Consider the following 106,787-nt stretch of genomic DNA (forward strand, 5'->3'; position numbering starts at 1 on the left):
TAGACCAGTACATCGGAAAGAGAAAGGCGGCGGACCAGGCGTGATCCTGTGGCGGCGGAATCTGTGCTGGGTTGTGCGGTGCTGGAGGTGGCGCGCATTCGACGTGCTCCTGTCAGCCGTCCCACGCAGCCTTTGGCTGGCCGAGACGACCGTATTATTAGAATTGGACAGGCAATGAAGCGGGTTCCAGTATCTGGCGCGGGCGCGGGGCCCAGGTGCTGAAGCCGGCCAGTTTTTTGTCTTTTCCGGCCAATCCACCTGGCGGTCTCCAGCCCCGGGGCGACTAACGCTCAGCCGCGCAGCGAGCGGCGAAAGCGTCCGGGCGAGACCCCGGCCCACTTGTAGTAGGCGTGGACGAAGGAGGAGGGCGCGGCAAAACCCAGTTGCTGGCTGATGGCGTCCAGGGGCAGTTGGGTGGTGCTCAGCAGTCGGTTGGCTAGCTGGTGGCGCGCCATGTTCTGCAGGCGCTTGAAGCTCACCTCGCGCTCGGCCAGGCGACGGCGCAAGGTGCGCTCGGAGACATTCAGGGCCTGGGCCACGGCCAGCAGGTCGCTGTAGCGCTGGATATCGGACTTGAGCAGGGCGGCCACTTCACTGGCAAAGCCGCCACCGCCGATGGCTTGCAGTTCCTGTTCCCGTGCCTGGGTCAGCCTGAGCATGGCCTGGTAGCTGATCGGGTCCGCCAGCGGTAGCGGGCGGGTCAGCAGGGCCTTGGGCAACTTGAGCGAATCGCCATGGCTGGCGAAACGGATGTCGCCCCCGAACAGCTGGCGATAAGGCTCCTGGTCCTGGGGCGCCTGGCGCTTGAAGTGCACGCACAATGGCTCGCTGTTCGATTGCAGGCAATCGCGGATGACCCGCAGGCTGGCGCTGAGGAACACATCGCTGAAAAAACCGTGGCCTTCGAAGAAGCCATGGCAGTCGTTGGCGACGAAATGCAGTTCGCCGCCCTGGTGGACCATGGCCGGGGCGAACTGGCTGGCCAGCTGGATGGGGAAGCGCAGGCCGGTATCCAGCGCATCGCCGAGGGTCGGCGCCACCAGCAGGGTGTAGCCCAGCAGGCCCAGGGTGGAAATCGGCATGGAGCTGCCGATCAACAGCCCCAGGTGCGGTTCGGGCAACGCTCGGCGAGCGTTGTCGAACACCACCAGTTCCTGCTCCATGGTGATCGCCGTGTCGGGATCGGTGAGGGCCTGCGGCAGCTTGCCGGCATCCTGCAGGATCACCGCGTCCGGTACGCCCCGAGCCCGGGTCACCGCCAGGGTCGCCAGCACGCCATGCAGCGATACGGGGCGAACTTCATACATTGAAACACTCCTCTGGCGGCGCCGTGGATGTGGCGTTCAATCATGCGCGTCGGGCCGGGGAACCGCCAGTGCGGGGCTGCGGGGCGCTGGCTGTCGCCGATGCTCTCGGGGCTTTGCCCCGAGCGCTGCAAGCCACGGTTGCCTGGGCGTGCTGAACGATTGTGGGGGAAATTTGATTGCTCTATCTTTGGGCTCGCTGTCTCGGCCTTTGGGTAGTTGAAATCATGGAAAAGGACGATAAGGACGCCGGCGATTCCGCCGGGCCTGCATCAGGTGGCCTGCCGCCTGTCTTCGATGCACAACGCGCGATGCTGGACGTAACTCCCGACTGTATCAAGGTCCTGACCCCGGACGGCCTGCTCCTGGCCATGAGCGGGGCCGGCTGCGTGGCCTTGGGAATTCCGGAAGCGCGGGTCAGGGGCACAGCCTGGATTCCCCTGCTGCCCCCTGGTATCCACGCTGCTGCCAGTGATGCCCTGGCCCTGGCCGCCACCGGCACCAGCGCCCGGTTCGCCGGCTACAGCGACGCGGCAGGGCGCACCGTGCACTGGGACAACCTGTTGACTCCGGTGGTCGATTCCGCAGGTCAGGTCCAGTCCATCGTCTGTGTCTCCCGGGATGTCACCGAGCAGGTGCTGATGCAACGCCAACTGGGCCAATTGCTGGCCAGGGAGCAGTTGCTGTCGGGGGAGATGGTGCACCGGATCAAGAACCTGTTCACCGTGGCATCCGCGGTGATGATGATGGCCGATCGCGAAGCTCGCGCCGGTGGCAACACCGACCAGCTGGCGACGATCGCCGCCGGCAAGTTCAAGGCCTTGTCGAGGGTCTACGACAGGGTATTGGCCGTGGACGACGGCGGCCAGGTGGAGCTTCATTCCTTCATGGGGTCGGTGCTCTTTCCCTTTGAGTCCCAGTGTCACTTCAGTGGGCCCAGGCACCTGGTGCCGGGCCAGTTGGCCAACTTGCTGGCGTTGTTCCTCCATGAACTGGTCACCAATTCCGTGAAGCACGGGGCGCTCAGCCTTCCTGAAGGCCAGGTGCGGATCAGCTGGAGCACGACCGATGCGAAGCTGGCTATCGACTGGCAGGAAAGCGGTGGGCCACCCATTGCCGCGCCACCTGCGCGCTACGGCTATGGCAGCGAGATGATCGATCAACTGGCCAGCTCCGCTGGAGGCGCCGTTGATCGCACATGGCATTCCCAGGGCTTGCAGGTAGCGTTGAGGCTTACGCTGCGCCGCGAATAGGTTCGAGGCCCACCACGGGCCTTGCTCCTGCTTTGTCCCGATCCTTGCGCTGCAGCAGGGCTATGTCGACCTGGCATGGCCGCTGCCGGCTGCCTGCGTTTATCTGGTTGCGAACGCTATTTCCCGACCCAGACCGAGTGGGATGGGGATGATGGTGGGTGCTATATTTTGTGTTTTTGTATTTTTAAAAACACAATATGTTGTGTTGACGTCCCGGTCTTCGTTCTATACCTTGTGCCTCGCTTTCGCCTTTGGCACTACATATGGTGTTTTATTTTTATTTTTATTCTATATGTAGTGTTTTTATGGGGCGAGGCGTTCTGGAGCCAACGGCTTTCACCAAGAAGAATATTGACCGCCCGAACGGGTTCGTCGCCCGTCGGTTCGGCCAAGGTAAGGATGAATGAAATGTTGAATTGGGATGAGCTCGATATACACGGCCACAAGGCCCCAGGAGCTGATGCAGCGGATAGATCAGAACCACGGGCAACCGCCGCCGAGGCCCTCGATGCGGCGGGAAATACCGCTGCCGGGAACGCCAGGATGATTGACTCCCGTGACTCGGCCGCGGTGGTCCGGGCGAAGAAAGCGCTCAATGCGCTGGACGTCACCCAAGGCCTGGAGGAACTGGAAGGCGCTGCCGGGCGCGTGGCCGTCGATGAAAAGCGCATGATCAATTGCCGCGCTGACCTGAATCAGCTGGTGCCGTTGAAGTACGACTGGGCCTGGCAGAAGTACCTGGACGGCTGCGCCAACCACTGGATGCCGCAGGAGGTCAACATGACCGCCGACATCATCCTGTGGAAGAGCGCCGAAGGCCTGAGCGAAGACGAGCGCCGCATCGTCATGCGCAGCCTGGGGTTCTTCGCCACCGCCGACTCCCTGGTCGCCAACAACCTGGCCCTGGCCGTGTACCGCCTGATCACCAACCCCGAGTGCCGCCAGTACATCCTGCGCCAGGCCTTCGAGGAAGCGATCCACACCCACGCCTACCAATACTGCATCGAGTCGCTGGGCATGGATGAGGGCGAGATCTTCAACATGTACCGCGAGGTGCCCACCGTGGCCAAGAAGGCCGCCTGGGGGCTCAGGTATACCCGCGCCATATCCGACCCGAATTTCAAGACCGGCACTCTATTCGCCGACAAGGAACTGCTGCGCAACCTGATCGCCTACTACTGCGTGCTGGAAGGCATCTTCTTCTACTGCGGTTTCACCCAGATCCTGTCCATGGGCCGGCGCAACAAGATGAATGGGGTGGCGGAGCAGTTCCAGTACATCCTGCGCGATGAATCCATGCACCTGAACTTCGGTATCGACGTGATCAACCAGATCAAGATCGAGAACCCTCACCTGTGGGACCACGCCCTGATGGAAGAGGCCACCCAGATGATCATCCAGGGCACTCAGCTGGAGATCGAATACGCTCGCGACACCATGCCGCGCGGGGTGCTGGGGATGAACGCGGTGATGATGGAGGACTACCTGAAGTTCATCGCCAACCGACGCCTGTCGCAGATCGGCCTGAAGGAGGAGTACCCGGGCACCGTCAATCCGTTCCCGTGGATGAGCGAGATCATGGACCTGAAGAAAGAGAAGAACTTCTTCGAGACCCGAGTGATCGAGTACCAGACCGGCGGAGCCTTGTCCTGGGATTGACCGGGCTTGCAGACAACGGCTGGGCCATGGGCCCGGCCTTCGGGAGTTGTTCATGTTGTTCGAAAAGATCAAGACCCCCTGCATAGGGCTCTGCTCGACCGTCTATGGCGATGTGGTCTGCCGTGGATGCAAGCGCTTCGAATATGAAGTGATCCAGTGGAACACCTACGACGAGCCACAGAAGCAGGCGATCCTGCGGCGCTTCGACAAGCTCTTGAACCAGGTGATGCACGACAAGTGCGAGATCTTCGATCCCGAGCGGCTGGCCTTCGAAGTACGTTCCAGGAAGATGAACTGCTCCGCGGAGGATTCGATCCCCTATTGTGCTTACCAGATCATCCGGCGCGGTGCGGCGGTGATCAGCAATATCGAGGCGTTCGGCATCCGCGTCCTGCCGGCCTACCAGGGTTTGTCGCTGGTGGAGTTGCGGGATGTGATCGACAGCGAGTTCTTTGCCTTGTCCCTGGCCAGCTACCAGGCCGGTGGCTGATTCGCCCGGCACCGCTGGCGGGCAAGGTGCCCGTGGGCCGGCAGGTCGCTCGCCTGCGGGCCGGGGCTCGATGGGCTAACTAGGCAGACAGGCTGGCGGCCTGCCATGTTGGTACAGGGCCTCGACATTGCCGCTGGTTATCAGCGGCATCACGGCTTGCAACTGGTCGATGGGCCAATCCCACCATTTCATTTCCAGGAGCATCTGCACGGTTCGTTCGTCGAAGCGCTTGCGGATGGTCTTGGCCGGGTTGCCGCCGATGATGGCGTAGGGTTCCACATCCCGGGTCACCAGGGCGCGAGTGCCGATCACCGCGCCGTCGCCGACCTTGATACCCGGCATGATGACTGCCTCGGAACCTATCCAGACATCGTTGCCGATGACCGTATCGCCGGCTCCCTCATAGCCGTTCTGCGCTCCGGCGAAGGCCGGCTCTTCCGACATCCAGTAGAAGGGGAAGGTGCTGATCCATTCGTTTCGGTGGCCCTGGTTGCCGGCCATGATGAATGCAGCGCCCGAGCCGATCGAGCAGAAGCTGCCGACGATCAGCTGGTCGACGCCCTCGTCGGGGGGCAGGTAGCGTGCGCATTCGTCGAAACTGTGGCCGTGGTAGTAACCGGAGTAATAACTGTAGCGGCCTACCTTGATGTTGGGGTTGGTGACCTGGCGGTCAAGGGTGATGCCCTTGAAGGGGCTCTCGAAGTAATTGCTCAAAACGCTCTCCATGTGGCTGACCGCCGCTGTCTTGCAAGCGCGCGGTACTTCGGCGAGAAGGCGCAGGGCCTCTCGGGATGCAGGTCTTGCGGGGGCATCATGCCAGATCCGTCAGGGCTGCGCCGCAGAGCCTGTTGGTGCAAGGTTTTGACTTGTGGCCGGCCCCAGGTGGCTCGGTAGATGTCGCCGGAAGGGGGCCACCCGGAAATGGCTCCGGGTGGCGGCAAGGGGTTCAGGCCGTTGCGGCGGCTGCCTGGTCGTTACGGCCTTGCATCATGCGGCGGTACTGGCGGGTGCGGCGCAGAGTGCTCCACTGTTCCGCCAGCAATGCCCGTAGTGGCGAGGCGCCGGGCCTGGTGGAATGGCCATCGGCCAACTGGCGCATCTGCAGTTTCACCAGCGCCATGTAGGCGAGGGCGGCCAAGGCCTTGCGCTTCCAGCGGATCGGCGGCAGTTCGGCGCTGGCCTTGCTGTCGCCGTTTTTCCAGCGCCGGGGCAGGGCAGGGTCCACGGCGAGGGCGGTGGCGATGCCGGCCATGGCCACTCCGCTGTCCAGTACTTGCTCCACCACGGGCAGGCGGCGGATGCCACCGGTGACCATCACCGGCATCCGGGCCACGACGGCGATCTGTTGGGCGAACTCGAGAAAGTAGGCTTCCCGGGCCAGGGTCCGGCCGTCGCGGGCATCGCCTTGCATGGCTGGCGCCTCGTAGCTGCCGCCGGACAATTCCACCAGGTCCACCGGTAGTTCGTTGAGCCAGAGTACGACCTGGCGCGCGTCGGCAGGCTCGAAGCCGCCGCGCTGGAAGTCCGCGGAGTTGAGCTTGACCGCCACGCAAAAACGCGGCGAGACGCTGGCCCGTACGGCCTTCACCACCTCCAGCAGCAGCCGCGCGCGATTTTCCAGGCTGCCGCCCCAGCGGTCCTGGCGCTGGTTGCTCAGGGGAGAAAGGAACTGACTCAGCAGATAGCCGTGGGCGGCGTGGATCTGCACACCACTGAAACCGGCGTCCTCGGCCAGGGCCGCGGTGCGGGCAAAACGCTGGATCAGGGTCGCGATCTGGGCTTCATCCAGGGCCTTGGGTACGGGAAACATCTTCGACAGGCCGCCCATGTCCAGGGCGACTGCCGAGGGTGCCACCGTGGCCTGACCAAGGCTGGCCTGCATCTGGCGACCGGGATGGTTGATCTGCATCCAGAATTGCGCGCCGTGGGCCCGGCCGATTCGCGCCCACTCGCGAAAGCGCTGCAGTTGCTGGCTGTCGTCGAGCATCACGCCGCCGGGACCGGTCATGGCCCGGGGATCGACCATCACGTTGCCGGTCAGCAACAGGCCGGCGCCGCCTTCGGCCCAGGCCTTGTACAGACGTAGCAACTGCTCGGAAGGGGTCTGGTCGAGATTGGCCAGGTTTTCCTCCATCGCCGCCTTGGCGATGCGGTTGGGCAGCAGGGTTCCGTTGGGTAAACGCAGGGATTGGAAAGCAGTCATGGGGTTCTCCAGGTACAGCCCGTGCGTCGGTTTGTATGCAGGAGGGGGCTGTGTTGCAAAGAAGGCTAAGGTTAAAGTTATCCTTAAGGTCAATAGGAGGTTTGCAACCCGATGAAAATTGGTGAACTAGCCCGACGTACGGGATTGAGTGCATCGCGCTTGCGATTCTACGAGGCCAGCGGCCTGATCGAGGCGCAGCGCCTGGGCAATGGTTACCGCGATTACCCGGAAGATGTGGTGCAGCGCCTGGAGATCATTACCTGCGGTCAGCAGGCGGGCTTCAGCCTGGAGGAAATGCGCACCCTGACCCTGGAGTCCACCCGGAGCGATGGGCGCTTCCAGCATGACCGACTGTTGGTCAGCCTGCGCAGCAAGGTGGCGGAGATCGAAGCCCTGCAGCAGCGCCTGACGCAGAATCGCCAGCATCTGCTGACCCTGATCGCCGGTATCGAAGGCAAGCCCGAAGGCCTGGGCTGCGAGGAGAATGCCCAGCGCCTGCTGGCCCAGTGGCGGGAAAACGAAGGGCAGGCGCCGGCTGCGGCCAGTGGCCGGCGGCGTCAGAAGCAGGGACGTTGAGCCGCCATTGGCGGCTCAAGCCCGGATCAGCGAAGGCTCTCGGCCGGTGAGCCCATGGGCAGGGCCGGGAGGCTCATGTTGCGCATGGCCACCTCGAGCTTGTCCTGGTAGAGACTGAGGATCGAGTAGTCCAGCTTCTGGGTGATATTGGCGTTGCCCGCACAGTTGGCCAGTAGTTCTTCCAGCGCGCCGGCAACCAGGTCCGCAGTGACCTGCAGGACGGTCAAACCATAGCTCTTATCGACAATGACCAGATTCGTTAAATCGTACATACAACACCCGTGGTCACTGTTCTTGTGGTAATGGCTATGAGCCATCAATAGCATACCGAAGCGGCCCATGGCCTGTCACCGGGGGCTGACAAGAACCTGAAGAACGGGAGGATTTTCGCTGCGCTTGGCGCCAGCATGGGTAGTATTGCCCCGCGCAAACCACCAGGGTTCATTTCCATGCTGATTCTTACCAGGGGCAACCACCAGGGGTTGCAGATCGGGCCGCGCTGGCCCTCGTCGACAGTGCAGCTGGAAGGGCAGGTCTTCCAGCAGTTGCGCAAGGTCCAGTCGAGCCTGCCGGATACCGTGCGCTTGCTGGTGACCCGAGGGTATGAGCACAAAGGCAGCCGGCTGGGAGGGTTCCGTAGGCTGTCGCGCTGGTTGGGCATCCGCTTGTTCGTGTGCCGCTACCCGGGACGCCGGGACGAGGTGCAGGACATCTTCGGTAGCAATGGCCACGATGTGGACGGCACCCATGTCGATGTATCGATCGTTCTCGCTGGCAAGCGCCTGCGTTTCCTGCCCTTGGGGGTGTTCACCTCGCCAGCTCGCCAGGAATTGCGCAAGGCCCGCCATGGCACGCTGGTGGACGAGGTCAAGAGCGCGCTGGTGCGCCATGGGTTCCAGATCCACCGCAATCACACGGAAAGCCTGCAGATCCACTGCGACTACCGGCCCGACTTGCTGGCCGGGTGCTGATCCGACGTCGCAAGGCGGGCAAGTAGCGCTGGTGTGATATCGCGCCGGGGATCACTCCCAGCGCTTGAACAGCACGCTGGCATTTACCCCGCCAAAGCCGAAGCCATTGGACAACGCGTACTGCATTGGCATCTTGCGCGCCTGGCCGTGCACCAGGTCCATGCCCTCAGCGGCGCTGTCGGGGTTCTCCAGGTTGAGCGTCGCCGGGGCGACCTGGTCGCGCAGGGCGAGGATGGTGAAGATCGCCTCGATCCCGCCGGCCGCGCCCAGCAGATGGCCGGTGGCGGACTTGGTCGCACTGATGGCCGGGCCGTTGCCGGTGCCGAACAACTGCCTGATGGCCGCCAGCTCACCCTTGTCGCCCACCGGTGTGGAGGTGGCGTGGGCGTTGAGGTGCTGGACCTCCTGCGGCGACACGCCCGCCTGGCGCAGGGCTTGTTCCATGGCGCGTCGGGCGCCGTCGCCATCCTCCGGGCCGGCGGTCATGTGGTAGGCGTCGGCGCTGGTGCCATACCCCACCAGCTCGGCGATGGGCCGGGCGCCCCGGGCCAGGGCGTGCTCCAGCTCTTCGATGACCAGCAAGCCGGCGCCTTCGCCCATGACGAAACCGTCACGGCCCTGGTCGAAGGGGCGCGAGGCGCGTTCCGGAGTGTCGTTGTAGTCGCTGGACAGTGCCCGGGCCGCAGCGAAGCCGCCCAGGCTGACCTGGTGGATCGTGGCTTCCGCGCCGCCACAGATGGCGATGTCGATCTCGCCCGCGCGGATCATCCGTGCCGCATCGCCGATGGCCTGGACCCCGGCGGCGCAAGCGGTGACCGGTGTGCCCAGGGGGCCCTTGAGGCCATGGCGGATCGAGACGTGGCCGGCCGCCAGGTTGCACAGGAACGAAGGAATGGTGAAGGGCGACAGGCGCCGCGGGCCCTTGCTGTCAGTGGTGCGCACGGCATCGGCGATGGCCGGGAAGCCGCCGACCCCCGAGGCGATGATGGTGGCCGTGCGCTCCTGGGCCGCAGCGTTGTCCGGTCGCCAGTTGGCCTGGGCCAGGGCTTCTTCCGCCGCCGCCAGGGCGAACAGGATGAAGCGGTCCATCTTGCGCTGTTCCTTGGGCGGTAGCAGTGAATCCGGATCGAAACCAGCCTGCGGATCCTGTGTCAGGTCGGGAACCTGGCCGCCCACGGTGGTGGACAGTCCGCCGATGAACTCCTCGGGCAACTGGCGGATGCCCGATTGTCCCGCCAGCAGGCGCTGCCATACCTGCTCGACCCCGCAGCCCAGCGGAGTGATTGCGCCCATACCTGTGACTACGATGCGTTTGCTCATGCAGGTCCTGCTCCTTCAGTGTGTTTGGGTTGGGGGGTAACGAAGCGTGGACGATACTATCATCATGAAAGTAACATCCTGCTCGACAATATTTCGAGCCATAGCGCAGGAGCAAGTGATGCAACGAAAAAGCCTGGAGGACGCCGAATGTCCTATCGCCCGTGGCCTGGAACGGGTCGGGGAATGGTGGAGCATCCTGATCATGCGCGACGCCTTGCACGGCCTGCGGCGTTTCGATGAGTTCTCCCGCAGCCTGGATATCGCCCCGAACATGCTGACCCGGCGTCTCAACTCCCTGGTGGAGGCGGGTTTGCTGGAACGCCAGGCCTACAGTCAGCGCCCGCTGCGTTATCAATATGTGCCGACGGCCAAGGGCGAGGACTTTCGTGTGGTGCTGATGGCGTTCGTCGCCTGGGGCAATCGCCACTTCGCCCCCGAGGGCGAAAGTGTGCAGATCGTCGAGCGGGCAACCGGCCGGCCGGTACAGCCCGCGATGATGGATGTGCAGGGGCACCAGTTGGTGCCCCTGCAGGACTGCACGGTGCAGGTCGGGCCGGCCGCCAGCGCCAGCATGCGCGAGCGCTTCTGCGCCCGGGCCGATTGACAGCGCTCGGCTTGCCGGTCACCTAGCCGCCGCGACTGGCTTGCAGTGGCAATAGCGGGATTTCACCCGGTTTGTTCCGCTCGAGTGGCGGCCAGTCGCCGGTGTCCGGCGTCTGGCCCTTGGCGTAAGGTTCAGCGTGGCGCTTGGCCGCGGCGCCAGGCGGGATGGAAGTGACGCCAGTGGGCGTCCTGGGCGGCGGCCAGTAGCTCATGATCGCCCCGAGTGTCGCCCCAGGCGCGTAGCCGGTATTGGTCCAGCGGGCCATAGACGTTCTCCAGGCGCAGCACCTTGTTTTCGCAACGGCAGTTGTTACCGACGATATGGCCGGTGAGCACGCCATCGACGACCTCCAGTTCGGTGCCGATCAGGGCGATGCCCAGGCGCCTGGCGAAGGGTTGCAGGACCAGGGCCGGGGAGGCCGAGCACAGGGTCACCCGGGCTCCGGAATCGATCTCTTCGGCTACTGCCTGCAGCCCCGCCGGACGCATCAGCCGGGACCAGGAGCGCTGGCAGAACGCCTCGGCCTGCTGTTGGACCCACGCGGCCTCGACTCCCTTGAGAAAGCAACTGATTAGGCGGGCCTTGAGCTGGTCACGATCGACCCTGCGCGCCAGGAAGCCGAGGCTTGGCAGGGCCAGCTTGAGCACCCGCTGATGGAATCTGCGGGGGCCGAAGGCGAAGCGCAAGAAGGGCACGAAGCTGTCATGGCGGGTCAGGGTGCCATCGAAATCGAAGACCGAGAGTACCTGGCTGGCCCGAGGGTCGAGCACCAGGGTTTCCGGGGTTAGCGGTGGCCCGGGCTGCTCGGGTTCCGGGGAATGGCCAGCGGGGCTGGCGGCGAGCGTTGGGACGGGATCGGCTGGGGACGACATGCTGGCTCTCGATCGGTGCGGACGTTGGCGGGGGACCGGTGCGGTGGTCATTCGCGCAGTCTACGCGTTCTGCATCGTCGGGTTCACTGTCGCCTGCCCGGCAGGGTGTTATCGGCACGGGAGCGGTTCGGGTGCCGGACGATTTGGGGCGGGAGCGTGGGTGGAGGCGTAACAGGAAGAGCAGTGGGGTCGATTGACGGGGTTTCCAGGGACTACCCCCAGCAGCACCAGGCGAAGGTGGTCAGGCAAAGCAGCAGGGGCAGGGTGTCGAGAAAATCGTTCATGCCAACACAGTCCATTCAGGTGGGTGCCGGCAATGTAAGGGGGCTCCAGGGCCCTGTCTGTTGCGATTGTGTGAATTTTCAGCGCATTTTCGTTTAACCGGAAGCAGGGGCTGAAGCCCCTGTGTAGTACTGCTCAAAGGGCGGGTGGCCAGGGTAGAGAGTTAAGTTGTTGAAAATTAATGACTTAAAAAAATTGTGGATATTTAAATGGTTAAGTGCTTTTATTTACGTTTTTTCAAAAAATAACTTGTTACAGAATGTACCAACCCGTTACTATAGCTCCGCGTTCACCTACCACGGTTTATGCATTTTTAGTCCCAAGTGTCCATCAGCTGCTTGGGCTTTTTTTTGCCTGCGATTTGCCCAGGCCAGTGCTGCCAGGGACTGGCCGCATGCGCCTCCTGGTCCGGTGTCCCCTGTTCTTTTGACGATTTGCCTCGCCATTTTCGTGCCGGTTCCCGGAGCTGATACAGTACGCAGCCTGAGTAGGAGGACGTATGCGTGCGGTGGGACGCTGATGATCCGGGACGAGGATGAAAAGGCCGACAGCGACGGGTTCAGGGCACTGGCGTTGTCCCTGATGGGCATTGCCGTGATCCTTGGGGCGTGCATCGTCCGCTTCAACATCGAGGTCGACAGGGAGCGTGCCCGGGCCCAGGAAGAAATCCTGCACTGCCGTCGGCAGAACCTGCCTTCGACCAAGCCTGTGGTCGACGCCACCTCACCTGCGGATGAATGCCGCAGCCTGGAAGACCACTATGCCAGGCGGTTCGGCCACTCCTATTGAGCCTGCAGCGCAGCGACCGCCATAGCCGCTGCGCACACCGCCTGCCGCTTCAGGCCTCGACGATGTTCAGCCCTTCAGCTGCCTGGGGCGCGACGAAGTAACTGCAGATCAGCTCGAACTGTTCGTCGCTGGTGGCGAACGGGTGCTCGCCTTGGTTGTTGCGCTCACGCAGCCTGCTGCGACAGACATCCTCGGCGACATTCAGTACATGCAGGCGATGTGGAACCTGTGCCTGGTCCGCAAGGCCGCGCAACCAGGCGCGCTGGGCCAGTGTATTGGCGGGGAAGTCCAGCACCACACTGGTGCCGGCCTGCAACATGGCGACGACCAGCGGCCCCAGGGCCTCGCCCAGGCGTCGGGCATGGAGTTGATAGTCCGCGACACAATGGATCATCTGCGGATACAACCGGGCCAGCCACAGGTCCTCGCAGATCAACACGCAGCCAGGGGCCTGGGCCAGTTGCCGGGCGAATGTCGATTTACCTGAGGCGATCTTGCCGCATAGCAGGTGCAAGACCGGGTTGGATGGAGGGTTCATGCTTCGTCTCCTTGCTTGAAGCCTCGCAAGAGCGGTCATGAATCCCGCCTCCGAGGCGGGTTGATTGCGGTTTGGACAGCCGCTGGCCCACCCTCTAGAGGATGGTAATAATCGCTGGGCGGCAGGGCTGAAGAGGTCGGTCCATGGAGCGAACATACACAGTTGGCGAAACCATGCCCAGGAAAACCTCCAGGGCTGTCAGCTGCAAAGTAGTGGCGGCTAGTTCGTGGTCGGCCATTTTCAGGAACTGCGATGCAGTTAACACCGGCATGTGTTTTTTCCGATACACAAGGCGCATGCTCGCCTATGCTGAATCGGAAAAATTCCCATAAACACTACATAGGCTAGGACGCCATGCTCTCGACCCATGAGCTGTGCCACATATTGGAATCCGGCTTCCTGCCGCTTTCCTGCGCCTGCAATGTCAATTCTGGCGGATCGCTGACCATCAAGATCTACGATGCGGCATCTGGCCGGGTGGACTTGCTGCTCCCGGGCGTTTCCACCGCACAGCTCACCAGCGTGCGGGATATTTCCAACCTGATCGGCGAATTGCGCACCGAGCTGCGAGCAGGGCGGCGAGCTTTCGCCGGCGGCTTCGGCAGCCCTCTTGGCTGACTTGCCTGCCCGATCATTGTTGACAGTTGAACATCCCATGGCGAGGGCATAGCGTTTAGCCGTTCGCCCAGTATCTGTGGCTCTTTACCGGTTCATGGATGGCGAGGTCATCTGTACTGGGCGAACTCCCTTAGGGAGTTGCACGCGATCCTTGAACTCGCGATTTCTCCTGCGCTAGGATTTGCCCCCGGAGATGGCATTCCTCCTTGAACCGCTTCGTGCTGATGATGCCTACGTGAACCCTGGACAGGGTGCGTAGGTGTGCCTGGCCCTGTCCTCAACCAGGACAGGACCATGATACCGACTCCTCTAGCACTCCCTTCTTGCATCACCTCTCGCGTTCCCCATCGGCCATGCCGTTCGATGAAGGTCTGCCCAGCATGCTGAAATCACTTCTGGTCATTGCCATGGGCGCGTCGACCGGTGCCTGGTTACGCTGGTTCCTGGGCCTCAAGCTCAATCTGTTGTTTCCGGCCATCCCCCCGGGGACCGTGGTGGCGAACATGGTCGGTGGCTACATAATTGGCCTGGCCCTGGCTTTCCTCGCGGCATCTCCTTCCTTGAGCCCTGAATGGCGGTTATTGATCATCACCGGCTTCTGTGGAGGGCTGACCACGTTCTCGACCTTTTCCGCTGAGACTGTATCCCTGCTCCAGGAGGGCAAGTTGCTGTGGGCCTTGGGTTCGGTGGCTCTGCACGTGGTGGGCTCGTTGCTGATGACGGCGGCGGGCCTGGCATCCTTCCAGTTGCTCGGTACCCGATGAGGAATGCGGAAAAAGTGCCATTGCTTGGGCGATGAAAAGATATCTTCGAAGAGCTGGATCGTATAACTAAATGATCATGTCTCTGGATGTTTTCAGAAACATTGATTTTATTGAGATTTGACCATTTGTTTTAATGGACTGGCCTGTTTTTTCGGAACGCAAGTACCAGCTTTCAATGGGGTTTCCAGGCGGCGATAAGGGTTTTGTTTGGTGGTGAGCTCATAGGTTTCGCAGTCGGATATTTTGCCGTTTATATCAATGCTTTGAAAAAAAATCCGAAACTCAGGTCAACTTTCAATTCGAAAAAGTCAATTGGGGTGCTTTGTAAATCGTTTTCAACTCCGTCAATTCCGTTGTCTGAAGTGTCACTGACAAGGAATGGTGTGGAATGGGGCGAACAGTTCGCCGAGCACCTCAATCACATGTACGGCTTCGCCCTGTGGGATGTCCGCAAACAGGAACAGCTGGCTTGCCGAGTATGATGTTTCCGTGGATATCAAGCGTAGGAAATACGAACCCACCCGCGCCGCGCCGGTAGCGCGGGTGGGGTTCGATGATTCGGTAGCAGACAGGGATGGGTATTACCGATGGTCGACACGGCTTTGCGAATATGGTGTGCAGTCAGCGTGCTGTGCGTGGCTTCGTTCACGATGGTCACCTCCGAGTTCGCCCCCATCGGCATGTTGTCGCAGATTTCTGCCGATCTTGACCAGGTACCGTCCACCGTCGGCTTGACCGTGACCCTGTACGCGTGGATCGGTGCCGCCAGCGGTTTGTCGTCCAATTGGCTGAACCGCTGGATCGCCCGCAAGACGCTGCTGATCGTGTTGATGCTGGTGCTGGCGGTGTCCAACGCACTGGCGGCGTTATCCCCTGAATTCTCGATGCTGCTCGGCGCCCGGGCAGTGGGGGCCCTGGCCCACGGGGTGTTCTGGGCAACCGTGGCGGCCACCGCCGCACACATGGCGCCGGCACAGCGCATGGGCCTGGCCACCTCGATCGTGCTGGGCGGGATCACCATCGCCACCGTCATGGGTGTGCCGTTGATCAATCTGGTGGGCCAGTACGATGGCTGGCGCACGGCGTTCGCCTGCCTGGCCCTGATGTGTGTCGCCAGCGCCGCGGCAATGGCCCTGGTGCTGCCGAGCATGCGTATTCCCTCGCTGGTCGAGGGCGGCGGTTTCGCCGTGGTCCTGCGCCGCAAGGACCTGCTGATCACCTACGTCATCACCGGGCTGACGGCGGCCGCCCACTTTGGCGCCTATACCTTCGTCGAGCCGTTCATCGGCCAGGTACCGGGCATCACCTCCTACATGATCGCGGTGCTGCTGTTCGCCTTTGGAGCCGCTGGTTTCCTGGGCAATCTGTTGAGCGCGCTGTTCATCGATCGCTACCTGAAGGCATTCATCCTGGTGGCGTTGCTCGGCATGGCCCTGGCCCTGGTGATCCTGGGGGGCTATGGGCCGCGGCTGGGCGTCGTCCTGGTGGTCGGCCTGCTGGTGCTCTGGGGTGTATCGATCTCGGCGTTGTTCACCGGCTTGCAGACCTGGGTCCTGAGGATCGCCGGCGAACACACGGTGCCGGCGACCGCGATCCATACCGCAGTGCTCAACAGCGCGATCGGGGTGGGCGTGATCATTGGCGGGCAGGCCCTGGATGTGGCCGGGTTCAAGGGCGCGATGCTCTCGGCCTGCCTGGTGATCGTCCCGGCGATCGTCCTGATGATCATCTCGGGCTTGCGCTCGCGTAGCGAGCCGGTCTTTTCATGAGGGGCCGAGCGATAGTCATTGCGAAGCAGCTTCGAAAATTGCGGAGCAGAAAGCACAAAGGCTTGCCTGGGAGTTCCCGGCAAGCCTTCGTTTTATATGGTGCCCGAAGCCGGAATCGAACCGGCACGCCCTTACGAGCGGGGGATTTTAAGTCCGCATATTTTTACTTATAGATCAGTAGCTTAAGTAAATATTAGATCCGCAAATGTGCGGAAAGCGCGCCCCTGTAGGCCTTGTTCTGTAAGGGCTTAATTTTTTTTGCGGAACGAGTTTCTACTTTGTCGGAAGCACCTTTAGGCCTTTTCTTCGGCGGATGTACTGCTCTGTCATCACGACCGTGGTATGCCCTAGTTGATCGCGCGCATCGCGAATGCTGCCGGTTGATTCCTCCTTATCTGTAGCCGCTTTGGCGCGGAGATCGCGCATTTGAAAAGCGGATTTTTCTATACCTGCCTGCAATCGGGCAGCATCAAATCTCCCTCTCAGCATGCTGGTCGTCATTGGCTGGCCATTGCCCATCACCACCAGCCTAGTCGACCGGATCTTGTGACCCTTTTTCCGCTCCATGATCCTGTCGATAACCGCCTTCAACTCCCCAACAATCTCGATCCTTCTTTTTGCGTTGGTCTTGCCCTGCTGCACGAGGAGCTGTCCATTGACTATATGGCGCTCGTCCATTTTTAGCGTGTCAGCGATGCGCTGTGCGGTCAGGTAAAAGAGATCAAGGGCATCCCTCAAGGGCTGATCCGCATGCTGATAGACCGCAGCCAGCATTTCATCCTCTACATACGTGTCGCGACCGCTCTCTTTGTTCCCCTTTACCCCGGCGCAGGGGTTTGCGAGAGATGTATAGCCGACCTGGCGAGCGAAGTTCCAGATTGCGCTTAGAAGCGCCTTTTCGCGATTCGCCCTGACCTTTGCGGTTCGGGAGCGGTAACGCAGGTACTGGACAACGTGCTTCGGCTCAATTGCATCCAAAGGCCCAGGAGGGTCGTTGAAGAAGGAGAGCAACTGCTTTAGCTCCCTGGCGTTGTCCCGTTGCGTGGCTTGTGATTTGGTCGGTACCACCTCTTCCATATACTTGTTCGCCACATACTCAAATGTCAGTGCCTCGGCTACTAGCGCGCTGGAAGCTCTGGTCTTCTCGAGTCTGGCGTATTCAACTATGGCGATCCCATAGTCCGATCCCAGCGGGATTTCTTTGCGCGGCTTATCGCCTGGGTCGTAGTAGTAATAGATTTTTCCGCCCGGCCTGATGCGCTGCCGAAAGCGAGGAATGCTTCCTGGCTTTGTAGGTTTTCTTCCCATCTAGATTGCCTTTCTTGGCTGCCATCCGGTCGCTTCTTCTTTGGGAAAAGCTGGCCCAGCGATCAGCACCGCTGATATCACGCACGGCCAGCCGTTCCTCTTGATTGTGTGCCTGATTCCATTCCTGGACAGCACCTGGATTTGACCGGCCTTCGTTCTGGCGCCGGTCAGTTCACATACTTCTTCATGAGTCAGGAATTGGATGCTATCCATGCTGCCTCCTCAGTGCGCAATGCATACGGGTTCTCCGTGCCGCACCTGGCGGCTTTCAGGATTGTTCAGAATTACTCCCGGGACAGACGTGATGGCTCTCGGTAGAGTCGGCATCGCTCGCCCGGTCGGGGTACTTCAAATGGATTGTTGAACGGCCTACACCGGCCGGAGCGGGCGCCAAATTGCTGATTCGGAATGGCCTTATTGCCGCCGGCGTTGCGCCGGGGCACTGTGTGGGTGTTCGCCCGGTTCGTTGTCCTGGCTTGTCAGCCGACCTAAATCGAGCTGGGCGGACTTCAAGCTCTGGCGATGATGTCGGCTTCGGCCAGCTCGCAGAAGAAGGAGCACGAGGGAATCTTCTCGTTGCGGCGAACTGGGCCATCCCCTAGCTCGCGTAGAGAAAAGCGCACGTTGGTGGTGCGATTGCGGAACAGGTAGGAGCCTTCGCCTAAGTCGTCCTGAATTGCGCACAGCGCCTCGAACTGCTCCGGGAAGTCCTGGCGGATCGCCCTGAAGTATCCTTCGCCGCCCTTCACGCAACCGATACAATTGGCATTTTCATAGCCCAGACGGTACATCAGCGGCAGCTCGATGCCTGCGCGGAGCAGGATGGCCTTGCAATCATCTTTGCCCAGGCCTCGGTCAATGAGGGGGGCGATCACAGGCCGGTCGGGGTTGCGCTCCCGAAAGTCCTCCAGGCGATCTGCTTCCTCAGCGGTGTAGCCGAACACCATCACATCCCCCGGCTGCTTCCATGAGTCGAGCAGACGACGTTTAAGGATCTTGGTGCATGGCGCTCCGGTACGGCCTTTCATGTAGCGCTCGCGACGAAACACCTCCAAGGCATCAGCGCCGTACTTCTCGTCGCGTAGTACTGTGATAGGTCGACCGAACCAGGTTTCACAGTCCCGGGCGAAGCGGCGGTTGTCATCGTGTTCGTTGGCCAGGAAGGCGTTGACGATTTGCACGTCGTGGGTTTCCCCGTATTCGGTCAGGGCCAGCTTGGTGGCCACCGCCGAGGCGGCGCCGCAACTGAACTGGCAAACGATGCGTGACGTCATGGCCTTGGCCCCCTGTAGATGTTCCAGATTGCGAAGAGCAGGGCGGGGAGGATCATGGCTGCACCTCCTTGGCCAGGGCGCCGTCGATTGCCCTGTCCAGCGACGCCATGGCCAGGATGTCTTCGTGCTCTGCGTATCCGCAGATAATCGGAGGCATCAGGTAATCACTATCTGGCTCAAGGTTTTCTTGGTTGTCCGGGTCACGAAGCCACCGATACCGATCGGCGTCCTTGCGCAGCGCCTCGCAGTCAGCGCGCAGGCTCTGCACTGCACGGAAGTTTGCGCTTTCACGCAGCGCCTCGATCTCGGCGAGCAGGGCCAGGATGGTGCCCGGCGTGCAGGCCAGCACAAGATCTGCGTAATCCTTGTTCTGCGACACGAACTCCGGGAATGACCGGTTCTGATGCACGTCGAACACGATGCCGTTGTCGTTGCGGATGTACAGCGCACCATGGCTGCGCATGAAGCGGAGCGGCTGGTGATCTTTGCAGGCCTCAGCTAGCGCCCTGAGGGTGTCTTTGTCGATGTTCATGGCATAGCTCCGCCATTCCGCTTTGCGGCTGGCTTGAAATTGGGGAAGGGGTAGAGGGGTTACTGCTGGGGAGTGGTGGGCAGCGGCTGCCAGTGGGTGGGTTCGTCGTCTTCACAGAAGCCGCCATCCCAGGATGCCCAATGCGCACCAGAGTCATACTCGACTTGGCCGAGATAGTCGCCTCGACTGCTGAATTCAGCTTCGGACTTGCTCCACTCGATCCAGGCGCCGACAGTTACGCGGTCACCTTTGCGCAGAATGATCTCGGTTTCATCCTTCGGCGCTGTCTCGATTGGCTGCCACTTCTCCGGCAGCACCACCGCAGCCGGTGTGGGCTGCTTCTTCAGCTTCATCAGCGCATCAGTGACGTTGCCAAATCCCATGTCGCGGGCCAGTTGCCACACTTCATCGTAGAGCTCGGCCTTGTACTTGTCGGAGTTGGTTCCGGTGTCGAGCTGAGCGCCTGGATTGGTGTACAGCGCGCGCAACTCGTACTCCTCCGGCATGGACTGGAAATCCTCCAGTGACCCGCTGCCGACTTCCTCCCAGCAGCACGAACCATGCGTTCGGACCATGTACACCGGCTCGCCCTGGTGCTGGGCGTTGCCATGCCGCACGGTTACCGTTTCGCCCAGCTCTAGCCATGAGGGCAGATTGCCCGGCAGTTGCAGCTCAACCTGCCCCAGGCCGGGTGTGTAGGCGCATACGTGGGCAATCACTGAATGATCCTGGTGCTGCTCGGCAGGCTGGGCGAGAAGGGCGCGCAGCTCCTCGCGCTTGCGTGCTGCGTACCGGGTGACGTGCCGGCTTTCGCCGATGTCGTCCATCCACTGTTGGAGCATTTCGCGTGGGACGTTGATGAGCGGGCCAGTGCTGATCCTTGTGCGCAGTTCATCGCAGGTCTGGTCGAACTGATCGCCGCAGAACTGACCGCAGGTCGGGCAGGGAATAGGTTTGTTGCTCATAGTTTGACCTCCAGGACTGCCACGCCTGCCGGTGTGATGACCCACTTATGGTCTCGGTAATAGCTGCCCGGAACCTCGGTCCATTCATCGTCGGCTAGGCCACGATTTTTCAGCGCTTTCATGGTCGCGTTGGTGCAACTGCCGTAGTAGCCATCTGGACGCTTGTGGAGTCGCTTGAGAGTGTCGCGCATGCGATACGAGAGAGTGCTCATGGCTTGCGCTCCAGGGCAGTGCGGGCTAATACGAGCGCATCGTCAAGATAGGCTTCGCACCAGTTGTACCCGCGCTTATTGATCTGGCTGGCCACCGGGCATGCCGCCCCGACAAATGCCCGCAGCGCTTTCAACTCTATCGGTACGTTCGGCTCGCCAAGTTCGCAATCTTCACAGCGAGCCATGATAGGTGCGTTTCCGTCACTGGCATCGCCACTGTTTCCGATCACGAACTGGCCCGTATCGCCACAGTACTTGCACTTCGGAGTGCTTGGCTTGCCACCGTCAAACGCCTCCCCACATTCCGGGCAGCCCGCTTTATTGGCATAGCTGTGCGCGCATTCCTCACTCGGCTCTGCGCTGGCGGATAGGGCGGCGTTGATCTTCGGCAGCAGGTCGTGCGCCGGATCTGGGGTTTCTGGGTCAGGCATCGTGATGTAGCCCAGGTCAACGCCATTGACGATGAACTCGCGAGCTAGGCGCAGCAGCGCATCCCGCTCGGCCAGCTGTCGCTTGAATTGAGCGCGATCCATGTCGTAGTTGTAATCCGACTGGGAAATCATCAGATCAAGGCGTTTGACTTCGGAGCGCAGTCCCTCGTTCTCTCGCTCCAGCCTCTGCGCCTCGTCGAACCACGACCGCCGCGACAGCTCGCGCTCGTTGTTCTCTGTTGCTGCGTCGTCCAAGGCCTGGTCTCGGGCGTTGAGATCTGACTGAAGGGCAGCTACTCGCTGCTCAAGAGTTGGGTTTCTGTGGGGCATGGGGATACCTCTGTCATGAACTAGACTGTTCGGGTCATTTTCAGGGAGGGCGCAGCATGAAATGCATTGTGTGTGGCGGGACAGCGCAGGTTAGTGACTATCCGAAACAGGGGATATCGGTGAGCTGCGCAGAATGCGGCCGCTTCGATGTGAGCGGGTCAACACTCACGATTAAGGAAAAGAACTCCTACCAATTCGACATCGACCAGACCCGTCACTGGCTTAACTTGCAAAGACAGCTGAGGGACGCACCACCACCTTTGATCGAGGCCATTACCGCCCGCTGGCGAGTTTGATTACGCCGCCTTCAGCAGCGCCTCGATTACGCGCTGACCTGCGAGCGGCGGCACGGCGTTCCCGGCCATGTGCATGGTCAACCGGTGATTTTCCGGCCGCAGGGTGTCGGCCGGGAACGACATGGCAGCCAGTGCCTCGTTGGCGCTGAGCATCCGCATGCAGTTGCCATCGACCAAGGCCCAGCGGTCCAAAGTGGTTATGGTGCCGATCGGCCGATAGATGTCACGGCCGGTGGTGCCTGAGCCCTTGCCGTAGTAGGGCATGATGAAGCGATCGCCGAAGCGCTGACGCCCGTTGCGCACGCGGTCGAGCGTGGCCTGGGCCCGGCCAGGCTTCTCGATGGGCGACCACCGCCCGGCTTCGAAGTTGAGGAAGCTGCTCGCCGGCACATGCTCGCATTGCTGGAGCTGAAGCTGAATCGGCGCCTTGCTCTTGGTGCAGATCAGGAACAGGCGCACCCGGTGCTGGGGCACGCCGAGATCGGCGCAGTCAACAACGTGGGGCGCGACCTGGTAGCCAAGTCTTTGCATCGCATCGACCCAGCTCGGGTACAGGAGCCAGTTCACGAACTCCGGTACGTTCTCGACTATCCAGGCCTCCTGCTGCAAAACCTCGGCAGCAGATGGAACGGCCCAGGCTGTAGACCTGGATGCATCATGCTCAGGGTTGCCGTTTTTCTTACCGCGGGCTTTCGCGTGGCCTTGGCAGCACGGGGAGGCTATGCCGATGTCAGTTCGTGGCACTGCTGCCCAATTGGCCTGGTGCAGATCCTGGCAGACGTGCTCAGTGTCAGCGTGATTTGCTGCGTGCCACTTCACCGCCTCGGGCCAGTGGTTTGCTGCCCAGAGGACCTGGACGCCTGCGGCGCGCGCGCCAGTGCTCCATCCGCCCATACCGGCGAACAGGTCGATTGCTGTTGTCATGGTGTTTTCCGGCTTATGCGACTTTCGCGGTTGATGGATGCCAGTCAGCCCATCCGACCATCGGAGCCTTGGTCTTGGGGTTGATCACGGGCTTACCCTCGGTATCCGTAAGAGCGGCCTTTGCCCTGATCCGAAGGTCTCTGCAGGGGCCGGCCTTCCTTGCAAGTTCAATGAACTGCTGTGCGTACTGAGGCGCATCGAACAGCTGGCTGAGCTGCTTTACCTTCTCGCCACCGAAAATTGCTGCAGCCTGCTTTTCCACAGCTTCGTTCCACTCAGGGAGTGTCAGCTCTAGGGGGGGGGGGCAGCCAGCCTTTCCGCTGGGCTTCGTGGTCTTGGTGATCTTCCTGGCCTCGGCCAGCGCTACACCGGCTGTCATGCCGAAGACTGCGAATGTGCTCATGAGGTTTCTCCGGGCAGCCGATGGCCTCGGCCTGGCTGGCGTGATCTATTCAAGTGGGGTATTTGTGTTCGGCCCGGCATGGAGCCGGTATGGAGCGTCGAAATGGGGTATGTGAAGCAAACTCTTCAGTGGGTGTCAGCTACTGCTGCAATAGTCTCCTCTGTACTTTGGCTCTACTCGGCGAAGGCCAGTGTCAAATCTGAGGATCGACGCGACGAGAGCGGCCTTCTGGCCAACCAACTTACAGATACCACCACCGGCAACAACATCCACGAATCACTGAAAAAGCAATCTAAGTGGAATGCTTATGCCGCCGCCGTTGCCTCATTTGCAGCTTTCACTCAGGGCATTTCAATGTTTCTCTCAGATTAACGCTAAGTGCTATTGCAAGCGCCGCCCTCCGTGCTGGTGGCGAAATGGTGGCTATTTGGGGTGGGATGGGGTATTACGGGTGACCGGCATGGGGCCGGCCAAAAGGAGTTGAGATGCAGTTGTCTAATAAGTCGCAGCTGGAGCTTGTTGCAATCCTGTCTGCGGGAGGAAGTCTTGAGTTGTCGGCTGGTAGCCGTAATCAAATTGAATTGATTGCAATTGCAACGGCTGCTCGCGCCGGCGGCGCCAACCTAACGCTTTCTGACCTATCAGCAAAGTCTCAGTTGGATCTTCTTGCTATTACAAAAGCAGGAAAAGGTCACGTCACATTTCGGGACTGACAATTTCATCTCCAGGATCGCGCCTTAGTTCGGCCACACTTTGTATTTCGAACTGACGCGCAAGTCTTGGTGATACGCGAAAAGCTTGCGCGCCAGGTTTCTGAAGTCGACGCGCTCGCTCATCTGGTGACTGGGCAATCCACGACAGAGCCAAGTCCTGCCAGAGCTCTTGCACCTGGCTGTAACCGTGAGCCTGCATCTCGGCTGCAAGTTGCTTGCGAATCCCGGCCGGCATATCGAAGTGCATTTTCTCTATGCCCAGGCGATCCGCCTCGGCCTTCTTGCGGTCGCGGTAGTCTGCTGAGTGCTTCGCCGCGCCTGTCTTCTCTGCCTTCACGGCCCTCTCCTGATCTCTATGTTGTTCTCGGTGGCGATCATCAAGACGCGCTGCACGCGCATCGACAATGCTGTTCCGATCTGTGTCGGGTCGAGCCCCTTGTCTGCCTGCTCGCGAACTGCTGGTGCGAGCCTTGCCCGCTCAGCCCTGAGCCTGTCCTGATGCCCAGTAGCGCCGAATCCGAACTTCTCGCCAGTCGCGCCTTGGGCGAACTCCTGCACCTGTCCGCCACCGCCGAAGAACTGTTCCAGCTTGCGGTTCAAGTCTTCAACGATCGCGTCACGCGGGTTCTGTTGAGGCTGCCCGATCATTTCCCCCAGCCCTCTATCAAGACCTTCATGCCATCCGCCCGAGCCTCGAGCACCTGGGCCAGATTTATCGCGGCCTTGTAGCTGAACCGGAAGCCTTTCACGCGCCCCGTTTCGATCTCGACGACGTGATACGCACCAACACCTTTGTTCACGACCCGAAAGCGAACAGACCGTTCAGGCGCTGGCTTATTGATCATGCGATAGAACTCGGCAGTTGCTGCTGTTGCGCGAATGCGCAGAGCGTTCATGCAATCGATCGATTGCGCAGGGGAGTGCAGTGACATGGGTAGTTCCTCGGTGGGAATCAGGTAGGGGGTTACGCGTGGTACTCGATGGATTCAGCTTTGCGCACGACTCGGACTGATGCCGTTCGGCGCTCTGGGGCTCGGCGGTCCCGGCGCATTGGATCGTCGTCGCCGATCACTGCATGCATTGCGATCAGGCCGGCGAGCGCGATGCAAAGCGGGCTTATGATCTGGCGCCGCATGGCTTCGGCGACCAGGGCAGCCCGGCGCGGTACGTCGAGCTTGAACATGGCTGCAGCGATGCGCTTCTCAACGCCGCCTTCGCTGATGCCGAAGCGCCGGGCGATTTGCTTCGAAGTCAGGCCCTGCGCAACGTCGAGGACGCACTCAAGTTCGCGCGGTGCCAGGCCCCGGCCGAGATGGCCTTTCCATGTGCCTATGGTGATCGTGTCCATGATTATCTCGATTGAGCGCCGTCCAGGGCTTTGCGCAGTTCAAGGACAAGCGCGGTTGTAATGCTGAGAGAGAGACTGTCTTCGTCGATGGCATCGAGCGACGCAATCAACTTGCGCGAGGCTTCATGAACAGCTTCAAGACGCGGCTTAGGGATTGAAGGGCCTTTCATGGTTCCGGCGGTGACGCGCTTCTTGCCACTGGCCTTGGCCTTCTCCAGCTCGGCTCCGAGCACCTGGCCAGCGCTATCGCCGTGATCCCGAACGACCTGGGCTGCTGTAGTGGCTGATACGTGCCCGGCGGCAACCAGGTTCTGTACATCGGTGTTCGCGTTGCCCACGGTAAGAACTTGTTCTACGTGCTGCCGGGTTTTGCCGACTTTCTTCGCGATCTGCTCAGGCGACCAACCGAAAGTCCGAAGGCGCTTGTAGCCCTCGGCGAGCTCAAGAGGGGATAGCTTTTCGTTCTCCTGGCTTGAGATGATCCGTGCGACGCGATCGGCATCGCTGCCTTCGAACATTCGAACATCAACCCAATATTCGAGAACCTTCGGGTTTTCTTTGCTGGGCAGGCGCGGCAGTCGACCCGCCTGATCAAGCTTGAGTAGCGCGCGCCGCCGGCGATGGCCGTCAACAACCCACACGCCACCATCAGAGCGTGGCCTGATCTCAAGCGACGGGATGACACCGCCATCGGCGATGAACTCGGCCAGGGCCGAAATGCTGGACTCCAGCGCCTCGCCTTCAGTGCGCAGGTTGAAGCCGGGTTCTTCGTGAAGATCTTCAAGTCGAACCTTGATTGCATCGGCGCGGCGAACCTCGCCGGCCGTGATCATCTGCCTGATTGATTTAGTCATGCAATTTGCTTCCTGGTTGATGCGTAGGTTGCGATTACTCGTCAGCACTCTGATCGGCTGCTGGTTGCCGATGGGCGCAGCGGAGAGTGCTGGCGAGTAATGGCGGAAAAATGAAAGCCCCGTTGGACGTTCGGGGCTTTCACAGATGCCGTGATTTAGTTGCGAGATTCTTGGCGGGACAATCAGCGCCCGAGCACTGATGCCCCGTCTCTCGGTCGAGGCTTTTCGCGGATCAACTTGGATTGACCGGGCAGCAGGCTTTTCGCGGTATGCGGTTCGGGCCGCACATGGCTAAGCGCTGCGCCGATCAGGAGCAGTAGGATCATGGTGTTCTCCGGTTGTTCGGTGGCCAGCGGCCATCTCACCACTGCCCAGGTGACGGGCTTTGCGCTAGGCTGAGCGCTCTCACACATCACAGCCAGCAAAGGAGGGCGCAACCTTGGCGGTTTCAGTGGTTGCAAAATTCATCGCAGATGAATGGTTCAAGATCATGGCGATTCTTTGTTTTGTGGTTCTCGTCGTTTCAATGACTGTCGATCTCAAAGTCGACAATGCACTGGTAGGTCTTTTCTCTCTGTCGGGATTGCTTTGGGGGATCGGAGAAATGGCTTGCAGGCCGTTCGTCTCTGGTATCGCTCCGCACCCTTATCAGTTGGGATCAATACACATCAGCGGTAGGCCTCGCAGGGTCAACAAAACGGGCATCTTCCTGTTTCTGCTTGCGATCTTGATCGCGATACTGGGCTGTCTGAAGGCTTACCCCTTGGTCGTATCAGTGATCGTCGCGATCTGACTTTTGATTTCCCGTCTGACCCTGTCTCCAAGGTCAGCCAGTGAAATCTGTGTTGCTCAGCAAACCTGCGGGCCGACATGTCGAGCGAGGAAGCTTGCTGCGTTGCTTAACGTTCACCCGAACTTTTGCCACTGTCAGGAAAAGAACTCTGGCGCCGGGTGACTCTTCTTCAATTTTTTAAAGAGCGGTGGCATCTCTGAACTGTTGAGGCCGGTTCATCGCTGCCTTCGTTGGGCCGGTGCTGTCTGGCCTTGGAATAAAATTACAACCATTGGTTGGATGTTGCAAGCGTAAAAGTTGTAGTTGCGTGCATGAAATGGTCATTGGTTGCGCATATTTGGTTGTAAGTATTTGATGTGGACGAAAAAAATCCCGCGCAGGGCGGGATTTCAGGGTTGAGCTTTTTTGTTTGGTAGCTATCTGGCGTACATGGCCCACCAGAATACGTGGCCTATGATCCTGATCTGGCCTTCATGCAACTGGTCGAATGAATAGTCCTCGTCTGGGTGATCGTCACGGTTGAAGCTTCTCAGTCGAAGCCCTGTCGGCATGCGGAAAACCTGCTTCACTCGGAGCTGCCCGCAGTGATCAACCGCATACAGATCTCCGTCAATGACGTCAGCAACTCGTGTTTTTCCAAGGTCGATACCCACTGTTGCGCCATCACGCAGAACAGGGGTCATGCTATTCCCTCGAACTGTCACGCACCTTGCTTGACTAGCCTGGACGTGGTTCTCGCGTAGTTTTTGCTTGGGGAATCTAAGGCTTTCTCCGGAGTCCTCTTGGATGGCGAAGCGCCCAGAACCGGCAGAAAGCTCAACCTCTCGTAGAAAGGAGATCTCGACCTCGTCATCTTCGAGTGGAGTGCTTTCGTCCCAGGAGTCGATGTCGCTAACGCCGACTTGCGTATGCGCCTTCCGGTCGTCGTCGCCCTGCAGAAGAAATTGGACGGAGGTGCTTAGGATGCTGGCGATTGAGCTCAGCTTCGAGTTCCTGGGCGTCGCTCGTCCTGATTCCCACTTTTGCACGGCCTGAGCGCTGATCCCAAGTCTACGGCCAAGCTCTGACTGGCTAAGGCCCGCTGCTTCTCGTTTGCGCGTGATGCGCTCACCAATATTTTCCATGCCGCAATCATACAAACAATGGTTGTAGGTGTAATTGCGAATATTGGTTGTAGGTATATGCACTGTCAGGTTAACCTTTGGTTGTAGCTGTAACTTTGAGGTGGGTATGACCCAAACTGCAATCAAGAAGGCGGCATCCGCTGCCGGCAGTCAGTCAGCTCTCGCTCGGCATCTCAAGGTTACGCCCCAGGCGGTGCAGAAAATGTGCGCTACCGGGCGCGTGCCTGCCGAGCGGGTGCTGGATATCGAAAGGCTCACCGGAGTCCATCGATCCGAGCTGCGCCCAGATCTGTATCCGTCAATTCCAGAGGAGGCTGGCTGTTGTGACGCGAAGTATGCGCGCCACAGCTTCGCGCCAGTAGTGAACTGAACCAGCTGTGAATTTAACCAGTATGAGGGTGAAGAGATGGAAATTGAGATGGTTGCAGGCAGCTTGCTGGCCGCCTGCGGAGCATTTGGCTTTTCTGCCTTCTGCTTCGTGGCTGGCTATGTCGCTGGCGGATCGAAGCGTGAGGAATCCGCAACCTTCCCGCTGACGCACGTCAGCTTCGAAGGGGGCCTTTCTGATGAGGACCGTTTGATGTTCCTGGCGTCGGCCGTCAAGGCGATAGAAGACGGATCGCTACGCCAGTCCAAGCAGTTTGCTGATGACGCCGCCTGCGATCAGCGCTAGCAGCCATACGGAGACCTTTTTGATGGTTTCTCTGTGCTCCTCCCACATACGGCGCAGGGGCGGCGAGTCGAAGCCCATCATCGAGAAGTTTTCGTCGTCGTACGTGTACAGCTTTTTGTCCCAGTGCTTCGCCTTCAGCTTCGCAAACAGATTCCGTGCAGCCTTCATCTGGCCTCCAAGCCGGTGAAAACGCGGACATAAAAAAACCGCCGGCCAGGGCGGTCTTCTGAAACATCAAACGAGGTCGATTATGCATTTCTCAATCGATGCACGCAACACCCAGCAAATCCCGTCAGATCTCAGTAAATACCAAAAACTGTCGCGTCAGTTCGAGGTGTTCGCATGAGCACTATCGTCATGACAGCCTGCTGGCCGCTGCAGGGCATGAGCCCGGCGCAGAAGTCCGTGCTGATCGCCCTTGCTGACAACTCGAACGACGACGGCGTTTGCTGGCCATCGGTTGCAACAATCGGGACTCGCACCTGCTTGTCAGAGCGCGCAGTCCGCAATGCTCTTCGGTGGCTTGAAGAGGCGCAGTTGCTCAAGAGTCACCAGCGCTTCGGCCGCTCGACCTGGTACACGCTGACCCCGGCAGCATATGCCCCCGGCACGATATGCCCCCCGGCACCAAATGCCCCATCGCCCCGGCACGATATGCCCCCCACCCCGGCACCTGGTGCCCCCAGAACCGTAAAGGAACCATCAATTGAACCGTCACATGATGGAGATCGCGTTCCGCGATCACCGGCTTGCCCGATTCAGGGCATCGTTGATTTGTTCAATCGCCTGCTCAGTCCTGCCTTGCCAGCGGTCATCCTGATCTCGGAGGCACGCAAGAAACAACTTCGCGCCCGCTGGAACCAGAGCGAGGTTCACCAGAGTCTCGACTTCTGGGCCGATTACTTCGCCTCGGTCGCTAAGTCGGATTTCCTGATGGGCAAGCTTTCTGGGAAGCCCGGCAGCACTCCATTTCGCGCCACGTTCGATTGGCTGATCGCACCAAGCAATTTCGTCAAGGTTGTGGAGGGCAACTACGATGCGTGAGCCCTACAGCCTCGAAGCGGAGCACGGATTGCTGGGCGCCATGCTGCAGCGTCCGGAACTGATCGACACCCTGTCCGACGACCTGAGCACCGAGTCGTTCTACTTCGCCGAAAACGCCGAGGTGTTCCGCGGCATCCTGGCCCTGCGTGCCGCCGGCAAAGCAGTGGACATGCTGACCGTGGCAGACCACATCGGCATGCTCGACAACGGTGATCGCGCCCTGGGTCACTGCGCCGCTCTGGTCAACAACACGCCGAGCGTTGCCAGCGCCGGCACATACGCGGGGATTGTCCGCGAGCGCGCGGTAGAGCGTGCCCTGTACGACTTGAGCGACCGAACCCTTGAGATCGTGCAGGGCGGCGGTGACATCCAGGACAAGATTGCTGCGGTTCAGGCGGCAGCCATGGCGATCGACTCCGGCACTGACGGCGAGGAGGTTGTGAAAGCAGGCGACCTGATGGCGCAACAGCTTGAGGTCTGGCAAGAGCGCCATGATCGCCTGATGCGTGGCGAAACCCTTATCGGCCTTTCGACGGGCTTGGCGGATCTGGACGAGAAGCTCGGCGGCCTGCAGCCGGAGCAACTGATCATCGTGGCTGGTCGTCCTGCGATGGGCAAAACGACACTGGCCATGGGATTTGTACTCAATGCGGCCATCCGTGAGAAGAAGTCAGGGCTGGTTATCAGTCTGGAAATGAGCAAAGGCCAATTACTGGACCGGGCAACTGCCGCTGAGGGCAAGATTCCGCTCAGCCTGATCAAAGACGGCTCTGCCTGCCAGTCGCACGGTGCCGAGCTCTGCGCGGCTGCCGGGAAGATTCAACACGCAAACCTGTTCATTGCTGATCTCGCCGCCGCCACGGTAGGGCGAATCCGTTCGCTGGCTCGTCGGCACAAGATGCGGTACGGCCTCGACATCCTGATGATCGATTACCTTCAGCTCGTGGATGGCATCGGCGGAAATCGCGCAGAAGAGGTGAGCAGCATCACCCGAGGCTGCAAGTTGCTTGCGCGAGAGCTTGGCATTCCGGTCGTGCTGCTTAGCCAGCTTTCCCGGGAGTGCGAGAAGCGCCCCAACAAGCGACCGGTGCCCTCTGACCTTCGCGAATCCGGGGCAATTGAGCAAGACGCCGACGTGATCCTGTTCGTGTACCGCGACGAGGTCTATCACGATAACAGCGAGTTCAAGGGCGTGGCCGAAATCATCATCGGCAAAGGCCGGGACATCGAAACCGGCACTGTTCGCGCTGCCTTCCTGGGCCAGTACAACCGATTCGAAAACTTAACCGCCAGCTGGCAGCCGCCACCTAAGCCGACAACATCGCCCGAGCGGTCGCTCGCCTCTCGCTACGCCCGAAAGGAGCTCCCTGCATGACAGACCCGATGCACTTGCAGCCACAGCTGCCCGAATACCGCTACGCGCTCTACTGCCGATCCGACCTGTTCGGACTCTGCGAAACCCCACAACAACCGATAGCGCTCTATCGCGATGAAGAGCTCGCCGCCGCCCACGGCAAGCGCATGTGGCCTACCGCCTATCGCGTTGTCGACCTTCATGGAGAAGAAAACCCATGCGCCAAACCAAGCTGACCAAGGCTGCGCGAGGCCGGGAATGCCAGGTGCGCATTCCCGGTGTGTGCAATGGCAATCCTGAAACCACCGTGCTCGCGCATTACCGCCTGGCCGGAACCTGCGGCATTGGCAAGAAGCCGCACGACATGCAGGGCGCCTGGTGCTGTAGCGCCTGCCACGACGCCTGTGATGGCCGCAGTCGCGATATCGACCGCGCTACCGCTCGCCAGTACCACGCGGAGGGTGTGATGCGCACTCAGGCCGCATTGCTCAACGAAGGAGTCCTGATCGCATGACAAACACCGCCGCTGTAAAAATCAGCGATGCCGAGATCCGTCGTCAGGCCGAGGGTCGGGCTCGCGATCTGCGCTCCCTGGGCAACCAAGGCCTGTACTTCAGATTCCATAAATCCCGCGAGCGCGGTTCCTGGTATCTGGTCACCAAGGGTAAGTGGCACCTGATCGGCTCATACCCTGAGCTGAGCGCTGCCAAGGTGGCCGCTGCGCTGCCGGATATCCGCCTGCGGCTGGAAGCGGGGGAGGGATCCAGCCTCTCGAGCTGGGTTCTCACCGGTGAGCTGCTGGACTGGTTCGCTGAGCGCATGACCCGAGACCGCAATCTGTCAGCCAAACGCAAGAACACCGCCGCCTCTGCAATCAAGTTGCACCTGATTCCGCGCCTGGGCGGTACGGCCCTGGTCGAGATCGATAAGGCGCTTCTCGACCGCGAGCTGATGTGGCCACTGCAAGAGTCGCTATCGATCGACTACGTGCGGCTGGTCTTCCAGCTGCTGGCCCTGTCGTTCCGCCAGGCCTTCAAGCTTGGGCTGATCAGCTCTAACCCCATGGCCGGCATTCGCTTTGGTGACTTCTCCAAGGCCAGGGTCACGGTCAAGCCGTCTCGTTTGCGTGGCGCGCACCTGGAAGAACTTCTTGCGCATCTGCTGCGCACGCTCGCAAACAACCCTCAGCGCGGCGTGCTGGCCCTGATGATGCTGTGTCACGGCACCCGCCTGGGCGAAACCCGGCAGGCCCGCTGGAGCCATGTCAGCCTGGCTGAGCGCGAGTGGTTCATTCCTGCTGAACACACGAAGACCGGCGTCGAGCACCGCCTGCCGCTGACGGACCAAGTGCGCTTCCTGCTGATGGCGTATCGCGAGATCCAGCGCAACGAAGGCTACGAAGGGCAGTTCCTGTTCCCGGGTAGGCAGGGTAAGCCCATGAGCGAGGTGAAGGCTTGGGAGGTGTTCGCTGCCATCAGCCGGGGTGAGTGGACAAGTCACGATCTGCGCAAGCTGGCTCGCACCGGTTGGGCAGACCTTGGCGTCGATCACCTGGTGGGTGAGCTGCTGATCAATCACGCAATGGGCCACAACGTGAAGGTGTACATCCAGTCCGACATCATGGCCCGCAAGCGCGACGCCCTGGAGAAGTGGCATGCGCACCTTGATCAGAAGGGTCTGGCATCGATTCACGGCTTGACCGGTGATAGATCCGTTGATTCAGGGATTCTGCTGCGAGCCGCAGAGCGTGCGGGCTACAGCGACATTTCGGAATCAACCATAAGCGAGGATTCGAAATGCTGAAAAAGAGCCATGGCCCGGCATTCAAGGTCGATCAGCTCGACCTGGCGCAGTGCTCTGCATGCCGCGGCAAGGCATTCGTGAGCGGGGTGTTTCACCAGCTGCCGTGCCTTCAGTGCAACGCCTCGGGCTGGGTCACTGCTGATACCGGCGAGGCTCTTCCGTTGGAGGTGCTGGTCAGTCAACTGAGCTTGCGCCTGCAGGCCGCAGAGAGCCGGCTCAGTCAGCGTGGACAACAAGAACAAGCATCGGGCCCATGGGCTGCGTATGCAGGCAACAACCGCCGCGGCGCCGGCGGCACAAACTTCACAGGGGATTGAGAAATGATGATTCGCAAACCGTTGCACCGTCCCTTGGGGGATACCGAGCATATGCTGGAGCAGTGGGGCTGGTGGCGTATGGATGGGATGGGCATCCCCAGCTATGCATCGCCAATGCTGGCAGTGATGCGGGACGCGATTCCTGTCGCCTCCAAGTCCTACACCATTACAGACGAACTGGCAGGAGCTGTAGATGCCGCTCTGGCCCGGCTCTGTAAGCGGGACCAGCAGATGGGCGACATGATCTGGCTCTACTACGGAGCCAAGTGGCCGGCAACCAGGGTAGGCCGCCATTACCAGGTAAGTGAGATGAAAGCGCGAGAGCTGATCAAGGCTGGCGTTGCCTGGATCGATTGTGTTCTTGAAGCGATCCGGGAGGCTGCTTAAAAAAGAGTTGTCCATATGGAATAGCTCTGTTTTTATAGCAGCGTGTCCAGCTTGCAACGCACCGCGACACTGGCAAACCCCGGCCATTGCGTCGGGGTTTTTGTTGCATGCTCATCCGGTTAGACTCGGCCATCACCTATGAGTCCTGAGGCTGCCCATGAAGCGCGACATGAAGTTGGTTTTCGATGTGCTGGTTTTCATCGAGTTAACGGATACGGACATTGGCCCGACTTACTTCGAGATCATTCAGGAGATCGGGACCAAGCGTGGCGTGTGGGATAGCGGAGATGCTGAGGAGGAGTTGAACACCTGCATCGTCCATCACCTTGACATCTTGGTGGGCGGCGGACTTCTCTCGAAATATGAGCAGGAGCCGACCAGAGAGCAGTCTGACGAGACTTTCTACCAGTTGACCTGGCAGGGTCATGACCTGCTCGACGCGATGCGCAAAGTAGTTGATATTCGCTGACCGTCGAAGAGTTTTCGGACAGATTTAAGCCCCGCCATAGTGCGGGGCTTTTGCATTAGGGCTTCAGTATTTGCTCCGCAAGCTCTCTGTGGGATTATATTTTGTCAGCGCTTAACTCAGTGTTGCTGAAGTGAACTCACAAGGAGCTGTAGATGAGGTATTACCGCCAAGAGGTCTTGACTCAGATCGAGAGTCTCATTCCCCACTTCATTGCCCGTTTTAGTGAAGAGACGTCCAGTGAGATGCACATTCAAATCTACCTTGAAGCGGGGCACTACGCTCCTGACGGCGAAAGGTTGGAGGAAGGTTGGTTCAGTGCCAACGTAACGGTTCCGCATGAGCACGGCTATGTGGATGAGGGCAAGATTGCAGAAGCCGCAAAAGCTCTCGCACTCTACCTCCGTCAAAATGATGCGAAGCAGCAATTGGCGAACTTCGATTTCTAATCGTTTTTAAGTCAACAGCCCCGCCGATGTGCGGGGCTTTTCGTTTCTGGGCCCTGGCAATCGCCGGGGCTTTTTCATTTGCGCTCCCCGAAAGGGAGGAATCGAGATGGCCCATATGCCTGAGAAAGATCCTGGCCTTTGGGCCGCTTTGATTACCTGGGTGATTGCCCACCAGCCGCAGCTGTACGCCGCCGGTCTGTCTGTCGTTATCGCCGCCTTGAGGGTGGTATACGGCGGAGGAACGCGGCGACAGATGATGCTGGAGGGCGCCCTGTGCGGCCTTATCACATTGGCCCTTGTTCCCCTGCTTGAGTGGATGGGATTACCCCAGGGAATGGCCACCTTTGCCGGCGGCATGGTCGGCTTTATGGGTGTCGAGAAGCTTCGCGGCTACTCCGATCTGTTCCTTTCTCGCAAGGCGCAGGGGTAAAGCATGAAGACCGCACTTACTGAGCAGGAAGCCAAGGTGGCTCGGCTGCTCGCCGATGCATGGGATGAGTACCTGAAACTGCCCATCGAGCACCCGCTTGAGCAGCATGAGTTCTGCATGGCTATACACCAGGTGCAGGACATGGTGCTGGCCAGGTGTGGCCGCCGTGCGCTCAACCGCCCTCGGACGAGATAGCAGTGGCCTGCAACGGATGCGCCGCCCGGCGCGCAAGGATCAACAAGTGGGCCAGGATCGCGGCAGAGCGTATCCAGCAGGTGGTAGGACGCAATGGCAAGACTCAAGACACTGGGAAGCAGGGTGAAGACCTTGGGCGACCGAATGCCGACGGTGAACCCTGACTCATGGCGCACCAGCAAGCAGACCGCCGCGCAGCGTGGCTATGGCTACCGCTGGCAGAAGGCCCGAGAGGTCTGGCTCAGCCAGCATCCTCTGTGCGTGTACTGCGAGCGCCAAGACCGCGTGACTGCTGGCACTGTTGTCGACCACATCAAGCCGCATCGCGGTGATCAGGACCTGTTCTGGGATCAACGCAACTGGCAGACGCTGTGCAAACCCTGCCACGACACGGTGAAGCAGTCCGAAGAGGCCGCAGAAGGCCGACTCTAAGGCTTAATCAGTGAGAATGAGATTTTTTCTCAATAAATGCACCAAAATGGTGCGATAGAAGGGTTTTATGGAGGGGGGGGTCGAAATTTGGGGGTTCTATCGCTTCCAGACCGCGCCCGATCCCACGCACACATTTTTTCCCGTTTCAGGAAAAGTTAACCATGGCTTTAACCGACAAGAAGCGGCGGTTTGTTGACGCTTTGCAGTCGGGAGCCACAAATCGCGAAGCGGCAATCGCCGCTGGATATTCCGAGAAGACCGCGTCGCAGGCGGGTTCCAAGCTTGCCAAGGATGAGGACGTTCTCACTGAGTTTGGCCGCCGACTGAAGCAAAAGCAGCCGCCAAGCGCAGAAGTTAAACCTCCCCGAAAAGTTAAAGACAGTCCGTCAATGGTGGATGAGTCCGATGAGGTCTCTCTCGCCCATACGGATGATCCGCGCGAGTTCCTAACCGAGCTCATGAACGCCGATGGCGCCGATCTTCGGATGCGCCTTGAGGCGGCCAAGACCTTGATGCCCTACGCGCACGGAAAGGTTGCCGATCAGGGGAAGAAAGAGGCCAAGCAAAAAGCAGCCGAGGAAGCGGGCAGAGGCAAGTACGCCCAGGGCAAGCCGCCCGCAGCAAAACCTTCACTCACAATGGTCAAGGGGTAGTAGATGCTCTGGACAACAGCTTGCCCTGACTGGTGGAAGCAGTTGGCGGCAGGTGAGTCCATCATCCCGCCGCCGTTATTCCCTGATGAAGCTGAGGAAAGCCTTGAGGTCTTCCGGGGATTGAAGATTGTTGATGCTCCCGGTAGCCCGACCATTGAAGCAGCTTGCGCGCCCTGGGTGCTTGCCTTCGCCGGCGCGGTGTTCGGTAGTTACAACAGCGAGACTGGAGAGCGGCTGATTCGGGAGGTGATGCTCTGCATCCCTAAGAAGAACAGCAAGTCGACCATCGCCGCGGCCATCATGCTGACTGCGCTAATTCGCAATTGGCGCCTCTCGGCCGAGTTCATCATCCTGGCACCCACCAAGGAGATCGCTGACAACTCGTTTGTGCCGGCCAAGGACATGGTCAACAACGATGAGGTGCTGAAGGACCTGTTGCACGTCCAGCCTCACCTTCGGCTGATTACGCACCGTGAAACCGGTGCCACCCTAAAGGTGGTGGCTGCTGACAGCGACGTGGTTGGCGGTAAGAAGGCCGTCGGCGTCCTGATAGACGAGGCCTGGTTGTTCGGGAAGAACCCGAAGGCAGCGGACATGATCCGCGAGGCCACCGGTGGCCTGCTGTCTCGCCCTGAGGGTTTCATCATCTGGCTGACAACCCAGTCGAACGAACCTCCCGCGGGCGTCTTCAAGTCGAAACTGGCCTATGCACGAGGCGTGCGCGACGGGCGCATTGATGACAATCGGTTCTTGCCAATCATCTACGAGTTCCCGCAGGAGATGATCAAGAGCGGGGACGCACGGAAGCCTGAAAACTTCCACCTGGTGAACCCGAACATCAACTATTCGGTTGACCGCCCGACGTTAGAGCGCCTGCACATGCAGGCCGAGATCGACGGCGAGGCCGAGATGCGTGGTTTTCTGGCCAAGCACCTGAATATCGAGATCGGACTGGCCCTCATGTCCGATAGCTGGGTCGGTGCTGAGTTCTGGGAGGCCCAAGCAAAGCCCGGGATGACCCTGGAACAGATTCTTGAGCAGTGCGAGGTGGTCGATATCGGCGTGGACGGTGGCGGCCTCGATGACCTGCTGGGCCTGTCCGTCATTGGTCGGGTTCGTGACTCGCGCACTTGGTTGCACTGGGCTCATGCGTGGGCGCATCCCTCTGTTCTGGAGCGGCGAAAGTCGGAAGCCCCTCGACTGCTCGACCTGAAACAGACCGGCGACCTGACAATCGTTGAAAAGATCGGCGATGACGTCGATCAGTTGGCAGCCATCGTTGCTCGGGTCAATGAAGCGGGCCTGCTCGACAAGGTTGGGTTGGATCCAGCTGGTATCGGCGCAATTCTCGATGCCTTGGCCGACCTGGGCATCGATGACGACCAAATCATCGGTATTTCGCAGGGCTGGAAGCTTACCGGGGCCATTAAAACGACCGAACGCCGCCTGGCTGACGGGTCGCTGCTGCACTGCGGCCAGTCCCTGATGGCCTGGGCCTGCGGTAACGCCAAGGGTGTGCCATCGGCAAACGCCTTCTTGATCACCAAGCAGGCCTCCGGCACAGCAAAAATCGACCCGCTCATGGCGACATTCAACGCCGTATCGCTGATGGCCCTCAATCCCGAGGCGAAGGGCGGCATGGATGACTACCTCAACAACGGATTTTTCGGACTAGTAGGCTGACCATGGCATTCAGATGGTACAACCCAAGCACATGGCGATTCTTCGGCTACACCGACCCGAAGACTGGCGATTACGTCGAAGTCGATATGGAAGTCGGCGGCAAGCGCACGAAGGCCGGGGTCAAAATCACCACCAAGAGCGCGCTGACGATCAGCATGGTCTGGTCGTGCGTGAAAATCCTCTCCGAATCGCTCAGTGGACTACCGCTGAAGCTGTACCAGGATGCGGAGGATGGAAGGAAGCTGGTGGCCGGAAATGACCGGTTCCTCCGGTTGCTGCGCAAGCCCAACCCTTACATGACGCTGCTGAACTTTCTGAAGTTCGTGGTCGTGAATATGGCGCTGCGCGGTAACGCATTCGCACTGATTGAGCGAAACCGTAATGGCGATCCCATCGGTCTGGTTCCGGTGGGCTGTGACAGGGTGGAAATCGACACCGAAGACGACCTTCTGTACTGGGTCACCCCCCCTGCGGGCGCTCGATTCCCTGTTTCACCCGAGAACATGCTCCATTTCAAGCTGTTCAGCCTTGACGGCATCACCGGTTTGTCGCCGATCGAGTACCAGGCCGAGACAATGGGCCTGGCAAAAGCTGGTCAGCAGTGGTCTTCGCGCTTTATGCGCAAGGGCGGATTCACCGGCGGATACGTCATCTACGAACAATTCCTCACCAAGGTCCAGCAGGCTCAGGTGATGGAGAAATTCCCCGACGTACGCCAGGGCGACGTCGATGACATCGGGAAGATGGCGATCCTGCAGGGCAACCCCAAGATCGTCCCGGCTGGCCTAAGCCAGAAGGACGCCCAGTTCATCGAGTCCCAGCAGTTCCAGGAAGAGGCGCTGGCGGGCGTCTACGGCGTGCCGCTGTGGCTGGCCAACCGCGCTGGCAAGACTTCGATCATGGGCTCAAACCTTGAGCAGCAGCTCATCGGCTACGTCACCTTCGGACTGAAACCCTACGCCGATGCGGTCGAGGATGAGCTCAACAGCAAGTTGCTGACAGATGGGAAGCGCTTTCTGGAGTTCGTGCTCGAGGGCTTGCAGCGTGCCGACAGTGCCGGCCGCGCCACATTGTATGCCGCCGCCCTCGGCGGATCAGGCGGGTCAGGTTGGATGACCACGAACGAGGTTCGCCGCAAAGAAAACCTGCCGCCGCTTGATGGCCCTGAATACGACCGGGTCACCCGGTGGGAGATGCAGAAAAATGCTCAGCAAACTTGATTGCCCGTTCGAGGTGAAGGCTGCCGACGAGGCGGGCAACTTCGAGGGCTACGCCGCGGTATTCGAAAACGTGGACCTTGGCGACGATGTGATCCTCAAGGGCGCATTTACCCGCGTGAAGACAGCCCGCAACGGCCGGCTGAAGCTGGCCCTGTACCACGACCTGACGCGCCTGGTGGGTACCTCTGAATTCACCCAGGACGACAGGGGCCTGTACCTCAAGGGCCGCTTGAATCTCGCGGTGAGCTATGCGCGAGACGCTTATGAGCTGATGAAGGACGGCTCACTCGACAGCATGTCGATCGGTTTCAACACCATGGAGGCCACCTTCGAGCAGCGCGCTGGCCGCCAGGTTCGAGTCATCAAGTCCGCTGAGCTGTGGGAAGCCTCTTTCGTGCCATTCGGGATGAACCCCGAGGCCGAGGTCCTGAGCGTCAAGTCGGACATCCGTCTTTTCGAGAACGCCCTGCGCGAGCGCATGGGCCTCTCGCAGAAGGAAGCGGCGGCAGTCGCTTCGCTCGGCTACACCGCGCTACGCCGTGATGGCGGCAGCGAGGCCACGGCGATCGTGGAAGAGCTGAAGGACATTTCCACCCTCTTTACCGAACATTTTGGAGTATCGCCATGAGCGAAGTGAAAGAACTGAAAGAGTCCCTGGAGCTGCAACTGAAGAACGGTTTCACCGGCCTGCAGCAGAAGTATGACGCGGCCATGGCTGAGGTCGAGAAGGGCAACCAGGTGGCTGGCGATCTGAAGAAACAGATCGAAGACCAGAAGGGCGAACTGCAAAAGGTCATCGATCAGGTGCAGGACCTGGAGCAGAAGGGCGTCAAGCTGCGCGGTGGACCTGGTGAAGGCAAGTCCTTCATCGATATGATCAAGGGTGACGAGTCCTACAAGGCGCTCAACCAGAAATCGGCCAGCCGCGCCGAGATCGAGGTCACCAAGTCTGACCTGGCCACCATGAAGGAAGTGAAAGTCACCAGCGCCGGTATTGTTGCCCCAGTCTATGATCCGGTCATTCAGCCGGGCATCCGCCAGGAGCTGCGTATTCGTGATCTGCTTACTGCGATCCCGGTCACTGGCCAGCAGTACACCTACTTCCGTGAGCTGCTGCACACCCGCGGTGCTGCACCGGTCGCCGAAGGCGGCAGCAAGCCAACCAGCAACGTCACCTTCGAGCCAGCTACCGATCGCGTCAAGAAGATCGCGGTATGGATGCCGGTCACCGAGGAAGCGTTGGACGACATTCCACAGATGCAGGGCTACATCCAGGAGCTGCTGCGCTATGACCTGAAGCTGGAAGAAGAAAACCAGATCCTCAAGGGCGACGGCACGGGCGAAAACCTGAACGGCCTCATGACTCAGGCGACGGTCTACAGCAACGCCCTGAACAAGGCCGGCGACACCTCGATCGACATCGTTCGTCGTGGCATCTACCAGGTGCGCAAGCAGTCGAAGCTTTCCGCCGATGGCGTTGTAATGAGCGAGCTCGACTGGATGAACATCGAATTGCAGAAGGACGGTGAAAACCGCTATCTGTTCGCCAACCTGCAAGGCCTGGTGACCCCAATCCTGTGGGGGCGTCCGGTGATCACCTCGGACAGCATGGACGAAGGCGATACTGATACCGGTGGCGAGTTCCTGATCGCGAACTTCGCTCGGGCCGCCATCCTGTACGACCGTATGACCTACCTGTTCAAAATGGGCCTGATCAACGACATGTTCATCAAGAACCAGGTGGCGCTGCTGGCCGAAGAGCGCCTTGGTCTCGGCGTCCGTCGCAAGGAAGCCTTGGTCAAGGGCACCTTCGCCAAGTAACCCTCATGCGAGGTCGATCATGACAGAGCCGGCATGACGCCGGCTCTTTGCTTCTGGAGGCAATATGAAAATCAGAGCGCTGTGGGGTTTCACCGGAAACGCGGCACTGCTGGGCGCCGAGTCGGCCAAGGCCAAGCGTGGGGAAGTCTTCGAGGAGGCCGATGATGAATACGGCCATACCCTGGTGGGCAAGGGGCTCGTCGAGGAGCTGAGCGACGATGGCAAGCCCAAGGCCGCCAAACCCAAGGAATCGAAGCCGGCGGCGTCGAAAGAGAGCAAGTAAATGCTCGATCTCGCTCGCGTAAAACTCCACCTGCGGGTTGACGTTGACGACGAGGACTCCCTGATTGAGGGCTATGTTGCCGCAGCCAAGGCCCACGTCGCGCAGCATTGTGACCGGGAACTGGTGGAATCTGGCCCGGTGACCGAGCTGGATCAGATGGGCCTGACCGCCGATGTCGAGCAGGCCATTTTGCTGCTGGTTGGACACTGGTTTGAAAACCGCGAAGCGGTGGCCAGCGGCCTCTCTGCTGTTCCTCTGGCCGTTGATCGGCTGCTTTGGTACAGGAAGCGCTTCTGATGAAAGCAGGGAAACTGCGTCACCGGATCGACTTCGAAGCGCCTGGCGAAGTGCAGGATCAGGAAAGCGGGGAGATGGTGCCAGGCTGGCTACCGGTGCGACAGCGTGTTGCGGCTGGCTATCAGCCGATGAGCGCACGGGATGTGTTCTCGGCTCAGACGGCGAATTCGCAGGCTACTGGTCGGTTCCTCATTCGTCGCTGGCCTGGGCTTCTGCCAACCATGCGCATCATTCACCGCGGCCTGTTCTACAGCATCATCGGTCAGCCGATTCCGGACCCGGATTCCGGCCTTGAGTACGTCACCATCCTGGTGGCGACTGGGGTGAAGGATGGTTGACTGGATCAGCTACAAGCTCAATGGCGCTGAGGAGCTTTCCGCCAAGTTCAAGTCCCTGTCCGAGGAAATGCGCCGCAAGGTGGTAACGCCGGCGGCCAGGGATGCCATGGATATCGTGCTGGTCGACGCCAGGGACCGCGCCGCTCGGATCGACGATCCGGAGACGGCGAACTTCATCCCGGCGAACCTCGCGATGGTGAATCGAAAGGCCCTGGGCGAAGAACTGGGCGCGGTGATCATCTCGGTCGGTGTGCGGATGCGCAAGCGCGGCGTCGGCGGCGGGAACACGTTCTACTGGTGGTGGGTTGAACTCGGCACCGAGAAGAACAGGGCTAAGCCTTTCCTCCGTCCGGCGCTGCAGAACAACCGGGAGGCGCTGTTTCGGGAGTTCCTGAGTTCGGCGAAATACCAGTTGATCAAGCTTAGGGTGGATGGATGATCGCGCCAATTTTCAAGGTATGTGCGGCCAACCCAGGGGTGACGGCTCTGCTGGGCACGTCCCCCACCAGGCTGTACCCCCATGGTGAGGCCCCGGAAGGCGTGGTCAAGCCCTATGCGGTCTGGCAGGTGGTCAGCGGCTCGCCGATTAACTACCTCAGCGGGGTGCCGGACATCGATCGGTACGGCCTGCAGGTCGACGTGTACGCCGATACCGCCACCGCTGCCGACCAGGTAGCCACCGCCATCCGCAAGGCCATTGGCTGGCACGCCTATGTCACGGGTTTCGGCGTCGATACCCGGGATACGGCCACCAAAAACTACCGCAAAGGTTTCGACGTTGCCTGGCTTGTGAGTCTGTAGCCGGAAACCTGAAAGAACCACCCGCTCCGGCGGGTTTTTTATTGCCCGCAAACAGCGATTTCCGAGGAAATCAGGGAGTAGAAATTGACTATCAAGACCCAAGGCACCGACCTGTACGCCATCGATCCGCAGAACAACACCATCCTGGCGGTGGGTTGCTTTACCTCGCTCGATGGCATCGACACTTCGATCGCGCAGATCGACGTGACCTGCATGAACTCCACCGCGCGCGAGTACGAGGCCGGCCTGGCCGAGCCGGGTTCGGCGTCGTTCGGCCTGAACATCGATCCGCAGAACGCCGCACATCTGCGCCTGCACCAGTTGAAGACCGCCGGTACCAAGCTGCGCTGGGCGGTCGGCTGGTCCGATGGCCAGGTCACCAACGACGCCGGCGAGAAGGAGGGGATTCCACCGCTGGTGGGCGCCGCCGGCGCAGTGACCGCTCTGGTGCTGAATTCGGCCGGTTCCGGCTACACCACGGCCCCGACTGTGGCAATCACCGGCGGTGGCGGCAGTGGCGCAACTGCAACGGCTCAGATCGAGGACGGCAAGGTCACTGGCTTCACCATCACCAACCCAGGCTCTGGCTACACCACGGCACCGACCGTGGCCCTCACCGGCGGATCCGGCACCGGCGCCTCGGCGCGCGCCGTGATCGACACCGGCGTCGACTTCGACCTGCCGAACACCCGCACCTGGCTCACCTTCGAAGGGTACATGAACAGCTTCCCGTTCACCTTCGGCCTGGGCGACGTCGTGAAATCCACCGTGGGCATCCAGGTATCGGGCGACCCGGTACTGGTTCCCAAATCTGCGTAAGGACTGACCACCCATGGAATTGAGCATCGCCTCGCTGGCAGCCGCCGGCGCCTTCGTACCACCCCCGGTGAAAAAGGAGATTACCTGGCACTCGAACGGCAAGCCTCAGACGGCCATAGTCTACGTGGTTCATGAGTCGTTCGTTTCAGTCACCCAGCTCTGGGACGCGCAGCATCAGGGCGCTGATGTCACCGCCCAGCGCATTGCCTCCTGCATCGTAGATAAGGACGGCAAGCCTGTCTTCAGCCTGGCAGACGTTATGGGCAATCCGCAAACTGGTCATGGCCCTCTCTGTGCAGAGCTGTCCATCGTGCTGCTGGCCGCTATCGGTGACGTGAACAGCATCAAGGAGGTGGCCCTGGAAAAAAAATCGAGCCCGAGGAAGAGCTCTGGCACGAGCTCGTCCTCGCAGGCGTCGGCGGGCGCACGATCGCGGAAGCCAAGCAAAACCTGAGCTATGTCGAGGCCATGGACTGGATGCGGTATCGGGTGCAAACGGGGCCGCTGAATCTTGGCCTTCGGCTCGAACATGGTTTTGCGATGTTGGCAACGCTGCTCAATAACGTACATGGCGGGAAGGCGAAGTTTGATGACTTCCTTCCTGATCGAGGCTTCCAGGCCGCAAAGACAGAGCCGAGAGAGGCGACGCCGCAGGATCTTCTGGCCCTGCTGCAGCGTGTGAAGGGGTGATTTATGGCGGTTGATTCGCTCGGCCAGTTGACGGTTGACCTGGTTGCGAACACGGGCGGCTTTGAGCGGGGCATGGATCGCGCCGAGCGAAAGCTCAAGTCCACCACCAGGGAGGCAAAGTATCAGGCCGGCCAGCTAGAGAGGCTGGTCGGTCAGATTGATCCAGTAGTGGGCGCCTATGGCCGTCTCGACAAGATGGAGGAGCAGCTTCGCAAGCATCGCGCAGCAGGTCGCCTGGACAAAAGTGACTTCGACGAGTACCTCAGGAAGCTGAACCAGCAAAGAGATGCGCTCGTCCAGACCGATAAGGTCATGATGAAAAACGGGCAGACAGCCAAGCAGTATGCGGCGAATCTGCGCGGTGTTCCTGCTCAATTCACCGATATTGTCGTGTCTCTCCAAGGCGGCCAGAACCCGCTGACTGTACTCCTGCAGCAGGGTGGACAGCTGAAAGACATGTTTGGCGGCGCTGGACCGGCTGCGAGAGCGCTTGGCGGCTATGTTATTGGGCTGATCAACCCTCTTACAGCGGCCGCGGCCGCGGCTGCTGTCTTGGCTCTGGCGTACAAGCAAGGTAGCGATGAGGCGACGGCCTTCAATGCTTCACTTGCAATGACAGGGAACACCGCGGGCACGACAGCCAGTCAGTTATCAAGCATGGCGCGACAAGTTTCCCAGTCAGGTGGAACTGTCGGGAAATCTGCTGAGGTCCTTGCTCAATTGGCTGCCTCTACTCGCATTCCGGTGCAAGCATTTGCCGGGATTGCTGAAGCGGCTATCAGATTTGAATCAGCTACTGGGCAGGCTGCCGAGGAGATCGTTAAGAACTTCGAGAAGATCGCCAAAGACCCTGCTGCGGCGATTCTCAAGCTCAATGAGTCGATGAATTTCCTGACGGCAAAGACCTATGAGCACATCAAGGCGCTTCAGGAGCAGGGTCGGGTGCAAGAGGCTGCAGCCCTAGCCAATACCGCTTATGAGGAGGGGCTTAACCGCACCTCCAATACGGTGAAGGCGAGTCTCGGCTATATCGAGGCAGGCTGGAACGCAGTCAAATCTGCCGCCAAGGGGGCTTGGGATGCGGTTTTAGATGTCGGTCGCGAGCAGACTCTCGACGAGAAGCTTTCCAGGCTTGATGGGCAGCTCAACGCGATCGCTAACGCACGCAAGCTGAATAAAGGCGACGGCTTTGGCAATCTTGCGCCGAGTGATTCGTACCGTGAGGAAGCTCTTCAGAGGGAAAAAACACAAACCCTGCTCCTGAAGTCCGAGCAGGATCGGCGATCTGCGGCTAAGGGCTTTCAGCAACAGCAGCAACAGCAGGCCCTGGATGATCAGCTCAAGCTGGACAAGCTGCGCAAGGAGACGGAGAGCAACGCCGACAAGCGCGCGAGAGAGATCGGCGAGTACCGCATGCTGGTGGAGCGTCGCGTCAAGCAAGCGGCCGCGGGCAATGACAATTCGCTACTTGTTTCGGCTGAGCAGCAGGCGAAAGACATCGCCGCCATTAATGAGAAGTACAAGGACCCGAAAACCGCGAAGACGCCGCAGTATCGCGAAAACGCGGGTATCAAGGCTCTTGATCAGGCGAAGCAGCAGTATGCAGCCCTGCAAGCGCAGGATGCACTGCTAGACACCCAGAGCGGCAAGACCAAAGCCCTCGGACAGCATGCTCAGGATCTGGCCAAGTGGGAGCAGCAGATCGCCGATATCAAGACCAGGAAGGTTTTGACGGCTGATCAGAAGTCGTTGCTCTCGAGTGAGGCGCTGATCACGGCCCAGCTCAAGCGCAATGCTGGTCTCGAATCTGAGATTGAGTTACGCAAGAAATCTCAGGATGAGGAGCGGAAAATCCTGGCCTTTCGGGAAAATCTAAGCAGCCAGTTGGGCAGCGCTCAAACCAGCCTCGACAACAATCTGGCCGGCGCCGGGCTTGGGCAGCAGCAGAAACATCGCCTGCAGGAGCAGCTGGCTATTCAGCAGTCCTACCAGTCGCAGCTCGACCGCTTGGAGGCTCAGCACAACAAGGGCCAGATCAGTGACAGCCTCTACAGCCAGGAAACGAGCGCCTTGCAGTCTGCGCTTAATCAGCGCTTGGCGATGCAGGCCAAGTACTACGAGGACCTTGATGCAGCTCAGGGTGACTGGTCCATCGGGGCAAGATCTGCCTACCAGGACTATCTGGAAAGCGCCAAGAACGTTGCAGAACAGAGCCGCAATCTGTTTGCCAATGCCTTCAGCTCTATGGAAGACGCAATCGTCAATTTCGCAATGACTGGAAAGTTGTCGTTTGCTGACTTCGCGAAGTCGGTGCTGGCCGACATGGCCAGGATTGCTGTACGTCAGGCGAGTTCATCCGCGCTCAGTTCGATTTTCGGTATGGCGGCGTCGGCGGCGGGTTCTTGGCTTGGCGGTGCTGCCTCCGCGGGATCTACGACCGCTGGCTATACCAGCGATGCGTTCAAGAACTGGGCCGCGGGCGGCTACTCGGATGGTGGTTACACCGGCGACGGTGGCAAATACGAGCCAAAGGGTGTTGTGCACGGTGGCGAGGTAGTAATCCGCAAGGAAGTGGTCCAGAAGCCCGGCATGCGTGAGTACTTGGAGCGCCTGAACAAGGAAGGCTATGCCGATGGCGGTTATGTCGGGTTAGGCTCCGGATCGCCTGCATCTGGCACCACCTCCGGCGCTGCGATCCAGGTCAGTGCGCCAGTGAGCCTGACGGTTCAAGACAGGAGCTCTGAGGGCCTGCAACTGGATCAGCAGGCGCTGCAGCAGAACATGCAGAAGCAGATGCTTGCGGTTGCACAGAAGGCTGTCGACGACTCCTGGCGGCCAGGTGGAGCCAGTTACATGAAATCCCGTGGCCGCGGATAAAGAACCACACCCTTTGATCGGAGTATTCATGGCAATTGAAACCTTCGCCTGGGCACCCAAGGTGGAACCCGTGGGCACCGTCGAATTCCGCCTCAAGTCGGCCCGCTTCGGCGACGGCTACCAGCAGGTGGTCCAGGACGGTATCAACAACAAGACCCAGTCCTGGCCGCTGACCTTCGTCGGCGACGAAAGCCGGATCAAGCCGATCATCGCCTTCATCGACGCCCATCGCGGTGCCACGCCGTTCTACTGGACCCCACCCCTGGGAGAACAGGGGCTGTACCGCTGCAAGACCTATCAACCCTCGCCGTTGGGCGCAGGGATGTACACCCTCAGCGCCACCTTCGAGCAGGCCTTCAATCCATGACCATTCGACAAATCGACGTCGGCCAAGAGCCGAATGACGAGACCGGCGACACGCTCCGCGACGGCGGGATCATCATCAACGAAAACTTCGCTGAGCTGGATCAGCGAACAGCTACCGCACAAGCCGCGGCCGAGCAGGGCGTATCGGATGCAGCGGCGGCTCGGGATAGTGCTGCTGAGGCTAAAGCTATAGCAGATGCAGCAATTCCGGCCTCGAGTCTTGGCGAATCAGTGCCGCAACTCGTTAACGGTACGGTTCCGGCCTCACAGTTGCCGAGCTTCGTCGATGACGTGCTTGAGTTTCAAACCCTGGCCGATTTTCCTGCCACCGGTGAGAGAGGCAAGATCTACATCGCGATCAACGACGGTGACAGCCCAGCCAACCCGACGCGCCAGTACCGCTGGAGCGGTTCTGCATTTGTTTTGATTCCAGCATCTCCGGGGTCCACTGACCAAGTTCCCGAAGGTTCAACGAATGTCTATTTCACGCAGGCCCGCGTGCGTTCGACTGCGCTTTCAGGGCTGGGCACTCTGCTCAATGCCGCGATCTCGGCAACCGATACGGTGCTGCAAGCATTTGCAAAGCTGCAGGGTCAGCTCAACGCAAAGCTGGGGAAGACCGAAACAGCGGCTGATTCTGAAAAGCTCGGTGGCCAGCCAGCCTCGTACTACGTTGCACCGATGACGGGAGCGTCGGCCTCAGCTGAAGGCGCGAAGGGGCTTGTACCGGCGCCACCCGCCGGCGCGGTTCGCGTACTGAGCAGCCTCGGAACGTGGATATCGCAGACTGTCGGCGCGACCTGGGGGCAGATCTCAGGTGCGATCGGCGATCAGGCAGACTTGCAAGCAAAGTTCAACGAGAAAGCGTATTTAAGCGACCTGATGTTCACGCGCTCTTTCGTCTCGGGTGAGCAGGTCATTACGGCCGGAGGAGCATTCGAGTTGACGCATGGCCTCGGCAAAGCTCCGACGCTCTGGCAGCGAACACTTGTCTGTAAATCGCCCGACGCTGAGTACAGCGCGGGAGATGTGATCGATGTCTTTGGAGCCATTGACTACGCGTACAACTACGGCCTGGTTGTCTGCGTAAATCAAACAACGATTCAGTGCAGATACGGCAATGCCGCCGGTGCATTTTTTGTTCTAAGAAAAACCAGCGGCACAACAGTCGCGATAAACCCCGCCAGCTGGCGCCTTGTGCTGCGAGCGTGGGCGTAAGCCCGCCGGCGCGCCGGCTTCTTTTTGCCTTGAGGAAACACCATGCCGATCACGGCCGATATCCAGACCCTGGAGCCTGGCGCGTGGGTGGAGCTTTTCGAGCTCGACGCCACCAGCCTCGGCGCCGAACTCTACCGTTTTCACGGTTACCCCCAGCAGTCGTCGATCTTCTGGCAGGGGCTCGAGTATTCCCCCTGGCCGATCCAGGCCGAAGGCTTCGAGATGACGGGCCAGGGCGCGCAGCCTACCCCGAAGCTGTCAGTGGGCAACGTTGGCGGCTTCATTACAGCCCTGGTCCTGTATTTCGAGGACCTGGTCGGCGCGAAGCTGACCCGCCACCGGACGCTGGGCAAGTACCTGGATGGCCAGCCCGGGGCGGATCCAGAGGAGGAACTGCCACCGGACATCTGGTACGTCGAGCGCAAAGCTGCGGAGGACAACGAAACAGTGCAGTTCGAACTGTCCAGTGCCCTGGACTTCAACGGCGTACAGCTGCCGCGCCGGCAGATCGTTGCCAACGTCTGCTGGTGGCTCAGTTGCGGCGGGTATCGCGGGCCTTACTGCGGATACAACGGCGGACCTGTAGCGGATGAGAACGATGTGATCGTCACCGACGCGGCGAAGGATAAATGCGGCGGACGGCTTTCCAGCTGCAAGCTGCGCTTTGGAGCCAACAACCCCTTGCCCTTCGGATCGTTCCCGGCGGCCGGCCTGCTACGGAGATAGCCATGAACAAGTCAAACCTTGCGGACATCGAGCGCCACGCTCTGGCCGAATACCCCCGCGAGTGCTGCGGGCTGCTGATTCGCGAGGGCCGGCGGCGGGTCTATGTGCCGTGTCGCAATACCGCCGCGACCCCCAGCGAGCACTTTCGCCTGGCTCCTGCGGACTACGCGGCAGCCGAGGAGCGCGGCGAGGTGCTGGCGGTGATCCACAGCCATCCGGATTACCCGGCCACGCCCAGCGAGGCGGATCGGGTGGCCTGCGAGGCCTCCGGACTGCCCTGGCACATCGTCCAGGTGCTGGCGGACGACGCCGGCCAACCGCGTATTGGCCAGTGGGCCCAGCTGGCGCCCAACGGCTACCAGGCACCCTTGGTTGGCCGGGCCTTCGCCCATGGCGTGCACGACTGCCTGAGCATCATCCTCGACTACTACCGGCGCGAGCTGGGTATAGAACTGGGCGACTACCAGCGCGAGGACGGCTGGTGGGATAAGGGCGGCAACCTCTACCTGGAGCACTTGCCCGAGGCCGGTTTCGAGCGGGTAGGGGACCTGCGCCAGGGCGACGTGGTGTTGATGCAGATCCGCTCGCCAGTGCCCAACCACGCGGCCATCTACCTGGCCGATGGCGTACTCAAGAGCGAGCCTGCGCACTACCCGGCGCCCGGCTCCATCCTGCACCACCTCTATGGCCGCGACAGCAAGCGCGACACCTATGGCGGCTACTGGGGCGAGGTCACGGTGAGCTACTGGCGGCACCGGAGCCTGATGGCTTGATCGGTGGTATCTTCTGCGGGTCTAACAGGGAGCGGAATTTATGCGAATTGTGGCTGTAGGATTGGCATTGGTGCTGCTGTCGGGCTGCGTTGGGCCTGGTGATCTGGCAAAAAACGAACCAACAATGAGCGTTACATCGAGCAAGGATCCCAAGGCATATGCTCTATGTGTGTTCCCGCAGTGGCAGAACGCAAGAACGGATTCATCAATGGTAGAAACGCAGACTGGTTTCCGTCTCTTGGTGGCAAGCAACAACATGGCAGACGAACTGCTTGAGGTTAAAAAAACCGCAGCAGGAAGTTTTGCGGTTTTGTATCAGCGCATGGCCTGGTCAAAGATGATGGGGCGGAGCGCCATTGAAGCAGCTGTAAAGTCATGTCGCTAACATCCTGATTTCAAGCCGCCTTTTGGCGGCTTTTTATTGCTTGGAGATTCTATGGCGCAGCAATCAGAAAAAATGCAAACAGTTCTTCTATCTGGCTCCCTAGCTAAAAAATTCGGGCGGCGCCATCGAATGGTTACCGCAAGAGGGTGGAGCGATATCCGCGGATACTTCCGGCAGATCGTAGGATTTGAGCAGCACATGCGGGACAGCATGAGCAAAGGGACGCGGTACGCCATTTTCAATGGGAGTGAGAACCTTTCAGAAGATGATATGGAGAAGCCAACTGGACGAGATGTCATCAGGATTGTTCCAGTGATCTCTGGATCAAAGCGCGCGGGGATTCTGCAGACGCTCGTAGGGGCGGTTCTATTGGTGGCCAGCATATGGTTCCCAGCAGTAGCCCCTGCCGGTATAGCGCTCGTTGCTGGCGGCGTGATCCAGATGCTCAGCCCTCAAGCAAAGGGCCTTGGCACCCAGGACGCCCCCGACAATCGCCCCAGCTATAGCTTCAACGGCGCCGTGAACACAAGCGTCCAGGGCAACCCGGTACCGCTCCTCTACGGCCGGATGATCGTCGGCAGCGCGGTGATCAGCGCCGGGATCTACTCCGAAGACCAGATGTAAATCAGAACCTGCCACCAGGCCCGCCGAGTGCGGGTATTTTTTTGCCCAAAGGAAAGCCATGCAGGAAATTATCGGATACAAGGGCGGTGAGTCGAAGCCGCGGCCAGCCGTGGAGGCCCCGGACAGCCTGCAGAGCACGGCCTATGCCCGCATGCTTGATCTTGTCAGCGAAGGGGAGATCCAGGGCCTGGTGGCGGGCGAGCGCTCCGTCTACCTCGACGAAACGCCCCTGGCCAACGCCGACGGTTCCCGCAACTTCAGCGGCGTGTCGCTCGATGTTCGCACCGGCAGCCAAGACCAGCAGCATATCCCTGGCTTTCCGGCGGTCGAGAGCGAAATCGCTGTCGGTGTCGAGCTGAAAAGCGACCAGCCCTGGACCCGGGCCATCACCAACCTGCAGCTGTCGGCGGTGCGCGTTCGCCTGTCCGTTCCTCGCCTGTCGCAGACGAACACCAGCAATGGCGACACCAACGGCTACACGGTTCGGTACAGGATCGAGCTGTCTACTAACGGCGGCGCCTGGGTCCAGGTCCTGGCGTCCGCGTTCAGCGGCAAGACCTCCACCAAGTACGAGCGCTCCCATCGGGTCGACCTGCCTCCGGCAACGACCGGCTGGCAGATCCGGGTCACCCGCCTGACGCCGAACAGCACCTCTGGCGCGATCGCAGACAAAACGAGCATCGATGCAATCACCGAGGTGATCGACGCCAAGCTGCGTTACCCGGGCTCTGCCATCGTCGGCCTGCAGTTCGACGCCTCGCAGTTCCAGTCCATCCCGACCAGGTCCTTCGATCTGCGCGGCCGCATTATTCGGGTACCCAGCAACTACGATCCGGCCACCCGGACCTACAGCGGCGTGTGGGACGGTACCTTCAAGTCGGCCTGGACCGACAACCCGGCCTGGATCTTCTACGACCTGCTGCTGCACTACCGATACGGCCTCGGGTACCTGCTCAACGCCGCACAGGTTGACCGATGGGAGCTGTACCGCATCGGCCAGTACTGCGATCAGCCGGTGCCCGACGGCAAGGGCGGGACCGAGCCGCGCTTTACCTGCAACTTGTTCCTTCAGACCCGCTCCAACGCTCTCGACGTTCTGCAAGACCTGGCCACCACCTTTCGCGGCATGGCCTATTGGGGCGCAGGCTCGGTGATGGCGGTGGCCGACATGCCGGAAGACCCGGTGTACACCTACAGCAACGCCAACGTGATCGACGGCAAGTTCGGCTATTACGGATCAGCCAAGAAAACCCGCTATACCGTGGCTCTGGTGAGCTGGAACGACCCTTCGGACTTCTACCGGCAGAAGGTGGAGTATGTCGACGACCAGGCCGGCATCACTCGCTACGGCATCCAGCAGACAGAGATTACCGCCACCGGCTGCACCTCCCAGGGGCAGGCCCAGCGCATCGGTAAATGGGCGCTGCTGACCAACCGCCTGGAAACCGAAAGCGTGGGGTTTTCCGTGGGGCTGGACGGCTCCCTGGCTCGCCCTGGACAGATCATCCGCATCGCTGACAACGACCGGGCCGGCCGGAGGATCGGCGGGCGCCTGCGCTCCTCTACGCTCGATAGCCTGGTGCTTGATGCCGATGTGAAGGCATACCCAGGCGACACCATCACAGTGATCATGCCCACTGGCAAGGCAGTGTCGCGGGTGATCAAGTCCGTGGGCTATCCGGTCAAGTGGTCGTCCAGGGGCATCAAGTGGTCCAGCGGCAGGATGACGATTGATACGACTGGCTTTCCGGCCGAGGTTCAGCAGGTCGTCCTGGCTGAGGATCTTGATGAGATGCCACCCCAGCACTCGATGTGGGCCATCGACTCGCCGACACTGGCCACGCAACTGTTCCGCGTGATGTCCGTTGCTGAAGACTTCTCTGGCTCGGAGATCAAGTACAGCATCAGCGCTGTGCGCCATAACGCCAGCAAGTTCGCCGCGATCGACAACGGCACGCGCATCGAGCGCCCGCCAGTTACGGTGATCCCGCCGAGCGTGCAGAGGCCACCGACGAACGTCACAGTGAGCAACGGCCACTTCGTCGACCAAGGCAGCGCGGTCAGCGTCATGACCATTGAATGGGAGCGACCGGATTCTGCCATCGCGTTCGAGGTGTACTGGCGCAAGAACGACGGGGATTGGATCTTCGCCGGCCGCACCGGGGGCACCTCGGTCGATGTGAGCGGAATCTATGCTGGGCGCTATGTGGCCAAGGTCCGGGCGATCAACTCCCTGGATATCGGCTCGGTATTCGCCACCTCGGTCGAGACCGTGCTCACTGGCAAGACCACGCCGCCGCCGTTGCCATCGTCATTCACCGCGACCTCTATCGTGTTCGGCATCAAGCTAGCGTGGGGGATCCCTGCAGGGCTCAGCACTGCGGACGTGCAGCGCACCGAGATCTGGTACAGCCAGACAAGCGACGCAGCGACGGCCATCAAGTTTGGCGACTACGCCTATCCGCAGACCGACCTGACCATCATGGGCCTGGCCGCTGGCGTACGGTTCTTCTTCTGGGCGCGCCTGGTGGACAGGATCGGCAATGCCGGGGCGTTCTTCGGGCCTGTGGCGGGACAGTCCTCGGCCGATGCCAGTGTAATTCTTGATTATTTGAACGATCAGATCACCGAGACGCAGTTGAGCCAGCACCTTCTCGAAAAGATCGACTCGGGCGGTGAGGCCACAGTGCAACTGGAGGCCCTAAAGACAGAGCTTGCAGCGATGTATTCGATCAAGACGCAATTGACGGTCGACGGGAAGCCCTATCTGGCCGGTATAGGCGTTGGGGTAGAGAACAACGAAGGCATTATCACTAGCCAAGTGCTGATCGCAGCAAGTCGGTTCGCAATCGTCGACCCGAATGCAGCAGAGATCTACTACCCGTTTGTTGTACAGAATAATGCCGCATACATCGACTCTGCATTCATCAAGAACGGCTCCATCGATATGCTCAAGATCGGCAGCAACCTGCAGTCGAGCAACTACATCCCCGATGTCTCTGGCTGGGCGTTCCGGCCTGATGGAACGTTCCAGATGATGGGAAATGCCCCCGGAGGTAACAAACTCATGATCAACAACAGCGGTGTTTACATCTTCTACCCGAATGGCGTGAAGGCTATCGACTTGAGCGTGGACGCGACATGACGGCCGGACTTGTCACTCGAGATGCTAACGGAGTCATCACGGCAAACATGACCAAGCGCCTTAGCCAAGGCGCTGGTTATGTTGTTACCAATGCGGTTAACGGATCGATAACTATCAATCTTCCGGCAAATAGAAATTACTTCTATGTCATAACTTCGCTTCAAAGCTCTAACGGTGCGCGTGGCGCCAGTCCTGGCGTAAATATTTCGCAGACTTCGCTTTCTTGGGACTACTTTGTCCCAAGCGGGGGCTTTCCGATGGATTGCAGAATTACTTACGGTTACTACTGATGAATATCGCAGCTCTTATAGCAAGAACGGAAAGCGGAGAGGTTCTGTATGACACCTCCAAGTCTATCTTCGGCTTGATAAAGTCAGGCCCGGTCGAGTACCACGGCCGCTGGCGGCGTTATCAGTCGATCTTCTACGACAATATCTATAAATTCACAGTTGAGGGGGCAATCAGCCCGCTGGTGTTTACAGTCGGCGATTGCGGAAAGCCGATCCAGTCAAAAGAGGGAAATACATACGTCTTCTACTTTCTCGGGCCCGAGAGCTTTAACATAAAGGTGTACTGCTTTGATGTAATGGCCCCGATCTTCAGCGGCCCGGCGCTGAAGACTCGGAACTCCGCAGGTGAGTTCACGTTCAATAGTTTGCAGCGTCCGCTCAACATTATCGGCACAAACATTCCGCCACCGCCCTCGGGACCATGGAGCGATAAAGTTCCGGTTGCGCCGTTATCCGGAGGCTCCGCATATGTCGCTCAGTACATTGCAAATCCACTCGCCGGATGGGGGGCATACGGATATAGCGTGGCACTTGATCCGAACATAGAGTATGCGGCGCATATTCCTTGGTCGCGCGGTTGTTTTAGTGCTTTTCCAGCTGGCGGTAGTCAAACTTACATGGGCGGTATGTCTGAAGGTTGCAGCGGTTACAAGGGTGGAATACGGCATGTGTTTTACGCCGCGCCAGAAACCTCGTACGAACCGGTTCACTCTACCTTCCCGACTGGCGTTTATTCGCTAGTGTATGGCCCCAGGCCGAGCTGTTCTTACATCAACACTGCTGAATATCCATACCCGTTTAACCCTACGCGCTGACATATAAATAATCGAGCAACCGCCATTTGGCGGTTTTTTTGTGCCTGGAGAAAACCTAATGCGTACATCGCAACGCGGCTTGAGCCTGATCAAGTCGTTCGAAGGCCTGCGCCTGCAAGCCTATCAAGACGCCGTTGGCGTCTGGACTATCGGCTACGGCACGACCCGTGGTGTGACGTCCGGTATGTCGATCAGTAAGGAGCAGGCCGAGCGCATGTTGCTCAATGACGTGCAGCGCTTCGAGCCTGATGTGCAACGACTGATCACTGCGCCGCTGAACCAGAACCAGTGGGACGCCCTCATGAGCTTCACCTACAACCTGGGGGCTGGGAACCTGGAGTCGTCCACGCTGCGCCGTCTGCTCAACGCCGGCGACTATGCCGGGGCCGCAGAGCAGTTTCCGCGCTGGAACAAGGCCGGCGGCAAAGTGCTTACCGGCCTGATCCGACGCCGAGATGCCGAGCGAGCGTTGTTTCTGGAGGAAGCATGAGCGCCTGGGTGTTGCGAGCTGTCACGCTGCTGTTGATCCTCGTGTCTTACTGGGGGGCCTATCAGCACGGGCTGTCCGTAAAGGATGGCGAGTGGCAGACCCGGTGGGCGGTTCGTGACGCTGGCGATAAACAGGCCTGGGCCCTGGGAGAGGCCGCGGAGCGTGACAAAGAGCAGGCATACCAACGATCAGTTACAAAGGCGGTGCAAGATGGGCAAAGAAAAATCGATAGCGCGGTCGCTGATGCTGTTACCGCTCGCTCTACTGCTGACAGCCTGCAGCGGTCCGTTGACGATCTCACCGAGCGCCTCAAGCGTACGGCAAGCATCAATTCCTGCACTGCCGCCGCAAGCGCGGCAGCAGCCCGCACAGCCTTGGTGTTTGCCGAGCTGTTCAAGCGCGCTGACGCGCGAGCGGGAGACCTGGCAGCAGATGCTGATCAAAGCCGGAGCAGGGGAGTGACTTGTGAGCAGGCCTATGAGGTACTGTTGAGATGAGGAAGTGATACGCGGAGCAGGACTACCGGACGCAGAAAAATCCACTATACCTAAAATAAAACAGTGCTCGGCATCCGGCGAGGTAGATCTCATGAGTAGTACGGCATTGGCTGAATGGCGGCAATTACTAGCTGAACAGGATCTTGCTGATAAGTGTATCGATGAACGCTACTGTCACCTGATCTCGGCCGCCAATGAAATGTTACGACTGGGACGCGTTGGTCGTAGCGAGTGGCATGCTCAGATCCAACAGGCTGGAGACTGGTTGGTGGCCGCTATTGAGCGCGAGCAATCCCTGCTGGAAGTTTAAAAATCCGCTGGGGCGGCCTAAATCCGACGATGGCCTGTACAGCCATCATCTGTCATCCCTGACAACGAACCCTTGGCCAGCGCAGCGCGCGCACTCATCGCGGACAGCGAATTGGTCCAGGCAGTCGGGGCACTTCTTGAATGCTGCGGCTAGGAGCAGCGGGCGTGCGCGCCGGTACGTTTCGAAGTCGTGATTCTCCAGCGCCAGGCCGGCGCAGTCGGAGAGGGCTCTGTATGAGTCCGCGTCATCGATGTTCGCGTACTCGATGCCGTTGATTCGCTGACCTGTGATCACGAGATCATGCATCCGGCCGTCCGGCGATGTGATCGTCATGCCGTCCATTTTCCATGCGGCGCCGGTCATGCGGAAAACCAGGCGTCGATCACCCTTTTCCCCCATTACTTGTGCCGAGTAGTTGTTACAGCCGGCCGAGTAAAAGAGGCCGCTCGAAAGCCGGCCGATATTGGGGCCGCCGTCGCGCGCAACCAGGTCGTAGAAGCCCGACGGCATGAAGCCGGGCTCGCAGTCGATCAGCGTTTCGACTGCATGCCAGTACGCCGCATCTGCGATCTCGTCGAGTTCGAATTTCTCTGCTGCGCTGATGATCTGCTCGTTGAGCATGTCTTGCGAGATGAGGCGGCACATTGAGCGATGCACTTCTGGGTAGTTGAAGCGACTGTCATGGTCGTCAAGGCAGCGGCGCCACTGTGCCATCCGCTCGGCTTTCGCGTGTGCAGGGGGTAGGGGGTGGTTCTTCATCGGATCAGACTACGCAACTGATACTGTGTTTATATACAGTATCTGATATGTAGCAAGCCCGCGATTTGAGGCGACGAGGTGTAGGGAGGGGGGCTGGTGTTCGGTCGGCAGGACGCCGGAGAAATGAGAATTGCGGAACAGGTATGAGAATTGCGGAACAAAAACGACAAGGGCCTGCATGATTAGATCACGCAAGCCCTTGATTTATATGGTGCCCGAAGCCGGAATCGAACCGGCACGCCCTTACGAGCGGGGGATTTTAAGTCCCATGCGTCTACCAGTTTCGCCATTCGGGCGGTAGCGCGATAACGCGGCACTGGGGTCTTGAGTTGGCATTGCGCCAGCCAGTGCTTGAAACAGGGTGTGGAATATATACATCCACTCCTTGTGAAGCAAGGTCGAAACCGCCAAAAAGGCTTCTCCCGTCGCCTTTGAGGAACGAAAAAAACCGCGATAAATCATGGGGCTACGATTATTTGCGGCTGGTTTTGCTTCAGCGCTGTCCTGGGTCCGGCTGCACCAGGTGCCGCCAGGGAAATACCTCCCGGGCGAAATGACTCACGTAGCCGCCTGTCGTGGCCTGGATCACCATGAACTGCAAAGCGGCACGCATCTGTTGCAGGGCTTGCAGTTGCGCAAGGCTCAGGCAGGTGTTGCGCAGCCGCAATATCCGCAGCGAGTCCATGGCGGGGCTGGCGAACAGCTTTTCGTAGCTGGAAAACGCGGTGACGACACCGGCCTCGCGCCGCTGCGCCCAGGTCTGTTGCAGCTCGCTGGATTCGCTGAAGTCCAGGGTGGACAAGCCTGGCAAGTTGTTCGCTGCGGCCAGGTTGTCGATGAAGCCCTGGGTGTCGGAGCCAGCGCCAATGCGCAGCAGTTCCAGGTGTGACAGGTCCACCTGGAAGAAATCGCCATTGGGAGCGTTGGGCAAGGTCAGTTCGCTGAGGTAGGGCGCCTTGGCGACGAAGCGGGCGATCTCTCCGGCCTCTGCCATCATGCTGCCGGCCTTTTGCACCAGCGAGGTGTTGTGGTGCTCGGGGGCGGTGGGGCTGATCGCCAGGGACCTGAGCTGGGTAAAGGTCACGGCGCTGTCCAGCAACGGAGTGAACTCCCATTCGCGGGTGCCGTTGGCGCCAGTGTCGGGGCCGCAGAACAGCAACGAACTGATGACGCTGGCCACGGCCTGCTCGGCCAGGCACTCCAGGGTCCAGGCCAGGGGCTCGTCCCACAGCTCACCATGGAACTCCACATGCAAGCCACCGCGCATGGGCGCCAGGGCCAGGTAGTTGTAGTCGCTGGTCCACAGCGGCGTGGTGAAGTCATCGGGATCGTCGTCGCGCTCGGCGGCCTGCTCTCGAGTGAACTGATGAATGCGCTGCTGCAGCGCCAGTAGCCGCTGGTAGCCTGGAGAGGACAAGGGATCGGACATCGGGAGAAAATCCACGGGTGGGGGGAGGGGCAGGGCGTTCAAGGCGGGCCGATGATAACAAACCCGCAGGGCGTCGCAGGCGTGGCGATCGGTACAGTTCTCCAACAAATAGAGCCTGTTGCCGGACTGTCGCGCAGGCTAGGATCGGCCCGCAAACCACACTTGGATCATGCGGGACGGAGCCGGAACATGTTGCAAGCATCACTGCCCCTGGCGGCATCGACGGGCCTGGGCGCCAGGGAAATCACCCTGGCCGACGAAGCCGTGCTGCAGCGGTTCTTTGTCGCCAACCCGGGCTACTTCCATCTGGTGCATGGTTGCGCGCCGCAGCCGGACGAAGCCCGCAACGAGATCCAGGACAGCCTGCCCGAAGGCTGGAGTTTTACCCGCAAATGGAAGATCGGTTATTTCGACGATCAGGGTGAGCTGGTGGCTTTTGCCAGCCTGGTCAGCGATCTGCTGGCCCAGGGGGTATGGCATATCGGTTTGTTCATGGTGGCGACCTCCCGCCAGGGCGGCGGCATCGCTGGGCAACTGCATGAACAGCTCGAAAGCTGGGCTGGCGAACAGGGCGCGCGCTGGCTACGGCTGGTGGTTGTGCAGGACAACCTGCGGGCCCAGGGCTTCTGGAGGCGATGCGGCTACGCCCAGGTGCGAACCCGGGACGATATCGAGCTGGGTCTGTTGCGCCATCAAGTGTCGATCATGCTCAAGCCACTGGCGACGAGCGATCTTGCCGATTACCTGGAACTGATGCCCCATGACCGGAGCGGTTCCATGGCGCCACCCAAGTCCAGGCCTGCACTAGATGAGTAAGCCGCCATGTCGATGAAACTGCCAGCCAGCATTACCCGGTTCATCGGCGACGCTGCGCTGGTGCCCGATACCGTAGGCGAGTCGCCATGTCGGGTGCAGAGCTTTCATCGTGCGGGGGAGGTGTTTTTCCTCAAGTCGTCACCGGCGATCTTCGCGCCCACCACCTACAGCGTATTGCGCGAGGCCCGGGTCCTGGATTGGCTGGCCGGGCGGCTGAAGGTCCCCGAGCTGGTGCTGGTGGCGCAGGACCATGGGCACGAGTTCATGATCACCCGCCAAGTGCCTGGAGTGCCGCTGTCCGAGTGGCTCCGCGAGCCACGGGTGGTGCTGGAGCTGTTCGCGCAGGCATTGCGCCAGGTACAGGCGGTGCCGGTGGTGGATTGTCCATTGGATTCGGGTATCGCGGTGCGCCTCGCGGAGCTGGACTACCTGCTGGTCAACGGACTGTGTGCTGCGGAGCATGATCTCGAGCAATGGCCGGGCCTGGCCAGCGCCGAGGATCTGCGGGATCGTTTGCATGGCAACAGGCCTCGGGAGGAGCGGCTGTTCTCCCATGGCGATCTGGGCGACAGCAATGTCTTCGTCGATCGGCGCGATGAACTGCATTTCATCGATCTCGGGCGTGGCGGCCTGGCCGATCCCTGGCTGGATATCGCCTTCGTCCACCGTGACCTGCGCGAACAGCTCGGCCCGCAGCTTGCCGATGAGTTCCTGGCCGGCCTGCCGCTGCCCGACCAGCCTGCCCGGCGTGAATACTTCGAACAGCTGGATGAGTTGTTCTAGGGCGGTCCATGGGCTGAACTAACAACGGTCCTGCCAGTCCCATGGGACGTCTTTATCTGTCTGGGGGAAACACCATGAAGAATCGTCTTGCGCCGCTCTGCGCCGCTGTCCTGGCCTCGACCCTGCCGATGCTGGTCCACGCCGCGCAGCCACAGGTTGCTGAGCCCTCCTATCAGAGCCAGGTGGCTCGCTACCAGTGCGAAGGCAAGGTGCGTATCGACGCGGCCTACTTGAACATCGACAACGGTACTTCCTTCGCCACCCTCTACTACAAGGACCAGCTGATTCCGATGCACATCGCACGCTCGGCTTCCGGGGCCCTGTATGTGGCGGACGACGAACAGAACAGCTTCCGCTGGCATACCAAGGGCAAGGGCGCCGTGCTGTCGTTCCTGGAGGCCGATCACACCGCCAAGGAGCAGGTCCTGCTCAAGGACTGCCAGGAACTGGACCCTCAGTAAGAGGTGTTCGGGAGGCAAAAAAATGCCCGCGGGAGAGCGCGGGCCAATACCTTAGTTGCTTGAATGAGCAAGGCGACTATACCGAGACCGAGCCGGGGCCTGGATGAAAGAAGTTTCATCCAGGCCCCGCTTCGTATTTGGTCGGCAAATGGCCGGCTGCTGCGGTAACTGTTCTAACCTCAAGAAGCGAAGCACAAATCCCTTCAGGAAGAGAGGTGGGCATGGCACTGCAACAGCAACGCCCTGGCGAGCATGAACACAACGAGGAGGTGGAGGAGCCCGAGGTCGAGCACTGGGAGCCGCCACCCCAGACCTGGAAGCATCCGGACGACGGCAAGAGCCTGTCGGAGCTGGATGAAGAACGTCCCTTGAGACCCTGAGCCACAGCCCCGCCATCGAGCGGGGTTGTGGTTCCTGGTGCCGGCTGCCTGCTCTGGTACCATCGCCGGCGTTGCCGTCCCGGGGTATCGGGACGGGTTGTCCGCTTAAGGGAGAAACCCATGATCGTCACCACCACCGCCCAGATCGAAGGCCGCGAAATCGCCGCTTACCTGGATATCGTCAGCTCGGAATCCGTCCAGGGCATCAACGTGGTCCGCGACCTGTTCGCCGGCATGCGCGACTTCTTCGGTGGGCGCTCCCAGACCCTCGAGCGTGCCTTGCGCGAGGCTCGGGTCCAGGCTACCGACGAGATCAAGGATCGCGCGCGTCGGCTGGATGCCGATGCCGTGGTCGGCGTGGATTTCGAGATCAGCATGCCTTCAGGTCGCGGCGGCATGGTGGTGGTCTTCGCCACTGGCACTGCGGTCAAGCTCAAGTAACCGGCGGCGCGCCGGCGAGGCTCATCCGATCGGGGTGCACAATTCCACCAGGGTGCCATCCGGGCAACGGACGTAGGACACCGTCTGCCCCCAAGGCTTGGTGGTGGGCGCGGCCAGTTCTCGCGCACCGTGTTCCAGGGCCTTGGCGTGCGCCGCCTGGACATCCTCGGTGACCAGGCCCAGCTCCATGCCCAGGGGTTGCCGTGAGCTATGGGCGGCGACGTGGCCGTCCTTGAAGTTCATCTGCGCCAACTGGTGGTCGGCGAAGGCCAGGGCGGTGCTGCCGGTCTCCAGTTCCCCGTAGGTGCCGGACTCGTGGAGGAAGCGGCGCTTGAAGCCGAAGGCTTGCTCGAAGAACCGCAAGGAGTCTTCCACTTGCGGGACATAGATGATGGTGTAGCCGAACTGCATGGATTGACGCTCCCTGTCACTGGATGAGAGGGCGCGAATCTAGCACGAAGTCGCGCACTGCCTGTAACGCGTGAACTCATGCCCGGTGCTCCTGAAGCTGCCAGCCTTGGGCCGACCATTGCAGGGTATGGGTCACGGCCAGGGCCTGGAGAAAGTCCTGGTCATGGGAGGCCACCACCATGGCCCCGGGGAAGTCCCGCAGGGCCCGTTCGAAGGCTTGCACCGACTCCAGGTCCAGATGGTTGGTCGGTTCGTCGAGCAACAACAGGCGTGCCGGGTTGCCATTCCACAGCGCCAGCGCCAGCGCGGCTTTCAGGCGTTCCCCACCACTGAGCAAGGCACAGGGTTGCTGCACCCGCTGGGCGTCCAGTTGCAGGCGCGCCAGGCGAGTGCGCAGGGCGCTCTCTTCCAGAGGCAAGGTGACGCTGGCCAACTGCTCCAGCAGGGAGTGTCCAGGGGCCAGCTGCGCCAGGTGCTGGTCCAGGTAGGCGCTGGCCACTGCCACCCGACATTCGCCGCTCAGGGGTTGCAACTGGCCGGCGAGCATCTTCAGCAAGGTGGATTTGCCACAGCCATTGGGGCCGACCAGAGCGATGCGTGCCGGCCCGCTGACATTGCAGGTCAGGAAGGACGACGGCGCGCGGCTATCCAGCCAGGGCAACTGTGCCTGTTGCAGGTTGAACACGCTCTGGCCCGCCGGCAGGGTGGTGGCGGGCAAGGTCAGCAGCGTCGGCTGTTCCGGGCCGACGCGGGCAAAGGCCTCGCGCACCTGGTCATCCAGGCTGTCCTTGTGCCCTTGGTGGGTGTGGCGCACCTTGCCCATGATGTCCCGGGCGGCGCCGAGCATCTTGGCCCGTTCGAAACCCGAGACATTGGCGGTCTTGGCGTACCGACGCGATGCCGCGGCGTGGCGCTGGATGGTGTCGTGCTCCCGTTGCAGGCGCTTGTGCTCGCGACTGCGCTGGGTCCGCGCATGTTCCAGGGCCGTCTGGGCCGCTTCTTGTTGCGCCTCGCGCTGGGCCTGGAACAGCTCGTAGTTGCCGCCGTAGACCTGTACCCCGTGGGGGCTGAGCTCGACGATACGCTGCACCTGCATCAGCAACTGGCGGTCGTGGCTGACCAGGATCAGTCCGCCACGCCATTTCTGCAATTGTTCGCTGAGCCAGCGCCGGCCGCTGCGATCCAGATGGTTGCTGGGCTCGTCGAGCAACAGCAACTCGGCGGCGCTGAGCAGGGCGCCGACCAGCACCACCCGGGCCAGTTGCCCGCCACTGAGGACTGCGGCCGGATCGTCCGGCCCGACCTCTGGCAGGCCGGCAGCGTCCAGGGCCTGGCGCAGGCGTTCGGCCAGGTCCCAGCGTTCCTCCACCTGTTGCAGGTCCTCCAGGCTGGCGGTGCCGGCCGCCAAGCGCTCAAGCGCGCCCAGCGCCTCGGCGAGCCCGGCGACCTGGGCCACGCTCTGCCCAGGTTCGGGCCGTGGGTCCTGGGGCACGTAGGCCAGGTGGGCATTGCGCTGGATGCTGCCGGAAGTGGGTTGCAATTGGCCGGCGATCAAGCGCAGCAGCAGGGATTTGCCCATGCCGTTACGCCCGACGATGGCCGTTGGCTGGCGATCGAAAGTCAGGTTCAGGGCGTCAAGCAGGGTTTCGCCATTGGCGAATTGGTAAGTCAGCTGGTTCAGGGAAACCAGTGCGGGCAGCCGGGTGACGTGAGTCATCAGCACCTCCGGAAAATGCGCAAACAGGCCAACGAGCATGGAAGGGCTCGTCGCGGATACATTTCTGGAAGGCTTAGTTGTTCACGTTGGCAATCGTCCTTGGACGGCTAGGAAGGTGCGTAGCCTAGCGCCGGAAGATTCCGGCTGCCAAGCCTCAAATGTATGGGTTTTGTATTCAAGCCGGCGGCCTGGGCTGCCCAAGGCCTCGGAGAAAGCGTGCCAGGGCGGCTTCCTCGGCTTTCAGGCCCTGGCGTTTGCGCGAGCGTGGCAAGCGGGCCAGTTCACCCTGGGCGAAACCCTCCAGCAGCGCCGGATGGATGTAGCACTTGCGGCAGACCGCCGGGGTATTGCCCAGTTCGCAAGCCACTTGCTTGACGGTAGCCACCAGGTGTTTCTTGGCCTCCGAGTCCGGCTGCCATGGCAGGCGCCGCAGCAGCGCCAGGGCCAGCGCGCTACCGGCCCAGGTGCGGTAGTCCTTGGCGGTGAAGCTCATCCCGGTCAGTTGTTGCAGGTGCAGATTGATATCCGACGAGCTCACCGAGTGCCGCTGGCCGTCTTCGTCCAGGTACTGGAACAGCTGCTGGCCGGGCAACTCCCGGCAGCGCTTGACCACCCGGGCCAGGCGCGGGTCCCGGACCGTGATCTGGTGCTCGACGCCGCTCTTGCCACGAAATTGGAAGTGAATGGCATTGCCGTTGACCTGGACATGGCGGTTACGCAGGGTGGTCAGCCCGTAGGAGCGATTGTCCCTGGCGTACTGGCTGTTGCCGACCCGGATCAGGCTTTCATCGAGCAGGGTGATGACCGTGGCCAGGACCTTGTCGCGGCTGAACCCGGGGCTGGCCAGTTGTGCCTGCAGCTGGCGGCGCAGCCGGGGCAGGGCGTTGCCGAACTGCAACAGCCGGGCGTACTTGTCGCTGTCGCGCACCTCGCGCCAACGTGGGTGGTAACGATACTGCTTGCGCCCGCGGGCATCACGCCCGGTGGCCTGCAAGTGGCCCTTGGGGTCGGCGCAGATCCATACCTGGGCGTAGGCCGGCGGGATCGCCAGGGCGTTGATCCGCTGGATCTCGGCTACGTCGGTGATGCGCTGGCCCTGGGCTTGGTAGTAGGCGAACTTGCCCCGCAGCTTGCGCCGGCTGATCCCGGGCTGGCGGTCGTCGGTGTAGTGCAGGTCTGGGGGCAGGTCGGGAGTGTCCGGGGTGGCAGGCATGGCAGCGGATCCTTCGAGCGGCGGGCCGATAGGGAATGGACCGCGCCGCCGCCCCGGGGTGCCGGATTTCTAACAGGCCGTTGAAAAACGTAGGCGAGGTAGCCAGCGCAAGGCGCAAACAGGTGAAAAAGCGCAGTTTACAAGTGGTAAATGAGCATTTTGACCGGGCTGGCGCACCAGCCTGTTTTCAACGCAGCGATGGCAACGCAGGTAGTTTTTCAACGGCCTGCTAAGCCTCTATGCCAGGACGGCCACTGCCTTGATCTGGGCCCAGAGTCGTTGCCCGGGGTGCAGGCCGAGCTGGTCCCGGGAGAAGCGGGTGATGCGCGCGAGCAAGGGCGTGCCCATGGCGTCCAGGCGCACCAGTACATGGGCGGTGTTGTCGGCCGGGATTTCCTCGCTGACGGTGACCGGCAGGCGGTTGAGGATGCTGCTGTGCTCGCTGGCCTGCAGGCTCAGGCTGACGTCCCGGGCCTGGACCTTGAAGCGCAGGCTCCGGCCCGGCGCCACGGGTTCATGGGCCACGCGCACCAGCAGCTGGCTGCCGGGCAGTTGCAGGCTCAGCAGCTGGTAGGCCGGGTCGTAGGCGCTGACCTGGCCCTGGACCACCACGCCGGCGTCGTCGCCCAGGGCCAGGGGCAGGTCCAGGCGCGCCAGGGTGTCGCCCACCGGGCCGCTGGCCAGGGCCCGACCCTCGCTGAGCAGGACGATATGGTCGGCCAGGCGCGCCACTTCATCCTGGGAATGGCTGACGTAGAGCACTGGGATATCCAGCTCGTCATGCAGGCGTTCCAGGTAGGGCAGGATCTCGTTCTTGCGCTTGGAGTCCAGGGCCGCCAGGGGTTCGTCCATCAGCAGCAACCGTGGGCTGGTGAGCAGGGCCCGGGCGATGCCGATGCGCTGGCGCTCACCGCCGGACAGGTGCTGCGGATGGCGTTGTAGCAGGTGGCCGATCCCCAGGAGTTCGGTGGCCTGGGCCATGTCGACCCGGCGCTGCTGCCTGGGAATACGGCGCAGGCCGAACTCCAGGTTGGCCTGCACCGACAGGTGGGGGAACAGGCTGGCTTCCTGGAACACGTAGCCCAGGGAGCGCTTGTGGGGGGGAACGAACAGCTTGCGCTGGCTGTCCTGCCAGAGTTCATCGTTGATCTGGATGCGCCCGCGCCCGGTTTTCTCCAGGCCGGCGATGCAGCGCAGGCAGGTGGTCTTGCCCGAGCCCGAATGGCCGAACAGCGCGGTCACCCCGCGCCCCGGTAATTGCAGGTCAAGATCCAGGGCGAAGGCGCCATAGCCCACTTGCAGTTGCAGTTGGATGCTCATGCCGTCAGCTCCAGCCAGCCCGGGTCTTGCGGCTGGAGTACAAGGCCAGCAGCACCAGGAACGAGAACACCAGCATGGCCCCGGCCAGCCAGTGGGCCTGGGCGTATTCCATGGCCTCGACATGATCGTAGATCTGCACCGACACCACCCGGGTCTTCTCGGGGATGTTGCCGCCGATCATCAGCACCACGCCGAACTCTCCGACGGTATGGGCAAACCCGAGGATCGCGGCAGTGATGAAGCCCGGCCGGGCCAGGGGCAGGATCACCGTGAAAAAGGTGTCCCAGGGGTTGGCGCGCAAGGTCGCGGCCACTTCCAGGGGCCGGCTGCCGATGGCCGAGAAGGCGTTTTGCAAAGGTTGCACCACGAAAGGCATGGAGTAGATCACCGAGCCCAGCACCAGACCACTGAAACTGAAGGTCAGGGTGCCCAGCCCGAGGGATTGGGTGAGCTGGCCGAAGAACCCGTTGGGTCCCAGGGCCAGCAGCAGGTAGAAACCGATCACTGTGGGTGGCAGCACCAGCGGCAGGGCCACCACGGCGCCGATCGGGCCGCGCAGCCAGGAGCGGGTGCGCGACAGCCAGAGGGCAATCGGAGTGCCGACCACCAGCAGGATCAGGGTGGTCAGGGACGCCAGTTTCAGGGTCAGCCAGATCGCGGAGAAGTCGGCACTCGAGAGGTTCATTTACAGCTGGTAGCCATAGGACTTGATGATCGCCGCGGCCTTCGGACCCTTGAGGTAGTCCACCAGGGCCTTGGCCGCAGGGTTGTCCTTGCCCTTGTTGAGGATCACCGCATCCTGCTTGATCGGGTCATGCATGTCGCCAGGCACGATCCACGCCGAGCCGCCGGTGACCTTGCCGTCCTTGTAGATCTGCGACAGGGCGACGAAACCCAGTTCGGCGTTGCCGGTGGAAACGAACTGATAGGCCTGGGTGATGTTCTGGCCTTCGACGATCTTGCCCTTGACCTTGTCGGTCAGCCCCAGCTTGGCCAGCACCTGGGTCGCGGCCAGGCCGTAGGGTGCGGCCTTGGGATTGGCGATGGACAGGTGCTGGTACTGGTTGTCCTTGAGCACCTGGCCCTTGCCGTCGACGTAACCATCCTTGGCCGACCACAGGGCCAGCGTGCCGACGGCGTAGGTGAAGCGCGAGCCCTTGACGATGTCGCCTTCGCTCTCGAGCTTCTGCGGGGTGCTGTCATCGGCGGCGAGGAAGACCTCGAAGGGCGCGCCGTTCTTGATCTGGGTATAGAACTGCCCGGTGGCACCATAGGCGGCTACCAGCTTGTGTCCGGTGTCTTTCTCGAAGTCGCTGGCGATGGCCTGGATCGGGGCGGTGAAGTTGGCGGCGACCGCCACCTGGACCTCGGCGGCCTGGACCGAACCGAAGGCGAACAGGGCAAGCAGGGTAGCGAGGCAAGTCGGGGCGAAACCTGGGGCGCGAAGGTTCATCGAACAGCTCCATTGAGGGGAAAAGGAAGCGTTGGGCAGTGACGGGCGGGAACGCAAGGGCTGCACCAAGGCGAGGAGAAATCGCTGTATAGCGGAATATATAGCGAATTGCCGACGAACGGAACTGCGCCCAGGGCTCGGCAGGCGGTGGCCGCGACGCCGATCGCGGCCACCAGTCATCAATGCCGGCGCAGTCGTGCCAGGGTCTGTTCGGCCAGGCGCAGGGTCAGCTCGTAGGCCGGCAGCTCCACGCCCAGGCGCAATGCTTGTCCGGACCACAGGTTGGCGAATTGCGCCTCGCCTTTTGCCCGCAGCGGCAGCAGTGCGCCACCGGCCCGGGGAAAGGCCGGGGCCAGCGGGCTGATCGGGCCGAGTTCGCGCATCACGCGGTTGACGATGCCCCGCGCCGGGCGGCCAGTGAACAGGTTGGTCAGCGCGGTCTGGCTTTCCTTGGCGGTGCGCAGCGCCTTGTGGTGGGAGACGCTGACCTTGGCTTCCGGAGTGAACAGGTAGGCGGTGCCCAGTTGTACGGCCGAGGCGCCCAGCGCCAGTGCCGCGACAATGCCCCGGGCATCACCGATGCCGCCGGCGGCGATCACCGGCACCTTCACGGCATCGACGATCTGCGGCACCAGGGCCATGGTGCCGACCTGGGTATCCAGGCTGTCGCTGAGGAAGATCGCTCGGTGCCCGCCGGCTTCGTAACCCATGGCGATGATCGCGTCGCAACCACGAGCTTCCAGCCATAGGGCTTCGTCGACGGTGGTGGCCGAGGACAGGATCTTCGCACCAGTGGCCTTGACCCGCGCCAGCAACGCCGGCTCCGGCAGGCCGAAATGGAAGCTCACGACCTCGGGCCGCAGTTCTTCCACCAACTGGCAACTGGTTTCATCGAAGGGGGCACGGTCGCTGACTGGTGTCGGTGCGTCGAAGTCGACTCCCAGTTCGCGGTAGTAGGGTTCCAGGGCGTTCTTCCAGCGGCTTTCGCGCTCGCTGTCGACGGCCTGCGCCTGGTGGCAGAAGAAGTTGAGATTCAACGGATGGTGCGTGGCGGAACGAATCACCTGTACTTCCTGGCGGATCTGCTCGGGGCTGAGCATGGCGCAGGGTAGCGAGCCCAGGGCGCCGGCGCGGGAGGCGCCGATCACCATGGCGGAACCGGCGGGGCCGGCCATGGGTGCTTGAATGATCGGCAGTTCGATTCCCAGCAGGTCCAGCAGGCGAGTATCGGTCCATGGGCTCATTTGAAGTGGTTCTCCAGCGGCGGATTCAGACGATGCTGCGGCGTTTTTTAACAGGAGAAAGCGGCCCAAGGCCAGCTGAGTTTTGCCCGGCTTGCATGAAAGCCCCGGTGGATCGGCCGTGCCGGGTGATACCGGGCAGGCTGTCTGCGGCCGCTTCCAGGCGCTAGACTGCGCCGGGATTTTCCACTCATCGTTTCGTTAAGGAAGGCCGACCATGGAAGTAAAATTGCGGGAAGTGCTGCCTTTCAGGGTGGCGGGATTGCAAGTGCGTACTCTCAACACCCTGGAGCAACAGGCGGATACCGCTCGGATCGGTCCGATGTGGCAGCGTTTCTACGTCGAGAACCTTTACGACAAGATTGCCCCAAGGCAAATGGATTCCTTCGTCTACGGGGTGTATTCCAACTACGAGTCCGATGCCTCGGGGTATTTCGACGTGACCGCCGGCGTGGCGCTGGACGCGGCCTGCGCCGATTATCCGATGGTGGATATCCAGGGAGGGGATTACCTGGTGTTCAGCGCCAAGGGGGAAATGCCGGAGTGCGTGATCCAGGCCTGGGGATTCATCTGGGCGTACTTCCAGGACAACCCCCAGGTGCGCCGCGCCTATGCCACCGACTTCGAGGTCTATACCAGCGCCGACTCGGTGGCGATCTATATCGGCGTTCATGCCTCGGGCGAGCTTTCTCGCTCCAGCAACTGACGCTTGCGTTCCACACCCCAGCGATAGCCCGAGAGGTCGCCGTCGCTGCGCACCACGCGGTGGCAGGGAATCGCCACTGCCAGGCTGTTTGCGCCACAAGCCTGGGCCACTGCCCGGTACGAACGCGGGGCGCCGATGCGTTGGGCGATCTCGGAATAGCTGGCGGTGCTGCCAGCCGGGATGGTTCTCAGGGCCTGCCAGACCCGCTCCTGGAAAGCGGTGCCGCGCAGGTCCAGGGGCAGGTTCAGGCCGATGGCCGGTGCCTCGATGAAACCCACCACCTGGGCTACCAGTTGCTCGAACTGCTGGTCGGCGCCGATCAGGTTGGCCCGGGGAAACTTGTCCTGCAGTTCCTGCACCAACCGCTCGGGATCGTCTCCCAGGAGAATGGCGCAGACCCCGCGCTCGCTTTGGGCCACCAGGATCGCTCCCAGCGAGCACTGGCCCACGGCGAAGCGGATATCGCGGTTGGAGCCGCCTGCGCGATAGTCGCTGGGTTTCATGCCCAGAACCTGGTCCGCCGCCTCATAGAAGCGGCTGTTGGAATTGAAGCCGGCGTCGTACAGGGCATCCGTCACTGATTGACCCTGCTGCAAATGCGAGCGGACCTTGCGCGAGCGCTGCGCATTGGCGTAGCCCCGTGGGGTCAAGCCGGTGACCGCCTTGAATACCCGATGGAAGTGGTAGCTGCTCATCCCCGCCTGCTGTGCCAGTTGCTCCAGGCTGGGCGCCGACTCGGCGCTCTCGATCTGCCGGCAGGCCGCCGCCACCAGTGCGCCATGGTGCGCCGCGAGCTGGGTCTGGTCGCCGGCCTGGCGCTTGCTCGGGCGATAGCCTGCGGCCTCGGCCTGCTCGGCATTGTCGAAGAACTCGACGTTTTCCGCCTTCGGCAGGCGTGACAGGCTGCTGGGCCGGCAATACACGCCGGTGGTCCTGACGGCATAGACGAAGCGGTCGTCGGCGCTGGCGTCGCGGTTGAGCACGGCCTGCCAGCGGGGGTCCTGTTCGATACGCTGTTTGCGCGACGGAGCATTCATGGTCGGTTCTCGGCTGGGAATGGTGGCCAGCTTAACCCTGTACCCCTTGCTCGGCACTCCGCCGCTTGCGGTCCAATTCCGGGGTCGGGCCGGCTTGGCGAAATGTCAGGTTGATCCGTTGCTGGCCGAGCAAGGGATGGCTGCCATCCTTCACGGGGAGTACGCCGTGATAGCGCAGGCGATCCACGCCGCCCCAGACCACCACGTCGCCGTGCAGCAAGGGCACCCGCAGGCTGCGATCGCTGCGTTGCAGGCCGCCGAACAGGAAGACCGCCGGCAGGCCCAGGGACAGGGAGACGATGGGCGCGCTGTAGTCGTGCTCGTTCTTGTCCTGGTGCAAGGACATCTTTGCCCCAGGACGGTAGCAGTTGATCAGGCAGGAGTCGGGGGTGAAGTCGGCGAAGCCTGCGGCGTGCGCCGCCGCCACGGCCAGTTGGCGGAAGGCTTCGGGCATCCTCGGCCACGGATAGCCACTCTGCGGGTCGGTGGCGCTGTAGCGGTAGCCAGTCAAGTCGGTGGTCCAGCCCAGTTGCCCGCAACTGCTCAGGCCCACCGACATGGTGAAGCCACCGGGGGTGAGCATCTGGCGAAAGGGCGCCTGTGCCAGCACCTGCTTCAGCGCCGGTAGCAGGCGTTCGATCCAGGGCAAGGCAAACCCGCGCAGCGCCAAGGATTGTGGCCCCAGATGCTCCATGCGTGGGGGCTGCTGCAGTTCTTCCTCGCTGAACAGGCCGAGGTTGCCAGGGGCGGTATCGCTAGAGCGCATCGTGGAAAATAACTCCCAGAGTATGGCGTTGGCCGCTGTGCACACGGCTGACGCCATGGCGCATGGTCACCCGATAATGGCCGCGAGAGCCCTTGACCGGTCGATGATGCACGGCGAATACCAGCCCATCACCCTGCTTCAGACCAATGACCTGGGGGCGTGATTGCATGCGTGGACGCTGTTCGGTGAGCACCAGTTCGCCACCTGTGAAGTCCTTTTCGGGTTGGGACAGCAAGAACACCACCTGCAAGGGAAAGACATGTTCGCCGTAGAGGTCCTGGTGCAGGCAGTTGTAGTCCCCGGCGGTATATTGCAGCAACAGCGGCGTGGGTCGTTGCTGCCCAGCCTCATGGCAGCGCTGCAGGAACTGCGGGTGCTGTTCGGGGTAGTGGGTGTCGATGCCCATGGCCAGGTTCCAGCGGTTGGCGATCGCCACCAGGCGTGGATACAACTGCTGGCGCAACTGGGCTACCAGCTCGGGCAGCGGATAGCGAAAGTACTGGTACTGGCCGAGCCCGAAGCCATGGCGGGCCATGAGTACCCTGGAGCGAAACAGCTCGCTGTGGGGGTAAAGTTCGCTCAGGGCCTGGCATTCATCGACGCTCAGCAGCCCTTCGAGACGGGCGCAGCCGTCCTGGTCGAGGGCCTGTTCGATGCAGGCCCAGCCCAGTCGTTGCAGGCGAAGGGGCAGGGGGGAGACGGTCATGGCGCAAGTTTCCTGGACAGAAGGCGGACTGCGGTCATTCTGTGGCTCCGAGAAGTGGCGGGCACTCCGCTGCTTGCGCTTGAATCCGATTACAGGGCCTTGCTCACGCTGACATCGCTGATGACGTCGTCGCTCTGGCCGTGCAGGGCCAGCAGAGCGGTCAGGGCTTCTTCGGCGGTACCGGTTTCGAGCTGGGCGAATTCGAAGCGACGCTCGCCGTTTAGCTTGTATTTGATGACGTATTTGGTGGTGTTGGGCACGGGGCTACCTGTTTGTCGCAAGGAGGGGAAAGCGCTACCTAGCGCAGTTTCGAAGTGGAGCGGCGGATGATGCGGATCGAGTGAGTCAGGTTCGGCTTGCGGGTCACGCTGATGGCGCGCCGGGAAACGGTGTCGATGGTGATGTTCCAGAAGCCGGTGCTGGGGGCGGTGATTTTCGCCGGGAACTTGTCGAAGGCGCCGCCGTGATAAGTGTGCCGGCCGCCGTTCTTGAAGCTGCGGAAGTTGGCGTCGTTCATCAGGCGGATGTTGCAGGTCTGGGAGCATTCGATGACGACGATGTCGTCCTCGTTGAGGTGCTCGCGCTGATGGATGAATTTCATGTAGAGGGGACTCCAGGAAGCCGATTGCGGCTAAAGCAAAAAACGTTTGCGTGTGCAGTGCTGCAGTTTATCAGGCTGAGGGGTTTATTATCGGGCCCCGCCGTTGGGCTTTGACAATTTAAAACAGTTATTTGGATTTTTATCGGCGATAAAGCCGTGCCTCCGGAGAAAAATGGCGTGCTGACTGTCGGAGGGATTTTTATTGGAGGTTTCACATGAAGCGGTGGGTTTGGGTACTGGCATTGGCAATCGGCGGTTGTTCCACCGTCTCGGATATCAACCAGACGCCACCGACTCTGAGCGTCATTTCCGGCAAGAAGCCCGAGGATTACGCCAAGTGCTTGAGCGCAAGGCTGGCCGACAGCCGTGGCGCCTTGCAGCTTGAGGCGAACAAGTCCGGCGGTTACCGGGTGATAGTCCCGCAAAGCCTGTCGTCGGCCCCAGCGGCGATTTTTTATATCGACGAACGCTCCAGTGGCAGCAGTATCAAGCTGCACGAGCAGATGTCCAACAACCCGTTGCGTCCCGGGGATGTGCTCAAGGCCGGGGAGCGCTGTATCTCAGGTTGAAGGGACGCGTAACGGCACGCCTGCAAGGTTTCCTGCGTTGCTCGACAGGAAGCCGGCAGGCTTTTTTTTGCCTGCTGGAAAACCCGGGCAACCCCGGTTATTCGGGCTTTAGAGGGTAATTGGGCGTTGTCGCTGTGGATCTATTGACCTACTATTCTTCTGCTTATATCAAGTAAGTCTAAGCATATAACTAGAATAATGGAGTTCATATGATCCCACTGGATCGAATGCTATTGAGTGGCCTGATGCTGCTTTTTGTGCAATCTGCCCATGCCGTGGACGGGCAGAAAGTCTTCACCCAGGGCGGCTCCCAGCCGGGGGCGGCGGCCTGCATGGCCTGTCATGGTGCGGATGCGATGGGCCTGGCGCCCGCTGGTTTTCCGCGTCTGGCCGGCTTGCCGGCGGGGTACCTGAGCAAGCAACTGCATGATTTTCGCAGTGGTGCTCGTACCAGCCCGGTCATGCAACCGCTGGCCAAGGCCCTGACCGAAGATGAAATCTCCGCCGTGACCGCCACCCTCGCTGCCATGCCTGCCTCGAAAACCCCTGCTACCAGTCGCGCCCAGCCTGCGGTCGGGGTGGGCGAGCGCCTGGCCTTGCGCGGAGCCTGGGATCGCCAGGTGCCCGAGTGCGTCAGTTGTCATGGCCCGGGAGGTGCGGGTGTCGGCCAGGCTTTTCCACCGCTGGCCGGGCAGCCTGCTACCTATCTGGCGGCGCAGCTGAATGCCTGGCGCGAGGGTGCTCGGCACAATGACCCCAATGACCTGATGGGGCATATCGCCAAGTCCCTGAGTGCCGAGGAAGTCACCGCGGTGGCGGACTACTTCGCCAGCCTGAGCCAGAAGGAGGCACGTCCATGAAGCCAATGATTGCAGGGACGGTGCTGGCGGCGCTGGCGGCCCAGGTGCAAGCGGCCGGGATCGCCATGGAAGACCAGTCGCAGATCCAGGCGCCGAGCGCATCCGCCAACACCCGGTATTTCCAGGCGCCGGCCGAGAATGAACTGCCGGACAACGCCTACGGCAAGCTGGTGCGCGAGGGGCATGCATTGTTCGTCGATACCAAGCGCCTGGCGCCGAAGTATGTGGGCAACGGCCTCAACTGCAGTAACTGTCACCTCGACCAGGGGCGCCTGGCCAACTCCGCTCCGCTGTGGGGCGCCTATCCGATGTATCCCGCCTATCGCAAGAAAAACGACAAGGTCAATACCTTCGCCGAGCGCTTGCAGGGCTGCTTCCAGTTCAGCATGAACGGTGGCCAGCCGCCGGCGGCGGACAGTCCGGAAATCACCGCGTTGTCGGTATACGCCTATTGGTTGGCGAGCAAGGCGCCGTTGGGCACCGAGCTGCCGGGCCGTGGTTATCCCGAGGTGCCGCAGCCGGCCAAGGGGTATGACCTCAAGCGTGGCGCCGCGGTGTACCAGGCGCAGTGCTCGGTCTGCCATGGCGAGCAAGGCCAGGGGCAGAAGTCAGGGGAGGGCTACGTGATGCCGCCGCTCTGGGGCAAGGACTCCTACAACTGGGGAGCAGGGATGCACCGGATCAATACCGCGGCGTCATTCATCAAGCACAACATGCCCTTGGGCAAGGGGGGCAGCCTGAGCGATGAGCAAGCCTGGAACGTCGCGGCCTTCGTCAACAGCCATGAACGGCCTCAGGATCCGCGCCTGGTGGATGGTTCGATCGAGAAGACCCGAGTCAAGTTTCACGCCAACGATGGGGTGAATCTGTATGGGCAAACGGTAGAAGGCGTACTGATCGGCCAAGGCATCCGATAAACTGTCGGCTATCGTCACCGATGCCGCCCGGGCTCCCGCCTTGGCGGCATCGTCTTTTCTGGGAGAAAGCATGAAGCGGGAACACGTCAGGGAAAAGCATGCAGAGGGCTTGATCTCTGCCACCCATGTAATCCAGAACCCGGCCAATTCCGGGGAGTGGATCGTGTTTTTCAAGAAAAGCGCTGGGCGCAGCTATTTCCTGGTGGATGACAGCGACGAGGTGGAATCCTTCGCGCGCCTGGACGACTTGATCGAGACCATTCGCGGCCTGGGGATCAAGTTTGCCGAGATCCATATCTAGGCCTCGCTATTTGCAGACCACCACCACGCTGCGGCTCTTGTAGTTGCCGACATCCACGCCCAGGGTCTTGTCGCTTTCATTGGGGGCAGGAGTGCCTTGCGTGCCGATGATCCGATAGCCGGTACCGGCGCAGGAGGCCTCGGCCTTTTCATAGCAGCTGGCCCAGGATCCGGCTTCCCCGGAACAGTCTATGCTCAAAGCCTGTTCGCCATTGGCCAGGTAGGTATCGGACACGGTGGCGCAGCCGCCCAGGGCCAGGATCGCCGAGATTGCCAGCAGTTTGTTCATGGATTTTTCGTCGTCTTGAGGAGGGAGGAACACCTGTTGGCGATGCTATAGCTAATGGCCATGGCGGTACAGGGATTGCTGGTCGTTCTTGGTCTTGTTGCAGCTGCCTGCGGGCGATCTTGCGAGATCGATGCCGCAGGCATCTTGCCTGGTGCCATCACCGGGTATCCGAAAGGGGCTCGGATCTTGCTCGGGATCGCCCGCAAGCAGGCTGCCTACGCTCTCGTTGGTCGGGCTGGAAGCAGCGCACTGCAAGCCTTTGAGGTCATGCTCCAGGCGATCCGATGGGCGCTGCGGAACTATCTGGCGCTTTATTTCTCTATGATGGCAGCGGTTAGCCAGTGTGGGGCATTGTAAGGTGCTCGCCGCCTGATTAGACTGCGCCGAAACTCGTACGCACAGCCTTATTTAAGGACTCATATGATCAAGAAATGCTTGTTCCCTGCAGCCGGTTACGGTACTCGCTTCCTGCCAGCGACTAAGGCCATGCCCAAAGAAATGCTGCCGGTGGTGAACAAGCCACTGATCCAGTACGGCGTTGAAGAAGCGCTGGATGCTGGGTTGAATGAAATCTCCATCGTGACCGGTCGTGGCAAGCGCGCCCTCGAAGACCACTTCGACATCAGTTACGAGTTGGAAAACCAGATCAAGGGCACCGACAAGGAGAAGTACCTGGTCGGTATTCGCAAGCTGCTGGACGAGTGCTCGTTCTCCTACACCCGCCAGACCGAAATGAAGGGCCTGGGCCATGCGATTCTCACCGGTCGTCCGCTGATCGGTGACGAACCTTTCGCCGTAGTGCTGGCTGATGACCTGTGCGTCAACCTCGAAGGCGACGGTGTGCTGACCCAGATGGTCAAGCTGTACAAGCAGTTCCGCTGCTCGATCGTGGCCATCCAGGAAGTCGACCCGCAGGAAACCAACAAGTACGGCGTGATCGCCGGCGAGATGATCCGCGACGATATCTATCGCGTTCACAGCATGGTCGAGAAGCCAAAGCCCGAGGATGCTCCGTCGAACCTGGCGATCATCGGCCGCTATATCCTGACTCCGGATATCTTCGACCTGATCGAGCAGACCGAGCCAGGAAAGGGTGGCGAGATCCAGATCACCGACGCCCTGATGAAGCAGGCGCAAAACGGTTGCGTGATGGCCTACAAGTTCAAGGGCAAGCGTTTTGACTGCGGTGGCGCCGAAGGCTACATCGAAGCGACCAACTTCTGCTTCGAGAACTTCTACAAGACCGGCAAGGCTTACTGATAGTCGCTGCACGGTTTTCTCTGGAAAAGCCACCTGCGGGTGGCTTTTTCATTTATCGCCCATATGTCCATCCACTGCGCTGACCGCTTCGCCATCTGCGGTTATGCTTGTCAGCCTGCCTGGGAGAGTGAAATGGCCTACGATTTTGATCTGTATGTAATTGGCGCCGGTTCCGGCGGTGTACGTTGCGCACGCTTCGCCGCAGGCTTCGGGGCGAAGGTCGCGGTGGCCGAGAGCCGTTACCTGGGAGGCACCTGCGTCAACGTCGGCTGCGTGCCGAAGAAGCTGTTGGTGTACGGCGCCCACTTCGCCGAAGACTTCGAGCAGGCCTCCGGGTTCGGCTGGGATCTTGGCGCGGCGAATTTCGACTGGGCGACCCTGATCGGCAACAAGGATCGGGAAATCCATCGCCTCAACGGCATCTATCGCAACTTGCTGGTCAACAGCGGCGTGACCCTGCACGAAGGGCATGCCGAGTTGATCGATCCGCATCAGGTGGAGGTCAATGGCCAGCGCTATACCGCCAGGCACATCCTGATCGCCACTGGCGGCTGGCCGCAGATCCCGGACATCCCGGGGCGCGAACATGCCATCAGCTCCAATGAAGCCTTCTATCTCAAGGAACTGCCCAAGCGCATCCTGGTGGTGGGCGGCGGCTACATCGCGGTGGAGTTCGCCGGAATCTTCCACGGCCTGGGGGCGGACACCCAGTTGTTGTATCGCGGTGACTTGTTCCTGCGCGGCTTCGATGGCGCGGTGCGCAAGCACCTGCAGGAAGAGCTGACCAAGCGCGGCTTGGGGTTGCAATTCAATGCCGACATCGAGCGTATCGACAAGCAAGCCGACGGCAGCCTCGAGGTTACCCTCAAGGATGGTCGCAAGCTGGCGGCCGACTGCGTGTTCTATGCCACGGGGCGCCGGCCGATGCTCGACAACCTGGGCCTGGAGAATACCGCGGTCAAGCTCGACAAGCGCGGCTTCATCGAGGTCGACGATCTGTATCAGAGCAGCGAGCCGTCGATCCTGGCCATTGGCGATGTGATCGGCCGGGTGCAGTTGACCCCGGTGGCCCTGGCCGAAGGCATGGCGGTGGCGCGCCGCCTGTTCCAGCCCGAGCAGTATCGCCCGGTGGATTACCGGATGATTCCTACTGCCGTGTTCAGCCTGCCGAACATCGGCACCGTCGGTCTCACCGAGGAGCAAGCGCGCGAGGCTGGACGTCAGGTGCAGATTTTCGAAAGCCGTTTCCGGCCGATGAAGCTGACCCTGACTGACTGTCAGGAGCGCACCCTGATGAAGCTGGTGGTGGATGCCGAGACCGACAAGGTGCTGGGTTGCCACATGGTCGGCCCGGACGCCGGCGAAATCGTCCAGGGCCTGGCCATTGCACTGAAGGCCGGGGCGACCAAGCGTGACTTTGACGAAACCATCGGCGTGCATCCGACCGCCGCTGAAGAGTTCGTCACCATGCGGACCCCGGTCGCCGGCTGATCAGGCGTCCTTTGCTGGGCCTGGCTGGGCCTTGTCGGCAGCCAGGCGCAGCGCCTCCAGGCTGGTCTCGGCCTTGGTGACGCGTGCTTCCAGTTCCTTGCCCGCCCGGGTTTGTTGCCGATTCTTTTCCTTGAGTGCCTGAATCTCTTCCTGAGCTACGCGCAAGCGCTCCTGAAGCAGGGTGCCTTCGTTGCCCTGGCGGGCCAGTTGCTCATTGAGTTGCGTCTGCAGGGTGCTGCCCTGGCTCAGCGCTTCCTGGGTCTGTTTGAGCTCCTTGAGAGTGGTGCGTTGCTCGCTGAGCAGGCGTTCGTTGTCGCGGTGCAGTTGGGTGATCTCATCCTGGCGTACCAGGAGACTCTGCTGGGCCTGGCGCAACTCCATCTGGACTTGCTGCATTTGCCCCTCGTGGCGACGCAGTTCCTGGTCGCGCTGCTCCTTGCTGGCTGCGCGGTAATGCTCCAAGGCGTCGCGGGCATGCAGGTGCTTTTCTTCCAGGGAGCGGATCTGCTGTTCCTTGTCGGCCAGGCGCAGGTCGTAGTCCTTGAGGGCCTGGCCGAGTTCGGCATTGTGGGTCCGTTCGCCCTGCAGCATGTTGCGGGTGTCGTGTAGTGCGGCGCTTTCGTTGGCCAGGGCCGCGACCTTGTCCTGTATTTGCTGCTGCAGTTGCTCTTCGTGGCGGCGCATTTCCTCCAGTTGCTGTTCCAGCGTCTGCTTCTGCTCCTGGAAGTGGGCGAGGGCCTGTTCCAGTGGCTCCTGGGCCTGCTCCGAAAGACGCCGGGCGAGGCGCCCGACCAGCTCCGCGAGCTCTTCGTCCAGTGGTATCGGACCGGAATCCCGTTGTCCGGCGCCGTCATCCAGCTCCTTCAAGTAGCGGTGGATGGTGGTTTTCGAACCGGTGTTGCCCATTTCTATACGTACTGCATCGATGCTGGGGTGTCCGCCGCGGGCAAGGATCGCCTGGCGCGCCTTTTTCACCACCGCTTTGTTTATGCCTCCGCGAGCCATCTTGCCTCCAACGATTTAGTACTATGTTACGTGGTATGTAATTTAGGTAATTGTACATATGAATCTGCATGCCAGATAGCAGGATAATGACAGTGGATATTTTAGTATTATCCAATCTCAGCGACCTGCATCGGGTTTTCCTGCCGATTTTGTCCTGTACTTGCTGGAGTCAAGGCGCCATGAGTGAACTGGATCGTTATCTACAAGCGGCCACCCGCGACAACACCCGTCGCAGCTATCGAGCGGCCATCGAGCATTTCGAGGTGCAGTGGGGAGGCTTCCTGCCGGCGACGGCGGAAGGCGTCGCCCGTTACCTGGCGGCCTATGCCGGCGAGTTGTCGATCAACACCTTGAAGCTGCGCTTGTCGGCATTGGCGCAGTGGCATAACAGCCAGGGGTTCGTCGACCCGACCAAGGCCCCGGTGGTGCGCCAGGTACTCAAGGGGATTCGGGCCTTGCACCCAGCCCAGGAGAAGCAGGCCGTGCCTTTGCAGTTGCAGGACCTGGAGCGGGTCGCCAGCTGGCTCGATGAGCAGGCGTCGCAAGCTCTGGCCGAGCGATGCCAGGCCGGCCTGCTGCGTGCGCGGCGGGATCGGGCGTTGATCCTTCTGGGGTTCTGGCGTGGCTTTCGCAGCGACGAGCTCTGTCGTGTGCAGGTCGAGCATGTGCAGGCCCACGCCGGCTCCGGCATCAGCCTGTACTTGCCGCGCAGCAAGGGCGATCGCGACAACCTGGGCCGTACCTACAGTACGCCGGCCTTGCAGCGCCTGTGCCCGGTGCAGGCCTACATCGAATGGATCAATACCGCCGCACTGGTGCGCGGGCCGGTATTTCGCGCCATCGATCGCTGGGGCAACCTGGGCGAGCAGGGGCTGCATGCCAACAGCGTGATTCCCCTGTTGCGCCAGGTGCTGGAGCAGGCCGGTATCGCCGCCGAGCGCTACACCAGCCATTCCCTGCGCCGCGGGTTCGCCACCTGGGCCCAGCGCAGCGGCTGGGACCTGAAGTCGCTGATGGCCTACGTGGGGTGGAAGGACCTGAAATCGGCCATGCGCTATGTCGAGGCCGAGCCCTTCGCGGGCATGGCGCAGCTCAGGGAGAAGGCGGTCGACCCTTAGGCAAGGTTTTTTCTATTAATACTCAGGGCTCATAGCCAAAACCAATCGAGAGCATCAGGTTTACCAATGAGCCAGATGGCGACTCATTGGCTAGGATTCTCCCCATCAAGTTTTCACCCAATGTCTTCAACCACTGATGGAGAGTCAACGATGCCTATCATCAACAGCCAAGTTAAACCGTTCAAAGCTACTGCATTCAAAAACGGTGAGTTCGTCGAAGTATCGGATGCCGACCTGAAAGGCAAGTGGTCCGTAGTGTTCTTCTACCCAGCTGACTTCACCTTCGTCTGCCCGACCGAGCTGGAAGACCTGGCCGACAACTACGCCGAATTCCAGAAGCTGGGCGTTGAGATCTACAGCGTTTCCACCGACACCCACTTCGCCCACGCTGCCTGGCACAACACTTCGCCAGCCATCGGCAAGATCAAGTACACCATGATCGGCGATCCGACCCTGGCCATCTCCCGCAACTTCGACGTGCTGATCGAAGAAGCAGGCCTGGCTGACCGCGGTACCTTCGTGATCAACCCGGAAGGCCAGATCAAGATCGTTGAAATCAACGATGGTGGCGTAGGCCGTGACGCTTCCGAGCTGCTGCGCAAGATCAAGGCCGCCCAGTACGTCGCTGCCCACCCAGGCGAAGTCTGCCCAGCCAAGTGGAAAGAAGGCGAGGCCACCCTGGCTCCGTCCCTGGACCTGGTCGGCAAGATCTAAGTCCATGCGTCATCCAGAGGCGGTCATCCGCACTTAAGTAAGCCGCACCGCCCTCAAATAACGCCCGGGCGAGATTCGCCCGGGCGTTGTTTTTTTACCGAACCAAAGGAAATCGCCCGTATGTTGGACGCCAATCTTAAATCTCAGTTGAAGTCATACCTGGAGCGGGTCACACAGCCGATCGAGATCGTCGCCTCCCTCGACGACGGTGCGAAATCCCAGGAAATGCTCGCGCTACTCAAAGACATCGTCAGTCTTTCCAATCAAATTACCTTGCTCGACAACGGTACCGATGCGCGCAAGCCGTCGTTCTCGTTGAATCGCCCGGGGAGTGATATCAGCCTGCGTTTCGCCGGTATCCCCATGGGCCACGAGTTCACTTCCCTGGTACTGGCGCTGCTACAAGTGGGTGGCCATCCATCCAAGGCCAGCGCGGAAGTGATCGAGCAGGTCCGCTCGCTCAAGGGCGAGTTCAACTTCGAAACCTATTTCTCGCTGTCCTGCCAGAACTGCCCGGACGTGGTCCAGGCACTGAACCTGATGGCGGTGCTCAACCCCAATATTCGCCACGTGGCCATCGATGGCGCGCTGTTCCAGGCCGAGGTTGACGAGCGCAAGGTCATGGCCGTGCCCAGCATCTACCTCAATGGCGTGAACTTCGGCCAAGGCCGCATGGGCCTGGAAGAAATCCTGGCCAAGCTCGACACCGGCGCGGTGGAGAAACAAGCGCAGAAACTCAGCGCCAAGGAAGCCTTCGACGTGCTGGTGGTCGGCGGTGGCCCGGCCGGCGCTGCGGCAGCCATCTATGCTGCGCGCAAGGGGATCCGCACCGGTGTGGTCGCCGAGCGTTTCGGTGGACAAGTACTGGACACCATGGCCATCGAGAACTTCATTTCGGTGCAGGAGACTGAAGGCCCGAAACTGGCCGCGGCCCTGGAAGAGCACGTCAAGCAATACGACGTCGATATCATGAACCTGCAGCGTGCCAGTGCCCTGGTGCCAGCCAAGGATGCGGGTGACCTGCATGAGGTGCGGTTCGAGAGCGGCGCCAGCCTCAAGGCCAAGTCGGTGATCCTGGCCACCGGTGCGCGCTGGCGTGAAATGGGTGTGCCCGGTGAGCAAGAGTACAAGGCCAAGGGTGTGTGCTTCTGTCCGCACTGCGATGGCCCGCTGTTCAAGGGCAAGCGCGTGGCAGTGATCGGCGGCGGCAACTCCGGTGTCGAAGCGGCCATCGACCTGGCGGGTATCGTCAGCCATGTGACCCTGCTGGAGTTCGACAGCCAACTGCGTGCCGACGCTGTGCTGCAACGCAAGTTGTTCAGCCTGCCCAACGTCAAGGTCATCACCAGCGCCCTGACCAGCGAAGTCAAGGGCGACGGGCAGAAGGTCACTGGCCTGGTCTACAAGGATCGCCAGTCGGGTGAGTTCAACAACGTCGAACTGGAAGGCATCTTTGTGCAGATCGGCCTGCTGCCCAACACCGACTGGCTCAAGGGCACGGTTGAATTGTCGCCACGTGGCGAGATCATCGTCGATGCGCGCGGCGAGACTTCGTTGCCTGGAGTGTTTGCGGCAGGTGACGTCACCACGGTGCCGTACAAGCAGATCGTGATCGCGGTGGGCGAGGGGGCCAAGGCATCCCTGAGTGCTTTCGACCACCTGATCCGGACCTCGGCGCCGGACTGAGCCGCCCCCTGGAACAACAAAACCCCATGAGCCATGGCCCATGGGGTTTTTTCTTGCCTGGCGAACCAGGCCCGGCTGGGTGCTGCCTTACAGCGGAGCTGGCTGGATGATCTCGACCCAGTAGCCATCCGGATCCTTGATGAAGGCCAGGCTTTTCATGCGGCCGTCGTTCAGGCGCTTCTGGAAGTCGCAGCCCAGGGCTTCGAAGCGCTCGCAGGCGGCGACGATGTCCGGTACCGAGATGCAGATGTGGCCGAAACCGCGAGGGTCGGTATTACCGTTGTGATAGGCGAACTGCGGGTCGTTCTCGGTGCCGTGGTTGTGGGTCAGCTCGAGAATGCCGGGGATCGACTTCATCCATTCGGTACGCGCTGCGGCGTCGACCGGGATCTGCGCCTTGTCCACCAGGGCCAGGAAGTACAGGCTGAACTCAGCCTCGGGGAAATCACGTTTCTCCACCAGGGAGAAACCCAGGACCCGGGTGTAGAAGTCCAGGGAGCGGGTGATGTCCTTGACGCGCAACATGGTGTGGTTGAACACGAAGCGGGCGGTGGCGGCGTCAGGCTGGGCGGTTACGCCGGGAAAAGTGTTGAGTTCGTTGAGGCTCATGGGCCCTCCGGGAAATGAGACGGCAAGGGCTGGTCGAAGGCTCGGGCAGCGGCTTGCCGGGGCAATGGTTCGGACATCCTTGGGATTGGCCAATGATACGCAAGTGCCTGGGATGGGCCAAACCCAAAGCTCTTGATCTATTGCCCATTCCTGGCGCCGGGCTCAGACTCCAGGCTCCCTTCTCCAGTGTGCAGAACATGATCCTGTCGTTCAGAACCCCCGTTGTAGCCCTGTTCCTGGCAATGCTCGCCGGTGCCGCACAGGCGGCTCCCGAAATCAGCTGGCCCCAGGGCTGGACGGTGGAACCGGTGCCCTCCCAGGAGGCCGACCAGGCCGCCAAGGTGTCGCGCCAGCGGGCGGTGAAGAACGACGCCGCGGGCAATCCGCAACTGGTCATGGAGTTGACCATGAGCCAGGTCGAGCCCGGGCATGTAGTCAATCTCCAGGGGGTATTGCTGGAGATGCGCAAGTCAGTACAGAAGGACTTTGCCCAAGGTGGTTACCAGAGCGTGTGCAACAAGATCCATGCCGCGCAGTTGAGTCGCCTCGAAGCATTGGAAACCACTTGCACTATTACCCAGAATGGCCGGCATGTGCTGTCGCAAACATTGGTGGCCGCATTGGATGGGGATAAGGCTTATGTACTTTCATACGCTGGCCAGGCAGCGGCTTATGCCGATAGTCGGGATGAAGTACTCGCCATTCGAAATAACCTGAAACTTTAAGCGGGTTTAAGGCTCATCGTTTGCTTTCTGCGTGTTGCAGGTTCGTTATCGAAAGGCACTAAGCGTGAAGTTGAGCATGCCTGGCCCTTATTCCACGCTGGCTGCAGCTCGCGAGAGGGCAGATGTGATGCAGGAGTCTGCCCGCAATGTGCGTAAGATCTTTCCTTTGACTCTGGGGCACTAAAATTATTCCGCTCAATAAAAAGCCCTGCATGTGCAGGGCCTTTTTCAGGTGCGGCTTTGTTCAAGCACGCAGCCAGGAGTCCACAGTAGCGGCGCCGTATTGTTCTTTCCAAGCCTTCAGGCCGCGATGGTTGCCGCCCTTGGTTTCGATCAGCTCGCCGGTGTGCGGGTTCTGGTAGACCTTGACCACACGGGCGCGGCGCTGTTTAGGGGCGCTGGCCTGTGGCAGGCCGGCCTTGCCCAGGTTCGGATCGAGGATCGCGATGATGTCACGCAGGTTCTTGTCGTAGGACTTCATCAGAGCCTGGAGTTTTTCTTCGAACTCGATTTCCTTCTTGAGCCCGGCGTCGTTCTTCAGGGATTCAAGCTGGGCGAGCTGTTCTTGAAGTGCTTTCTCGGCAGCACGGAATTCAGCAAGTCTGGACAATATCTTCACTCCAATAGTCTATTTTGGCTAATACACAGCACAAACAAAGCTATAAGCCATGAACTGGTTAAGGTTCGATTAACTGGCCTACCTGTGAAACTTGTACAGGCGTGAAAAATTGTAGTAGTTAACGCGCCGCGAGTAAATCGTGTTGTTCTTGTTCCAGGCCATATTTGTAAATTGATGCAAAGCTGCTCATGGTCGGAGTTACTTGTCGAGCATTATTTTTCTGACATGGCTATTTAATGGCGCGCTATAGCTGTAACAAATCCTGAGCTGGGCATGGGCTTTCCAAACAAGTAACCCTGGAGCAAGTGCACGCCCTTGGCTGTCAGGTAATCCCGTTGTTCGGCAGTTTCAATACCTTCGGCGACTATGCTCAGGTCGAGTTTGAGTGAGAGTTCGATAATGCTGTCCAGTATATGCAGCGACAGTGCATCGGCACCGATCATGGCCACGAAACTCTGGTCGATTTTCAAGTAGTCGACATTGAAGGTGCGCAGATAACCGAGGCTGGAGTGGCCGGTGCCGAAGTCATCGATGGCGATCATCACCCCCAGTTCACGTAATTCAGCGAACAACTGCTGGGTGACGGCCGTAGGCTCGATCAGTTCGCGTTCGGTCAGTTCCAGCACCAGGACCACCTTGCCCGGCTCGAATGCCGCCAGGAACTCCCGGCAGTCCTCCAGCAATTGCAGGTCCTGGCAATGGCGCGCGGTGATATTGATCGCGATATGAAAGCCGTCGGGGAAGTTCCCGGCCCAGGGCGCCAGTACCTCTCGGGTCTGGCGCAGCAACGAAAGGGTCATGGGCACTATCAACCCCGTATGTTCGGCGAAGGGAATGAACAGGTCAGGACGGACCAGGCCCTCCCTGGGGTGTTGCCAGCGCATCAGCACTTCGATACCGGCCCACTGCAGGCTGTCGCCGCGCACAATCGGCTGGAAGTACGGGATGAACTCCCGCGCCACCAGTGCCCGCTGCAGCTCGTGCCTGGGGGAAACGGCACGTTGTTGCAGCCAGTGGGCGAGGCCGCCGGCGGCGGCGCCGAGGAAGATCAGCAAGCTGAACAGCGCCGGATACTGGCTTTTCATATAGCGCCAGACACTGCCCTGGGCGAACCCGGCATTGACGCTGTAGGGATAGCGTGACGAGGTCAGTTGCTGGCTGGCCACCGCTGCCAGGGGAGCGTTGCCTTCGCGCACCTGGCCGTCACTGGACAACCAATGCCGGCCCACTTGCAGTTGCAACTGAGCGAAACGGCTGAGCATGCGCAGGGTGTTGGTCGGATGATAACCGTTGATGGCCGCCAGGGCCGCGCCTTCGCCGGCGCTCAAGCGGTAGACCAGCAGCGGGGTCTCGGGAGTGACGTGGTTGCCATCCATCAGGCGCAGCCGGCCATCCACGTAGTCCCGGGGATCGAGGACCGCCGCGTAGCTGCCCAGGTATGAACTGCAGTAGTTGTTGTCGCGCCACACCAGGTTGGTGGAGCGCACCAGTGGGCGCCGGGTCACTTGTTCGCGCAGGGCCAGTTGCCGGGCGGCGTCGCACTCCTGTCCGGCCAGGGGCAGCAGGGCACGGGCGGCGCTGTCGGAGTGGTCGAGCATCTGGTCGAACTGCTCGATGGCTTCTTCGGCGATTTCCTGGCTGTTGTGCAGCAAGGTCCGTTGCGCCTGGAGGTAGAGGATGACGGCTCCGAGCACGATCGGCAGGAGTATCGCCAGCAAGGTCCAGAAGGTGTGGGTGGAGCGTTGGAGTGGACCTTTGGCGGTCAGCGGCATGGGTCGGACCTGTGGCAAGGGGGAGGGGCAGGGCGCCGGTCACGGACGCGGTATTGCCTGGATCATCGCAGGATAGACGGCTTTGCCTGGCTACAGAGACCCTGGGCAAGGTCGATGAAGGCCAGGGTCGCTGGCGATGACTGGCGGCGGTCCAGCACCGCGACACCGATCTTGCGCTGCACCGCCGGCACCAATGGGCGACTTGTATAGCGCGGGTCTGCCCCTTGGGGCAACGACAATTGGGCGACGATGCTCAGGGCATCGCCCCGGGCCACGGTTTCCAGGGTGCTGAGCAATTGTGAGCAGCGATAGCGAATGTTGGGGACCAGCCCGGCGCCAATGAACAACCGCGACACCAGTTCCGCAGAGCCGGCCTCGGTGAGGACGAAGGGATCCTGGCACAGCTGCTCCAGGCTTAGCTGCGACTCGCCGGCCAGGGGATGGCCTGCCGGAACCAGGGCCAGCAGTTGGTCCTGCACCAGGGGGAAGCTGTCGAAGCGTTCCTGGGGCAGCACCACGAAGCCCAGGTCGATACGCCGCTCCTCCAGCCACTGCAGGACCTGGCGGTCCGGTCCTTCGTCGATATGCACTTCGATCCCCGGATACTGGGCGCGGTATTGCGCCAGGATCGGTGGCAGCAGGCGGATGGAGGAGGTTGGGCCGAACGAGCCGATGCGCAAGGTGCCACGCTTCATGCCCCGGGCATCGGCGGCCTCCTGTTCCAACGTCGCTGCGAGGCCGAGCATAGCTCGGGCCCGTGCCAGCAATTGCTGGCCGATGTCGGTGAGCTCGACCTGGGCCTGGTGCCGACGGAACAACTCCACCCCCAGCTCCTGCTCCAGGGACCTGATGGCGTGGGACACCGCCGACTGGCTGATGCCCAGGTGCGTGGCGGCGCTGGTGAAGCCCTGGAACTGGGCTACCTGGGAAAAGATTTCCAGCTGGGTCAGGGTCATGAGTAAAAGCTCATTTTACGATGATCAGGCATTAGACAAAGAATATTCCGGCAAGACAAATCCGATCTTCTTCGAGTGCGATCAACATGAGCGAGAGCAGTTTCTCTGCCCCACTGGCTGCCAGGCACCACGACCTGGGGGTCTATTGCAAGTTGGCGGTGGTGACCATGATCTGGGGCGGCACCTTCGTCGCCGGGCGCTACCTGGCCTCGGGGCTGTCGCCGTTGCTGGCCGCCAGCTTGCGTTTTCTCCTGGCCAGCCTGGCCCTGCTGGGCTTCATGGCCCTGGCGCGAATTCCCCTGGTGCGCCCGAGCTTCAGGCAGCTCGGCCAACTGGCGCTCTTGGGGTTCTTCGGGATCTTCTTCTACAACCTGTGCTTCTTCCTCGGCCTGCAGCAGATCAACGCCTCGCGAGCCTCGCTGATCGTCGCCCTGAACCCGGCGGTGATCGCCCTGGCATCCTGGGCACTGTTCAAGGAACGCCTGGACCGGCGCAAGCTGCTGGGTATCGGCCTGTGCCTGGGAGGTGCGGCCCTGGTGATCTGCAGTCGTGATCCTTCGGCCCTGGTCAGCCAGGCGGGGAGTTGGCGCGGCGACTTGTTGATCCTCGGTTGTGTCCTGGGCTGGGGCGTGTATTCGCTGTTTTCCAAGGAACTGAACCAGAGCCTGGGACCGCTGCAGACGGTGACCTACTCGGTGGTGCTGGGAACCTTGATGTTGTGCGCGGCGACCCTGGTGCGCGGCGAATTCGACCTGCAAGCGGTGCTCCACCTGGACCTGGCCCAGGGCCTGGCTCTTCTATACCTGGGTGTACTGGGCTCGGCGCTGGCCTACATCTGGTACTACGACGGCCTGCGGCGGATCGGCGCTACCCGCTGCGGGGTATTCATTGCCCTCAACCCGCTGACGGCGGTGATTCTCGGGGCGCTGCTGCTGGCCGAGCAACTGAGCCTGGTGATGGTGCTGGGGGGCGCGCTGATCCTGGGCGGCATCTACCAGTGCAACCGGCCCCTTGCGAAGGGGACAAGCAAGGCGATTTCATAAAGAGTGCGGACAAAGGCTTTTACGCTGTGTAGAATCTGTTTACGCATACAATAATAAAGTCTTCTGGCAGCAGAAGCCTGGCCAGCCGGCAAGACAGGACCGATATGAAGATTCTCGGATTCCAACTCATCTATGGTGACTTCCTCGCGCGCAGCGTGCGGGGCATTTCCTGCGCACCACCTGCCTTCCTCAGCATTGATAGCAACTAACGATCCGTTAATTCTAAAAATATGATGAGGCGCCAACCATGGCAGATATCTTTGAAAACCCGATGGGCCTGATGGGCTTTGAATTCATCGAATTCGCATCGCCCACCCCCAATACCCTCGAACCGATCTTCGAGATCATGGGTTTCACCAAAGTCGCGACCCATCGTTCAAAAGACGTGCACCTGTATCGCCAAGGCGCGATCAACCTGATCCTCAACAACGAACCCCACAGCATCGCTTCCTACTTCGCCGCGGAACACGGCCCGTCGGTATGCGGCATGGCGTTCCGCGTCAAGAATGCCCAGCAGGCCTACGCCCGCGCCCTGGAACTGGGTGCGCAGCCGATCCACGTCGCCACCGGCCCGATGGAACTGAACCTGCCGGCGATCAAGGGCATCGGCGGCGCGCCGCTGTACCTGATCGACCGCTACGGCGAAGGCAGCTCGATCTATGACATCGACTTCGTGTTCCTCGAAGGCGTGGACCGCAACCCACCAGGTGCGGGCCTGAAGATCATCGACCACCTGACCCACAACGTGTATCGCGGACGCATGGCCTACTGGGCCGGTTTTTACGAGAAGTTGTTCAACTTCCGCGAGATCCGCTACTTCGACATCAAGGGCGAATACACCGGCCTGACTTCCAAGGCCATGACCGCCCCGGACGGCATGATCCGCATCCCGCTGAACGAGGAATCGTCCAAGGGCGCAGGCCAGATCGAAGAGTTCCTGATGCAGTTCAACGGCGAAGGCATCCAGCACGTAGCCTTCCTCACCGACGACCTGGTCAAGACCTGGGACGCCCTGAAGAAGATCGGCATGCGCTTCATGACCGCACCGCCTGATACCTACTACGAAATGCTCGAAGGGCGCCTGCCAAACCACGGCGAGCCGGTTGATCAACTGCAATCGCGCGGCATCCTGCTCGACGGTGCGTCGGATAAAGAAGACAAGCGCCTGCTGCTGCAGATCTTCTCGGAAACCCTGATGGGCCCGGTGTTCTTCGAATTCATCCAGCGCAAAGGCGACGATGGTTTCGGCGAGGGCAACTTCAAGGCATTGTTCGAATCGATCGAGCGTGATCAGGTACGACGTGGCGTGCTCGCCACCGAATAAGCCGCGTAGCGCTTGAAGCCCAAGCCCGGCCAGGTCTTTCCTGGCCGGGCTTTGTTTTGCCTGTCGGTTGGCGATTGTGAATGTGTTAATGTTCTCGCCTTTGTTTCCAGGCCCTGACCGACTCCTTGATGAAAACCCCCAGACCTTCCCTGACCCTGACCCTGCTGCAGGCCCGTGAGGCCGCCATGGCGTTCTTCCGTCCTTCGCTGAACCAGCACGAGCTCACCGAACAGCAGTGGCGGGTGATCCGCATCCTGCGCCAGAACGGCGAACTGGAGAGCCACCAGCTGGCGAAGATGGCCTGCATCCTGCCGCCAAGCATGACCGGGGTGCTGACGCGCCTGGAGCGCGATGAGTACGTCAGCCGGCGCAAGTCACCGGAGGACCAGCGCCGCCTGTTCATCACCCTGACCCAGAGGGGCCATGCCTGCTTCGAATCCATGAGCGACGACATGGAGGTCAACTACCAGAGGATCCAGCAGCAGTTCGGCGAGGAAAAGATGCAAGCCTTGCTGGCACTGCTCAACGAACTGAAGCAGATCAAGCCCTGACGCGGCACTGGCGAAAGTAGCCGGGCTCGAGCCAGGGCGAGGCTGCGGGCAGGTTTGCAGAGGCTCTTTGGCTATCCCATTACCCGCGTCGCTGGCGCAGCAGGTGGCGCGCACCCTCGGTGATCAGCACCAGCACCGCCAGCCAGATCGGCACGTAGGTCAGCCATTGGCCCTCCTTGATGCTTTCCCCCAGCAACAGGGCCACCATCAGCAGCAACACCGGCTCCACGTAGCTGAGCAGGCCGAACAGGCTGAAAGCCAGTTGGCGGCTGGCGATGATGTAGCACACCAGCGCCGAGGCGCTGATCAGGCCCAGCAGCGGGATCAGCAGGTACAGCCGGGGCTGGGCATCCAGCACGGCGAAGCCTTGTTCGCCTCCTTGCACCACCCATAGCGCCACCGGTATCAACAGCGCCATGTCCAGCCACAATCCGCCCAGGTGATCACTGTGCAAGCGCCGGCGCAGGACGAAGTACAGCGGGTAGCCCACGGCCACCACCAGGGTCGCCCAGGAAAAACTGCCAGCCTGGTACAACTCGTTGAGCACGCCGATGCAGGCCAGCGTTGCGGCCAGCTTTTGCAGGCGCGACAGGCGTTCGCCGTAGACGATACGCCCGGTGAGGATCATGGTCAGCGGCAGCAGGAAGTAGCCCTGGGATACATCCAGGCTGTAGCCGTTGAGCGGCGCCCACATGAACAGCCACAACTGCACGCCCACCAGGGCCGAGGACAACAGCAGCGCCAGGGCCATGGCCGGTCTGGCGCGCACCCGGCGCAAGACTTCGCCGACCCTTGGCCATTCGCCGGTGAGCAGCATGAACAGGGTCATGCACGGCAGGGTGAGGAGCATTCGCCAGCCGAAGATCTCCACCCCGGTAAGGGGCTCCAGCAGCGACGTGTAGAAATACATGACGGCGAACAGCACCGACGCCAGGACCGATAACGCAATACCTTTAGACACACTGTCCTCGTAAGACCCGGAGGCGCAGGGCGCCGGGAGTTGGGGGGTAAACAAGCGAGGGCAATATAGAGGGTTTGGCGCGAGATTTTTGCTCTGTTTGCGACATGCCGGCGGGATATTTTTTCATTCGTCCCCCTGGCCGCCTCCAGCAATCGCCGGCGGCGGCCCTCGGACCGCCACCGGCAGCTCTCAGTCGAGGCGGGCAAAACGCCCCGGGACGAAATGGCTGACATCGTTGAAGCCCGGTGTCGAGGCGTGCCCCGGGGTCACCAGGGAGTCGACGAAGGCTTCGTCCTCGGCGCTGATGCGCACGGCCAGCGCCCGGGCATAGGCGTCCCATTGGGCCTCGGTGCGCGGGCCGACGATGGCCGAGCTCACCGCCTGGTTGTTCAGCACCCAGGCAATGGCGAACTCGACGATACCCACCCCGCGGCCCTGGGCGTACTGCTGGACCTGCTGGGCGATGCGCAGGGACTCCACTCGCCATTCGGTCTCCAGGATGCGCTTGTCCTGGCGGCCGGCGCGGCTGTCGCTGTCCGGGGTCGCGTCGGGTGCGTACTTGCCGCTGAGCACGCCGCGGGCCAGTGGGCTGTAGGGCACCACGCCCAGGCCATAGGCACGGGCCGCGGTGATCTGCTCGCCTTCGGCCTGGCGGTTGACCAGGTTGTACAGCGGCTGGCTGATCACCGGGCGCTCCACGCCCAGCTGGTCGGCAATGCGTACCGCTTCGGCGATCCGCCAACCCCGGTAGTTGGACAGCCCCCAGTGTCGGATCTTGCCCTGGCGCAGCAGGTCGCCGATGGCCGCGATGCTCACTTCCAGCGGCGTGTCGTGGTCCTCGCGGTGCAGGTAGTAGATGTCCAGGTAATCGGTGCCGAGCCGGGTCAGGCTGGCCTCGATGGCGTTGCCGATGTGCTTGCGGTTCAGGCCGCTGCGATTGGGCACACCGTCGGCCGGGCCGAAGCCGACCTTGGAGGCCAGCACCCAGTCATGGCGGTGGCGGGCGATGGCCTCGCCGACGATCTCCTCGGAGCGGCCCTGGTTGTAGACATCGGCAGTGTCGATGAAGTTGATGCCCTGGTCCCAGGCCTTGTCGATGATGCGCAGCGAGTCTTCGGTGCTGGTCTGCTCGCCGAACATCATGGTGCCCAGGGTCAGGCTGGAAACCTTGAGGCCGGAGTGACCGAGGATGCGATAGCTCATGGGGCGGGATCCTTGTGCTGGAAAGGTGGCGGGGCCGCCCATCAAATACCAGAACCGCACGCCGGGGCAATGCCTGTCACGGACAGAGTTCGCGGCAGCGCTGGACCAGGAAGCTGTGCAGCAAGCGCACCCGTTCGGACACCTGCAGGCGGTGCGGGCACAGCAGGTTGAAGGGCAGTGGCTCCCCTTGCCAATCCGTGAGCAGTGGCACCAGGCGCCCGGCGCGAAGGTCCTCGGCCACATCCAGCCTTGCCTTGTAGACCAGGCCATGGCCGGCCAGGGCCCAGCGCCGGGCTACCTCGCCGTCGTCGCACGAGTAGTCGCCGCGTACCTGGACCTCGCGCACCTGGTCGTCCCGGCTGAAGCGCCAGAGGTCGTAGAGCTGGCCGTCGCGCAGGTAGAGCAGGGCGCTGTGCCGAGCCAGGTCCTCGGGCACCTGCGGTGCGCCATGGCGGGCCAGGTACTGCGGGCTGGCGCAGACCACCCGTCGATGTGCCGCCAGGATCGGCAGGGCCACCAGGCTGGAGTCCCCGGGCACGCCAAAGCGCAGCGCCACATCCACGCTCTCGCGAAACAGATCGGCATGGCGGTCGTTGAGCTGCAGTTGCAGGCGCAGTTGCGGGTGCTTGTCCTTGAATTCGTCGAGCCAGGGCAGCAACGCGTTGCGCCCGAAATCCGAAGGGGCCGACAGCTGCAGCACCCCGCATAGGCCCTGGCCCTGCTGCCTGAGCGCCTGTTCGCCATCCTCCAGGGCGGCCAGGGCCAGGCGCACGCTGTCCAGGTAGCGGCGACCTTCCGGGGTCAGGCGCAGGCTGCGGGTAGAGCGGGCCAGCAGGCGACTGCCCAGGCGGGTTTCCAGGCGTTTCAGGGCGATGCTGGCCGCCGCTGCGGTGAGGCCAAGGCTGCGCGCCGCCGCGGAAATACTGCCTTCGTCGGCAATGCGAACGAAGATCTCCAGGTCGAGGATCGAGCTCATTGATAAAAATCCTTTAAAGATCCTTGCGGTTTAAGCGGATTTTTCTTCGATTGGCAAGCGGTGAAGATGTAATCCCTTTACTTCACAACAGGTGATCGCAATGACTCTTTCCAATCCAGGCTTGCATAAGCAGACCGTCGTGGTCATCGGTGCCGGCAGTGGCATCGGCGCCGCCGTGGCGCACCAGGCCGCCGCCCGTGGCGCCCGGGTAGTGCTGGCCGGGCGCGATCTCAAGGCCTTGCAGCGCCAGCAGGCACGCCTGCCGGAGTCGGCCCGGGCGCTGAGCGTGGATATCACCGACAGCGCCAGCCTGGAGGCCTTGTTCCAGGCCGTGGGCGGCTTCGATCACCTGGTGATCAGCGCCGGTCCGGCCATCGCTCCCAAACCCTTGGCCGACACTGACCTGCAGGACGCCCAGCGGGCCTTCGAGGTCAAGTTCTGGGGTGTCTGGCGCTCCGTGCAGGCCGCGCTGCCATACCTGGCGGCACGGGGCAGCATCAGCCTGACCTCGGGCATGTTGTCGCGCAAGATGGTCCCGGGGCAGGTGCTCAAGACCACCCTCAATGCCGCCCTCGATGCCCTGGGCAAGCACCTGGCCAAGGAGCTGGCGCCACGGCGGGTGAACGTGATCAGCCCAGGGATCACCTATACCGAGGCCTACGCCGGCATGCCCGCCGATGCCCGAGCGGCGATGTTCGCCAAGGCGGCCGCGAGCTTGCCGGTCGGCCGGGTCGGGGAGCCGGGGGAGGTGGCGGCGGCTTTCATCCTGGCCATGGAGAACGGCTTCATCAACGGCAGCCTGATCGATGTCGACGGTGGAGGCCTGTTGTGAACTGGCGCTTCGACCACCTGGCCTTCAACACCGATGGTGGCTCGACCCTGCCCCAGGCCTTTGCCGAGCTATTGGGGCTGCAAGCGGGCCGCCGTCCGCCGTTTCCCTTCCCCGGGCGCTGGCTGTACCAGGATGATCAGGCGCTGGTGCATGTCATCGAGCAGGATGCTTGCCCCGCGCCACAGCTGAGCCATATCGCCTTCAGCACCCAGGAGGCCGCTGCCGCGGTCTTGCTGCGGGTGCAGGCCAGCGGTCTTGAGTACCAAGTGGCGCAGGTGCCGGAAGATGGCCTCTGGCAGATCTTCGTGCGCCTGCCCGGTGGCCTGCTGCTGGAGCTGGACGCCCCGGCATCGGGGGCGTTGACCGGCAGTCATGATTACGCCCGGCATCCTGGCGCGCCGGACTGAAGCCGCCACGAAAAAAGCCCGTTCCAGCCGATGCTCGAACGGGCTTCTGGCGTTGCCGGGGTTCAGCGATGCAAGGTGCGGGTCATGCGCAGGGCCAGCAGGCTGCCGGCGACGATCACTGCCGCCAGCAGGTACAGGGCGGCATCGGTGGAACCGGTGCTGTCCTTGACCCAGCCGACGATGTAGGGGCTGAGGAAGCCGGCCATCTGGCCCATGGAGTTGATCAGCGCCAGGCCACCGGCAGCCGCCCCGGCGCTGAGCAGCGCGGTAGGCACCGGCCAGAACATCGGCAGGCCGGTGAGGGCACCCATGGTGGCGATGCTCAGGCCGAGGATGGCGATGGCCGGGTTGGCGGCGAAGTTCACCGCGATCAGCAGCCCCACGGCGCCCATCAGCATGGGTACCACGAGGTGCCAGCGGCGCTCCTTGTTCAGGTCTGCCGAGCGGCCTACCAGCAGCATGAACACCGCCGCCAGCAGGTAGGGGATCGCGCTGAGCCAGCCGATCACCAGGTTATCGGCGAACCCCAGGTTCTTGATGATCGACGGCAGCCAGAAGTTGATGGCATAGACCCCGCTCTGGATGCAGAAGTAGATCAGGCCGAAGGCCCAGATCGCCGGGTTCTTGAACACCTGGGCCAGGGAGTCGCTGGCGGTCTTGGGCTGGTTGGCGGCGTCTGCGGCCTGGTCGGCCTCGAGCATGGCGCGCTCGGCCGGGCTCAGCCACTTGGCGTGGGCGAAGCCGTCGCTCAGCAGGAAGTAGGCCAGGGCGCCGAGCACCACGGTGGGGATGCCCTGCAGCAGGAACATCCACTGCCAGCCGGCGAGGCCACCCTGGCCTGCGGCGAAATGATTGAGGATCCAGCCGGAGAACGGGCTGCCCAACAAGCCCGAGACCGGGATCGCCGACATGAACAGGGCCATGATCCGGCCACGGCGGAAGGTCGGGAACCACTGCGACAGGTACAGCACCACCCCTGGGAAGAATCCGGCTTCGGCGGCCCCGGTAAACAGGCGCAGGGTGTAGAACTGGGTTGGCGTAGTGACGAACAGCAGGCAGGTGGACAGCGTACCCCAGGCGATCATCATCAGGGCGATCCAGCGCCGCGGACCGAAGCGGGTCAGCGCCAGGTTGCTGGGCACGCCGCACAGCACGTAGCCGATGAAGAAGATCCCGGCGCCCAGGCCATAGACCGTTTCGCTGAACTTCAGGGCGTCGAGCATCTGCAACTTGGCGAAGCCGACGTTGACCCGGTCCAGGTAGTTGAACAGGTAGCAGATGAAGATGAAGGGGATCAGGCGCAGGGTGATGCGCTTGTAGACGGCGTTCTTGTCGTCAGCCTGGGCCAGGGCGGCAGCGGCTCTGTGTGACATGCTGGATCTCTCTTTATTATGATTTTGCACGGTGCAAAGGGTAACGTTGACCGCCCCGAGAGTCTCGGCCACCCTGGCGCCGCTGTCTTTGTGCCGGCGCACAGCGAATACCGTGCCCCCCTGTGCCACTGAACAACGCCGCGCGTGCCGTGGCCCGCCCTGTCGTAGCCAACCCAAGGATCACCGAGCATGTTCGAACTCGATCATGACCTGGCACAGGACATCGTCGACCGCACGATGGCCATCCTGCCCAACAACGTCAACGTCATGGACAGCCAGGGCCTGATCCTGGGCAGCGGCGAGCCGGAGCGCATCAATACCCGCCATGAGGGCGCGCAGCTGGTATTGGCCAACGGCCGGGTGGTGGAGATCGACGAACCCACCGCCCGCCGGCTCAAGGGCGTGCAGCCGGGGATCAACCTGCCGCTGTTGCACGACCAGCGCTTGATCGGCGTGTTGGGCATCACTGGTGATCCGGCGTTGCTGCGCACCTATGCCGAACTGGTACGCATGACCGCCGAAATGCTGGTGAGCCAGCGACACCAGCAGGCCGAACAGCAATGGCGCCGCCAGCGCTGCGATGACCTGCTGGCATTGCTGCTGGGCGAGGGTGGCGACTCGCCGCGCCTGGTGGACGAGGCGCGGCAGATGGGCCTCAAGCCGCAATTGGCGCGCATTCCCTATCTATTCGAGCTGGGGCTGGAAGCCGGGGCGGGGCAGGACGTCGATGCCCTCAGCGCCTGGTTGATGTCCCGCTATCCGGACAGCTGGTGCGTCAGTGCCGCGCAAACGTCGTTGCTCTGGTGCCGGCCGGCGAGCCTGACCCTGGACGACCCGCGCCTGCTGGAGCGGCTCGTCGGCCTGGGCTGGGATATCCAGCGGGTGGCGGTGGGCGGTCCGGCCGAGGGCCTCTCGGGGTTGCGCCGTTGCTACCGACGGGTCAGCGACCTGCTGGCCTATGGGCGCGACATCCTGCCCGCTACTCGCCTGCTGACCCTGGATCGCTACCGGCTGCCGGTGATGCTCTGGCGCCACCGCAACGAGGATGCCCTGGACGAGTTGCTCAGCCCCTTGCACAAGGTCCTGGCCAAGGACGGCAACGGTCAGTTGCTCGCGACCCTGCGCAGTTGGTGCGAACACGACGGCCAGAGCCAGGCCTGTGCCGACGCCCTGGGCATCCACCGCAACAGCTTGCGCTACCGCATGGAGCGCATTGCCGAACTCAGCGGCGTCGACCCGTTGCGCCTGGACGGCATGCTGTCGCTGTACCTGGCCGTACAACTGCTGCCCCAGCAACCCGCCACCCAATTCGCACCTGAATAACGGCGGTGCCGGTATTACGGATGCTGCGCCCCGGTCGCAGACTCGCTGGCGCTCGACAGCGGCTACTCCTGCAGGACGACCCTGTAGCCGCTGCCGAGCCTGCGAGGCTGCGTACGAGGACGCAGTCCTCGCCAAGCGGCCATGGGTTCCACCTGGATAACGGCGCTCCATCATCCCCGCTGCGCAGCTTGTAGCAATGAACAATAAAGTGCCTGCGCCCTTGTGCAGCGGACCGGCGTCAGCCGCTGCGGCAAATGGCAGCATGGCGCCATGAGAACTGGAGAAACCCCATGAAAATCATCATCGCCCCCGACTCGTTCAAGGACAGCCTGAGTGCCGAAGGCGTGGCCCAGGCCATTGCCCAAGGGCTGGCCGAGGCCTGGCCCGAAGCCCAGGTACTGCAGTGCCCGATGGCCGATGGTGGCGAGGGCACGGTGGAGTCGGTACTCGCCGCATGCCAGGGGCAACTGCGCAGCACCCGGGTCCAGGGCCCGCTGGGTAGCGAAGTGCAGGCCCGCTGGGGCTGGCTGGCATCGAGCCACACGGCGATCATCGAAATGGCCGAGGCCAGCGGCCTGCAACTGGTGCCGCCAGGCCAGCGCGATGCCTGCCACAGCAGCACCTTCGGTACCGGTGAACTGATCCAGGCGGCCCTGGACGCCGGCGCCCGGCGCATCATCCTGGCCATCGGCGGCAGCGCCACCAACGACGGCGGGGCCGGAGCCCTGCAAGCCCTGGGGCTCAAGCTGCTGGACCGCCGGGGCCAGGTGTTGCCCCGGGGTGGCCTGGCCCTGGCCGACCTGGCCAGCATCGAGCTCGACGCCATGGACCCGCGCCTGGCCCAGGTGCGTTTCGAGATCGCCGCCGACGTCAATAATCCCCTGTGTGGCGAGCAGGGGGCCTCGGCCATCTTCGGCCCGCAAAAGGGTGCCTCGGCGCAGCAGGTAGAGGCCCTGGACCAGGCCCTGGGGCACTTTGCCGATCTCTGCGCCCAGGTGCTGCCCAGGGACGTGCGTGACGAACCCGGCAGTGGCGCCGCCGGTGGCCTGGGATTCGCCGCCAAGGCGTTTCTCGGCGCGAGGTTCCGCCCCGGGGTGGAAGTGGTCGCCGAGCTGGTAGGGCTGGAACAGGCGGTGCGTGGCGCCGACCTGGTGATCACTGGCGAAGGACGCTTCGATGCCCAGACCCTGCGTGGCAAGACGCCCTTCGGCGTGGCGCGGATCGCTCGCCAGCAAGGGGTGCCGGTGATCGTCATCGCCGGCACCCTCGGCGAGGGCTACCAGCAGATGTACGCCCATGGCGTGGACGCGGCCTTCGCCCTGACCTCCGGGCCCATGAGCCTGGAACAGGCCTGCGCCGAGGCCCCGCGATTGTTGCGTGAGCGGGCGGTGGACATCGCCCGGCTCTGGCGCCTGGCCGCTACCCGCCAGGCTAGTGTCTAACAGGCCGTTGAAAAACGTAGGCGAGGCAGCCAGCGCCAGGCAAAAACAGGCGAAAAAGCGCAGTTTACGAGTGGTAAATGAGCATTTTAAGCTTGTTTTTAACGCAGCGATGGAAACGCAGGTAGATTTTCAACGGTCTGCTAGCGCAAGCCCCGCTCAGTAGACCCCACCCTCGCTGCTGGGGGCGTCCTGGGCCTTGTACTGCCCGGCCAGGTTCTGCAAACCCTTCATCAGCACCGTGGTGTCCACCCCCACCGCGACGAAGTTGGCTCCCAGCTCGATGCAACGCCGGGCCAGGCCCGGGTCGGCGCTGAGGATGCCCGCGGCCTTGCCGGCCTGGCGCACCCGCAGGATGGCGTCCTCGATCGCCGCGACCACCTGCGGATGCCCGGGATTGCCGCGATGACCCATGGCCGCCGACAAGTCGGCGGGGCCAATGAACACGCCATCGACACCCTCGACCCGGACGATTTCGTCCAGGTTGCGCAAGCCCTCCAGGTTCTCGATCTGCACCAGCAGGCACATGTGTTCGTCAGCCTGGTCCAGGTAGCCGGGGATGCTGTTCCAGCGGGAGGCCCGGGCCAGGGCGCTGCCGACCCCGCGAATGCCCTGGGGCGGATAACGCATGGCGCTGACCAGCTGGCGCGCCTGGGCCGCGCTTTCGACCATGGGCACCAACAGGGTCTGGGCACCGATATCCAGCAACTGCTTGATCAGCGCGGTATCGCCGATCGGCGGGCGGACGATGCCGTGGGCACCGTAGGGGGCGATGGCCTGCAATTGCCCCAGCAAGCTGCGCAGGTCGTTGGGGGCGTGCTCGCCGTCCAGCAGCAGCCAGTCGAAACCGGCATTGGCCGCCAGCTCGGCGCAGTAGGCATTGGCCAGGCCCAGCCACAGGCCGATCTGTGGCTCGCTGCCTTGCAGGCGTTGCTTGAACAGGTTCTGCGGCATGTCCATGGCGTTCTCCTCAGACGAAACGGCAGGCGATGCTGCCCAGTTGGTCGTAGTCGACGTGGAATACATCCCCCGGGTGCGCGGCCACCGGACGGGTGAACGAGCCGCCAAGGATGATCTGCCCGGCTTCCAGGCCGACGTCGTAGGCCGCCAGCTTGTTGGCCAGCCAGGCCACGCCCTTGGCCGGGTGGTTGAGCACCGCGGCCGAGACCCCGGACTCTTCGATCACGCCGTTGCGGTACAGCACCGCCGGCACCTTGCGCAGGTCCACGTCGCCGGGGCGCACGGCCCGGCCACCCATTACCACCCCGGCGTTGGCGGCGTTGTCGGAAATGGTATCGAAGACCTTGCGCGTGGCCTGGGTCTGCGGGTCCACCTGCTGGATGCGCGCGTCGATGATCTCCAGCGCCGGGATCACCCAGTCGGTGGCCTCCAGCACATCGAACAGGGTGCAGCCGGGGCCCTTGAGGGGCTTGCCGAGGATGAACGCCAGCTCCACCTCGACCCGCGGCACGATGAAGCGCTGGAAGGGAATGTCACTGCCTTCATCGAACAGCATGTCGTCCAGCAGGGCGCCGAAGTCCGGCTCGCTGATGTTCGACGACACCTGCATCGCCCGGGAGGTGAGGCCGATCTTGTGGCCCACCAGCCGGCGGCCGTCGCGGATCTTGCGTTCCACCCAGCTGCGCTGGATCGCATAGGCATCCTCGATGCGGATATCCGGGTATTCCAGGGACAGCTGGCCGATCTGTTCGCGGCTGCGTTCGGCGGCATCGAGGCGCGCTGCGGCCTGTTGGATGGCGGAGGGGCTGAGCATGTTCATTTCTCTTGTGGGTTGACGATATGGGCCGGCACCCAGAGCACCAGCCAGGCGCCCAGGGCGATCAGCAGGGCCAGGGCATACAGCGCCAGGCTGGCGCTTTGGGTGGCGTCACGCACCACGCCGATCAGGTAAGGCGCGAGGAAGGCCGCGACGCTGCCGAAGGAGCTGATCAGGGCGATGCCCGCAGCCTGGGTATTGCTGGCCAGAAAGGCCGGCGGCAGTTGCCAGAACATCGGCAATGCGGCGCTGGCGCCCATGCCCGCCACCAGCAGGCCGAACATCACCAGCCAGGGGTTCTGTGGCGCCAGGGCGGTCAGCGCCAGGCCCAGGCAGGCCATCAGCAGCGGCACGGCCAGGTGCCAGCGGCGTTCGCGCAGGCGGTCCGAGGAGCGACCGACCGCCAGCATGAACAGACAACCGGCGAGGTAGGGCAGGGCGCTGAGCAGGCCGACGTCGCCGTCCCCGGCCACGCCGGAATGGTGGATCAGGGTCGGCATCCAGAAGGCGATGGTATTGACCGCCAGCATCACCGCGAAATAGATGCCCACCAGCAACCAGGCGTGGCGGTCCTTGAGAATGTCGCTGAAGCGGTTGATGGATTTGCGCTGCTCCTCTTGCTGCTGGGTCTTGTGCAACCAGGCCTTTTGCGCGGCGCTGAGCCACGTGGCCTGGTCGATGCTGTCCGGCAATGCCTTGAGCACCAGCAGCCCGAGCAGCACCACCGGCAGGCCCTCGATCAAAAACATCCATTGCCAGCCGCGCAAGCCGCCCCGGTCATGGAAATTCTCCAGGATCCAGCCCGACAGCGGGCCGCCCAGGACCCCGGCCATGGGCACGGCGATGGCGAACAGCGCGGTGGCCTGGCCACGGCGGTCGGCGGGGAACCAGCGGTTGAGCAGCACCAGGATGCCGGGAAAGAAGCCGGCCTCGGCCACCCCCAGCAAGAAGCGCAGCACATAGAAACCCCAGGCGTCCTGGACCAGCATCAGCGCGCTGGACAGCAGGCCCCAGACCAGCATCAGCAGGGCGATCCAGCGCCGTGGCCCGACCCGCTCCAGGGCCAGGTTGCTGGGCACGCCGAACAGCGCGTAGGCGATGAAGAACAACCCGGCGCCCAGGCCGTAGACGCTGTCGCTGAAGCCCAGGTCCTGGGTCATCTGCAACTTGGCGAAGCCGATGTTGATCCGATCCAGGTGGGCGAAGATGTAGCAGACGAACAGCAATGGCATCAGGCGCCAGGTGATCTTGCGATAGCAATCGTTGGCCTCGGCCAGCGGGGCCTGGGCAATGGCAGGGCGGGACATGGGCATGGCCTCGTTGTTGTTCTTGTGGGTTGCGCAAGCCGCCGGTTACGGCGGCTACAGCGACTTGAGGAAGGCGTGGACGTTGTTGTGCTTGAAGTTGAGCTCGGCCTCCAGCTCGCTCATCTCGAACGACAGGGCCAGCAGGCGCTGGGCCTGCAACTGGGCGAAGTGCGCCTTGATGATCTGGAACAGGCCCTCGGCCACCTGGCGCCGGGTTTCAAGGTCGCGCCCGGCCCCCACTTGCAGGCGCATATGGACGAAGGCGTAGTCATGCTTGCCGTCGGCCATGCGCCAGGTGTCCAGGCGTACCCCGCGGCTGCGGATGCCGCCCAGGGGGAACACGCCACTGGCGCCCAGGTAGTCGTGGACCTTTTCGAACAGCCCCGGCAGGTCGGCCTGGGCTTCGATGTTGTCGGTGTATTCAGCGATGAAATGCGGCACGGGAACCTCCTTTGTGGGCAGCGGCAAGTGGCAAGCCGCAAGCTGCAAGAGGGATCTCCTGTGGCTGGGGCTCGCGGCTCACCGCTGCTCTTGGCGTTTTCTTGCAGCTCGTAGCTAGAAGCTTGTCGCTGCCTTCACAACGGAAAAATGGCGTTGATCTGGCCGGTGCCGGAGCTGCCGAACAGCGGCGTGACGATCTCGGCCGGGCGGTTGTACTCGGGGCCGCCCAGCAGCCCGAGGAGCATCGCGGTGTCGTGCATCTTGCCTTCGCCATAGCAGTGCTCGGCGTAGTCGGGGAGCATCGCGCAGAACTCGCGGAAGCGGCCCTGCTGCCACAACTCCACCACGCGCTGGTCGACCTGCTTGTCGAATTCCCGGGTCCAGTTGTGGATGTTGGCCTCGGCCTCGCGGTCATCGGAAAACCGGTGGGACAGGGAGCCGGAGGCCAGCACCAGGACCTTGCGGTCGCTCTTCTCGATGGCCCGGCGCACGGCGGCGCCGAAGGTGAAGCTGTCGGCCAGCTTGTGCCAGGCGCACCAGGCAGCGATGGACACCACCTGGAAATGCTCGGCGGCGGGCACGTCCATGTGCATGTAGCGCATGGGTACCAGGGTCCCGTACTCCAGCTCCAGGCTGGGGATGTTATGGGCCAGGGCGCGCACGTCGGCGGCGTTGGCCTCGGCGGCGATCAACTCCCCAAGCGCCGGGCAGCCCGGGTAGTCGTAGGTCATGTTCTTGATGAAATGCGGCAGCTCGTTGCTGGTGTAGGTGCCGTTGAACACCTCGCCGCAATTGATGTGGTAGCCGCTGTTGACCAGCCAGTGCACATCGAACACCACCGCGGTGTCGGCGCCCAGGGCCCGGGCCCGGCGAGCGATTTCCTTGTGCCCGGCGATGGCCGCCTCGCGGCAGCCGTGGTGCTTGCCCGGCAACTCGGACAGGTACATCGATGGAACGTGGCAGACCTTGGCGGCCATGACGACTTCGCCCATGGTGCTTCTCCTGAAACATCTTATTGTTGGGGGATCCGGGACGGTCCTGAACCTTACCAGACCGTTGAAAAACGTAGGCGAGGCAGCCAGCGCAAGGCGAAAGCAGGCGAAAAAGCGCAGTTTACAAGTGGTAAATGAGCATTTTGACCGGGCTGGCGCACCAGCCTGTTTTCAACGCAGCGATGGCAACGCAGGTAGTTTTTCAACGGCCTGTTACACGCCCCAGCGCGGGATGTGGTGGCTGCCCATGGAGAGGCAGACGTTCTTGATCTCGGCGAACACCTCGAAGCTGTATTCACCCCCTTCGCGCCCGGTGCCCGAGCCCTTGACGCCGCCGAATGGTTGGCGCAGGTCGCGCACGTTCTGGCTGTTGATGAACACCATGCCGGCCTCGATGCCCCGGGCCAGGCGGTGGGCCTTGCCGATGTCCTGGGTCCAGATGTAGGACGCCAGGCCGTACTCGGTGTCGTTGGCCAGGGCCAGGGCCTCGGCTTCGTCCTTGAACGGGATCAGGCACACCACCGGGCCGAAGATCTCTTCCTGGGCGATGCGCATCTTGTTGTCCACGTCGGCGAACACCGTGGGCTGGATGAATTGCCCGCGCGACAGGTGCGCCGCCAGGCCGGCCGGCCGCTCCAGGCCACCGGCCAGCAGGGTCGCGCCTTCCTCGATACCGATGCGGATGTAGCCGGTGACCTTGTCGTAGTGCTGCTGGGTGATCATCGAGCCGACCTGGGTCTTGGGGTCGGTCGGGTCACCGACGATCAGGCGCTTGGCCCGGGCCGCGAACTCCTTGACGAACTGCGGGTACACGCTTTGCTGGATGAAGATCCGGCTGCCGGCGGTGCAGCGCTCGCCATTGAGCGAGAAAATGGTGAACAGCGCGGCGTCTAGGGCCCGTTCCAGGTCGGCGTCCTCGAAGATCAGCACCGGCGACTTGCCCCCCAATTCCATGGAGTACTTCTTCAGGCCCGCAGTCTGCATGATCTTCTTGCCGGTGGCAGTGCCGCCAGTGAAGGAAATGGCGCGCACATCCGGGTGGCGCACCAGGGCATCGCCGGCGGTGGCGCCATAGCCCTGGATCACGTTGAGCACGCCGTTGGGAATGCCGGCTTCCACGGCCAGGCGTCCTAGTTCGTTGGCGGTCAGCGGCGATAGCTCGCTCATCTTCAGCACCGCAGTGTTGCCCAGGGCCAGGCAGGGCGCGGTCTTCCAGGTGGCGGTCATAAAAGGCACGTTCCACGGTGACACCAGGGCGCAGACCCCCACCGGCTGGTACAGGGTGTAGTTGAGCATCTGGTCGTCCACCGGGTAGCTGTGGCCGTCCATGCGGGTGCAGACCTCGGCGAAGAAATCGAAGTTGTGCGAGGCCCGGGGAATCAGCACGTTGCGGGTCTGGTGGATCGGCAGGCCGGTGTCCAGGGTTTCCAGCTCCGCCAGTTGCGGCACGTTCTGGTCGATCAGCTCACCCAGGCGGCGCATCAGGCGTGCGCGTTCCTTGGCCGGGGTATTGGCCCATTTCGGGAACGCTTCCTTGGCCGCAGCCACCGCACGGGCCACTTCCTCGGCGCCGCCGCTGGCGACTTCGCCGATGGCCTCGCCGGTGGCCGGGTTGTAGTTGACGAAGGTGTCGCGGCTTGCGACTTCGCGGCCGTCGATCCAATGCTTGATCATGCTGTTGCCCCTTGTGCTGGATGGGCGAAGAACTCGGCTTCGCTGACGATTCGGTTGACCAGGCGCCCTACGCCTTGCACTTCCACCACCACTTCATCGCCGGGCACCACGTCGGCCAGGCCCTCGGGGGTGCCGGTGGCGATCATGTCGCCCGGTTGCAGGGTCATGAAGCTGGAGAAGTATTCGATCAGGTAGGGAATGTCGAAGATCATGTCCGCAGTGGTGCCTTCCTGCTTCAGCTCGCCGTTGATCCAGGTGCGCAGCTTCAGGTTGCCGGGATCGGGCACGTCGCCGACGTCGACGATCCAGGGGCCCACCGGGGTGGTGGCATCGCGGTTCTTCACCCGCAGGTTGGGGCGGTAGTAGTTTTCCAGGTAGTCGCGGATGGCGTAGTCGTTGCACACCGTGTAGCCGGCCAGGTAGTCGAGGGCGTCGGCGCGCTTGACGTTCTTCGCCGGCTTGCCGATGACCGCCACCAGCTCGCACTCGTAGTGCATGTAGGCCACGCCATCCGGGCGCCAGGTCCGCTGGTTGTGGCCGGTGTAGGTGCCCGGTGACTTGATGAACGCCAGGGGCTCGGTGGGCGGGGTGAAGGCCAGCTCGCGGGCGTGGTCGGCATAGTTCAGGCCCAGGGCGAACATGTTGCCGGTGGCGGGCGGCAGCCAGGTGACCTGTTGCTCACCGAGCGTGCGGCCATCGGCCAGGCGCACGTTGTGCTGGTCGTCGACCTGGACCCTGTGAACCTTTCCTTCGAACAGGATGCGGGCGTGTTTCATGGGCGAGCCTCCTGTGGCGCGACGATGTGGTTGGTGAGGCGGCCCAGGCCGCTGATCTCGATATCGACGCGATCACCGGGCTGCACGTCGACCCGGCCTTCGGGGGTGCCGGTGAGCAGCACATCGCCGACGTCCAGGGTCATGAATTCGCTGAGCTCGGCGATCAGCCGGGCCACGCTGCGGACCTGGTTGGCGGTGGTGTTTTCCTGCACCACCTGGCCATTGACCAGCAGCTTGATGGTCAGCGCCTGCGGGTCGGCGACCTCGGCGGCCGGCACCAGGACCGGGCCCAGGGCGCAGAAGCCGTCGCGACACTTGGCCTTGACCGCCGGGCGGTAGTAGCTGTCCTCCGGCAGGCTGAATTCGTTGGCGATGGTGTAGCCGGCCACGTGTTCCAGGGCCTGGGCTTCGCTGACCCGACTGGCGCGCTTGCCGATCACCACGGCCAGGGCCGGGCCCGGTTGCAGCCGTTCGCCGGCCGGATGCTCGACAGCGCCGTCGTGCTGGTTGCGGGTGTTGGGGGTCTTGATGAACAGCACCGGCTTCACCGGCGGCTTCTGGTAGGGCGGCTGGCTGAAGCTCTCTAGGTGCTCGTGCAGCAACCCCTGGTAGTTCAGCGCCACGCCGAACAGGGTGCCGCCAGCGTGGTCGTTCAAGGCTCGGCTCATCGAGCGTCTCCTGGTTGCGGGTCTCGGGCCCGTGCGGCGCTTGCCGGTCGCGGGATGAATTCGTTAATGTGTTAACGTTATATTTAATATGTTAACGATCGTCAAGCAGCTGTCTTGCATGTTGTGCCGCACCCTGGCGGGTAAGCGGCGAATCACCCAGGATGGCCCAGGCCCGCGTGCTGAAAACAACAAGAGAGGGGCGCCATGCACCCACGCCAACCGATCCCAAACATCAACATCGGCCAGGTCTACGACCAGCGCTACGCCGATGCCCAGGTGCATTACGACAAGCTGAGCAACCTGGCCGGTTTTTTCGGTCGCAACATGCCGGTGCACCGCCATGACCGGTTCTTCCAGGTGCACTACGTGCAAAGCGGCGCGGTGCGCGTCTACCTCGACG

The 106,787-nt window shown here is 61.7% G+C and carries 131 protein-coding genes, 1 tRNA gene, 1 pseudogene and 1 riboswitch (2 of these 134 running past the window's edge); of the genes and pseudogenes, 76 read left to right on the plus strand and 57 right to left on the minus strand.

What is annotated here, in order from left to right; all coding sequences use genetic code 11:
• Together GDH07_RS10140 and GDH07_RS10145 are read right to left on the minus strand one after the other, a co-directional pair.
• Positions 1-98, minus strand: partial view of an APC family permease gene (locus GDH07_RS10140; RefSeq protein ID WP_022639159.1) — the beginning only. 1,270 nt of this gene lie to the left of the window's left edge; 98 of the gene's 1,368 nt are visible here — the first part of the coding sequence; it begins with the start codon at positions 96-98; its stop codon lies off the left edge, out of view.
• A 192-nt stretch (positions 99-290) separates the two neighbouring features.
• Positions 291-1,307, minus strand: a complete 1,017-nt coding sequence (locus GDH07_RS10145) for an AraC family transcriptional regulator (RefSeq protein WP_053130810.1) — start codon at positions 1,305-1,307, stop codon at positions 291-293.
• Positions 1,308-1,531: 224 nt separating this feature from the next.
• On the opposite strand from GDH07_RS10145, the gene GDH07_RS10150 reads away from it, so the two are divergent.
• The 3 genes and pseudogenes from GDH07_RS10150 to GDH07_RS10160 all read left to right on the plus strand — a co-directional run bounded on the left by GDH07_RS10150 (position 1,532) and on the right by GDH07_RS10160 (position 4,706).
• Entirely contained in the window at positions 1,532-2,557 is a 1,026-nt protein-coding gene (locus tag GDH07_RS10150) for a sensor histidine kinase (protein ID WP_152897429.1), read from the plus strand.
• A gap of 522 nt (positions 2,558-3,079) precedes the next feature.
• A pseudogene (locus tag GDH07_RS10155) lies at positions 3,080-4,216 on the plus strand (ribonucleotide-diphosphate reductase subunit beta); the annotation flags it as partial.
• Positions 4,217-4,268: 52 nt separating this feature from the next.
• On the plus strand, positions 4,269-4,706 hold the full coding sequence (locus tag GDH07_RS10160; protein ID WP_053130801.1) for a DUF1289 domain-containing protein: 438 nt from the start codon (positions 4,269-4,271) through the stop codon (positions 4,704-4,706).
• A gap of 75 nt (positions 4,707-4,781) precedes the next feature.
• On the opposite strand, the gene catB is transcribed toward GDH07_RS10160, so the two are convergent.
• On the minus strand, positions 4,782-5,420 hold the full coding sequence (catB, locus tag GDH07_RS10165; protein ID WP_152897430.1) for a type B chloramphenicol O-acetyltransferase: 639 nt from the start codon (positions 5,418-5,420) through the stop codon (positions 4,782-4,784).
• 232 nt (positions 5,421-5,652) lie between these two features.
• Complete coding sequence (locus tag GDH07_RS10170; protein ID WP_022639153.1) at positions 5,653-6,909, minus strand: NADH:flavin oxidoreductase/NADH oxidase family protein; 1,257 nt, start codon at positions 6,907-6,909, stop codon at positions 5,653-5,655.
• Positions 6,910-7,020: 111 nt separating this feature from the next.
• Here GDH07_RS10170 and GDH07_RS10175 point away from each other — a divergent pair, with 111 nt between their 5' ends.
• On the plus strand, positions 7,021-7,485 hold the full coding sequence (locus GDH07_RS10175) for a MerR family transcriptional regulator (protein WP_053130796.1): 465 nt from the start codon (positions 7,021-7,023) through the stop codon (positions 7,483-7,485).
• 26 nt (positions 7,486-7,511) lie between these two features.
• Here the strand turns inward: GDH07_RS10175 and GDH07_RS10180 are convergent, their stop codons facing one another.
• Positions 7,512-7,712 (minus strand): hypothetical protein, encoded by a 201-nt coding sequence (locus tag GDH07_RS10180; RefSeq protein ID WP_172681618.1) that lies wholly within the window; start codon positions 7,710-7,712, stop codon positions 7,512-7,514.
• A 222-nt stretch (positions 7,713-7,934) separates the two neighbouring features.
• Between GDH07_RS10180 and GDH07_RS10185 the strand changes: the two genes are divergently transcribed.
• Positions 7,935-8,456, plus strand: coding sequence for a hypothetical protein (locus GDH07_RS10185; protein WP_152897431.1), 522 nt, complete (start codon positions 7,935-7,937; stop codon positions 8,454-8,456).
• Between the two features lie 51 nt (positions 8,457-8,507).
• Here GDH07_RS10185 and fabF read toward each other — a convergent pair whose 3' ends face one another.
• Positions 8,508-9,776, minus strand: a complete 1,269-nt coding sequence (fabF, locus tag GDH07_RS10190; protein ID WP_152897432.1) for a beta-ketoacyl-ACP synthase II — start codon at positions 9,774-9,776, stop codon at positions 8,508-8,510.
• A gap of 118 nt (positions 9,777-9,894) precedes the next feature.
• On the opposite strand from fabF, the gene GDH07_RS10195 reads away from it, so the two are divergent.
• Positions 9,895-10,380 (plus strand): winged helix-turn-helix transcriptional regulator, encoded by a 486-nt coding sequence (locus tag GDH07_RS10195; protein WP_152897433.1) that lies wholly within the window; start codon positions 9,895-9,897, stop codon positions 10,378-10,380.
• A gap of 131 nt (positions 10,381-10,511) precedes the next feature.
• On the opposite strand, the gene GDH07_RS10200 is transcribed toward GDH07_RS10195, so the two are convergent.
• Positions 10,512-11,252, minus strand: a complete 741-nt coding sequence (locus GDH07_RS10200) for an HAD family hydrolase (RefSeq protein ID WP_152897434.1) — start codon at positions 11,250-11,252, stop codon at positions 10,512-10,514.
• Between the two features lie 801 nt (positions 11,253-12,053).
• On the opposite strand from GDH07_RS10200, the gene GDH07_RS10205 reads away from it, so the two are divergent.
• Positions 12,054-12,323, plus strand: coding sequence for a hypothetical protein (locus GDH07_RS10205; protein ID WP_152897435.1), 270 nt, complete (start codon positions 12,054-12,056; stop codon positions 12,321-12,323).
• A 49-nt stretch (positions 12,324-12,372) separates the two neighbouring features.
• On the opposite strand, the gene GDH07_RS10210 is transcribed toward GDH07_RS10205, so the two are convergent.
• The gene (locus GDH07_RS10210; protein ID WP_152897436.1) at positions 12,373-12,861 is read right to left on the minus strand and encodes a P-loop nucleotide/nucleoside kinase family protein; all 489 of its coding nucleotides are present in this window, start codon (positions 12,859-12,861) and stop codon (positions 12,373-12,375) included.
• 354 nt (positions 12,862-13,215) lie between these two features.
• Here GDH07_RS10210 and GDH07_RS10215 point away from each other — a divergent pair, with 354 nt between their 5' ends.
• From GDH07_RS10215 to GDH07_RS10225, 3 genes are all read left to right on the plus strand, one after another.
• The gene (locus GDH07_RS10215; protein ID WP_152897437.1) at positions 13,216-13,479 is read left to right on the plus strand and encodes a DUF1652 domain-containing protein; all 264 of its coding nucleotides are present in this window, start codon (positions 13,216-13,218) and stop codon (positions 13,477-13,479) included.
• A gap of 180 nt (positions 13,480-13,659) precedes the next feature.
• Positions 13,660-13,720, plus strand: a riboswitch (Fluoride riboswitch).
• Positions 13,721-13,859: 139 nt separating this feature from the next.
• Positions 13,860-14,243 (plus strand): fluoride efflux transporter CrcB, encoded by a 384-nt coding sequence (crcB, locus tag GDH07_RS10220; RefSeq protein WP_053130785.1) that lies wholly within the window; start codon positions 13,860-13,862, stop codon positions 14,241-14,243.
• Between the two features lie 635 nt (positions 14,244-14,878).
• Positions 14,879-16,012, plus strand: a complete 1,134-nt coding sequence (locus GDH07_RS10225) for an MFS transporter (RefSeq protein WP_343038214.1) — start codon at positions 14,879-14,881, stop codon at positions 16,010-16,012.
• Between the two features lie 273 nt (positions 16,013-16,285).
• Here GDH07_RS10225 and GDH07_RS10230 read toward each other — a convergent pair whose 3' ends face one another.
• From GDH07_RS10230 to GDH07_RS10270, 9 genes are all read right to left on the minus strand, one after another.
• Positions 16,286-17,320 (minus strand): site-specific integrase, encoded by a 1,035-nt coding sequence (locus GDH07_RS10230; protein WP_152897439.1) that lies wholly within the window; start codon positions 17,318-17,320, stop codon positions 16,286-16,288.
• Entirely contained in the window at positions 17,321-17,533 is a 213-nt protein-coding gene (locus GDH07_RS10235; protein ID WP_152897440.1) for a DUF4224 domain-containing protein, read from the minus strand.
• Between the two features lie 296 nt (positions 17,534-17,829).
• The gene (locus GDH07_RS10240; RefSeq protein WP_152897441.1) at positions 17,830-18,594 is read right to left on the minus strand and encodes a hypothetical protein; all 765 of its coding nucleotides are present in this window, start codon (positions 18,592-18,594) and stop codon (positions 17,830-17,832) included.
• 52 nt (positions 18,595-18,646) lie between these two features.
• On the minus strand, positions 18,647-19,126 hold the full coding sequence (locus GDH07_RS10245; RefSeq protein ID WP_152897442.1) for a hypothetical protein: 480 nt from the start codon (positions 19,124-19,126) through the stop codon (positions 18,647-18,649).
• Positions 19,127-19,185: 59 nt separating this feature from the next.
• Positions 19,186-20,091 (minus strand): DUF551 domain-containing protein, encoded by a 906-nt coding sequence (locus tag GDH07_RS10250; RefSeq protein ID WP_152897443.1) that lies wholly within the window; start codon positions 20,089-20,091, stop codon positions 19,186-19,188.
• On the minus strand, positions 20,088-20,303 hold the full coding sequence (locus GDH07_RS10255) for a hypothetical protein (protein ID WP_152897444.1): 216 nt from the start codon (positions 20,301-20,303) through the stop codon (positions 20,088-20,090). The genes GDH07_RS10250 and GDH07_RS10255 overlap by 4 nt, the downstream gene beginning before the upstream one ends.
• Positions 20,300-21,064 (minus strand): hypothetical protein, encoded by a 765-nt coding sequence (locus tag GDH07_RS10260; protein ID WP_152897445.1) that lies wholly within the window; start codon positions 21,062-21,064, stop codon positions 20,300-20,302. Before GDH07_RS10260 ends, GDH07_RS10255 begins: the two co-directional genes overlap by 4 nt.
• A gap of 296 nt (positions 21,065-21,360) precedes the next feature.
• The gene (locus GDH07_RS10265) at positions 21,361-22,284 is read right to left on the minus strand and encodes a DNA cytosine methyltransferase (RefSeq protein WP_152897446.1); all 924 of its coding nucleotides are present in this window, start codon (positions 22,282-22,284) and stop codon (positions 21,361-21,363) included.
• A 13-nt stretch (positions 22,285-22,297) separates the two neighbouring features.
• Complete coding sequence (locus tag GDH07_RS10270) at positions 22,298-22,687, minus strand: hypothetical protein (protein WP_152897447.1); 390 nt, start codon at positions 22,685-22,687, stop codon at positions 22,298-22,300.
• 102 nt (positions 22,688-22,789) lie between these two features.
• Here GDH07_RS10270 and GDH07_RS10275 point away from each other — a divergent pair, with 102 nt between their 5' ends.
• Positions 22,790-23,059 (plus strand): hypothetical protein, encoded by a 270-nt coding sequence (locus tag GDH07_RS10275; protein WP_152897448.1) that lies wholly within the window; start codon positions 22,790-22,792, stop codon positions 23,057-23,059.
• Positions 23,060-23,172: 113 nt separating this feature from the next.
• On the plus strand, positions 23,173-23,400 hold the full coding sequence (locus GDH07_RS10280; protein WP_152897449.1) for a hypothetical protein: 228 nt from the start codon (positions 23,173-23,175) through the stop codon (positions 23,398-23,400).
• Here GDH07_RS10280 and GDH07_RS10285 read toward each other — a convergent pair.
• Genes GDH07_RS10285 through GDH07_RS10305 form a run of 5 tightly spaced genes read right to left on the minus strand, consistent with a single transcriptional unit; the run spans position 23,384 to position 25,602 of the window.
• Positions 23,384-23,737, minus strand: coding sequence for a hypothetical protein (locus GDH07_RS10285; RefSeq protein ID WP_246195938.1), 354 nt, complete (start codon positions 23,735-23,737; stop codon positions 23,384-23,386). The two genes, GDH07_RS10280 and GDH07_RS10285, sit on opposite strands and share 17 nt — an antisense overlap.
• Entirely contained in the window at positions 23,734-24,048 is a 315-nt protein-coding gene (locus GDH07_RS10290) for a hypothetical protein (RefSeq protein ID WP_152897450.1), read from the minus strand. Before GDH07_RS10290 ends, GDH07_RS10285 begins: the two co-directional genes overlap by 4 nt.
• Complete coding sequence (locus tag GDH07_RS10295; RefSeq protein WP_152897451.1) at positions 24,045-24,332, minus strand: hypothetical protein; 288 nt, start codon at positions 24,330-24,332, stop codon at positions 24,045-24,047. The genes GDH07_RS10290 and GDH07_RS10295 overlap by 4 nt, the downstream gene beginning before the upstream one ends.
• Positions 24,333-24,364: 32 nt before the next feature.
• Complete coding sequence (locus GDH07_RS10300; protein WP_152897452.1) at positions 24,365-24,748, minus strand: response regulator transcription factor; 384 nt, start codon at positions 24,746-24,748, stop codon at positions 24,365-24,367.
• A gap of 2 nt (positions 24,749-24,750) precedes the next feature.
• Positions 24,751-25,602 carry a ParB/RepB/Spo0J family partition protein gene (locus GDH07_RS10305; protein ID WP_152897453.1) on the minus strand — a complete coding sequence of 284 codons (852 nt, stop codon included), beginning with the start codon at positions 25,600-25,602 and terminating at the stop codon, positions 24,751-24,753.
• A gap of 439 nt (positions 25,603-26,041) precedes the next feature.
• Between GDH07_RS10305 and GDH07_RS10310 the strand changes: the two genes are divergently transcribed.
• Entirely contained in the window at positions 26,042-26,395 is a 354-nt protein-coding gene (locus GDH07_RS10310; RefSeq protein WP_152897454.1) for a hypothetical protein, read from the plus strand.
• A 416-nt stretch (positions 26,396-26,811) separates the two neighbouring features.
• On the opposite strand, the gene GDH07_RS10315 is transcribed toward GDH07_RS10310, so the two are convergent.
• Positions 26,812-27,645, minus strand: coding sequence for an XRE family transcriptional regulator (locus GDH07_RS10315; protein ID WP_425502107.1), 834 nt, complete (start codon positions 27,643-27,645; stop codon positions 26,812-26,814).
• Between GDH07_RS10315 and GDH07_RS10320 the strand changes: the two genes are divergently transcribed.
• Both GDH07_RS10320 and GDH07_RS10325 read left to right on the plus strand, forming a co-directional pair.
• Positions 27,626-27,889, plus strand: coding sequence for a transcriptional regulator (locus GDH07_RS10320; RefSeq protein WP_152897455.1), 264 nt, complete (start codon positions 27,626-27,628; stop codon positions 27,887-27,889). The genes GDH07_RS10315 and GDH07_RS10320 overlap by 20 nt on opposite strands.
• A 36-nt stretch (positions 27,890-27,925) precedes the next feature.
• Complete coding sequence (locus GDH07_RS10325; protein WP_152897456.1) at positions 27,926-28,192, plus strand: hypothetical protein; 267 nt, start codon at positions 27,926-27,928, stop codon at positions 28,190-28,192.
• Here GDH07_RS10325 and GDH07_RS10330 read toward each other — a convergent pair.
• Positions 28,142-28,360, minus strand: a complete 219-nt coding sequence (locus GDH07_RS10330) for a hypothetical protein (RefSeq protein WP_152897457.1) — start codon at positions 28,358-28,360, stop codon at positions 28,142-28,144. The two genes, GDH07_RS10325 and GDH07_RS10330, sit on opposite strands and share 51 nt — an antisense overlap.
• A 174-nt stretch (positions 28,361-28,534) precedes the next feature.
• Here GDH07_RS10330 and GDH07_RS10335 point away from each other — a divergent pair, with 174 nt between their 5' ends.
• The 37 genes from GDH07_RS10335 to GDH07_RS10515 all read left to right on the plus strand — a co-directional run bounded on the left by GDH07_RS10335 (position 28,535) and on the right by GDH07_RS10515 (position 56,190).
• Positions 28,535-29,236 carry a helix-turn-helix domain-containing protein gene (locus tag GDH07_RS10335; protein WP_246195939.1) on the plus strand — a complete coding sequence of 234 codons (702 nt, stop codon included), beginning with the start codon at positions 28,535-28,537 and terminating at the stop codon, positions 29,234-29,236.
• Positions 29,229-30,611: a replicative DNA helicase gene (gene dnaB, locus GDH07_RS10340; protein ID WP_152897458.1), complete on the plus strand. Its 1,383-nt coding sequence runs from the start codon at positions 29,229-29,231 to the stop codon at positions 30,609-30,611. The genes GDH07_RS10335 and dnaB overlap by 8 nt, the downstream gene beginning before the upstream one ends.
• Complete coding sequence (locus GDH07_RS10345; protein ID WP_246195940.1) at positions 30,608-30,826, plus strand: hypothetical protein; 219 nt, start codon at positions 30,608-30,610, stop codon at positions 30,824-30,826. The genes dnaB and GDH07_RS10345 overlap by 4 nt, the downstream gene beginning before the upstream one ends.
• Positions 30,808-31,104, plus strand: coding sequence for a DUF1364 domain-containing protein (locus tag GDH07_RS10350; RefSeq protein ID WP_152897459.1), 297 nt, complete (start codon positions 30,808-30,810; stop codon positions 31,102-31,104). The genes GDH07_RS10345 and GDH07_RS10350 overlap by 19 nt, the downstream gene beginning before the upstream one ends.
• Complete coding sequence (locus GDH07_RS10355) at positions 31,101-32,393, plus strand: tyrosine-type recombinase/integrase (protein ID WP_152897460.1); 1,293 nt, start codon at positions 31,101-31,103, stop codon at positions 32,391-32,393. The genes GDH07_RS10350 and GDH07_RS10355 overlap by 4 nt, the downstream gene beginning before the upstream one ends.
• The gene (locus tag GDH07_RS10360; protein ID WP_152898258.1) at positions 32,390-32,710 is read left to right on the plus strand and encodes a hypothetical protein; all 321 of its coding nucleotides are present in this window, start codon (positions 32,390-32,392) and stop codon (positions 32,708-32,710) included. The genes GDH07_RS10355 and GDH07_RS10360 overlap by 4 nt, the downstream gene beginning before the upstream one ends.
• A 3-nt stretch (positions 32,711-32,713) precedes the next feature.
• Complete coding sequence (locus GDH07_RS10365) at positions 32,714-33,097, plus strand: antiterminator Q family protein (RefSeq protein WP_178124040.1); 384 nt, start codon at positions 32,714-32,716, stop codon at positions 33,095-33,097.
• A gap of 157 nt (positions 33,098-33,254) precedes the next feature.
• A complete protein-coding gene (locus tag GDH07_RS10370; RefSeq protein ID WP_152897461.1) occupies positions 33,255-33,566 on the plus strand; it encodes a DUF2513 domain-containing protein in 312 nt (103 codons plus the stop codon).
• Positions 33,567-33,718: 152 nt separating this feature from the next.
• A complete protein-coding gene (locus GDH07_RS10375) occupies positions 33,719-34,012 on the plus strand; it encodes a hypothetical protein (protein WP_152897462.1) in 294 nt (97 codons plus the stop codon).
• Positions 34,013-34,118: 106 nt separating this feature from the next.
• Complete coding sequence (locus GDH07_RS10380) at positions 34,119-34,442, plus strand: phage holin, lambda family (protein WP_152897463.1); 324 nt, start codon at positions 34,119-34,121, stop codon at positions 34,440-34,442.
• Positions 34,443-34,445: 3 nt separating this feature from the next.
• A complete protein-coding gene (locus GDH07_RS10385) occupies positions 34,446-34,637 on the plus strand; it encodes a hypothetical protein (RefSeq protein ID WP_152897464.1) in 192 nt (63 codons plus the stop codon).
• Positions 34,638-34,730: 93 nt separating this feature from the next.
• A complete protein-coding gene (locus tag GDH07_RS10390) occupies positions 34,731-35,069 on the plus strand; it encodes an HNH endonuclease (RefSeq protein ID WP_152897465.1) in 339 nt (112 codons plus the stop codon).
• Between the two features lie 161 nt (positions 35,070-35,230).
• Entirely contained in the window at positions 35,231-35,722 is a 492-nt protein-coding gene (locus GDH07_RS10395; RefSeq protein ID WP_152897466.1) for a terminase small subunit, read from the plus strand.
• Positions 35,723-35,725: 3 nt separating this feature from the next.
• Positions 35,726-37,405 (plus strand): terminase large subunit, encoded by a 1,680-nt coding sequence (locus tag GDH07_RS10400; RefSeq protein WP_152897467.1) that lies wholly within the window; start codon positions 35,726-35,728, stop codon positions 37,403-37,405.
• 2 nt (positions 37,406-37,407) lie between these two features.
• Positions 37,408-38,625: a phage portal protein gene (locus tag GDH07_RS10405; RefSeq protein ID WP_152897468.1), complete on the plus strand. Its 1,218-nt coding sequence runs from the start codon at positions 37,408-37,410 to the stop codon at positions 38,623-38,625.
• Positions 38,609-39,253: an HK97 family phage prohead protease gene (locus GDH07_RS10410; RefSeq protein ID WP_152897469.1), complete on the plus strand. Its 645-nt coding sequence runs from the start codon at positions 38,609-38,611 to the stop codon at positions 39,251-39,253. Before GDH07_RS10405 ends, GDH07_RS10410 begins: the two co-directional genes overlap by 17 nt.
• Positions 39,250-40,446 carry a phage major capsid protein gene (locus GDH07_RS10415; RefSeq protein ID WP_152897470.1) on the plus strand — a complete coding sequence of 399 codons (1,197 nt, stop codon included), beginning with the start codon at positions 39,250-39,252 and terminating at the stop codon, positions 40,444-40,446. The genes GDH07_RS10410 and GDH07_RS10415 overlap by 4 nt, the downstream gene beginning before the upstream one ends.
• 64 nt (positions 40,447-40,510) lie before the next feature.
• Positions 40,511-40,729, plus strand: a complete 219-nt coding sequence (locus tag GDH07_RS10420) for a DUF7302 family protein (protein ID WP_152897471.1) — start codon at positions 40,511-40,513, stop codon at positions 40,727-40,729.
• Entirely contained in the window at positions 40,730-41,026 is a 297-nt protein-coding gene (locus GDH07_RS10425) for a head-tail connector protein (RefSeq protein WP_152897472.1), read from the plus strand.
• Entirely contained in the window at positions 41,026-41,364 is a 339-nt protein-coding gene (locus GDH07_RS10430; protein WP_152897473.1) for a phage head closure protein, read from the plus strand. The genes GDH07_RS10425 and GDH07_RS10430 overlap by 1 nt, the downstream gene beginning before the upstream one ends.
• Positions 41,357-41,803 carry an HK97-gp10 family putative phage morphogenesis protein gene (locus GDH07_RS10435; RefSeq protein WP_152897474.1) on the plus strand — a complete coding sequence of 149 codons (447 nt, stop codon included), beginning with the start codon at positions 41,357-41,359 and terminating at the stop codon, positions 41,801-41,803. Before GDH07_RS10430 ends, GDH07_RS10435 begins: the two co-directional genes overlap by 8 nt.
• Positions 41,800-42,165, plus strand: coding sequence for a DUF3168 domain-containing protein (locus GDH07_RS10440; protein ID WP_152897475.1), 366 nt, complete (start codon positions 41,800-41,802; stop codon positions 42,163-42,165). The genes GDH07_RS10435 and GDH07_RS10440 overlap by 4 nt, the downstream gene beginning before the upstream one ends.
• Before the next feature lie 84 nt (positions 42,166-42,249).
• Positions 42,250-42,984: a phage tail tube protein gene (locus tag GDH07_RS32430; protein ID WP_054057871.1), complete on the plus strand. Its 735-nt coding sequence runs from the start codon at positions 42,250-42,252 to the stop codon at positions 42,982-42,984.
• A 13-nt stretch (positions 42,985-42,997) separates the two neighbouring features.
• Positions 42,998-43,438 (plus strand): phage tail assembly chaperone family protein, TAC, encoded by a 441-nt coding sequence (locus tag GDH07_RS10450; protein WP_152897476.1) that lies wholly within the window; start codon positions 42,998-43,000, stop codon positions 43,436-43,438.
• Complete coding sequence (locus tag GDH07_RS10455) at positions 43,435-43,674, plus strand: phage tail assembly protein T (protein ID WP_425502114.1); 240 nt, start codon at positions 43,435-43,437, stop codon at positions 43,672-43,674. Before GDH07_RS10450 ends, GDH07_RS10455 begins: the two co-directional genes overlap by 4 nt.
• Before the next feature lie 3 nt (positions 43,675-43,677).
• On the plus strand, positions 43,678-46,551 hold the full coding sequence (locus GDH07_RS10460) for a phage tail tape measure protein (RefSeq protein ID WP_152897478.1): 2,874 nt from the start codon (positions 43,678-43,680) through the stop codon (positions 46,549-46,551).
• A 28-nt stretch (positions 46,552-46,579) separates the two neighbouring features.
• A complete protein-coding gene (locus tag GDH07_RS10465; RefSeq protein WP_152897479.1) occupies positions 46,580-46,918 on the plus strand; it encodes a phage tail protein in 339 nt (112 codons plus the stop codon).
• Positions 46,915-48,135 carry a hypothetical protein gene (locus GDH07_RS10470; RefSeq protein ID WP_152897480.1) on the plus strand — a complete coding sequence of 407 codons (1,221 nt, stop codon included), beginning with the start codon at positions 46,915-46,917 and terminating at the stop codon, positions 48,133-48,135. Before GDH07_RS10465 ends, GDH07_RS10470 begins: the two co-directional genes overlap by 4 nt.
• A 42-nt stretch (positions 48,136-48,177) precedes the next feature.
• Positions 48,178-48,861, plus strand: a complete 684-nt coding sequence (locus GDH07_RS10475) for a phage minor tail protein L (RefSeq protein ID WP_152897481.1) — start codon at positions 48,178-48,180, stop codon at positions 48,859-48,861.
• A 2-nt stretch (positions 48,862-48,863) separates the two neighbouring features.
• Positions 48,864-49,634, plus strand: coding sequence for a C40 family peptidase (locus GDH07_RS10480; protein ID WP_152897482.1), 771 nt, complete (start codon positions 48,864-48,866; stop codon positions 49,632-49,634).
• Between the two features lie 40 nt (positions 49,635-49,674).
• The gene (locus GDH07_RS10485; protein ID WP_152897483.1) at positions 49,675-50,019 is read left to right on the plus strand and encodes a hypothetical protein; all 345 of its coding nucleotides are present in this window, start codon (positions 49,675-49,677) and stop codon (positions 50,017-50,019) included.
• Between the two features lie 51 nt (positions 50,020-50,070).
• Entirely contained in the window at positions 50,071-50,643 is a 573-nt protein-coding gene (locus GDH07_RS10490; protein WP_152897484.1) for a tail assembly protein, read from the plus strand.
• Positions 50,644-50,701: 58 nt separating this feature from the next.
• Positions 50,702-53,788, plus strand: coding sequence for a TipJ family phage tail tip protein (locus tag GDH07_RS10495; protein WP_152897485.1), 3,087 nt, complete (start codon positions 50,702-50,704; stop codon positions 53,786-53,788).
• Between the two features lie 289 nt (positions 53,789-54,077).
• A complete protein-coding gene (locus tag GDH07_RS10500; protein WP_152897486.1) occupies positions 54,078-54,893 on the plus strand; it encodes a hypothetical protein in 816 nt (271 codons plus the stop codon).
• Positions 54,894-54,951: 58 nt separating this feature from the next.
• A complete protein-coding gene (locus GDH07_RS10505) occupies positions 54,952-55,383 on the plus strand; it encodes a lysozyme (protein WP_152897487.1) in 432 nt (143 codons plus the stop codon).
• A complete protein-coding gene (locus tag GDH07_RS10510) occupies positions 55,380-55,880 on the plus strand; it encodes a DUF2514 family protein (RefSeq protein WP_152897488.1) in 501 nt (166 codons plus the stop codon). The genes GDH07_RS10505 and GDH07_RS10510 overlap by 4 nt, the downstream gene beginning before the upstream one ends.
• 91 nt (positions 55,881-55,971) lie before the next feature.
• A complete protein-coding gene (locus tag GDH07_RS10515; protein WP_152897489.1) occupies positions 55,972-56,190 on the plus strand; it encodes a hypothetical protein in 219 nt (72 codons plus the stop codon).
• 45 nt (positions 56,191-56,235) lie between these two features.
• Here the strand turns inward: GDH07_RS10515 and GDH07_RS10520 are convergent, their stop codons facing one another.
• From GDH07_RS10520 to GDH07_RS10530, 3 genes are all read right to left on the minus strand, one after another.
• Positions 56,236-56,949 (minus strand): hypothetical protein, encoded by a 714-nt coding sequence (locus tag GDH07_RS10520; RefSeq protein ID WP_152897490.1) that lies wholly within the window; start codon positions 56,947-56,949, stop codon positions 56,236-56,238.
• Positions 56,950-57,158: 209 nt separating this feature from the next.
• Positions 57,159-57,245 (minus strand) — tRNA-Leu (locus GDH07_RS10525).
• A 197-nt stretch (positions 57,246-57,442) separates the two neighbouring features.
• A complete protein-coding gene (locus tag GDH07_RS10530) occupies positions 57,443-58,378 on the minus strand; it encodes a hypothetical protein (RefSeq protein ID WP_103326058.1) in 936 nt (311 codons plus the stop codon).
• Between the two features lie 189 nt (positions 58,379-58,567).
• Here GDH07_RS10530 and GDH07_RS10535 point away from each other — a divergent pair, with 189 nt between their 5' ends.
• From GDH07_RS10535 to GDH07_RS10550, 5 genes are all read left to right on the plus strand, one after another.
• A complete protein-coding gene (locus GDH07_RS10535) occupies positions 58,568-59,194 on the plus strand; it encodes a GNAT family N-acetyltransferase (protein ID WP_246195941.1) in 627 nt (208 codons plus the stop codon).
• Between the two features lie 6 nt (positions 59,195-59,200).
• Entirely contained in the window at positions 59,201-59,977 is a 777-nt protein-coding gene (locus tag GDH07_RS10540; protein ID WP_152897491.1) for an APH(3') family aminoglycoside O-phosphotransferase, read from the plus strand.
• 74 nt (positions 59,978-60,051) lie between these two features.
• Positions 60,052-60,438 carry an MliC family protein gene (locus GDH07_RS10545; protein ID WP_022639135.1) on the plus strand — a complete coding sequence of 129 codons (387 nt, stop codon included), beginning with the start codon at positions 60,052-60,054 and terminating at the stop codon, positions 60,436-60,438.
• Between the two features lie 221 nt (positions 60,439-60,659).
• Positions 60,660-60,818: a hypothetical protein gene (locus GDH07_RS32280; RefSeq protein ID WP_022639134.1), complete on the plus strand. Its 159-nt coding sequence runs from the start codon at positions 60,660-60,662 to the stop codon at positions 60,816-60,818.
• Positions 60,819-60,938: 120 nt separating this feature from the next.
• Positions 60,939-61,259 carry a YbjQ family protein gene (locus tag GDH07_RS10550; RefSeq protein WP_022639133.1) on the plus strand — a complete coding sequence of 107 codons (321 nt, stop codon included), beginning with the start codon at positions 60,939-60,941 and terminating at the stop codon, positions 61,257-61,259.
• A 21-nt stretch (positions 61,260-61,280) separates the two neighbouring features.
• Here GDH07_RS10550 and GDH07_RS10555 read toward each other — a convergent pair whose 3' ends face one another.
• The 7 genes from GDH07_RS10555 to GDH07_RS10585 all read right to left on the minus strand — a co-directional run bounded on the left by GDH07_RS10555 (position 61,281) and on the right by GDH07_RS10585 (position 68,617).
• On the minus strand, positions 61,281-61,670 hold the full coding sequence (locus GDH07_RS10555) for a VOC family protein (protein ID WP_022639132.1): 390 nt from the start codon (positions 61,668-61,670) through the stop codon (positions 61,281-61,283).
• Between the two features lie 76 nt (positions 61,671-61,746).
• Positions 61,747-63,387, minus strand: a complete 1,641-nt coding sequence (locus GDH07_RS10560; RefSeq protein ID WP_152897492.1) for an ABC-F family ATP-binding cassette domain-containing protein — start codon at positions 63,385-63,387, stop codon at positions 61,747-61,749.
• Positions 63,388-63,562: 175 nt separating this feature from the next.
• Positions 63,563-64,600: a DNA topoisomerase IB gene (locus GDH07_RS10565; protein WP_152897493.1), complete on the minus strand. Its 1,038-nt coding sequence runs from the start codon at positions 64,598-64,600 to the stop codon at positions 63,563-63,565.
• A gap of 237 nt (positions 64,601-64,837) precedes the next feature.
• Positions 64,838-65,920: a molybdenum ABC transporter ATP-binding protein gene (gene modC, locus GDH07_RS10570; RefSeq protein ID WP_085599836.1), complete on the minus strand. Its 1,083-nt coding sequence runs from the start codon at positions 65,918-65,920 to the stop codon at positions 64,838-64,840.
• A 4-nt stretch (positions 65,921-65,924) separates the two neighbouring features.
• Positions 65,925-66,605 carry a molybdate ABC transporter permease subunit gene (gene modB, locus GDH07_RS10575; protein WP_022639127.1) on the minus strand — a complete coding sequence of 227 codons (681 nt, stop codon included), beginning with the start codon at positions 66,603-66,605 and terminating at the stop codon, positions 65,925-65,927.
• On the minus strand, positions 66,606-67,373 hold the full coding sequence (gene modA / locus GDH07_RS10580; RefSeq protein WP_022639126.1) for a molybdate ABC transporter substrate-binding protein: 768 nt from the start codon (positions 67,371-67,373) through the stop codon (positions 66,606-66,608).
• Positions 67,374-67,552: 179 nt separating this feature from the next.
• Complete coding sequence (locus tag GDH07_RS10585) at positions 67,553-68,617, minus strand: NAD(P)H-dependent flavin oxidoreductase (RefSeq protein WP_152897494.1); 1,065 nt, start codon at positions 68,615-68,617, stop codon at positions 67,553-67,555.
• Between the two features lie 214 nt (positions 68,618-68,831).
• On the opposite strand from GDH07_RS10585, the gene GDH07_RS10590 reads away from it, so the two are divergent.
• The gene (locus GDH07_RS10590; protein ID WP_022639124.1) at positions 68,832-69,320 is read left to right on the plus strand and encodes a GyrI-like domain-containing protein; all 489 of its coding nucleotides are present in this window, start codon (positions 68,832-68,834) and stop codon (positions 69,318-69,320) included.
• On the opposite strand, the gene ada is transcribed toward GDH07_RS10590, so the two are convergent.
• The 5 genes from ada to GDH07_RS10615 all read right to left on the minus strand — a co-directional run bounded on the left by ada (position 69,284) and on the right by GDH07_RS10615 (position 72,430).
• Complete coding sequence (gene ada / locus GDH07_RS10595) at positions 69,284-70,357, minus strand: bifunctional DNA-binding transcriptional regulator/O6-methylguanine-DNA methyltransferase Ada (protein WP_152897495.1); 1,074 nt, start codon at positions 70,355-70,357, stop codon at positions 69,284-69,286. The genes GDH07_RS10590 and ada overlap by 37 nt on opposite strands.
• A gap of 31 nt (positions 70,358-70,388) precedes the next feature.
• Entirely contained in the window at positions 70,389-71,123 is a 735-nt protein-coding gene (gene alkB / locus GDH07_RS10600) for a DNA oxidative demethylase AlkB (protein WP_152897496.1), read from the minus strand.
• Positions 71,113-71,829 carry a 2OG-Fe(II) oxygenase gene (locus GDH07_RS10605; protein ID WP_152897497.1) on the minus strand — a complete coding sequence of 239 codons (717 nt, stop codon included), beginning with the start codon at positions 71,827-71,829 and terminating at the stop codon, positions 71,113-71,115. Before GDH07_RS10605 ends, alkB begins: the two co-directional genes overlap by 11 nt.
• A gap of 89 nt (positions 71,830-71,918) precedes the next feature.
• Positions 71,919-72,089: a hypothetical protein gene (locus GDH07_RS10610; RefSeq protein WP_022639120.1), complete on the minus strand. Its 171-nt coding sequence runs from the start codon at positions 72,087-72,089 to the stop codon at positions 71,919-71,921.
• Positions 72,090-72,127: 38 nt separating this feature from the next.
• Entirely contained in the window at positions 72,128-72,430 is a 303-nt protein-coding gene (locus GDH07_RS10615; RefSeq protein ID WP_022639119.1) for a DUF1883 domain-containing protein, read from the minus strand.
• Positions 72,431-72,645: 215 nt separating this feature from the next.
• On the opposite strand from GDH07_RS10615, the gene GDH07_RS10620 reads away from it, so the two are divergent.
• From GDH07_RS10620 to GDH07_RS10635, 4 genes are all read left to right on the plus strand, one after another.
• Complete coding sequence (locus tag GDH07_RS10620; protein ID WP_152897499.1) at positions 72,646-72,999, plus strand: hypothetical protein; 354 nt, start codon at positions 72,646-72,648, stop codon at positions 72,997-72,999.
• A gap of 209 nt (positions 73,000-73,208) precedes the next feature.
• Entirely contained in the window at positions 73,209-73,859 is a 651-nt protein-coding gene (locus GDH07_RS10625) for a c-type cytochrome (protein WP_152897500.1), read from the plus strand.
• Positions 73,856-74,776 carry a c-type cytochrome gene (locus tag GDH07_RS10630; RefSeq protein ID WP_152897501.1) on the plus strand — a complete coding sequence of 307 codons (921 nt, stop codon included), beginning with the start codon at positions 73,856-73,858 and terminating at the stop codon, positions 74,774-74,776. The genes GDH07_RS10625 and GDH07_RS10630 overlap by 4 nt, the downstream gene beginning before the upstream one ends.
• Before the next feature lie 70 nt (positions 74,777-74,846).
• A complete protein-coding gene (locus GDH07_RS10635) occupies positions 74,847-75,077 on the plus strand; it encodes a hypothetical protein (protein WP_022639115.1) in 231 nt (76 codons plus the stop codon).
• Between the two features lie 6 nt (positions 75,078-75,083).
• On the opposite strand, the gene GDH07_RS10640 is transcribed toward GDH07_RS10635, so the two are convergent.
• Positions 75,084-75,365 (minus strand): hypothetical protein, encoded by a 282-nt coding sequence (locus tag GDH07_RS10640; protein ID WP_152897502.1) that lies wholly within the window; start codon positions 75,363-75,365, stop codon positions 75,084-75,086.
• A 420-nt stretch (positions 75,366-75,785) separates the two neighbouring features.
• Here GDH07_RS10640 and galU point away from each other — a divergent pair, with 420 nt between their 5' ends.
• Together galU and gorA are read left to right on the plus strand one after the other, a co-directional pair.
• Positions 75,786-76,625, plus strand: coding sequence for a UTP--glucose-1-phosphate uridylyltransferase GalU (galU, locus tag GDH07_RS10645; protein ID WP_022639112.1), 840 nt, complete (start codon positions 75,786-75,788; stop codon positions 76,623-76,625).
• Between the two features lie 132 nt (positions 76,626-76,757).
• A complete protein-coding gene (gorA, locus tag GDH07_RS10650) occupies positions 76,758-78,116 on the plus strand; it encodes a glutathione-disulfide reductase (protein ID WP_152897503.1) in 1,359 nt (452 codons plus the stop codon).
• On the opposite strand, the gene GDH07_RS10655 is transcribed toward gorA, so the two are convergent.
• Positions 78,117-79,121 carry a DNA-binding protein gene (locus GDH07_RS10655; protein ID WP_152897504.1) on the minus strand — a complete coding sequence of 335 codons (1,005 nt, stop codon included), beginning with the start codon at positions 79,119-79,121 and terminating at the stop codon, positions 78,117-78,119.
• A gap of 179 nt (positions 79,122-79,300) precedes the next feature.
• On the opposite strand from GDH07_RS10655, the gene GDH07_RS10660 reads away from it, so the two are divergent.
• From GDH07_RS10660 to ahpF, 3 genes are all read left to right on the plus strand, one after another.
• Positions 79,301-80,239 (plus strand): site-specific integrase, encoded by a 939-nt coding sequence (locus GDH07_RS10660; protein WP_152897505.1) that lies wholly within the window; start codon positions 79,301-79,303, stop codon positions 80,237-80,239.
• 150 nt (positions 80,240-80,389) lie between these two features.
• A complete protein-coding gene (gene ahpC, locus GDH07_RS10665; protein WP_017907017.1) occupies positions 80,390-80,953 on the plus strand; it encodes an alkyl hydroperoxide reductase subunit C in 564 nt (187 codons plus the stop codon).
• Between the two features lie 120 nt (positions 80,954-81,073).
• On the plus strand, positions 81,074-82,639 hold the full coding sequence (gene ahpF / locus GDH07_RS10670) for an alkyl hydroperoxide reductase subunit F (RefSeq protein WP_152897506.1): 1,566 nt from the start codon (positions 81,074-81,076) through the stop codon (positions 82,637-82,639).
• A gap of 87 nt (positions 82,640-82,726) precedes the next feature.
• Here ahpF and gloA read toward each other — a convergent pair whose 3' ends face one another.
• Positions 82,727-83,248: a lactoylglutathione lyase gene (gloA, locus tag GDH07_RS10675; RefSeq protein WP_022639107.1), complete on the minus strand. Its 522-nt coding sequence runs from the start codon at positions 83,246-83,248 to the stop codon at positions 82,727-82,729.
• 197 nt (positions 83,249-83,445) lie between these two features.
• Here gloA and GDH07_RS10680 point away from each other — a divergent pair, with 197 nt between their 5' ends.
• Positions 83,446-83,973 (plus strand): DUF4946 domain-containing protein, encoded by a 528-nt coding sequence (locus GDH07_RS10680; protein ID WP_085599948.1) that lies wholly within the window; start codon positions 83,446-83,448, stop codon positions 83,971-83,973.
• A gap of 244 nt (positions 83,974-84,217) precedes the next feature.
• On the opposite strand, the gene GDH07_RS10685 is transcribed toward GDH07_RS10680, so the two are convergent.
• From GDH07_RS10685 to GDH07_RS10695, 3 genes are all read right to left on the minus strand, one after another.
• Positions 84,218-84,583, minus strand: coding sequence for a histone-like nucleoid-structuring protein, MvaT/MvaU family (locus GDH07_RS10685; RefSeq protein ID WP_022639105.1), 366 nt, complete (start codon positions 84,581-84,583; stop codon positions 84,218-84,220).
• A 242-nt stretch (positions 84,584-84,825) separates the two neighbouring features.
• The gene (locus GDH07_RS10690; RefSeq protein ID WP_152897507.1) at positions 84,826-86,364 is read right to left on the minus strand and encodes an EAL domain-containing protein; all 1,539 of its coding nucleotides are present in this window, start codon (positions 86,362-86,364) and stop codon (positions 84,826-84,828) included.
• Positions 86,365-86,426: 62 nt separating this feature from the next.
• A complete protein-coding gene (locus GDH07_RS10695; protein ID WP_152897508.1) occupies positions 86,427-87,320 on the minus strand; it encodes a LysR family transcriptional regulator in 894 nt (297 codons plus the stop codon).
• Between the two features lie 86 nt (positions 87,321-87,406).
• Here GDH07_RS10695 and GDH07_RS10700 point away from each other — a divergent pair, with 86 nt between their 5' ends.
• From GDH07_RS10700 to hpaR, 3 genes are all read left to right on the plus strand, one after another.
• Positions 87,407-88,363 carry a DMT family transporter gene (locus tag GDH07_RS10700; protein ID WP_152897509.1) on the plus strand — a complete coding sequence of 319 codons (957 nt, stop codon included), beginning with the start codon at positions 87,407-87,409 and terminating at the stop codon, positions 88,361-88,363.
• A 247-nt stretch (positions 88,364-88,610) separates the two neighbouring features.
• Positions 88,611-89,687 (plus strand): 4-hydroxyphenylpyruvate dioxygenase, encoded by a 1,077-nt coding sequence (gene hppD / locus GDH07_RS10705; RefSeq protein ID WP_022639100.1) that lies wholly within the window; start codon positions 88,611-88,613, stop codon positions 89,685-89,687.
• A 128-nt stretch (positions 89,688-89,815) separates the two neighbouring features.
• Complete coding sequence (hpaR, locus tag GDH07_RS10710) at positions 89,816-90,238, plus strand: homoprotocatechuate degradation operon regulator HpaR (protein ID WP_085599865.1); 423 nt, start codon at positions 89,816-89,818, stop codon at positions 90,236-90,238.
• A 79-nt stretch (positions 90,239-90,317) separates the two neighbouring features.
• On the opposite strand, the gene rarD is transcribed toward hpaR, so the two are convergent.
• The 3 genes from rarD to GDH07_RS10725 all read right to left on the minus strand — a co-directional run bounded on the left by rarD (position 90,318) and on the right by GDH07_RS10725 (position 93,378).
• Positions 90,318-91,199, minus strand: coding sequence for an EamA family transporter RarD (gene rarD / locus GDH07_RS10715; RefSeq protein WP_031319954.1), 882 nt, complete (start codon positions 91,197-91,199; stop codon positions 90,318-90,320).
• Between the two features lie 189 nt (positions 91,200-91,388).
• Entirely contained in the window at positions 91,389-92,402 is a 1,014-nt protein-coding gene (locus GDH07_RS10720) for an aldo/keto reductase (RefSeq protein WP_103326075.1), read from the minus strand.
• A 76-nt stretch (positions 92,403-92,478) separates the two neighbouring features.
• Positions 92,479-93,378, minus strand: a complete 900-nt coding sequence (locus tag GDH07_RS10725; RefSeq protein WP_152897510.1) for a LysR family transcriptional regulator — start codon at positions 93,376-93,378, stop codon at positions 92,479-92,481.
• A 100-nt stretch (positions 93,379-93,478) separates the two neighbouring features.
• Here GDH07_RS10725 and GDH07_RS10730 point away from each other — a divergent pair, with 100 nt between their 5' ends.
• Together GDH07_RS10730 and GDH07_RS10735 are read left to right on the plus strand one after the other, a co-directional pair.
• Positions 93,479-94,210: an SDR family oxidoreductase gene (locus GDH07_RS10730; RefSeq protein ID WP_152897511.1), complete on the plus strand. Its 732-nt coding sequence runs from the start codon at positions 93,479-93,481 to the stop codon at positions 94,208-94,210.
• Positions 94,207-94,617: a VOC family protein gene (locus GDH07_RS10735; protein WP_022639094.1), complete on the plus strand. Its 411-nt coding sequence runs from the start codon at positions 94,207-94,209 to the stop codon at positions 94,615-94,617. Before GDH07_RS10730 ends, GDH07_RS10735 begins: the two co-directional genes overlap by 4 nt.
• Positions 94,618-94,679: 62 nt before the next feature.
• Here GDH07_RS10735 and GDH07_RS10740 read toward each other — a convergent pair whose 3' ends face one another.
• Positions 94,680-95,990, minus strand: coding sequence for an MFS transporter (locus GDH07_RS10740; RefSeq protein ID WP_152897512.1), 1,311 nt, complete (start codon positions 95,988-95,990; stop codon positions 94,680-94,682).
• Between the two features lie 189 nt (positions 95,991-96,179).
• On the opposite strand from GDH07_RS10740, the gene GDH07_RS10745 reads away from it, so the two are divergent.
• Together GDH07_RS10745 and GDH07_RS10750 are read left to right on the plus strand one after the other, a co-directional pair.
• On the plus strand, positions 96,180-97,313 hold the full coding sequence (locus GDH07_RS10745; RefSeq protein ID WP_152897513.1) for a sugar diacid recognition domain-containing protein: 1,134 nt from the start codon (positions 96,180-96,182) through the stop codon (positions 97,311-97,313).
• Positions 97,314-97,603: 290 nt separating this feature from the next.
• The gene (locus GDH07_RS10750) at positions 97,604-98,755 is read left to right on the plus strand and encodes a glycerate kinase (RefSeq protein WP_152897514.1); all 1,152 of its coding nucleotides are present in this window, start codon (positions 97,604-97,606) and stop codon (positions 98,753-98,755) included.
• Positions 98,756-98,911: 156 nt separating this feature from the next.
• Here the strand turns inward: GDH07_RS10750 and hpaI are convergent, their stop codons facing one another.
• From hpaI to GDH07_RS10790, 8 genes are all read right to left on the minus strand, one after another.
• Positions 98,912-99,712, minus strand: a complete 801-nt coding sequence (hpaI, locus tag GDH07_RS10755) for a 4-hydroxy-2-oxoheptanedioate aldolase (protein WP_103326081.1) — start codon at positions 99,710-99,712, stop codon at positions 98,912-98,914.
• Positions 99,713-99,722: 10 nt separating this feature from the next.
• Positions 99,723-100,526 carry a 2-oxo-hept-4-ene-1,7-dioate hydratase gene (hpaH, locus tag GDH07_RS10760; protein WP_031319953.1) on the minus strand — a complete coding sequence of 268 codons (804 nt, stop codon included), beginning with the start codon at positions 100,524-100,526 and terminating at the stop codon, positions 99,723-99,725.
• A 2-nt stretch (positions 100,527-100,528) separates the two neighbouring features.
• A complete protein-coding gene (locus tag GDH07_RS10765; protein WP_022639089.1) occupies positions 100,529-101,836 on the minus strand; it encodes an MFS transporter in 1,308 nt (435 codons plus the stop codon).
• Positions 101,837-101,890: 54 nt separating this feature from the next.
• Positions 101,891-102,277, minus strand: a complete 387-nt coding sequence (locus GDH07_RS10770) for a tautomerase family protein (protein ID WP_053130723.1) — start codon at positions 102,275-102,277, stop codon at positions 101,891-101,893.
• A 134-nt stretch (positions 102,278-102,411) separates the two neighbouring features.
• Positions 102,412-103,269 carry a 3,4-dihydroxyphenylacetate 2,3-dioxygenase gene (hpaD, locus tag GDH07_RS10775; RefSeq protein WP_152897515.1) on the minus strand — a complete coding sequence of 286 codons (858 nt, stop codon included), beginning with the start codon at positions 103,267-103,269 and terminating at the stop codon, positions 102,412-102,414.
• 213 nt (positions 103,270-103,482) lie between these two features.
• The gene (gene hpaE, locus GDH07_RS10780) at positions 103,483-104,943 is read right to left on the minus strand and encodes a 5-carboxymethyl-2-hydroxymuconate semialdehyde dehydrogenase (RefSeq protein WP_152897516.1); all 1,461 of its coding nucleotides are present in this window, start codon (positions 104,941-104,943) and stop codon (positions 103,483-103,485) included.
• Positions 104,940-105,719 carry a fumarylacetoacetate hydrolase family protein gene (locus GDH07_RS10785; RefSeq protein WP_053130714.1) on the minus strand — a complete coding sequence of 260 codons (780 nt, stop codon included), beginning with the start codon at positions 105,717-105,719 and terminating at the stop codon, positions 104,940-104,942. The genes hpaE and GDH07_RS10785 overlap by 4 nt, the downstream gene beginning before the upstream one ends.
• Entirely contained in the window at positions 105,716-106,387 is a 672-nt protein-coding gene (locus GDH07_RS10790; protein WP_053130711.1) for a fumarylacetoacetate hydrolase family protein, read from the minus strand. Before GDH07_RS10790 ends, GDH07_RS10785 begins: the two co-directional genes overlap by 4 nt.
• A gap of 204 nt (positions 106,388-106,591) precedes the next feature.
• Between GDH07_RS10790 and hpaA the strand changes: the two genes are divergently transcribed.
• Positions 106,592-106,787, plus strand: the 5' end (the start) of a protein-coding gene (hpaA, locus tag GDH07_RS10795; RefSeq protein ID WP_022639084.1) for a 4-hydroxyphenylacetate catabolism regulatory protein HpaA. Its footprint extends 725 nt past the window's final position; 196 of the gene's 921 nt are visible here — the first part of the coding sequence; its start codon is at positions 106,592-106,594; its stop codon lies off the right edge, out of view.

The sequence above is a fragment of the Pseudomonas piscis genome (assembly GCF_009380155.1).
Taxonomy (GTDB): domain Bacteria; phylum Pseudomonadota; class Gammaproteobacteria; order Pseudomonadales; family Pseudomonadaceae; genus Aquipseudomonas; species Aquipseudomonas piscis.

Excerpts from the sequence above, each read along its gene's own strand:
- GDH07_RS10145 (WP_053130810.1), bottom strand. The coding sequence starts at position 1,307 with ATGTATGAAGTTCGCCCCGTATCGCTGCATGGCGTGCTGGCGACCCTG.
- GDH07_RS10150 (WP_152897429.1), top strand. The coding sequence starts at position 1,532 with ATGGAAAAGGACGATAAGGACGCCGGCGATTCCGCCGGGCCTGCATCA.
- GDH07_RS10160 (WP_053130801.1), top strand. The coding sequence starts at position 4,269 with ATGTTGTTCGAAAAGATCAAGACCCCCTGCATAGGGCTCTGCTCGACC.
- GDH07_RS10170 (WP_022639153.1), bottom strand. The coding sequence starts at position 6,909 with ATGACTGCTTTCCAATCCCTGCGTTTACCCAACGGAACCCTGCTGCCC.
- GDH07_RS10175 (WP_053130796.1), top strand. The coding sequence starts at position 7,021 with ATGAAAATTGGTGAACTAGCCCGACGTACGGGATTGAGTGCATCGCGC.
- GDH07_RS10185 (WP_152897431.1), top strand. The coding sequence starts at position 7,935 with ATGCTGATTCTTACCAGGGGCAACCACCAGGGGTTGCAGATCGGGCCG.
- fabF (WP_152897432.1), bottom strand. The coding sequence starts at position 9,776 with ATGAGCAAACGCATCGTAGTCACAGGTATGGGCGCAATCACTCCGCTG.
- GDH07_RS10195 (WP_152897433.1), top strand. The coding sequence starts at position 9,895 with ATGCAACGAAAAAGCCTGGAGGACGCCGAATGTCCTATCGCCCGTGGC.
- GDH07_RS10200 (WP_152897434.1), bottom strand. The coding sequence starts at position 11,252 with ATGTCGTCCCCAGCCGATCCCGTCCCAACGCTCGCCGCCAGCCCCGCT.
- GDH07_RS10205 (WP_152897435.1), top strand. The coding sequence starts at position 12,054 with ATGATCCGGGACGAGGATGAAAAGGCCGACAGCGACGGGTTCAGGGCA.
- GDH07_RS10210 (WP_152897436.1), bottom strand. The coding sequence starts at position 12,861 with ATGAACCCTCCATCCAACCCGGTCTTGCACCTGCTATGCGGCAAGATC.
- GDH07_RS10215 (WP_152897437.1), top strand. The coding sequence starts at position 13,216 with ATGCTCTCGACCCATGAGCTGTGCCACATATTGGAATCCGGCTTCCTG.
- crcB (WP_053130785.1), top strand. The coding sequence starts at position 13,860 with ATGCTGAAATCACTTCTGGTCATTGCCATGGGCGCGTCGACCGGTGCC.
- GDH07_RS10230 (WP_152897439.1), bottom strand. The coding sequence starts at position 17,320 with ATGGGAAGAAAACCTACAAAGCCAGGAAGCATTCCTCGCTTTCGGCAG.
- GDH07_RS10235 (WP_152897440.1), bottom strand. The coding sequence starts at position 17,533 with ATGGATAGCATCCAATTCCTGACTCATGAAGAAGTATGTGAACTGACC.
- GDH07_RS10240 (WP_152897441.1), bottom strand. The coding sequence starts at position 18,594 with ATGACGTCACGCATCGTTTGCCAGTTCAGTTGCGGCGCCGCCTCGGCG.
- GDH07_RS10245 (WP_152897442.1), bottom strand. The coding sequence starts at position 19,126 with ATGAACATCGACAAAGACACCCTCAGGGCGCTAGCTGAGGCCTGCAAA.
- GDH07_RS10250 (WP_152897443.1), bottom strand. The coding sequence starts at position 20,091 with ATGAGCAACAAACCTATTCCCTGCCCGACCTGCGGTCAGTTCTGCGGC.
- GDH07_RS10255 (WP_152897444.1), bottom strand. The coding sequence starts at position 20,303 with ATGAGCACTCTCTCGTATCGCATGCGCGACACTCTCAAGCGACTCCAC.
- GDH07_RS10260 (WP_152897445.1), bottom strand. The coding sequence starts at position 21,064 with ATGCCCCACAGAAACCCAACTCTTGAGCAGCGAGTAGCTGCCCTTCAG.
- GDH07_RS10265 (WP_152897446.1), bottom strand. The coding sequence starts at position 22,284 with ATGACAACAGCAATCGACCTGTTCGCCGGTATGGGCGGATGGAGCACT.
- GDH07_RS10270 (WP_152897447.1), bottom strand. The coding sequence starts at position 22,687 with ATGAGCACATTCGCAGTCTTCGGCATGACAGCCGGTGTAGCGCTGGCC.
- GDH07_RS10275 (WP_152897448.1), top strand. The coding sequence starts at position 22,790 with ATGGGGTATGTGAAGCAAACTCTTCAGTGGGTGTCAGCTACTGCTGCA.
- GDH07_RS10280 (WP_152897449.1), top strand. The coding sequence starts at position 23,173 with ATGCAGTTGTCTAATAAGTCGCAGCTGGAGCTTGTTGCAATCCTGTCT.
- GDH07_RS10290 (WP_152897450.1), bottom strand. The coding sequence starts at position 24,048 with ATGATCGGGCAGCCTCAACAGAACCCGCGTGACGCGATCGTTGAAGAC.
- GDH07_RS10295 (WP_152897451.1), bottom strand. The coding sequence starts at position 24,332 with ATGTCACTGCACTCCCCTGCGCAATCGATCGATTGCATGAACGCTCTG.
- GDH07_RS10300 (WP_152897452.1), bottom strand. The coding sequence starts at position 24,748 with ATGGACACGATCACCATAGGCACATGGAAAGGCCATCTCGGCCGGGGC.
- GDH07_RS10305 (WP_152897453.1), bottom strand. The coding sequence starts at position 25,602 with ATGACTAAATCAATCAGGCAGATGATCACGGCCGGCGAGGTTCGCCGC.
- GDH07_RS10320 (WP_152897455.1), top strand. The coding sequence starts at position 27,626 with ATGACCCAAACTGCAATCAAGAAGGCGGCATCCGCTGCCGGCAGTCAG.
- GDH07_RS10325 (WP_152897456.1), top strand. The coding sequence starts at position 27,926 with ATGGAAATTGAGATGGTTGCAGGCAGCTTGCTGGCCGCCTGCGGAGCA.
- GDH07_RS10330 (WP_152897457.1), bottom strand. The coding sequence starts at position 28,360 with ATGAAGGCTGCACGGAATCTGTTTGCGAAGCTGAAGGCGAAGCACTGG.
- GDH07_RS10335 (WP_246195939.1), top strand. The coding sequence starts at position 28,535 with ATGAGCACTATCGTCATGACAGCCTGCTGGCCGCTGCAGGGCATGAGC.
- dnaB (WP_152897458.1), top strand. The coding sequence starts at position 29,229 with ATGCGTGAGCCCTACAGCCTCGAAGCGGAGCACGGATTGCTGGGCGCC.
- GDH07_RS10345 (WP_246195940.1), top strand. The coding sequence starts at position 30,608 with ATGACAGACCCGATGCACTTGCAGCCACAGCTGCCCGAATACCGCTAC.
- GDH07_RS10350 (WP_152897459.1), top strand. The coding sequence starts at position 30,808 with ATGCGCCAAACCAAGCTGACCAAGGCTGCGCGAGGCCGGGAATGCCAG.
- GDH07_RS10355 (WP_152897460.1), top strand. The coding sequence starts at position 31,101 with ATGACAAACACCGCCGCTGTAAAAATCAGCGATGCCGAGATCCGTCGT.
- GDH07_RS10365 (WP_178124040.1), top strand. The coding sequence starts at position 32,714 with ATGATGATTCGCAAACCGTTGCACCGTCCCTTGGGGGATACCGAGCAT.
- GDH07_RS10370 (WP_152897461.1), top strand. The coding sequence starts at position 33,255 with ATGAAGCGCGACATGAAGTTGGTTTTCGATGTGCTGGTTTTCATCGAG.
- GDH07_RS10375 (WP_152897462.1), top strand. The coding sequence starts at position 33,719 with ATGAGGTATTACCGCCAAGAGGTCTTGACTCAGATCGAGAGTCTCATT.
- GDH07_RS10380 (WP_152897463.1), top strand. The coding sequence starts at position 34,119 with ATGGCCCATATGCCTGAGAAAGATCCTGGCCTTTGGGCCGCTTTGATT.
- GDH07_RS10385 (WP_152897464.1), top strand. The coding sequence starts at position 34,446 with ATGAAGACCGCACTTACTGAGCAGGAAGCCAAGGTGGCTCGGCTGCTC.
- GDH07_RS10390 (WP_152897465.1), top strand. The coding sequence starts at position 34,731 with ATGGCAAGACTCAAGACACTGGGAAGCAGGGTGAAGACCTTGGGCGAC.
- GDH07_RS10395 (WP_152897466.1), top strand. The coding sequence starts at position 35,231 with ATGGCTTTAACCGACAAGAAGCGGCGGTTTGTTGACGCTTTGCAGTCG.
- GDH07_RS10400 (WP_152897467.1), top strand. The coding sequence starts at position 35,726 with ATGCTCTGGACAACAGCTTGCCCTGACTGGTGGAAGCAGTTGGCGGCA.
- GDH07_RS10405 (WP_152897468.1), top strand. The coding sequence starts at position 37,408 with ATGGCATTCAGATGGTACAACCCAAGCACATGGCGATTCTTCGGCTAC.
- GDH07_RS10410 (WP_152897469.1), top strand. The coding sequence starts at position 38,609 with ATGCTCAGCAAACTTGATTGCCCGTTCGAGGTGAAGGCTGCCGACGAG.
- GDH07_RS10415 (WP_152897470.1), top strand. The coding sequence starts at position 39,250 with ATGAGCGAAGTGAAAGAACTGAAAGAGTCCCTGGAGCTGCAACTGAAG.
- GDH07_RS10420 (WP_152897471.1), top strand. The coding sequence starts at position 40,511 with ATGAAAATCAGAGCGCTGTGGGGTTTCACCGGAAACGCGGCACTGCTG.
- GDH07_RS10425 (WP_152897472.1), top strand. The coding sequence starts at position 40,730 with ATGCTCGATCTCGCTCGCGTAAAACTCCACCTGCGGGTTGACGTTGAC.
- GDH07_RS10430 (WP_152897473.1), top strand. The coding sequence starts at position 41,026 with ATGAAAGCAGGGAAACTGCGTCACCGGATCGACTTCGAAGCGCCTGGC.
- GDH07_RS10435 (WP_152897474.1), top strand. The coding sequence starts at position 41,357 with ATGGTTGACTGGATCAGCTACAAGCTCAATGGCGCTGAGGAGCTTTCC.
- GDH07_RS10440 (WP_152897475.1), top strand. The coding sequence starts at position 41,800 with ATGATCGCGCCAATTTTCAAGGTATGTGCGGCCAACCCAGGGGTGACG.
- GDH07_RS10450 (WP_152897476.1), top strand. The coding sequence starts at position 42,998 with ATGGAATTGAGCATCGCCTCGCTGGCAGCCGCCGGCGCCTTCGTACCA.
- GDH07_RS10460 (WP_152897478.1), top strand. The coding sequence starts at position 43,678 with ATGGCGGTTGATTCGCTCGGCCAGTTGACGGTTGACCTGGTTGCGAAC.
- GDH07_RS10465 (WP_152897479.1), top strand. The coding sequence starts at position 46,580 with ATGGCAATTGAAACCTTCGCCTGGGCACCCAAGGTGGAACCCGTGGGC.
- GDH07_RS10470 (WP_152897480.1), top strand. The coding sequence starts at position 46,915 with ATGACCATTCGACAAATCGACGTCGGCCAAGAGCCGAATGACGAGACC.
- GDH07_RS10475 (WP_152897481.1), top strand. The coding sequence starts at position 48,178 with ATGCCGATCACGGCCGATATCCAGACCCTGGAGCCTGGCGCGTGGGTG.
- GDH07_RS10480 (WP_152897482.1), top strand. The coding sequence starts at position 48,864 with ATGAACAAGTCAAACCTTGCGGACATCGAGCGCCACGCTCTGGCCGAA.
- GDH07_RS10485 (WP_152897483.1), top strand. The coding sequence starts at position 49,675 with ATGCGAATTGTGGCTGTAGGATTGGCATTGGTGCTGCTGTCGGGCTGC.
- GDH07_RS10490 (WP_152897484.1), top strand. The coding sequence starts at position 50,071 with ATGGCGCAGCAATCAGAAAAAATGCAAACAGTTCTTCTATCTGGCTCC.
- GDH07_RS10495 (WP_152897485.1), top strand. The coding sequence starts at position 50,702 with ATGCAGGAAATTATCGGATACAAGGGCGGTGAGTCGAAGCCGCGGCCA.
- GDH07_RS10500 (WP_152897486.1), top strand. The coding sequence starts at position 54,078 with ATGAATATCGCAGCTCTTATAGCAAGAACGGAAAGCGGAGAGGTTCTG.
- GDH07_RS10505 (WP_152897487.1), top strand. The coding sequence starts at position 54,952 with ATGCGTACATCGCAACGCGGCTTGAGCCTGATCAAGTCGTTCGAAGGC.
- GDH07_RS10510 (WP_152897488.1), top strand. The coding sequence starts at position 55,380 with ATGAGCGCCTGGGTGTTGCGAGCTGTCACGCTGCTGTTGATCCTCGTG.
- GDH07_RS10515 (WP_152897489.1), top strand. The coding sequence starts at position 55,972 with ATGAGTAGTACGGCATTGGCTGAATGGCGGCAATTACTAGCTGAACAG.
- GDH07_RS10520 (WP_152897490.1), bottom strand. The coding sequence starts at position 56,949 with ATGAAGAACCACCCCCTACCCCCTGCACACGCGAAAGCCGAGCGGATG.
- GDH07_RS10530 (WP_103326058.1), bottom strand. The coding sequence starts at position 58,378 with ATGTCCGATCCCTTGTCCTCTCCAGGCTACCAGCGGCTACTGGCGCTG.
- GDH07_RS10535 (WP_246195941.1), top strand. The coding sequence starts at position 58,568 with ATGTTGCAAGCATCACTGCCCCTGGCGGCATCGACGGGCCTGGGCGCC.
- GDH07_RS10540 (WP_152897491.1), top strand. The coding sequence starts at position 59,201 with ATGTCGATGAAACTGCCAGCCAGCATTACCCGGTTCATCGGCGACGCT.
- GDH07_RS10545 (WP_022639135.1), top strand. The coding sequence starts at position 60,052 with ATGAAGAATCGTCTTGCGCCGCTCTGCGCCGCTGTCCTGGCCTCGACC.
- GDH07_RS32280 (WP_022639134.1), top strand. The coding sequence starts at position 60,660 with ATGGCACTGCAACAGCAACGCCCTGGCGAGCATGAACACAACGAGGAG.
- GDH07_RS10550 (WP_022639133.1), top strand. The coding sequence starts at position 60,939 with ATGATCGTCACCACCACCGCCCAGATCGAAGGCCGCGAAATCGCCGCT.
- GDH07_RS10555 (WP_022639132.1), bottom strand. The coding sequence starts at position 61,670 with ATGCAGTTCGGCTACACCATCATCTATGTCCCGCAAGTGGAAGACTCC.
- GDH07_RS10560 (WP_152897492.1), bottom strand. The coding sequence starts at position 63,387 with ATGACTCACGTCACCCGGCTGCCCGCACTGGTTTCCCTGAACCAGCTG.
- GDH07_RS10565 (WP_152897493.1), bottom strand. The coding sequence starts at position 64,600 with ATGCCTGCCACCCCGGACACTCCCGACCTGCCCCCAGACCTGCACTAC.
- modC (WP_085599836.1), bottom strand. The coding sequence starts at position 65,920 with ATGAGCATCCAACTGCAACTGCAAGTGGGCTATGGCGCCTTCGCCCTG.
- modB (WP_022639127.1), bottom strand. The coding sequence starts at position 66,605 with ATGAACCTCTCGAGTGCCGACTTCTCCGCGATCTGGCTGACCCTGAAA.
- modA (WP_022639126.1), bottom strand. The coding sequence starts at position 67,373 with ATGAACCTTCGCGCCCCAGGTTTCGCCCCGACTTGCCTCGCTACCCTG.
- GDH07_RS10585 (WP_152897494.1), bottom strand. The coding sequence starts at position 68,617 with ATGAGCCCATGGACCGATACTCGCCTGCTGGACCTGCTGGGAATCGAA.
- GDH07_RS10590 (WP_022639124.1), top strand. The coding sequence starts at position 68,832 with ATGGAAGTAAAATTGCGGGAAGTGCTGCCTTTCAGGGTGGCGGGATTG.
- ada (WP_152897495.1), bottom strand. The coding sequence starts at position 70,357 with ATGAATGCTCCGTCGCGCAAACAGCGTATCGAACAGGACCCCCGCTGG.
- alkB (WP_152897496.1), bottom strand. The coding sequence starts at position 71,123 with ATGCGCTCTAGCGATACCGCCCCTGGCAACCTCGGCCTGTTCAGCGAG.
- GDH07_RS10605 (WP_152897497.1), bottom strand. The coding sequence starts at position 71,829 with ATGACCGTCTCCCCCCTGCCCCTTCGCCTGCAACGACTGGGCTGGGCC.
- GDH07_RS10615 (WP_022639119.1), bottom strand. The coding sequence starts at position 72,430 with ATGAAATTCATCCATCAGCGCGAGCACCTCAACGAGGACGACATCGTC.
- GDH07_RS10620 (WP_152897499.1), top strand. The coding sequence starts at position 72,646 with ATGAAGCGGTGGGTTTGGGTACTGGCATTGGCAATCGGCGGTTGTTCC.
- GDH07_RS10625 (WP_152897500.1), top strand. The coding sequence starts at position 73,209 with ATGATCCCACTGGATCGAATGCTATTGAGTGGCCTGATGCTGCTTTTT.
- GDH07_RS10630 (WP_152897501.1), top strand. The coding sequence starts at position 73,856 with ATGAAGCCAATGATTGCAGGGACGGTGCTGGCGGCGCTGGCGGCCCAG.
- GDH07_RS10635 (WP_022639115.1), top strand. The coding sequence starts at position 74,847 with ATGAAGCGGGAACACGTCAGGGAAAAGCATGCAGAGGGCTTGATCTCT.
- GDH07_RS10640 (WP_152897502.1), bottom strand. The coding sequence starts at position 75,365 with ATGAACAAACTGCTGGCAATCTCGGCGATCCTGGCCCTGGGCGGCTGC.
- galU (WP_022639112.1), top strand. The coding sequence starts at position 75,786 with ATGATCAAGAAATGCTTGTTCCCTGCAGCCGGTTACGGTACTCGCTTC.
- gorA (WP_152897503.1), top strand. The coding sequence starts at position 76,758 with ATGGCCTACGATTTTGATCTGTATGTAATTGGCGCCGGTTCCGGCGGT.
- GDH07_RS10655 (WP_152897504.1), bottom strand. The coding sequence starts at position 79,121 with ATGGCTCGCGGAGGCATAAACAAAGCGGTGGTGAAAAAGGCGCGCCAG.
- GDH07_RS10660 (WP_152897505.1), top strand. The coding sequence starts at position 79,301 with ATGAGTGAACTGGATCGTTATCTACAAGCGGCCACCCGCGACAACACC.
- ahpC (WP_017907017.1), top strand. The coding sequence starts at position 80,390 with ATGCCTATCATCAACAGCCAAGTTAAACCGTTCAAAGCTACTGCATTC.
- ahpF (WP_152897506.1), top strand. The coding sequence starts at position 81,074 with ATGTTGGACGCCAATCTTAAATCTCAGTTGAAGTCATACCTGGAGCGG.
- gloA (WP_022639107.1), bottom strand. The coding sequence starts at position 83,248 with ATGAGCCTCAACGAACTCAACACTTTTCCCGGCGTAACCGCCCAGCCT.
- GDH07_RS10680 (WP_085599948.1), top strand. The coding sequence starts at position 83,446 with ATGATCCTGTCGTTCAGAACCCCCGTTGTAGCCCTGTTCCTGGCAATG.
- GDH07_RS10690 (WP_152897507.1), bottom strand. The coding sequence starts at position 86,364 with ATGCCGCTGACCGCCAAAGGTCCACTCCAACGCTCCACCCACACCTTC.
- GDH07_RS10695 (WP_152897508.1), bottom strand. The coding sequence starts at position 87,320 with ATGACCCTGACCCAGCTGGAAATCTTTTCCCAGGTAGCCCAGTTCCAG.
- GDH07_RS10700 (WP_152897509.1), top strand. The coding sequence starts at position 87,407 with ATGAGCGAGAGCAGTTTCTCTGCCCCACTGGCTGCCAGGCACCACGAC.
- hppD (WP_022639100.1), top strand. The coding sequence starts at position 88,611 with ATGGCAGATATCTTTGAAAACCCGATGGGCCTGATGGGCTTTGAATTC.
- hpaR (WP_085599865.1), top strand. The coding sequence starts at position 89,816 with ATGAAAACCCCCAGACCTTCCCTGACCCTGACCCTGCTGCAGGCCCGT.
- GDH07_RS10720 (WP_103326075.1), bottom strand. The coding sequence starts at position 92,402 with ATGAGCTATCGCATCCTCGGTCACTCCGGCCTCAAGGTTTCCAGCCTG.
- GDH07_RS10725 (WP_152897510.1), bottom strand. The coding sequence starts at position 93,378 with ATGAGCTCGATCCTCGACCTGGAGATCTTCGTTCGCATTGCCGACGAA.
- GDH07_RS10730 (WP_152897511.1), top strand. The coding sequence starts at position 93,479 with ATGACTCTTTCCAATCCAGGCTTGCATAAGCAGACCGTCGTGGTCATC.
- GDH07_RS10740 (WP_152897512.1), bottom strand. The coding sequence starts at position 95,990 with ATGTCACACAGAGCCGCTGCCGCCCTGGCCCAGGCTGACGACAAGAAC.
- GDH07_RS10745 (WP_152897513.1), top strand. The coding sequence starts at position 96,180 with ATGTTCGAACTCGATCATGACCTGGCACAGGACATCGTCGACCGCACG.
- GDH07_RS10750 (WP_152897514.1), top strand. The coding sequence starts at position 97,604 with ATGAAAATCATCATCGCCCCCGACTCGTTCAAGGACAGCCTGAGTGCC.
- hpaI (WP_103326081.1), bottom strand. The coding sequence starts at position 99,712 with ATGGACATGCCGCAGAACCTGTTCAAGCAACGCCTGCAAGGCAGCGAG.
- hpaH (WP_031319953.1), bottom strand. The coding sequence starts at position 100,526 with ATGCTCAGCCCCTCCGCCATCCAACAGGCCGCAGCGCGCCTCGATGCC.
- GDH07_RS10765 (WP_022639089.1), bottom strand. The coding sequence starts at position 101,836 with ATGTCCCGCCCTGCCATTGCCCAGGCCCCGCTGGCCGAGGCCAACGAT.
- hpaD (WP_152897515.1), bottom strand. The coding sequence starts at position 103,269 with ATGGGCGAAGTCGTCATGGCCGCCAAGGTCTGCCACGTTCCATCGATG.
- hpaE (WP_152897516.1), bottom strand. The coding sequence starts at position 104,943 with ATGATCAAGCATTGGATCGACGGCCGCGAAGTCGCAAGCCGCGACACC.
- GDH07_RS10785 (WP_053130714.1), bottom strand. The coding sequence starts at position 105,719 with ATGAAACACGCCCGCATCCTGTTCGAAGGAAAGGTTCACAGGGTCCAG.
- GDH07_RS10790 (WP_053130711.1), bottom strand. The coding sequence starts at position 106,387 with ATGAGCCGAGCCTTGAACGACCACGCTGGCGGCACCCTGTTCGGCGTG.